The following is a 102,673-nucleotide window of genomic DNA, read 5'->3' on the forward strand; positions in this document are numbered from 1 at the left end:
TTCAGGGGATGATTTTATTGATTGGTTGATCTGCTTCGTCCGATGTTCATTTCCTTTAAGAAACCAGAGCGAGATCTTACATTTTTAGAATGGATATTTTGTTTAAAAATAAATCACATTTAATTAAAAAAACAGACTGAATGGTTATCAAAGACTATTGATAAAGCTGTATTGAGTGGGATAAATTATATTAATATCTATTTATTGGTTGTTTTTTTCGTAAAATGGAATCCCGCCCCGTCCATAAGGTTTACTAGAAATTCTGAGTAGGTTTTATAGGTCATTATCCTTTATTTTGTCTTAATAAATCAGCAATTAAATAGCTTGATGATATAAAATACTTCTTCCTGTTTTTTCGTATAATCACTTCTTTTTCAGGGCTTAAATCCTGCCAAATTAACCGTTTTATCCCTTTTTTATTGCGTCATTTTTAGAGTTTTCCTCATAAAATAGCTGGCGAGAAAGCGTGTGAACACCCATCTGTTCGGGAAATATTCTTTTGCGTATTTCTTTTCAACTTTCTATTTATGGTTAATGATTTTCGAGTAAATACAATTAACTATCCTTCTGAAAAGTTGCATTTATTGATTTAAATCTGCTCTGGATATAAAAGCTTTAATGCTTCTATATTCGCGCTTTTAAATTGTTAGGTCAATGTAAAATAAGTTAAGTATAGAATCGCTGATAAATGAATTAAACAGGCTTTTTAAGCTGATAGAAAGAAAATTCGTCACGATATTCTAAGTTCAGCTCGTTATGGTGGGAATCTTTTCATATATTCATAAAGCTATCTTATCGAGTTAGTTATTGCCAGATTATAATTAGTTCGAATATCTGTTTTAGAGGAAGCTACATGTATTTCAGTGCTGGAGGTAAATCTGATAGTTTAACAATAAGAATAATTTATTAATTAATCTTGTTTGTTTAAAATATTAAAAACTTATTAACTATTAACATGTTGGATATCGTAGTATGAACAAAATGAAATAATTTCAGCTTACTTGTAAATCCTCGACATTCAGCTAATACTTAGTTAGATTTAGCTATCTAGAAGTCTAAACATATAAATGGATAAAAAAATCGAGGTTATAGCATGCCAATTTGTATACCGGATGAATTACCTGCTGTGAATTTCTTACGAGACGAAAATGTGTTCGTGATGACATCTACCCGTGCAAATATTCAAAATATACGTCCGCTAAAGGTATTGCTGCTTAACCTGATGCCAAAGAAGATTGAGACAGAAAATCAATTTTTACGATTGCTATCCAACACACCTTTACAGGTAGATATTCAGTTACTCAGAGTAGATAACCGGAAGTGTAGAAATACACCTATTGAGCATTTGAATAACTTTTATTGTGATTTCGAGCAGATAAAACACCAAAATTTTGATGGTTTAATTGTCACTGGTGCTCCATTGGGGTTAGTTGAATTTGGAGATGTAGCATATTGGGGACAGATCGAAAGAATAATTAGTTGGGCAAAGGAGCATGTAACTTCTACTCTATTTATCTGTTGGGCAGTACAAGCGGCTTTGAATCTTTTGTATGGTTTGCCGAAGTTTACCAGAGAAGTAAAATTATCAGGTGTTTATTATCATACCACTCTGGATCCTCTGGCACTATTGACCCGAGGGTTTGATGAATCTTTTTTTGCTCCTCATTCCCGCTATGCGGACTTTCCTGATCAGGTTATTCGTGAACATACCGATCTTGATATTCTTTCCAGCTCTGAAGATGCAGGTGTGTATTTACTGGCGAGCAAAGATAAACGTATGGTGTTTGTAACGGGTCATCCTGAATATGATGCCGGGACACTGGCTGGTGAATATTTACGTGATTTAGCGGCAGGTCTGGATCCAAAGATCCCAATAAATTATTTCCCAGATGATAATCCAGAAAGAAAACCATTGGCATCGTGGCGCAGTCACGGGCATTTATTATTTTCCAACTGGCTGAATTACTATGTGTACCAGATTACGCCATATGATCTTACTTACATGAATCCAACACTGGACTAATATCTTCATAAATGGCTGAATCTCAGCCATTCCATTCCCCAGATTTTTTTCTAATCTTCTGTCAACACCGCACTTTTTGTAGTTTATCTTACATAACAAAAACTTAACAAAATGATCGTATGATTTATGGAATCAATTTCTCTAATTATAGGTGAGTAATTTGTCGTTTAATTCATTGTTTTTTCTTGAATAAAAATAAATTTATTTAAAAATGGAAATCGTTTTTGATTTATTTTAAATATCGATTACTCTTATTCAAGTGTGCTTTAAAATGAGGATAAGTGAATGACGCAGCAAACTTTAGCGACTGAATTATCGTTTATTAAGCGATTTGGCGCGGCAGAGCAGGAGATTTTGACGCCTGAAGCGGTAGATTTTCTGGCAAATCTGGTTGTTCAGTTTACTGATAGACGGAAAAAACTATTAGCGGCTCGGGATATTTGGCAGAAGAAAATTGATGGCGGTGAATTGCCTGATTTTATTTCGGAAACCAGTTCCATTAGAGAGGGTGAGTGGAGAATTCAAAGCATTCCAACTGATCTCCGTGATCGCAGAGTAGAAATCACTGGACCAGTAGAACGGAAAATGGTTATCAACGCTTTGAATGCAAATGTAAAAGTTTTCATGGCTGATTTCGAAGATTCCTTAGCACCGGCTTGGGATAAGGTTATTGAGGGACAAATCAATTTACGTGATGCTGTTAATGGCACAATTTCTTACGTTAATGAGCAGGGGAAGCAGTACCAGTTACGATCAGATCCTGCTGTTTTGATCGCACGGGTAAGGGGGCTTCATTTACCGGAAAAACATGTTCTCTATCAGGATGAACCCATTGCCGGCGGATTGTTTGATTTCGCGCTCTATTTTTACCACAACTATAAGCAATTACTGGCAAAAGGGAGTGGCCCTTATTTCTATTTACCTAAAATTCAGTCTTACCACGAAGCGCTTTGGTGGAGTGATGTGTTCAGTTTTGCAGAAGATCGCTTTGATTTGCCGAGAGGTACAATCAAAGCAACAGTATTGATTGAAACTCTGCCCGCTGTATTTCAGATGGATGAGATTCTTTACCATCTTCGTCACCATATCGTTGGTCTTAACTGTGGTCGCTGGGATTACATTTTCAGCTATATCAAGACACTGAAAAATCATGGTGATCGGGTTTTGCCTGATCGTCAATCTGTCACAATGGATCAACCTTTCCTGAGTGCTTATTCCCGTTTACTGATTAAAACCTGTCATAAACGTGGAGCATTTGCGATGGGGGGGATGGCCGCTTTTATTCCAAGTAAAGATTCTGAACACAACAAATGGGTGTTAGATAAAGTTCGGGCGGATAAAGAGTTGGAAGCGCGTAATGGTCATGATGGTACATGGGTTGCTCATCCAGGTCTTGCCGATACGGTAATGGAGATTTTCGATAAGGCATTGGGAGAACGGCAAAACCAGTTAGCTATTTCCCGCGCAGAAGATGCACCTATTACGGCTGCGCAATTGCTGGAACCTTGTCCTGGAGAGCGTACTGAAGAAGGGATGCGCGCCAATATCCGCGTGGCAGTTCAGTACATTGAAGCCTGGATTTCAGGAAATGGGTGTGTGCCTATCTATGGCTTGATGGAAGATGCTGCGACAGCAGAAATTTCCCGGACATCCATTTGGCAATGGATTCATCATGAAAAATCATTATCCAACGGTAAAAAAGTAACAAAAAGCTTGTTCAGACAAATGCTGGAAGAGGAAATGGAGGTCATTAAGCAAGAAGTTGGAGAAGCACGTTTCAGCCAAGGGCGATTTAACGATGCGGCCAAGTTGATGGAGCGCATTACCACTCAGGATGAGCTGATAGATTTCCTGACACTGCCGGGATATCAATTGCTCGACTAAGCAACGAATAATAATAAACCACCATTATCCGATTAATTTAATAAAAGATAGGAAGTAGAAGTCATGACAATCTCCAGAACTCAACAAATCGCTCAACTGGAACAGGAATGGAAAAGCGCTCGCTGGAATGGAATTATCCGCCCGTACAGTGCGGAAGATGTGGTCAAATTGCGTGGCTCGGTTAATCCCGAACATACATTGGCACAGCTTGGTGCCAAAAAACTGTGGGAACTGCTGCATGGTAAAGCAAAGAAGGGTTATGTGAACTCATTGGGTGCATTAACCGGCGGACAGGCATTACAGCAGGCAAAAGCGGGTATTGAAGCGATTTATCTTTCTGGCTGGCAGGTTGCGGCTGATGCTAACACTGCATCCAGTATGTATCCTGATCAATCCCTCTATCCGGTAGATTCGGTTCCGGCGGTAGTAAAACGTATTAACAACAGTTTTCGCCGTGCAGATCAGATTCAGTGGGCAAATGGTATTGGTACTGATAGCTCGGACTATACCGATTATTTTCTGCCAATTGTGGCAGATGCGGAAGCAGGATTTGGTGGTGTTCTGAATGCTTTTGAACTAATGAAAGCCATGATTGAGGCTGGCGCTGCGGCTGTTCACTTTGAAGATCAACTTGCTGCGGTGAAAAAATGTGGTCATATGGGCGGTAAAGTTCTGGTTCCGACACAAGAGGCTATTCAAAAATTGGTTGCTGCGCGTCTGGCAGCGGATGTTTCTGGTGTGCCGACACTGCTCATTGCCCGTACAGATGCCGATGCAGCTGATCTGCTGACTTCTGATTGTGACACTTATGATAGTGAGTTTATTACTGGCGAACGGACTTATGAAGGATTTTTCCGTACCAGAGCAGGTATCGATCAGGCGATTAGTCGTGGTTTGGCTTATGCACCATATGCTGATGTGGTTTGGTGTGAGACATCAACACCGGATATCGAAATGGCCCGCAGTTTTGCCGAGGCGATTCACGCCAAATATCCCGGTAAATTATTGGCTTACAACTGCTCTCCATCGTTCAATTGGAAAAAGAATTTGGATGATAAGACCATTGCGCGTTTCCAGGCTGAATTGTCAGCAATGGGTTATAAATTCCAATTTATTACTCTGGCGGGTATCCACAGTATGTGGTTCAACATGTTCGACCTGGCACACGCTTATGCTCAGGGCGAAGGTATGAAACATTATGTGGAGAAGGTACAGGAAAGAGAGTTTTCATCCATTGAGCGTGGTTATACCTTCTCTTCTCATCAGCAGGAAGTGGGTACAGGCTATTTCGATAAAGTGACCACGATTATTCAGGGTGGGACATCATCTGTCACTGCATTGACGGGTTCTACGGAAGAGCAGCAGTTCTGATTGTTGTGTTTCTTATTCTATTCAGCCTGCTTATTGCAGGCTGAATATATTGAGGAGTTGCGATGGGGATAGATTCAGCACATCTGATAGCACAAACGATTTTACAAGGATTCGATGCACAGTATGGTCGCTTTTTGGAGGTGACTTCAGGTGCACAGCAACGCTTCGAACAGGCTGACTGGCGCGCCGTTCAGCAAGCGATGAAAAAGCGTATCAATCTTTATGATCATCATGTTGGGTTGGTTGTTGAGCAGCTTAAATGTATACATGGTGTTTTCGGATATGATGAAGAGTACATTGCCGAAGTGAAGGTGGTTTATACCAGTTTATTACCAGATTATCCCCGGTTTGAAATTGCCGAAAGTTTTTTTAATTCTGTTTATTGCCGTCTGTTTGAGCATCGTAACCTGACACCGGATAAGTTATTTATTTTTACCTCCCAGCCTGCCCGCAGATTCCGGGATATTCCCCGGCCGTTATCCCGTGACTTTTTCCCTGATGGCAATCTTGCCTCAATGTTACGGACAATGCTCAATGATCTGCCGCTTCGTTTACATTGGGAAGATCTGGAGAGGGATATTCGTTACATCACGGATTATCTGCAACGAACATTTCCAGCCGGAGAATTATTACAGGCGAATTTTCAGATAGCGAATGAACTGTTTTATCGCAACAAAGCCGCCTGGCTAGTGGGTAAAATCCGCATTGAAAATCAGGTTTATCCTTTCTTATTGCCGATCCATCATAACGAATCTGGTGGGATTTTTATTGATACCTGTCTGACCGATCAGGCTGATGCCAGCATTGTATTCGGTTTCGCCCGCTCTTATTTTATGGTTTATGCGCTTTTGCCTGCGGCTTTGGTGGAGTGGTTGAGAGAAATTCTGCCGGCCAAATCAACTTCTGAGCTTTATATGGCAATTGGCTGTCAGAAGCATGGTAAGACAGAATATTACCGGGAATATCTGGCATTTATTACCTTCTCCAAAGAGCAATTTATGATTGCTCCCGGTGTTAAAGGTATGGTGATGTTGGTGTTTACTTCCCCTTCACTTGATAGAGTATTCAAGGTTATTAAAGATAAATTTGCGCCACAGAAAGAGGTGACTCAGGAGCGGGTGCAGGAGTGTTACCGTCTGGTCAAAGAGCATGACCGTGTGGGGAGAATGGCTGACACACAGGAATTCGAAAATTTTGTTATTGATAAGGCCCGTATCAGTCCTGAATTGATGGCAGAGTTGCAGAAAGAAATACCGGAAAAACTGGAAGATCTGGGGGATAAGATCCTTATCAAGCATCTGTATATGGAACGCCGAATGACCCCGTTGAATATCTATATGGAACAAGTGGATGAACAGAAACTGAAAGATGCGATTGAAGAATACGGTAATGCGATTAAACAACTTGCTGCGGCGGATATTTTCCCCGGAGATATGTTGTTCAAAAACTTTGGTGTGACACGGCATGGGCGTGTGGTGTTCTACGACTATGATGAAATCTGTTATATGACGGAAGTTAACTTCCGCGATATACCGCCGCCGCGTTATCCAGAAGACGAGCTTGCCAGTGAACCTTGGTACAGCGTAGCGCCAAATGATGTTTTTCCTGAGGAATTCCGGCATTTTCTTTGTGCTGACAGTCGTATTCGCCGTTATTTTGAAGAGATGCATAGTGATTTGTTCAAAGCAGATTATTGGCGAGCGCTACAAGAACGGATTAAAGGTGGTCATGTGGAAGATGTGTTTGCATATCGCCGTAAACAGCGGTTTAGCCAGCGAATTGAGAGTAATGATGCAGAAACCCGTTATGCTGTTGCCTCCAAAGATTCAGTGTGATGTTTACTCATGGCAGTTGCTATTGGCAACTGCTGTTTTCATCCGCTATTAGCCGAATCTGTGGCTCATCAGTAGTTAATATTATTATCTTCATTAAATTGTTTCCTTAAGTTAAATATAAATTAACTCCGATTTATTTTTCTTATTACGGATATGAATGTTCCTAAAAATAATAAATCTGAAGTTTAATATAAAATATATTTTTTATTAAGAAAGCATAATCATAATGTAAATTGAAACCATATATTTGGTGATTGCTTTAAGAAATAAAAATGGAATTGTTTATTTTTTGGTGTTCTATAATTTCATTGAGTTCAGAAAACATATTTTTGTCACAGCTAATGACTAAAAAATAATGAATATTTTTGAATTTTAATTAAAATCATTAAAATTTTATATAATTGAATGAAATCATTTAAGGAGTTAATAATGGCTAGTGTAATTTTATACGGTGATAAAATTCATATCAAAAATAACTATAATAATGGAAATGGTGGCTATCTGGATACTAATGGTCATGCAAATGTGTCGGGAGCAAAATATAACGTACTTACGGCTTCTTCACCGACACGTGGTTCGGGTACAGGTACATGGCAAATCTTGTCTGCGAGCGGAAAGAATATAGGGACAGAGGTTTATAGTGGTGATACGGTGTTTCTTGTGAACCTTTACCAAAATAATGGAGGATATCTTGGCACTAATGGTTACGCACCATCGCCTGAGCTCTATAATGTTTACACGGCCGATAAAACAGCACGTCCGGTTGAGACCCTGACATGGTACATTTTTTCAGATACAACCAATGGATATGATGGTAAAGTTCGTGAAGGCGATATTATCCGTTTTCTGAATAGTTATAATAGTGTACGCGGGGGATTTCTCGATACTTGTTTCAATGCTACTGCTCCTGGTGCAGTATATAATGTATATACTTCACGTCTTTCTAATCGAGGCAACGGAACAGGCACTTGGAATCTATCAAAAGTGATTTAATAAGGATGGCACTCATCGATTAGTGCTTTATTAACTAATCCTTCTATATCTGTAAGGGTCTGGAAATATAATTGTCTTCGGACCCTTTATCTCATTTGTCACTGATATTACTTCTAAACTGGTTAAATAATTTCGTTATTATTCTGTTATATTACCGATAATATTTTCAGGAATATTATAAAGTAAGTTGAATTTATTGGGCTGAAAAGACAGGGCATGAAAAAATCAATGCCCTGAGAAGGATATGATAATTTAATAAAAAGAATTAACGAATTCCACCATATTCTTTACTGATCTCTTTTGCTGCACGGATAACTGAGGCACCAAGTTCAGTGACGCGATCATCGGTGATCCGAGATACAGGTCCGGAAATGGAAATAGCAGCGAAGGCTTGGTGATGCTCATCATAAATACAGGCGGCAATACAGCGCAGACCTAAAGCATGCTCTTCATCATCGAACGAATACCCTTGTTTACGCGCTTGTTCCAGATTTTCTTTTAAACTTGAAGGGGTTGTCTTGGTATGTTGCGTATAAGCATGAAGCCCTTTCTTATGCAGTAATTGAACCAGTTGGTTATCTGATAGTGTTGAAAGGAATGCTTTTCCCGCCCCGGAAGCATGCATAGGCAATTTGCCACCAATAGGTGCGGACATTCTCATCAGGGCATTACACTGCACTTGATCGACAATAACCGCCTCATATTCACTGTGATCAAGAATAGCCAGATTGACGGTTTCACCGGAATCTTCCATCAGGCGGCGAAGGATAGGGTGAATAAGTGCCAATAGATTGCGGCTCTGCAAGAAACTGCTGCCGACAATAAACGTGTGTGAACCGATAACCCACAACCCTAAATCGCCAACCTGACGAACAAAACCGTGTTGTTGTAAGGTGGTCAGAAGGCGGTGAGTGGTGGAGTTGGGTAATCCGGCTTGTTGTGCTAAATCAGTCAGTGCGATACCTCCGGGTGACTCGGAAATAGATTCCAAAAGATTAAGACCGCGACTTAATGACTGTACCTGCCCGTTAGCAGCAGCATTATTCGTCGTAATCTTAGTCCTTTTTGTTTTTTTACTGGTAACGGCAGTGCTCATTGAAATGCCCTCTGAATCATAAGATGGAATTCATTTTCATTTCTCATTATGGACGATAAACCTGAAAAATACTCATCCGATGTGTGGAGAATGTTATCTGTCACTCCTTACGTACTATGTGTAGATCTGATTTCTGTGCGCTGTCTGTGTTCACTATTTATTTACAATAACGGCCTGCAACAATAACGCCGAATAAGATAGTTTCTAGTCCCATAAAATTGATGGTTATCATTAAAGCCAGTCAAAAAATAAGATATCAGAATGACTGGTTAATTTGATGAATTAAATAGTAGATAAATAATAATTTATAATCTTTAATAATGTTATTGTGTAAGTGTTATTAAGAGATAATGTAAGGAATTAATAGTTTGTTTTGGTGAAAGTATTAAATTGATTTGGTAAAGATAAAATAATGAAATAATTTCAGAATATATTGTTTAATTTTTACATGAATAAAGTTAATTTGCTTTTATGTATTTCCACAATTAAAGTCATCTATCTCCATTATTAATCGATTGTTTTTATATATAACCATATTGTTCTGTGGAAGTTGTTATATATATATTTAATATATTCAGGATTGATATTGTTACTGATTGATAATTAATCTTGTTCATATATTAATGATATGATTCACATTTGCAATTAAATCATGTGTGAAGTGTAAAATAATTCTTCCAGCAAATAATTCGGAAAATAATATATGTTTCTTGATTTATCGATAGCCTGTAACTAATAAAGTATAAGGGGCTTTTTATTGGTTAATAATAAATTTAAAAACCACCAATAGCCCGAAAAGGTAAATATAGATAACTGATTGATATTTATCGCCTTTAAAACACGAATTTTTTTGGCTGCTTTCTCGCCGATGTCAGTCACCGGAGTGTGATGTAGTTAATGGGGGCATTGTAGATATGAAAAATAATAATTTTAAAGTGGCTGGCAATTTTCTCTGTAATTATAAGGTTTATCAGGGAGATAATAATGGCAGGGTGATTGTATTGTTACCGGCTATTGGTGTGGAAATCAGGAAATATGAAACTCTGATACAACAACTGGTAAAAGAGGGTTTTCAGGTTGTGACTGCTGATATGCCAGGTTATGGAGACAACCAACCCAAACCCAGCAGGGAAAATGATTATAACTATTCCGATCTGCTGCGGGATTATCTTCCCACAATGTTGGACAAGGCTATTCAATTAAATAGTAAGGAAATTCCTATTGTATTTGGTCACAGCCTTGGAGGGCATATTGCGACGCTTTTTGCCTGCTCAACTGACCGGCCTTTTTCTCTGTTTTGTGTGGCAACCGGGAGCGTGTGGTATAAGAATTGGCAGGGAATGGGGCGGATACAGATGATAAAGGCTGCTGTTATTTTTAACATTCTGACTGCGTTATATGGTTATCTCCCTGGAAAAAAGATTGGTTTTGGTATAAGAGAAGCTAAGGGGTTGATGCGTGATTGGTCCTGGACTGTCTGGACAGGGAATTATGACCATATCAGTGCTTATAAAGGTAAAAGGAATAAGAATTTATCCAAAGCGGTTTATATTTGTTTCAAAGAAGATAATTGGGCACCGTTAAAATCTACCCAATCATTAGCAAGTCTTATACCTCACGCAAAAGTGAGTGAAATAACCCTGGCTCTTAAAGGGAATCCTCATAGTGTTTGGATTAAACAGCCAGAAGGCATTATTGCAATCATGAAGAGAGAAATGATGGAGAATAGAAATGATTAATACATTGAAAATTCTGCGTTGGGAATTTCTGGGGTTGTTTTTCATCAGTTTATTTCTGACCTGGCAGCTTGAGAGTTATATCAATTGGTGGCAATTTATTGTGTTATTTTTTCTGATTGATATTATCGGCTATTATCCAGGACGGATTTGGAGTTTGCTGAATAAGAAAGAGGTTCCACCACCTGTTTTTTATACTGTTTATAATGCTTGCCATAATTTATTCACGCTTAGTATGATTACTTTGCTCTGGCTCTGGTTATTTCAGGATAATTACAGTGTTATTGCGTTATTTGTCCACATTTGCCTGGATCGGGGTGTGCTGGGAAATTTCCCTAAATTATCTATTAATGTATTTAAGCAGCCAACTGTTCATTAAAATGAAACATTATAGAGAGATAACTCCATTTAAATAGGAATTTATATCATGAGCTTAATTAAACAGGCATCGGAAATAGAAATGCAAGCAAAGGATTGGGGATTGGATGAATGGTTTACTGAACAGGTAGAGGTTGAACAAAGACAAAAAAACCATTATGCCAATGATCTTAAACTAACCTATTTGCCCGGTGATTTACGGGAATCTCTGATTAGGGAGCTCTCTTTTAAATCGATTTCAGAATATGAAGCGACTAAGGCATTGTTGTTGCTTGCAGATAAAGCACCTGACAATATCAACTTTGATTATATGTTGACCCAGATATTTGATGAAGGCAGACATGCCAAATTATTCAGGGAACACCTGGTGAGAATAGGTTTCGCGGATATCGGCAATGTAGCCGGAAAAATGGAAGGCCTCTTATTGGGAAAAATGACCAATATGCTGGAGACATTGAGAACTTATTTTGACAAGTGGGTGGTATTGGAAAATAACTACATCGCCGGTGTGCTGATCATTACTGTTGTTCTGGAAGGTGTGTTGGCGCCAACTTCAGAACTCAGTGAGATCAAATGGCGTCCTTTTGATATTACCGCCGCCGAGACTCAGGCCAGAGCTAATGCTGATGAATTAAGGCATCTGACCGTGTGTGCAAACATTGTCAAAATGGCGCTCGAAAAGGATAGCTCGTTAAAGCAACCGGCTCTTGAGTGTATAGAAGAAGGATTGGCGTTATGGAATCAGGTATCTGTTGATGACCTGTTTGTGGAGCGCGAAATGTTCTATCAACGGGGTATGCAGAGCAATTTGCGCTTTATTGAAGGCTATGAGTTGGCACCCGGGATGCTGTTGTCCGATTCTACTGTGGAATCTCGCCTTGAGCTATCTCATTCTCTGGTGGAGCAGATGCAACAGTCCCGTCTTGAGTACATGGGCTTAGTGTAGATATCAGGCTTATTCAGTGAGTTGTTTGAATAAGCAAAGGAGAGTTGAAAATGACAGATATTGTTGAAGAGCTCAGGAAAAATAGCGGGAAATATCAGCATTTGACTCCTGATAGGTTGAAGAGATTGTTGCTGGATTCTGGGGCCGCTTCACAATGCTTACGCTTGGTGGCTCAATCCAGCATCGAGGGGCTTCATCAGGTGGGTAAGACTGTACGTGAAGTCTCTTCATGGCTTCCCTCTGTCGGTATTGCCTTAACTATGCATAATCATATTGTACTGGCTTGCAGTAAGTTTCCCGATATATTCGAAGATAACAACACATTATTGGATGAAGTGATGGCTTCAAAAGCGCTGGTTGCTTCTGCTTTTGCAGAGGGGCTGCCTGGAGCGAATATTTTTATGCCGTCACTTAAAATGCATTCTAAAGGAGGAAAACTATTGGTTAATGGTTCGAAGAAACCCTGTTCTCTGTCTTCGATTGCTGATTATTACGTATTATCGGTATGCGACACAGATAATGACAATGAAATGAGAGTCGTGTTGGTTTCTAAATCGGCGCAGAGTATTAAGGTTATTCCTTTCTGGCGACTGGGGATTTTTACTGAAAGTGATAATCAAGAAGTAAAATTTTTGGATACTGAAATTTCCTCAGAACGTCTTTCTCATTATAAGGGGCTTGAGCAGCAAGCAATTCTTTCCTACGGTTTATCACTGTTTAATTATTTTGCCGCTAATACTTACTCTGGCGTTTTGGATGGTCTTGCTCGTTTTATTCCTGAGAAAGTGGCAGAACAGCAGTCCATTAAATACACCCTGACCCAAGCTGATTATAAGATTAGTGTTATTCTCGATCAGATGCTGATGATAGCTTTTTATGCTAGTCAGGATGAAAATGCCGTCTATAAGATCCTCGCGTTACGTTATACCTTGGAAAAGATCCTTGAAGAGACCGCCAATTTCATATTCCGATGTTGTGGTGGGATTAAGGTGATGACAACACCAGAAATTATGAGTTTCTATTCCGCTGTACAGTTATTTAAATTTCATCCTGTAGGAGAATTCCAGATGATTAACCAAATAATGCAGCCAGCTTAATGATTTTTTAGATCACCTATTTATAACTCAAGAATTTTCCCATGCTGTTTACAGCATGACTTTGTGCACCTAAAAAAAGAGAGAGAGAACTATGTTTGTTAATCAATATCGTGAGAGTTTATTAAACTCTGTGGGCCTTGAACTGGATATTAAGTCTGCTGAAAATAACCGGCTTACATTATCGGATGGCCGGGTTGTTAAAGACTTTTTGGCTCAATATGGTGCATTGCCATTTGGGCATAATCCTGATTTTGCTATCACCGAAGTCAGTAAGTTCATTGAAAATAAAGAACCTATCTTCTTTCAGCCCAATATTCACAAAAAGGTACGGTTATTGGCTGAAATGCTGGCAGAACAAATAGACAAGGAAAAATACACCCACTGTACTTTTACTAACAGTGGTGCTGAGACGGTAGAAGCGGGGATTAAGTTTGCACGCCTGGTGACCGGCAGAAAAAGTATTTTGAGTCTGAATCGCAGTTTCCACGGTAAAACTTACTCGGCATTATCCGCTACAGGCTCCAATCGGTTTAAAGCTGATTTCATTTACGATGATAAGCTGTATGAACATGTTGATAGTGAAAACCTGGATGAAATAAAAAGAAAGCTGGAAAGCCGGGAATTTGCCGCATTTATCATTGAACCGGTACAGGGGGAAGGTGGAATGAAAGTGATTCCATCGGATACGCTCTCCAGTATTTTGCAATTGTGTAAGGCCAATGGCACGTTGTCAGTATTTGATGAAGTTCAGACTGGCATCGGTAGGTTGGGGGCATTCTGTGCGGCCACGCTCTATTCCCTGAAACCGGATGTGATCCTGTTTTCTAAGGCGTTGGGTGCGGGTATCTCGCCTATTGGTGCAATGTTGTATTCAGATGAACTTTATGTTTCCGAGTTCGACAAGAAACACAGCTCCACGTTTGCCAATAATGTTCTGGCGGCGACTATGGGGATTGCTGTTATCGAACATCTGACTAAAGATGACGGCAAGGCGTTAACGCATGTTCAGGAGGTCAGCAATTATGTTGATGAATGTCTTGAACAGTTGGCCGCTAAATACCCGACGCTTTTTTATTGGCAAGGTGCCGGCTTGATGCGGGGTCTGGAAATACAGGACAGTAAAGCGGTTTCCAACATATTTATCAATTTCAGCCAACGAAGTGGTGGTTTGGCTTACATTATTTGTAGTTTCTTATTGAAACACTATGGCATTTTCACTATGCCATTGATGTCCCGTCCTTGTTCTGTACGCTTTGAGCCGCCGCTTAACGTTGCCAAAGAAGATATTAAAGCGTTTTTCACGGCTTTTGATGAGGTTTGTAAACTGGTCCAGAATGGGCGATATGACATTCTGTTTTCACACTTGATAGACTTATCTGTTGCGGATCTCCCGCCACCGTCGGTCAGTTATCCAATTTCAAAAAACAACAATGTTGCTCAGATTAAAGCGCCTGTACCGCAATTGGTTGAGGGTAAGAAATTCGCTTTCCTGATTCATACCACTTCGGTCAGTGAGCTTGCGCATTCCTATTGTCTGTCAATAAAGGAGAATTACACACCGGAGCAACAGAAACAGCTCGGTAACTGGATCACGGAAGTTTCCGCGATTGATTTCAATCCTGATATCGCGGTTGAGTTTGGTGTCGAAAGCTCAACGGCATACGCTAACGGTATGCTTCTTTTCTCACCTATCAGTCCCGAAGATATGATGGCTTTGTCGGTGAAAGAACGGGCGGTGTTAATGAAGGAGTATTTTGATATAGCAGAGAAAAATGGTGCTGAAATAGTCGGATTAGGCGCTTATACATCGGTGATTACTGATGGGGGTAACAGCTTGGTGAATAATCGGCAGGGCCGGATAGTGACTAACGGCAATTCTCTGACGGCGATGGCGGTGGTTGAGGGTATTCGTTCAATGTTGGCTGAAAATGCGTCCCAGCAAACGTTGGCGGTAGTGGGGGCCAGAGGCTCTGTCGGCCGGCTTTCTGTCACCGGTTTAGCCCATAACTTTGGCCGGATTATCCTGGTTAGCCGCCCCAATAAAGCACGCATTTTGCTTTCTGAGCTGACCAAGGCGCTTCTCTCCACGGTGTTAAAAACTCACGATATTATCCAGCCAGATTCTGTCATGGATAAGATGAGGAAATGGCTTGTTAAACAAAATCCCGGTGTCACCGATGCCCGTGTGTTGCATCAGCAAGTTCTTGAAGTCATTGGCACCTTTGGTTTAGAAGCGATAGAGAGTTATGAACAATCTTTGAGTCAGGCTGACTTTATCGTCTCAGCAACCAGTGAAGGCAAGCCTTTCTTGAATACGAATTACTTGAAAGATTCCGCCATTGTTTTTGATGCGGCCAGACCATTCGATTTCATTCGTGACGGTAACCATCTTGTTTATGAAGGTGGTTTGGTCTATCAGCCTGAGAAAGTCACTTACAGCGATTGCAATCTGATCGATGTCCCTGCGGGGGTCAATCTGGCTTGCTTGTCAGAAACCATTGCTGTGGCGCTTGAGCAGGTGAGTGTTCATCAAAGCATCGGTAAGTCTATTGATTACAATGACGCATTAGCCATTCGGGATATCGCCAGGAAGCATGGGTTTATCCCGGTCCAGTATGCCCCGAAGAATCAAGGTGAACGTTATGAGTATGTTGCCTGATGTTCCCCAGGTTATTACCACCGGGAACGCTCAGGATGTTCTTGGCAACAGTCATCTTAGAAAAGTGCTCTGCTATGCAAAGCACCCGTTGAGTAGTCTGTTGTTCAATAGTGAAACACAGTGGTTTACGAATCAGAAGGGAGCGATTGGTTTCTTCCAGGACAAAAACCTACATATGTGTGTGGGTGGCATCTTGGCGCCTGACGAAGAACGCGCTGCACTTTTGCAGTTATTTCTCAATTTCACCAGAGAAAAACGGGCTTTCCCGGTTTTTCTGCACGGTGATGAGAGTGACTTTGTGTTATTGAAGAATAATGGCTTTTCTGTGAACCAGCTTGGGGCCAGTTATTCACTGAGCCTTAATGGATATAGCATGACAGGCAAGCGGTTTCAGCAGCTTAGAAATAAAATCAGCAAATCCAGAAGGGCAGGAATTTCTGTTCGAGAGATAAGCTCGCAAGAGGAATATTATCGGCTAAAACCACAACTAGAACAGATTAATCAGCTTTGGTTGAAAGAAAAACATGCGAAAGCCCTGAAAAAACTGGTGATTGATTTCAACACCGTGGAAGTGAATTCAGGTGAGCACAGAGTCTATATTGCAACTCGGGGAGAACAGATTCAGGCATATATCGTCTATAGTTACACTTGGGGGGAGACATCGGGGTGGTTTCATAATCTATCCCGAAAGAAACCGGATATACCCGACGGCACTATGCAGTTTATTAATGAAACCGCGATTAATGACTTCCTGGAAGAGGGGACAGTTTCCTACCTTCATTTAGGTTTCACCCCATTGGTGGAGTTTGGTGAGGAGAGGAACTTCAATGATTCGGCAATCTTTCATAAAATTGCCAAATGGTTGTCATCAAAAGGCGGCATTGTTTATCCTGCCGCTTCGCAACGTCAATATAAAATGAGCTGGCGGCCGTCGTTAATTGAACCGGAATATATCGCTTTCCCTAAGGGAAAGGCCATGAAGGCATTATGGTCAACATTGCGAACGACTAACAGCATTTGATGCTGTAAAAAAGTCTTATTTTAACGTTGAACAACAGGTGATCAGAATGGTGCTGGAAAGGCCGGGATGATCACCTGTCATAGCTAACACTACCTGCTTTTCTTAATAGTTAACCTTATATCTTGATTATCACTTTTGCAGAGCGATAATCCCCTGACTGATCATCAGACGTGATTAATTTAGAAGAACTTTACTGCTGCGTCGATGATTTTTGCCCAAAATTTATGCCACTCAGGCATCTACATTAGCGAATGGATTAACCCGTTCTTGGCCTAAAAAAGGAAAGATTATTGTGGATCGTCTTGGGAAACATCCATCAGAAATTTGGCTGAATTGATATTTTAATACGAATGGACAGATGCTTAAACGAATGTTTATGTAAGTGGCTTAAATACCGAATTTTCTTTTCACGCTAATCTGGCTTAACGTACTATTTTTCCTCATTCTATTGGGGCCCTTGTTTAAAGCAAAAAGTGTGACTTTGTGATACAATTAATATGTGAGATAAAGTTACACATTGATTGGAGATTATTATGGCAATAACACGTTTACGTCAACAGGGTGGGGCAGTGGTTGTCACAATTCCTAGTGACGTTGCAGCAGTAACGGGGTGGTCAGTAGGTATAAAATTGGATGTAAGAACATCAGGTGACGGAATAAGCATCAAACCAGCAGGTAGAATTGCCAGAGGCAGGAAGTCTCTTTCTGAATTGTTGCAGGGCATTGATGAAACAGAAGTGCGGACTTTCAACGAAGCAACAGCCGATGATCTAAATTCTCATCCTGTTGGTAATGAGGTGATTTAATGGTGCGTAGAAAGGACGTCCCAAGTAAGGGTGAAATCTGGCATGCTAACGGCGATCCCGTTAGCGGCAGAGAGTTTAAAGGGGCACATTACTATCTGGTTATCTCTGAATTTGCATTGAATCAAAAGTTAGGCACTGCACTTTGTGTTCCAATTACTAGTGGTGGAGGGCTAGCACGTTCTGAAGCTATTACCGTATATCTGGATGGTTCAAGTACCGATACCGGAAAAATTACCGGTGTTGCGCTTTGCTACCAGATTCGTTCACTTGATTTGAATGAACGCAAAGCTACCTATTCGGCACAAGCTGAACCTAATGTCGTTGATGAAGTATTAACTAAAGTAATAGATATTCTAGATCCTCAATTAAATTGATTGTCAAATTTTGGGATGCAGTTCAAAATAACGGGGTTTGTCAGCGGTCGCGATTTTAAAATTTGATCCCGTGAAACGTTTCTGTAAGACCTACTGGATATCGATATCCGTTTAGCAAAAACCGCCGTAAACCCTTGCCCAGTGAGGGCGGGGATTTAAGGCGAAAAGCCCAAAGGGCTTTAGAGCTGGCTACTCCGGCGTATTCTGACTGGCAACCTACGCTTTTCACGTTTCTCTCGTTGCGCCCCCTGCGCTACAGGCAAAGTATGACCTTGACCACAGAAGTCTGGTTTTGCTCTGCATCCGCAAATGCGTATTTTGCTGATAAAGGCACCGTGATGATACCGATTTTCAATGAGTCATCATGACGCTTACTGCCCGTTTCGGCGGATAGGCGGCCAGAAAATGCACATGATTACATTCACCCTCCCTCTCAACCCTTTCACCTTCTCGTTTTGCCGCCGCCGAACTGAATGCATCACGTAGCGGGTTTATCATCCGTCCATCAAAGCGCTTTCGACGGGACTTTGTTGTGAATATCACATGCACAACCCGTTGATATCTTCCTGTAACCGGCTAAAATCAATGCACTATCTCAATGAGCGCTGAATATGTTAAGAGCGACCAAAGTACGCATTTACCCCACACCAGAACAGGCGGAATATCTTAACGGCCAGTTCGGTGCGGTCCGTTTTGCGTACAACAAAGTGCTGCACATCAAAAAGCAGGTTTACAAGCGTCACGGCGTGAGTTTAAATCCGCGTAAAGACCTCAAACCGCTACTGGCGGTCGCGAAGAAATCACGCAAGTACGCCTGGCTCAAGGCATATGACGCCATCGCGTTACAGCAGGCGGTGATCAATCTGCATACCGCGTTTGATAATTTCTTTAATTCGAAGTTGCGATCCCAATTTCCCACGTTCAAACGCAAACAGGGCCGGCAATCCAGCTATCACTGTGTTGGGGTGAAAGTGCTGGATGGCGCAGTGAAGATCCCGAAATTGTTACCAATAAAGGCGCGCATACACCGAGAAATTGAAGGGCAAGTTAAGAGCATGACGCTATCCCGAACAGCCACGGGAAAATATTTCGCCGCTATCCTTTGTGACGATGGCAGGGAGGTGCCGGAAAAGCCGGGCGTTATCACCCGCGTGACCGGTTGTGATATGGGTTTATCCCACTATCTTATCCAGTCGAACGGGGAGAAGGTGAATAACCCTCGTCACCTTATCAATGCCACTCGAAACCTGCGCCGTAAGCAGAAATCGCTATCCCGCAAACAAAAGGGCAGCGCTAACCGCGGCAAGGCCCGCTTACGTCTGGCGGCAGTCCATGAGCGGATAGCCAATGCCCGCGCCGATTTTCAACACAAACTCTCTCGAACAATGGTTGACGAAAACCAAGCGGTCATTGTTGAGACGCTGAAATCGGCAAACATGATGAAGAATCACCACATTGCTCGCGCTATCGGGGATGCTGGCTGGCATGGCTTCCTTATGAAACTGGAATACAAAACCGCGGCGGCGGGTGTCCACCTGGTCAAACTGGATCAGTGGTTCGCCAGCTCGAAAACCTGCCATTGCTGCGGTCACAAAGTGCCGGAAATGCCGCTGCATAAGCGGTTCTGGCAATGCCTTTGCTGTGGTGTCGAATATGACCGTGATATCAATGCGGCGATCAACATACAGAGCAAGGGCACAGCAGAATTACAGGCGGCGGGACTCGTCGTTTCTGCCCACGGAGGCCCGCGTAAATCCGTCATATCGACGGTTGTGGCTTGTGAAGTGGGAAGCATCGCCCTTTAGGGCGGTGAGCAGTCACAATTGTCTTTCATCAGGGCCTGAATCGATAGTGATTCATAATGGCCGTTTATGGTGTCGCAGCCGCATCCCTTTATTTCAGACGATGGTATAGCACTGCCATAAATTGGCGTTGAGTATGTTGGGAAGCTCTTATAGTAGGTTTTCGCCTGACCAGTATGCCCGTTCAGCCTTTTAACTGAGCGGGATACGAATGTCTGAAAAATTATATTGACTCAAATAAACACTGATGAAGTGTTTGAACAATTTGTTCTGCGTCATTGCCTTGGACAAGCAGGCATAGGTTATGGTTGCTGGCGCCGTGACTGATCATACGGAGATTGAATCTTTCCAGCGCACTAAAAACCTGTTTTCCTAATCCACTGGTTTGAGAAAGCTGATTACCAATAATCGCTACCAGCGCCAGATCTTCTTCCACGTCAACCCTGCACAACGTTGAAAGCTCAGTCATCAGTGCATTGGTCAACAAACTGCCATTCCTGTTGGTGGAGCCGGTAGTGTCAAGTGTTAATGCCACATTCACTTCAGACGTTGTGATCAGATCCACGGAGATGTTATGACGCGACAGGATAGTAAATATTTCAGCCAAAAATCCCTGTGCGTGTAGCATTTTCAGGCTGTGCAATGTCAGTAATGTTTGTTGCCGGCGCAGGGTGATAGCACGGAACCGAGGTGGCGCTTCTGTCGTATCGCAAACCAGCGTACCGCCAGCTAGGGGATTTTTACTGGAGCCAACAAATACCGGAATACCACAGCGAATAGCCGGAAACAGTGTTGCCGGGTGCAGGATTTTAGCGCCAAATGTTGCCATCTCTGCCGCTTCATCAAAGGCAATTTTATCAATTCGTTGAGCCGCAGGAGCCACCCGCGGATCTGTGGTGTAAATCCCCGGAACATCTGTCCAGATATCAACACGTTCCAGATTCAGGGCTTCCCCCAACAGTGCCGCGGTATAGTCACTGCCACCACGTCCAAGTGTAGTGGTACGGCCTTTCTCTTCACGACCAATAAAGCCTTGAGTGACAATCAGGGTATTTTTCAGATGAGGTAAGAGATGTTCAGTTGCCAGTATTCGAAGCTGTGTGTTGTTTGGTTCTGCACGACCAAAACTATCATCGGTACGCATAATTTTGCGAATATCAAACCATTCGGCATCGGTACCACGCTGGCGAAGCAACTCGGTAAATAACAGCGTGGACATCAGCTCTCCGTGGCTGACTAATTCATCTGTCAGTGCATCCGAAGTTGCCAGCGATGCGGTTTCAGAAAGTGCTTTAATATTTTCCAGCAGACGGTTGATTTCCCGACGAATAGCATCAGATATGTGCAAACGATCAGCAATCGCATATTGAATGGTGTGGATCTGTTTCAGATAGTCAGCCCGTTTATCTGCATCGCAGCCTTCCGCCAGCGCGATTAATAGGTTAGTCATACCAGCAGAAGCAGACAGTACAACGACACGAACTTCTTTATTTGCCAGTACGATATCTGCACTGCTATTCATGGCATCGAAATTTGCCACGCTGGTACCACCAAATTTTGCGACGATATACCCGCCGGTTTCCGGGAAAAGGGATGAAACAGAACTCATTGCGATAACCTTATGTTGACTGGATGGAATTTTAGAAATATCGGGTTAACCGGCTTGAGTCAACGTAGTGAAGGGTTATATCAATATCTTTCATGATGATAGGAGAATCATAAAAGAAATTGAGGATAGCGGAGAGGGTTGGTTGTTTTTCATGCAACTCAGCAAATAGAGCTAGAAAAACTTGATTGTTTTGACCAATATCAGTGATTAAAGGAAAGGAGGCTTTAATCACAGAATTACGGGTTACAATCTTTCTTTACCTCCAATTATTTACAGTCAGTGGATAGAGAGCATCGCCATGAAAAATATCAATCCTAGTCAAACTTCAGCCTGGAAGGCATTAGAACAGCATTTTGAGCAGATAAAAGGTATTCACCTACGTGAGTTGTTTGAACAGGACAAAGATCGTTTTGCTAAGTTCTCCGCGACGTTTGATGACCAGATGCTGGTGGATTTTTCAAAAAACCGCATCACAACCGAGACATTGGAAAAGTTACAGGCGCTGGCGAAAGAGACGGATGTTGCCGGCGCTATTCGCAGCATGTTCTCCGGTGAGAAAATTAACCGTACTGAAGATCGCGCTGTACTGCATATTGCTCTGCGTAATCGCAGCAATACCCCGATTATTGTTGATGGGGAAGATGTTATGCAGCAGGTTAATGTTATGTTGGAAAAAATGAAAAATTTCAGCCAGCGGGTGATTAACGGTGAGTGGAAAGGTTATACCGGTAAGGTGATGACTGATGTTGTGAATATCGGTATCGGTGGATCAGATCTCGGCCCTTATATGGTGACTGAGGCGCTAAAACCCTATAAAAATCATCTAAATATGCATTTTGTTTCTAATGTTGATGGAACCCATATCGCGGAGACCCTGAAAGCGCTTAACCCGGAAACAACTTTGTTCCTGATTGCTTCCAAGACGTTCACTACACAGGAAACCATGACCAACGCTCACTCTGCGCGTAACTGGTTCCTGAAAACTGCCGGTGATGCAGCGCATGTTGCGAAGCATTTTGCCGCTCTTTCCACCAATGAGCAGGAAGTTAAGAAATTCGGTATTGATACCCAAAATATGTTTGAGTTCTGGGATTGGGTGGGGGGCCGTTATTCATTATGGTCAGCGATTGGTTTGTCTATTGCGCTCTCTATTGGGTTTGATAATTTTGAACAACTGCTCAGTGGTGCACACGCAATGGATCAGCATTTTGCCCATACCCAGTTTGAGCAGAATATCCCCGTATTGCTGGCGCTGATTGGCATCTGGTACAACAATTTCTTTGGCGCGGAAACTGAAGCGATTCTGCCATATGATCAATACCTGCATCGTTTTGCAGCATACTTTCAGCAGGGCAATATGGAATCCAACGGTAAATATATTGACCGCAATGGTCATCCGGTGGGTTACCAAACCGGCCCAATTATCTGGGGTGAACCGGGAACCAATGGTCAGCATGCTTTCTATCAGCTTATTCATCAGGGCACTAAACTGATCCCTTGCGATTTTATTGCTCCGGTGATCAGCCATAACCCATTGAGTGACCATCACAACAAATTGCTCTCCAACTTTTTCGCTCAAACAGAAGCGTTGGCATTCGGTAAAACCCATGAGCAAGTGGACGCTGAGTTTTCCGCCAGTGGTAAAACTGCGGTTGAAGTCGGCCATGTTGCACCATTTAAAGTGTTTGAAGGAAACCGTCCGACGAATTCCATTCTGTTGCGTGAAATTACCCCATTCAGTTTGGGTGCGTTGATTGCCATGTATGAGCACAAAATATTTGTACAAGGGGCGATTCTCAACATCTTCACCTTTGACCAATGGGGAGTTGAGCTGGGTAAGCAGCTGGCTAATCGTATTTTGCCAAAACTTGAGGAGGGTGAAGAGGTTGCCGATCATGATAGTTCGACAAATGGATTGATTAACCGTTTTAAAGCATGGCGTTAATCAATTATTCTGAATCAGGAATTTAATTTGTATAAGCGAATTGTGTTCATCATAATTCGCTCTTTTGGCAAGCATTATTTACAGAATTTATCATAACTTTTTATTCTGTATACCTACAACGTGGTATTCTCAGTGCCCATCAATTGTACTACCGGATAAAAGAAATTTGTCCTAATGGAAAATCGCATGTTAACTGACTCGATCTTAACAACGGCACCTATTCAGTGGTTTTCGGTGGATTCATCTGACTTGCCTGATGGGATTTCAGACTGGCTGATGGAGTTAGGCTCAATGACCCGCCGTTTTGAACAATACTGTGAGCGTGTTCATGTTGTACCATTCAGGGAGTTTTTTATCACAACGGAAGAACTTCTTGATGAAAGTGAGCATTTGCTAACTTGTCAGAGATACTGGCTGCGTGAGGTCGTGTTATACGGTGATAATATCCCTTGGTTATTGGGAAGAACATTGATTCCTGAAGCAACATTAACCGGCCCTGATGAAAATCTGGTTGATTTAGGAACAGTCCCGCTTGGGCGATATCTTTTTAGTAGCAATAAATTAACGCGGGATTATATTCATGTGGGGCAACAGGGGAAATGTTGGGCAAGGCGATCATTGCTGAGGTTATCAGGCAAGCCATTATTATTAACGGAAGTCTTCTTGCCTGAATCACCTGTATACGAAAGTGAAATTTAAAAAAAGGGGAGACAGAAGTGGTGGGAAGTATGGCGCAAAGTAAATGGCTGGCCTATTGCCGTTTAATGCGTATTAATAAACCCATAGGTGCATTATTGCTGTTGTGGCCGACGTTCTGGGCCTTATGGATTGCCGGGAAAGGGATCCCGGATATGCACATATTATTGGTCTTTACTGCCGGTGTGTTTCTGATGCGTGCAGCAGGATGTGTCATTAATGATTTTGCTGACAGAAAATTTGATGGTTATGTCGAACGGACAAAAACACGTCCTCTGCCCAGTGGTGCTATCAGTGAGAAAGAGAGTAAGATCCTGTTTGTCGTACTGGTGCTGATTTCTTTCGGGTTGGTTCTGGCGCTTAATAAGATGGCTATCTGGTTGTCAGTCGTTGGGTTGGCGCTGGCCTGGTTTTATCCCTTTGTTAAACGGTTCAGTCATCTTCCTCAGTTTGTTCTGGGAGCGGCTTATGGCTGGTCTATCCCAATGGGATTCGCTGCGGTTAGTGAGTCCTTACCACTAGAATGCTGGCTGTTATTTCTGGTTAATATCTTGTGGTCGGTTATTTATGATACGCAGTATGCCATGGTCGATCGTAACGATGATCTGAAAATTGGTGTTAAGTCTACTGCTATCCTGTTTGGTCGTTTCGATAAGTTGATTATTGGTTTACTGCAACTTGCTATGTTGCTGGTTTTGCTGTTGGTGGGTTATATGATGAATCTGGGCGGCATCTATTATTGGTCATTGTTGCTTGCCGGTGCCTTATTTATTTATCAGCAGAAACTGATGGCAGGTCGGGAAAGAGAACTTTGTTTCCAGGCATTCCTCAATAATAACTATGTTGGTGTGGTGTTATTTTTGGGTATCTTCTTCAGTTACGTTTGATATATCGGGTGATAATGGGGAAAACCCATTATCACCCGGATGTTAAAAATTACACTTCTTGAGTTGTCTCTTCTGCATCGTTGTGTTCAGCCGGCAAACTGACACTCTCAATAGTCAGACGGATTTCAGGTGACATCAGCTCACTCAACACCTGATACAGCTCCTGAGTATTTGCGGTAATCACATCACCACTATCACTGATATACCCTTCTTCACGCAGTGTATTTACCGATGTGGTGAATACCGCCTTATCGAAGAATTCAGGTGCATTAATGCCATGCAATACCGATAGACGTTGTGCCAGCATTCGGCTCTCTTTCTCCAGCGCACCCCGGCTGATTTCCGGGTTGGCATTCAGTAAGGAGAGGGTGATGGCATAACGTTGCAGTGTTTCGCGGACACCGGCTGCCAGCAATTGCAATGGGCGAATACGCGCTGGATTCAACACCAGCATACCTTGTTCTTTGTTACAGATAAGGCTCTGGCGAGTAAGCTCATTAACCAGGATATTAACCACTTCTCGCAGATCTGCTTTGTTGTAACGTATAAACAGTTCTGCTTTGAGCAGGGGATAAATGATTTCTACCTGGCTTAGTAACGCTTCACGGCTGATACGGCGATGATCAATAACGATGCAGGCAATCAGTGATGGCAGTACCAATAAATGCTGGATATTGTTGCGGTAGTAGGTCATCAGAACCGCACGCTCACGCGGCAGGATAATGATGTCGCCCATACTGTCTTTGTCTACCTCGAACTTATCCATTTGCAGAGCGTGTTCTAACAACTCTTCTGCGGTTTTCTTTGGCACAGTAACATCGGTTGTATAAGGCGCGTTGCGCATGAGCTGTATATAACAATCCAGTTGCTCGAGCAGTTGCTCACGAGTAAGTGCTCGCTGACGTGATGACAGCAGGGCAGTTGAACACAGGTTGATTGCGTTAGCAGCTGCGGCATTGTTGATGTTCACCATAATTTTCCCGGCCAGCTTACTGACTGTCGGGTTAACCCATTCGGGACGGTGAAACTCTATTGGGTCAATAGAATCGCGCCAGTCAGGAACATGGTGATTAAGATATTGGATCAACGGGATAGGTTCACCAAAGTTTACATAGCCTTGCCCCAAATTACGAAGTTTACGCAAACCGCGTATCATCTGGAAAAAGCTCTCTTTCTCTTTGGTTGCTCCCCGCAGCTCTTTGGCATAGGTGGCAACTTCCATCACATGTTCGTAACCGATATAAATTGGCACGATAGTGATTGGGCGTGATTCACCTCTCAACATTGCTTGTAACGTCATGGTCAGGGTGCCCGTTTTGGGATCGAGCAAACGACCTGTCCGGGAACGGCCACCTTCCATAAAGTATTCAACAGAATAGCCGCGTGCAAATAACTCACCCAGATATTCACGGAATATCGTGGCATAGAGTTTATTACCTTTAAAAGTGCGGCGGATGAAAAATGCACCAAGGCGGCGGAATATCGGCCCTGCCGGCCAGAAATTCAGGTTGATACCCGCGGCGATATGGGGCGGTACCAAACCCTGATGGTAAAGCACATAGGAGAGCAGCAGATAATCCATATGACTACGGTGGCAGGGCGCATAAACCAGTTCGTGACCATCCTGTGCCAGACGACGGATGCGTTCAGCATTGTGAACATTGATCCCCTGATACAGACGGTTCCAGGTCCAGCTAAGTACACGATCTGACAGCCGTACCGTTTCATAAGAGAAATTTGCGGCAATCTCTTCCATCATGTTAACGGCATTCTGTTGCGCTTTCTCATGGGAGATTTTCTTGCTGCGGGCCTCATCGGTGACGGCCTTTTCTATTGCTTTTGAAGCCAGCAGCTTATTAAACAGCTCCTGACGAACAGGCAGGCGCGGACCCACTGCCGCCAGGCGTTGGCGTGAATAGTGCATTCGTGCCACGCGAGCCAGCTTGTGAGCAATTGTCTTGTCTGTGCCATGCTCAGTTGCCATATAACGCAGAGATACGGTGTTTGAAAAACGGACAAAACTGTCCCGGCCCAGCCAGAGAATAGCGAAGAATTTCTGGATACCATTAAGTAGCCGCAGATGTGGGGTGCTGTGTCCTTCACGTCCGGGTGAACGACCAAACATGACAGAAACTGGCAGCATTTGAATATCCAGGTTTGGATTATTACGATGCAGATCCAGATAAGCATGGAAAATTTTTACGGATTCCTGCTTTGGCGCGCAATAGCGGAATACGCGTGGGCCATTATCGATAAATACATAGCCCGGAAGCTCAGTATCACCTATCTCCAGTGAGTTTAAAGGGTCCGGCAGATCCTGCTCAAGACATTGCTGACGTAATGTCAGTAAGTCTGCTTTGGAGTGATACGGCAAGACGTACAGAATAGGGCGTGTTGTATCGAGCCGTAATTCGGTAATGGGATCTGTAGGAATAAGCTTGCTCTTTACCAGTATTTTCAGTGGTAAATTCAATAATTTATAATATATTTTACGCCAACCTGACATAAATAACTTGAAGCCTCTTGTTAGCAATACGTCGCAAGCATACCAGAAACAGGTGTTGAGATCTGTTATGTTAAGACGATAATAAAAGATAGAAAGTGGCAAATAACCTTATATTTGGTGTGAATAACTTATGGCAAATCAATCCAAGGGACTGACCCGTATCATCAAAGCAACCGTATATTCGATGAAAGGTCTCAGGGCTGCGTGGCAAAATGAAGCGGCTTTCCAGCAGGAAATAATCGTATCTATATTGGCGGTAATTATTGCATTTTATCTGGATATCAGCGCAATTGAGCGCATTTTACTGATTGGTTCAGTGATGCTGGTGGTGATTGTGGAGATCCTGAACAGTGCTATTGAAGCTGTCGTTGATCGTATTGGCAGCGAATTCCATGAACTGTCCGGCCGGGCAAAAGATATGGGATCGGCGGCGGTCTTTCTGACGATGATGCTATCGTTAATTGTCTGGAGTACCATTCTCTGGCGCTATTTTGTGACCTGATTTAGTTTAATAATGAGTCATTATACTATATTGGGCTGATTTTCTGCCCTGGCAGGTTCCCAATCGCTATTTACCTGTATATACTCACAGTTTGACTGTATAAACACACAGGGGGCGAAATGAAAGCACTTACCGTAAGGCAGCAGCAGGTTTATGACTTGGTGCGTGACCACATTTCGCAAACGGGTATGCCACCAACGCGTGCTGAAATTGCATCACGTCTTGGTTTCCGTTCACCTAATGCGGCTGAAGAGCATTTAAAAGCATTGGCTCGCAAAGGGGTGATAGAGATTGTTGCCGGGGCATCCAGGGGTATCCGTTTGCTGCTAGAAGAATCTGGTTTACCGTTGATTGGTCGTGTAGCCGCAGGTGAACCACTGTTGGCGCAGGAGCACATTGAAAGTCATTATCGGATTGATCCTGCACTGTTTAAGCCAAGTGCAAATTTCCTGTTGAGAGTCAGCGGTATGTCCATGAAAGATATTGGGATTATGGATGGTGATCTGTTGGCTGTGCATAAAACACAGGATGTTCGTAATGGGCAGGTTATTGTTGCCCGTATTGACGATGAAGTAACTGTAAAACGTTTTAAACAGACTGGAAATAAAGTTGAATTATTGGCAGAAAACCCTGAGTTTAAGCCAATCGTGGTGGATCTGCGTGAACGGAGCCTGACAATTGAAGGATTAGCCGTCGGGGTGATTCGTAACGGTGATGGGTTTTGATAGTAAAATATCGAATCGTTGTTTTTTGATGATTGTCAAAGAGTTGCAATATTCCGGCAGAATCATGTTATTGGTTTATCAATATGATTATCTTGAACGTGATTCTGCGGTTGCCAACCGCTATTTACAGGTTCTCTATTTCTTTTTTACCTCAATACTGTGGTCGTGCTGGCATCCATCCCGCTCAGTACAGGATTCAATCTCTGCACAAGAGGAACATAAACCATGCGCTTCAATGACGGTATGGCGTAAACTGAATCCGGCGGTTTTTGCTAACTGTTGAATAGCGGATTCAACGGCTCCACTATCTCGTTCTGTAACAGAACCGCAGCGGTCGCAAATAAACATTGCTGAGGTGTGGCTTGGTTGTTCGATATGGTGGCACAGCACATAACTGTTGGTGGATTCTATTTTATGAATAAATCCCTGTTCCAGCAGAAATTCCAGTGCCCGGTATATGGTTGGTGGTTTAGCCTGTGGTTCTGCTTCCCGCAATAAATCCAGTAAATCATAAGCACTGATTGCGCCGGGTTGTTCTGAAATTAGACGCAAAACTTCAAACCGCTGCGGAGTAAAGCGAACTCCCCGTGCCAGGCAAATAGCTTCGGCTTGTTCCAGTAACTTTTTTTGGTTAATCAGTTTCATTGCGCCCCTTACAGCCAGCATGATAACAATATTAGGATGTTATCATGTTTCTACGATAGAAAATATTCTCCAGAAAAGTTTACTGTGCTTGTCCCTTGATGGGGTTAATTTGGTTAAATTGATACTTAGAAGCAAAAATAATGTTTTCTTGAGGTTTGTGATAATACAGATAAGAATTATCATATATGGTAGATAATCTTCGGAAAGGAATCATTTGTGATGAAAGAACTTTTACAAAATCAGCCTCATTATAGGCAGTTTCCTGCTAAAGGCTATCAGGTAATAAAGAATATTATCTGTGAAAAAAGAAAGTTACCTTTTATGAGTTCATTATACGCATTGATTAATATTTTATTTGTAATTGCAGTCTGTATGGGAATTATATTATCTGTGGCAATTGTATTATTTATAATAGATAATGTATCCGTCCCTACTACAGACTATTTACTTCTGGCACAAGTAGTCAGTATAGCATTATTTTCAGTAATGTTACTTTCAGTTATTATTTATCGTATTGTTAAACGTCCTGAATGGGAACAACGGCGTTATTATCAACAAGCAGGTTTATCTTTTTTACCGGAAGAAAAGCGCCAGGTATTGCGGTTAAATATTGTGAGTGACTATTGGCTGGGTTTTTGGAGTGAAACTCTGGAGCATTATCCTTTGCAGTCACGGGTTGCTCATGATAACTATCGTTACTGCCTGCTCCCGTTATCACCTACTCAGGAACATCAATCCCAACTATACAGTGACTGGGGAATTATTGATGAAGAAGGCTATATGAAAATGCTAACCGGTTTGTGGGATGGGATGCATTCAAAACATTTTGCTGTTGATGCTGCGCTTAGTGATGGCAAAATGTTTAAAGTTCTTGCCAAATTAGTTGAAGTAACACCTGCCTCTATTCGTAAATGTTCTCAAACGGCTAATGGGCGCCCACCTGCATTAGTGTGGGGATTTGATTTGTGGCTTGCAATTGTTTTAAGCCGTAATTGTTTTTGCGCTGGTTATATCAGTGAAGACGTGGCATGGAAAAATATGCTGAAAACCGCTGATTATATTTATGAAATCTTTGGCCGCTTTGATGAGTTCTATACAAACTTCCGGTTGGGTAATGCCTACTGGAGTAATGATTTTGACAAGAGTAAAGAACGGTTGGATCAGTTTAATTATTATAAATTATATTGTGACTGGCCAATTGCCAGCCTGCCGTGGCCTGAGCCAAAAGGCATTATTATGGAACGGCAAATGATGACAGGTTTTTCTGCATTAGTAGAAGATGTTTTACGTAGTAGAATGGAAGAACAACAACGTTATGAAATTGATATTGCGGAGCCGTCAGCGTCTCGTATACTTCATTAATATTTATATTAAACTTTTCCCCTTGAAGAATATTTCAGGGGAAAAGTGAAAATTCTATTTTACCAGTTAAATTATAAAAATTACCGTGGTTAACAGAATTTACCCCATTTCCTGAAATCATCTATTTCAAATGAAACGGGGCTGATATTTACGTCATCAGTTAATGAGTTAAATTAAACTGATAAACTTTCTCTCAATATCTTTAATAGCTGCGCATCCCGCCAGCTTCATGCTAAGTTTCAGCTCATCTTTAAGCAGGTTTAAAACGGAAGTTACGCCTGGTGCTCCACCCAATGCCAGTCCATATAAAATTGGTCTGCCGATAGCGACAGCTTTGGCGCCTAATGCGAGTGCTTTAAACACATGAATACCGCGACGGATACCGCCATCTAAATAGACCGGAATATGATGTCCAATGGCTTCAACAATGCTTGGTAATGACTTGATTGCTGCCGGGACAGTATCTAATTGCCGGCCGCCATGGTTAGAAACTTGAATAGCTGCGGCTCCGTGGTCAATACATTCTTTAGCATTTTCGGCAGATTGAATACCTTTTACGATGACAGGAAGACCTGATTCTTTGACGATAAATTCCAGATCCTTAAAATCAAGATCCCGTTTAAATAGCGCTGTAATTTCTGATAATGGTGCACCGGCGGTAGCGCCAGGAATATTAGGAAATGGAAGTGAACGTGGGTAGGTAAATTTATTGCGTCTATCGGTTTCCCTATTACCACTCCACTCTAAATCAACCGTAAATACGATGGCGGTTGCACCCATAGCTTTAGCCCGGCGTATTAGTTCACGGTTCATACCCATATCTTTGGTAAAATAAATTTGGAACCATTTGGGGCCGTTACTCACTTTTGCTATCTCTTCAAGAGATGAATTAGACAGAGTTTGTGCAGTAAACAGGGCACCAGCGGCAGCCGCGCCACGCGCTGTTCCCAATTCAGCCGAGATATGAGCCAGTCCATGTGCTGCCATCGGTGGAATGAAAATAGGCATATCCACTTTGCTGCCGAGTAATTCGGTTGTTGTGTCAGGTTCTTTTATCCCCGCGAGATAGCGGGGAATAATTTGGTAATCGTCAAAGGCTCTGGTATTTTCACGTAGCGTCCATTCATCACCTGAACCGCCGCTAATATAGCCAAATTGAGGGGCAGGAATCAGTTTACGTGCTTCTTCTTCCAAATCATAAAGATTAATAATATCAAGGGCTTTTTCTTCGCTACCTGTTTTATAAGCTCCTTGCAGTTTTATGTTAGCAGTTGCAGCATTAGCTGAAGATACCGTAGATAGGATACCGGCAGCAGCAAGACTTAATCCTCCAACCATGACGTCTCTTCTTGATGGCATACAATTCTCCCTTACTTAAAGTAGGCTTATAAATATTGACAATAGAATTTGTCCACATATATAAGAATAGACAAATTCTGGATAATTCAAGCTAATAAATACTTAAGCATGTTTTTATGAGCTTACAAAGCCTGTTGGAGCCGGTTTTTTTGTTATGCGAGGTTTATCTAAAAAATTAAAATTTAGTTTTAGGTATTGAACTATTGCCTAAATTAACTATACGAAAATAGTTAATTGCTATAAGTTATAAAAAATTTTCATCGTTCTTTGTCAGAAAGAGACTATTATTGAAATGCAATATTAAAATGGTATTAGATTATAGGTCAGATGTTCTATTTTAATATCTATTAACTCAAAATCTTATTTAATAAAAATATTAATTTTTTCTTTAAGGAGAAATTATGAGTAATAAAAATGAATTTAAAGCTTTTTCTGCTAGCCAGGATGCTAATGTTGTATCTCAAGGAGAATATGAAGAAAGTCGGGATCTAAACACCGGGATTCCACCCAATATTATTTCCATTGGTTTGTTAAATAAGGTGTTGCGTCAATCATCAATCATATCATCTGTGGTAGCTGATTTTATCTCTACACAATGTAGCGATGATGTTTTGGATGATGGCGATATAGTCAAACTCACTACACAATTAAATAGAGCTTTAGAGCAGAAAATCACAACAGAAATTCCAAGTGCTTCATTAGCACAGGAAGGTATTGTTCAGCTTACAAACATGCTTGGTAATAGTAGCAGGTTGGCCGCGACACAAAAGCTTATCCAAGAATTAGCAGATTCGTTTAATGACAATCTTAGTAATAGAGTGCCTAATATTCGGAAAGTGAATGGTAAGGAGTTGTCTGAGGATATTCATCTGGGCGCCGTGGATATTGGTGTATATACACCAGAACAAATAGACCAAAAAATTAATATTGAAGTAGACAGGAGAATTGATATTGAATTAGACCAAAAAATTAGTATTGAAGTTGATAAAAAAATTAATTCTAAAGGTAATAAGAACACCGCCGATAAAGCTGTTAATGGTTGGTGGAAATGTGGAGACACGGGTGTAATTTATCAATGGGGACGCACTGACGTGATCCAAAGTGGTAATGTGGCTCGTATTCAGTTACCAATTAGTTTTTCCAATACGGATTATTCTGTGAATATTAATCCTATCCAGAGCAAAATAGGTTCTATGGGAGCGGTTATTGGCTACGTAAATGTGATTGATCGCTCATCTTTCGATTTATTAAACTCTTGGGTAAATGCCAGATGGAACAGCCCATTCTTTTGGATAGCGATAGGATATTAGTTATGTATTATTACAGTGCAAAAACCAATGCGTTCTATCCAATAGAGTTGAAAGAGAATTATATTGCAGCTGGTTCATTGCCGGATGATGTTATGGAAGTCAGTAGTGATATTTATTATAAATATGCCGCTAATAATGCACCAGAAGGAAAGTGCCGTATAGCGGGTAAAAATGGCTTGCCAGAATGGGGGGATATTCCTCCATCCACGGAAAGTGAATTACAGCAATATGCCCAACTCCAAAAGCAGCAATTAATGGCTGAGGCAATAAAACAAATCGCACCATTGCAAGATGCTGTTGATTTAGATATTGCTACTAAAGAAGAGAAAATGGCTTTATTGGCATGGAAAGAGTATAGAGTAATACTTAACCGGATAGATATTTCACAGGGAAAAGATATTGATTGGCCTGAGCAACCAAGGTGATTGATAAAATCTGGGTTGATGAATTTCCCTGAAAAATTGATTGCCTGATTTTTTAGGGAAATTCAGATTTTCAGATTAATCTAAATTTTGATCGCATATTATCTACTATAAATTAATTTTACTTAAATTAATTTATTCTGATATAATTTTTATCTGAATTCAGGTATGAATTGTATGCTATGTGAGCTGATGGAGGCAATTGATTTTTATAAGAATCTATTTGGTGCGATACCAAGACAATTCTTTCCTCATTTTAAAAATAATGGTTTTGCAAAATCAGCAGGTTTTATCGATAATCCTGAACATGTAGATGTATCAATAGCGTTTTTAGAAATTCCTGGAACTGGCGTTTTTATCGAATTGATGGAATATCACTGTCCAACTGGAAGAAAACGGGATGAAATAAAAGAGACTCATGACATTGGTGGTGTTGGTCATATTTGTCTTAGAATGCAGAATATAGACAGTGTATTTGAGCACGTAAAGAGTTTTCCGAATGTCAGATTGATAAATTCATCACCATTATATAAGCCGTATAAAATAGACGAAATAGCCAGTAATGAGTTTATGTTTTTTAGCGAAGAAGATGAAAAGAATACTGTTCTAAAGCAAGAAACCTGTAAGATTATCGGTAATATCAGATATTTTTATTTTATAGATAAATATAATGTTCAATGGGAGTTTGAAGAAGGGCATGATGATATTGGAACTGATTGATTCTATCTCCAATATAATGATGTTTTATTAATTGGGAAATATACATGTAAATGTTTAATTATGTTTACATGTATAATTAAAAAATTAAGGTGGGGAGATAACTCAGGGAATAAGTATTACTATAATGAATATTCTATTTGATATTTATTAAGTCTACTGTGTCTGATATAATAGAGTCAAATACATTTTTAATGGGAATTAGAAAATAGCCCGGAAGATTGGACTATTATGAATATTTACAGTTTGAATAATTTTGCATGGCTGCCTGTGCGATATAATAATATTTCTCCTTCCGTTCTTTTATAAATTAATAGAAGGTCTGGTTTTCCATGACATTCTAAATACCCGATATAGTTTCTTTTCAGTGGGGGCTCTTTATATTCTGGGTGGTAGTGGTTTACCCATTTATAAGCAATTTTAATACAGTATCAATAGCGGCAAGTGCTGCTTTATCGTGCTGATACGGCTTTAAGTCCTTTTTAAAGGCTGATGAATATCAAATTTTTAGCATGATTATTTGAATATCTCGCCCCAAAATTCATCAACGGTATCAACACGAGTGCCACCGCCATTTTCTAGTTCACGGATCGCAGCTTGTGTTGTCGTATTAGGGACATGACGTTCCTTTGTAGCTTTGGTGAGAACTAAACGGATAAAGCTGGACATATCCAAATTGTTATTCTGGGCGGCTTGTACTACAGCGTTTTTAAGTTCTTCAGGTACACGGACTTTTAAAATAGCACTATTTCATAGTACACCTCTTCATATTTTTGTGTGTCTATTGTGGTCACAAAACAAGTTTTATCGAGTGAAAAATGCATTATTTTTTGCCTTTTTCTGCAATGTAACGTCTACGTTTTAGTCAGTATAAAATATAAATAGGTTTTGCTGAAGCTGAAACAGGAGAAAGGTACCTTACATTGTAGTTAATCATTGCAAGGTCAGCTCCGACTCTATTTTGGTGTCAGTAGTATACTTATGCTGTCAATACGAGGGAGTTTTCTATGTTATAGTAAGCCATATTCTTGCGAACTTCCGTATCCGGCTACACCATTGCTGATGTGTACAGAGGAAGAAACAATAGCTTAAAAAGTACAGAAATGCACCAAAATAAAGAATCAAATAATATTTGTAAAATCAAAGAACTAAATAGAGAGATAGATAAATATAGCCCTAGTCGATTTTCCATTGCCCCGATGCTCGACTGGACAGATCGTCATTGCCGTTATTTCCATCGTCTGTTGACTAAGCAAACGCTGTTGTATACCGAAATGGTGACAACTGGAGCAATTATTCATGGAAAAGGCGATTATCTAGCATACAGTAAAGAAGAAAACCCAATAGCATTACAACTGGGTGGAAGTGATCCACAAGCGCTGGCGTATTGTGCGCAAATTGCTCAGAAACGTGGCTATGATGAAATTAACCTGAATGTGGGTTGTCCTTCTGATCGGGTACAAAACGGACGTTTTGGCGCTTGCCTGATGGGGGACGCTGCATTGGTGGCGGATTGTGTCAAAGCAATGCAGGATGTGGTCAGTGTACCGGTTACGGTTAAAACCCGTATTGGTATTGATGAGCAAGACAGCTACGAATTCCTGTGTGATTTTATTGATACTGTTGTACAACGCAGTGGCTGCAATATATTTACCATTCATGCACGCAAAGCCTGGCTTTCTGGTTTAAGCCCAAAAGAAAACCGTGAGATACCACCGTTGGATTACCCGCGGGTTTATCAACTGAAAAAAGATTTTCCTCAACTGACAATTGCTATCAATGGTGGTATTAAATTGCTGGAAGAAGCAAAACAGCATTTGCAACATGTGGATGGGGTTATGGTCGGGCGTGAGGCGTATCAGAATCCATCTATTCTGGCACATGTTGATCACGAGTTATTTGATTCTTCAATTCCGGTAGTGAATCCCGTTGAGGTGGTTAGAACGCTTTATCCTTATATAGAGCAAGAACTTTCAAAAGGAGCCTATCTGGGGCATATCACCCGCCATATTTTAGGCATTTTTCAGGGGATTCCGGGTGCGCGTCAGTGGCGTCGTCATCTGAGTGAAAATGCCCATAAACCCGGTGCAGATATTTCCGTTGTGGAACAGGCGTTGGCAATGGTAACTGAGCGGATGTAATATCCGCTCGTTTTACCGTTAAGGATGGGATTAAAATATTTATCGATATCGCATGATTTTTTGCCGTGATTTAACTTATTTTTCGGGATTAGCTTCCCATTATTTGACAAAAATAGATATCCATATATGTTTGTCAAACATTGTGATACTGCTCGAATAAATCAATTTTGCCGTACTGGAATTTGGACAGTCTTGTTTCAGCAATAATGCTTAAGTTCTGCGATCTTTGCTGGTGGTAAGTACTTAGCAACCAGTTTGTTAGGCATTATTCAACATGGAATGCGTAAACACTGAGTCTTTTTATTTTTCTTTATCATGCTATATTGTGAAACTTAACATTGAACAAAGATTAAGATATTCAACGATTATTGATTTTTTAATGGGTATAAAATTAATATCGAATAGAAGTAAGTAATTAAAAGTAGTTTGTAATGGTATGAAATTATTCAGGATGAAGTTTGTATGCTTGGGTAACATTATTATCCAGCAAGAGAATACAGGCGTTAGGTTGTTCGAATGAAGAAGTGGGATTAGTTGAAAACTATTGTGTCGTTACATCAGAGCGAAGAACTGCCTTTGTGGAGGTTTGGTGTTGATGGATAGTTTAAGATATGAGAAGTTCAGTTGTTTTAATCATAATGACGTCTTTTTCTACACATTAAAGGAAAGTTATGTCGAATTTTCAGATTGGTTAAATAAAAAGGCCTTGAGTAATGAATCAGCTTATTTATTGTATGATGATACGAATAGAATAGACGGATTTCTTTATTTAAAACCTGAAAGTAATGTTTCAGATGTCGAACCTTCTTTGCCTGGTAGCACTCATCTTAAAATAGGTACGTTTAAGTTTGAATCAAAAGGCACATTGCGTGGACAGCGTTTTATAAAGAAAGTATTCGATACAGCAATAGCGTTAGAGGTTGATAACATATATGTGACTATCTTTGAAATGCATGATTACCTGATCCGCTTATTCAAAAAATATGGTTTTTATAAGCATGGCGAAAAACATACAAATAATGGCATAGAATTTGTATATGTTAGAGATTTAACCTTAATAAATGGTGATATTCTTCTTGATTATCCATTGATAGTGAGTAAAACAGAAAATAAATATTTATTATCAATATACCCAGAGTTTCATACACGCCTCTTTCCTGATTCACGCCTTTTAACTGAGCCACCTGATATTGTTCAGGATGTTTCACATGCTAATAGTATTCATAAAATATATATATGTGCAATGAAAGATGTTCTTTACATGAAGAGAGGAGATATCATTGTTATATATAGGACTGCCGATAAGCAAGGGCCAGCGCGATATAGATCAGTGATTAGCTCACTTTGTGTTGTTGAAGAAGTTCGGGTTATTGATGAATTCCAAACTTTAAAAAGTTATATTGATTATTGTGGTAGGTTTAGTGTCTTTAGTGAAAGTGAATTAACTAAAATATATAAAGAAAGACGATATCCATATATAGTGAGATTTACTTATAATGTGGCTTTGCCCAAAAGGATTATTCGTGATAGACTTATTAATGAAGTTGGTTTAAATGGTGATGATTATTGGGGAGTAATGAAATTAACCAATGATCAATTTAATGATATTATCCGACTGAGTGAAGTTAATGAAAGTTTTATTATCAATTAAGCCTGAATATGTTAATAGAATACTTGATGGTTCAAAGAGATTTGAATTCAGAAAAGGGGCTTTTAAAAATAACGAAGTTCAGTCCGTTGTTATATATGCGACTATGCCTATAGGGATGGTTGTTGGAGAATTTGAAATTGAAGAGATCATTTCTGATTCACCTTCTGTTGTGTGGGAAATGACTCGACAATTTGCAGGTATAACAAAGGATTTTTTTGATAATTATTTTGAGGGGAGAAAAAATGCTGTCGCAATTGGCATTGGTAATGTTAAAAAGTACGATAAACCTTTGTCTTTAGATATGCTTGGTCAAGGGATAAAGGCGCCTCAATCCTATCGCTATTTATCTTCCTGAATGAGAGATACCCCAATAATTAATAGGGGTATCGTTTTATCCTCCATCTCACACTCTGTACTCAGCACTGTTATCTAATGAATGTATATAATATAGTCGTTGGCGGTTTGGTCGATAGCTCGTTCAATTTGCCGTTAAGGGATCAGTAAACTTGATCCCTGAGTCGCGCGACTTTCCAATGTTTGGTGCGCTCTTGTCGCTTCACTTAGTGGGAATTTCTGACTCTCTGGTACATCTACATTAATTTTGCCGCTAGCAATCAGATCGAATAGCGCTTTGCTGGCTTCCTCCAACTCTTCGCGGGTCGAAATATAGCCGGCGATAGAAGGGCGAGTAACAAACAGTGAGCCCTTTTGATTTAAAATCCCCAAATCGACACCCGTAACTGGTCCAGATGCATTGCCAAAACTGACCATCAAACCGTGGCGTTTCAGGCAATCCAGTGAGTTCAGCCAGGTGGATTTACCTACGGAATCATAAACTACACCCACTTTTTCACCGTGGGTTATTTCATAAACTCGCTCAACAATATTTTCGCGGTTATAGTTAATTACCTGCCATGCACCAGCATCTTTCGCGCGTTGAGCTTTCTCATCGGAGCCAACAGTGCCGATAAGTTTTGCACCCAAGGCTTTTGCCCATTGGCAGGCAATCAACCCAACGCCACCAGCGGCGGCATGAAACAAAAAGGGTTCACCGGGTTGAATCTTGTAGGTACGGTGCAGAAGATAGTAAACTGTCAACCCTTTCAAAAAAGAGGCGGCAGCTTGCTCAAAGGAGATGGCATCCGGCAGAACAGCGACTTTACTTTCCGGGACATTATGCACTTCACTGTAAGCGCCCAAAGTTGATTGCGCATAAACTACACGGTCACCCACTTTTATGGACGTTACAGCGGAACCCACTTTGCTCACTACGCCTGCGGCCTCAGTACCCAGGCCGCTTGGCAGGTGTGCTGGTGGATAGAGCCCTCTACGGATGTAAGTATCAATATAGTTGATTCCAATAGCTCTGTTTTCTACTTGTACTTCATCTTTAGCAGGTGATGCGGGTGTGAATTCACAATATTTAAGGACTTCAGGGCCGCCGGTTGCGGAAAATTCGATATGCTTTGCCATGACTCAACCTCGTAAATGTAGGGAGAATGTTTGCACGTAGTAGTTGAACTGATTGTAAACGGGCTTTAAGGTGTCAGGAATAATTACAAACTATATCTAATTACTCAAGACACTTCATAGCGTATACTCGTGCGTCGTTACAGGTTTATCAGTGGATTATTGCGGGATTCATGGCAGGAAAAAAATCAACTCACAACAAAATGGCTGAACCAAAAGATCGCCAAATGGAGGGGCTGAAGCTTCCGCCACACTCTTTGGAAGCGGAGCAATCCGTGTTAGGTGGTTTAATGCTGGATAACGAGCGTTGGGATAATGTTTCCGAACGAGTCACCAGCAATGATTTTTTCAGCCGTCCACATCGACGTATTTTTTCTGAAATGCAGCGGTTGCTGGAGATGGGCAACCCCATCGACCTGATTACGTTATCTGAATCTCTTGAGCAGAGTGGGGATCTGAGCAATGTAGGCGGTTTTGCTTATCTGGCCGAATTATCAAAAAATACGCCAAGTGCGGCTAACATTAATGCCTATGCGGATATCGTCCGCGAACGTGCTGTTGTCCGCGATATGATTGCAGTAGCTAATGAAATTGCGGATGCGGGTTACGATCCTCAGGGAAGGAGCAGCGAAGAATTATTGGATCTGGCTGAATCGCGGGTATTCCAGATCGCAGAAAACCGTGCCAGTAAAGATGAAGGGCCGAAAGGGATAGAACGGATCCTTGAGGAAACCGTCGAGCGTATTGAGCAACTCTATCAGCGGCCTCATGATGGCGTAACGGGTGTTTCTACCGGTTATCAGGATCTGGATAAGAAAACCGCAGGGTTACAAAAATCAGATCTGATCATTGTAGCCGCTCGTCCTTCTATGGGTAAAACCACTTTTGCCATGAACCTGTGTGAAAACGCAGCCATGATGCAGGACAAACCTGTTCTGATCTTCAGTCTTGAGATGCCTGGCAACCAGATCATGATGCGTATGCTGGCATCCCTTTCACGGGTGGATCAAACCCGTATCCGTACAGGTCAACTTGATGATGAGGACTGGGCGCGGATCTCCAGTACGATGGGGATATTGCTGGAAAAACGCAATATGTATATTGATGATTCTTCCGGCCTGACGCCGACCGAAGTGCGTTCCCGTGCCCGGCGTGTTTTCCGTGAAAATGGCGGGTTGAGCCTCATTATGATCGACTACCTGCAATTAATGCGGGTTCCATCTTTATCTGATAACCGTACTTTGGAAATTGCAGAAATTTCCCGTTCACTCAAAGCGTTGGCTAAAGAACTTCAGGTGCCAGTAGTTGCACTTTCTCAGCTCAACCGTAGCCTTGAACAACGGGCAGATAAGCGCCCGGTTAACTCTGATTTACGTGAATCCGGCTCAATTGAGCAGGATGCCGACCTGATTATGTTTATCTATCGTGATGAGGTTTACCATGAGAGCAGCGACATGAAAGGTGTGGCTGAAATCATTCTTGGTAAGCAGCGTAACGGTCCAATCGGTACAGTTCGCCTGACGTTTAATGGTCAGTGGTCGCGGTTTGATAACTACGCCGGACCGAGTTATGACGACGAATAAGTATTAACACCAGAGAATTAATCAATAAAGGAATAAAATGAAAGCGGCAACCGCAGTTATTGACCGCCGCGCTCTGCGACATAACCTGCAACGGGTAAGGACTCTCGCCCCTAAAAGCAATCTTATTGCAGTTGTGAAAGCAAACGCTTATGGCCACGGTTTACTGGAGACAGCACATACGCTGGAAGACGCCGATTGTTTCGGTGTAGCGCGAATTAGTGAAGCATTGACGTTACGCTATGGAGGTATCGTCAAACCGATTCTGTTATTGGAAGGATTCTTTGATGCGGTTGACCTGCCTGTACTGGTAGCCAACCATATTGAGACGGTAGTGCACAGCGTTGAGCAATTGGAAGCACTGGAGCAGGCTGAATTATCTCATCCCATAAAGGTGTGGATGAAGCTGGATAGCGGAATGCATCGTCTTGGTGTTCGGCCGGAAGATGCAGAAGCTTTCTATGAACGGTTAAGTCGTTGCCTAAATGTGCGGCAGCCAGTCAATATTGTCAGCCATTTCAGCAGGGCTGATGAACCCACTGTAGACACAACCCGTCAGCAGATAGCCTGTTTTCAGGCTTTCTGTGCTAACAAGCCGGGAGAAAAGTCTATTGATGCGTCGGGGGGGATCCTGCTGTGGCCGGAAGCCCATCAGAACTGGGTACGTCCTGGGATTATGATGTATGGTGTATCGCCATTGCCTGATAAAACGGCGGCGGATTTTAACCTGATCCCAGCGATGACATTAAAATCGAGCTTGATTGCGGTTCGTAAACACAAAGCCGGTGAGTCAGTCGGTTATGGTGGAACCTGGGTCAGTGAACTGGATACCTGGCTTGGTGTTGTGGCTATTGGTTATGGTGATGGTTATCCGCGCAGTGCTCCCTCAGGAACGCCAATATTTGTTAATGGGCGTGAAGTGCCGATTGTTGGCCGTGTTTCAATGGATATGATATCTATTGATTTGGGGCCGGATGCTACAGATAAAGTCGGTGATGAAGTGGTTCTCTGGGGGGATGTGCTGCCAGTGGAACGGGTTGCTGAATGCACGGGCATCATTACTTACGAGCTGATGACTAAACTCACTTCCAGAGTTGCAATGGAATATATGGACGAATGATGCTATAGGCTATATTGTTTGTTGAATAACTGATTGACAAGGAGTATAGCCTGATGTTCCAGAATGTTGATGTTTATGCCGGTGATCCTATTCTTTCGCTGGCTGAAGAATTTAAAAAAGATCCTCGTGCGGAAAAAATTAATCTGAGCATTGGGCTGTATTACGATGAGCAGGGTGTGACTCCGCAATTGCAGGCTGTGGCTACCGCCGAAGAGCAACTTCGCGCGTTGTCACAGACTGCCTCTCTTTATCTGCCAATGGAAGGGCTGCAATCATATCGTCTTGCTGTTCAGGAGCTGCTATTTGGTAAAAATCATCCCATGTTGCAACAGCAGCGGGTAGCGACAATTCAAGCGTTAGGTGGTTCTGGCGGTCTGAAAATCGGTGCTGATTTTTTGCATCGGTATTTTCCTGATTCAGAAGTATGGTGCAGTGATCCAACCTGGGAAAATCACGCGGCTATTTTTACGGGTGCTGGTGTGAAGGTGAACTATTACCCTTATTTTGATGAACAGACCAAAGGGGTAAAATTCAGTGAAATGCTGGAAACGTTCAGAAAATTGCCGGCAAAAAGCATAGTTTTGATGCATCCCTGTTGCCATAACCCAACGGGATCTGATCTGACAGATGATCAATGGGATCAGGTTGTTCAGATTGTTGAAGAAAGGGAACTCCTGCCATTTCTTGATATTGCGTATCAGGGGTTTGCGGATGGTATGGAAGCAGATGCTTATGCCATTCGCGCTATGGCGACAGCCGGTTTGCCTTTCCTGGTGAGCAACTCCTTCTCCAAGATATTTTCTATGTATGGTGAACGCGTTGGTGGCTTGTCTGTTGTTTGTGATGATGGACAGACAAAAGATCGGGTGCTTGGACAGTTGAAAGCTGGTGTGCGCCGTATTTATTCCAGTCCACCGAATTTTGGTGCACAGGTTGTGGCTAAGGTTCTGACTGATCCGGCTTTAAAAGCGCAGTGGTTGGGAGAGGTTGAGCATATGCGCCTGCGTATTCTGGAAATGCGTACGGTGCTGGTGGATGTCCTGAGAACCACACTGCCAGAGAAAAATTTTGATCACTTGCTGAAACAACGCGGCATGTTCAGTTATACCGGCTTTAGTCAGCAGCAAGTAGATCGCCTGCGTAAAGAGTTTGCTGTTTATCTGGTCGGTAATGGCCGAGTCTGTATGGCTGGGGTTAATTATCATAATGTTGAGCGTATTGCTGAAACATTTGCGGCGGTAAATAAGTAATAAATTTTAATGTAAATGATCTGCTATTGATGATAATGATTGGCAGGTTTGTAAAATAGCAGTATACCCCTCTTTAGAAGCGCACTAGGTATGGTGCGCTTCAGATAATTGAATTTTAATATTTATATTCTTATGTTTTTTTGACCTGCAATTATTAGTCAGACTAGTATCACGAATGAAAAGTCAAAAGATAATAAAACGCCAGATAAATTAAGAAGGAATAATACAGCGACAGTATATGGTATTCCTCCAAATGGATATATAGTAGTAAACGATAGAACGGGAGAAATTACTCAGATAGCTGATAAAATGGACTCTGGCTGGAATGCTAATAGTCGAATTAAGTGGAGTAAATAAAGTGAATATATCTATAGATAAATTACGCGTTTATACTAATCCTGATGAGTTCTTTGCCTTAGGTGGAAGTATTGTAATGAAGTTAACACCTTAAGCGGCGATAGGATTCTGTGAAATTGCTACTAATAAAAAATTAGTAATTTCACGTATTGAAGGGTTTATTTGGCATCGTAACACCGGAAAATTTGAGACTAGGTTAGATGCTATTTTGGATGGATTAATGAATCCGGATAATGATTTATAAAAGGTGAAAAAAATAATAAAGAAGCTATAGAAAATATCAAGGAAGATGAAAAAAGTGGACATGATGTATTTATTATTACTTTAGCTAAAAAACGGTAACTTACATATCAATTATCAGAGTATAAAGCTACCTTGTTTGAATTTATCCCGATATGTCAGGTGAGGACTAGGGATAAAGAAGGACCGAGTTCTATGCTGAGTAGGGCTTAGTCCTTTCAAATTAGACTTGATCTTATCGTGGTTGTAATAGAGAATATATTATCATTATTTTCTTGAATTTTTTGTTGAAATAATTACTAAAAATCAGCTACGATAAGTCTTTTAGAATACTCTTTGATAGAATAGTTGATTAGCATCGTTTTGCTTATGAGGAAGTAAATGGAAAATTTACATCGTTGGGAAAAGAATGGTTATATTATTTCTACGGATAAACATGAATTAAATATTAACTTGATTCATCAATTTTTGGCAAAATCGAGTTGGGCAGAAGGAATTGATAAAGAAACTGTGAATTTATCAATTGAAAATAGCTTAAACTTTGGTTTGTACAAAGATTCCCAACAGATAGGATTTTCGCGTATTGTCACTGATTTCGCGACCTTTGGTTATCTATGCGATGTTTTTATCTTGGATGATTATCAGGGGTTAGGATTAGCACGCTGGATGATGGAGTGTTGTCTGGATCATCTTCAAATAATAAAGCTCAGAAGAATTATGTTGGTTACTACCACAGCCCCTTGGTTATATGAAAAGACAGGTTATTCACCGGTAAAATCAGAAAACTTTGTTTGGCAAATCGTTCGTCCTGATATTTACAAGCAAAAAAATATTTAATGTAATTAAATCAATCTATTGGTTAATTATAAATGAGGGATTCATATATGCAGAGAACAATTCATCGTGTCAATATACAGATATAAATTGCTGTGAAAGTCATGTTAATCAAGATTCGGTGAATTGAACAGTTTGCCAAAAATATTGCCATTTGAACGTGATCTAACTCTTGCGATTTATTGTGAAATAGATCACTTTTTCATGAAACATGTCTCAGACGGTAAAAATGATTTTAACTATTTCAAGGCATACCCAAACATTTGTTAGTTTTCAATAAGACTTTTCTTATTTCTTTGTTTTGTTAAATCTATTTCTAGTATAAAACACTAGCCGATTCTTAATATTCTGGAAGGATGGGTATTCCAGCAGGATTTAACTTGATGGTTATCACATAAAATTGGGCTGAAAATCCAGTCATATACTCTTACGATCGCTCTCCCAACTTCGTTGTGAAATAAAAAATCTCGCTTTACTGTTTTGTTTTTAACACATAAAACAAACGTATGTTTAAAAACAAACAAGTGCCCAAAAATGACGAATCGGGAAAAACAAATATTGCACCTTCTGAGACGAGATCCATTGATCCCACAGCAGGAAATTGCCGATATTTTAGGTATAAGTCGCTCCGGTGTTGCTGGTCATATTATGAATTTAATGAATAAGGGGTATATAAAGGGGAAAGGTTATATTTTATCTGATCACAATTATGTGGTGACTATTGGATCTATTAATATGGATGTTTGTGGTTATGCATCCGCTAAATTAATTTATGAAGATTCTAACCCAGGAAAAGTGAAATGCACACCTGGTGGTGTAGGTAGAAACATTGCCCAAAATATCGCTCTATTGGGTAAAGAATGTCATCTTATTTCTGTTGTTGGTGATGATTTCTATGGCAGTACTTTATTGGATCAGGCTAAACGCGCGGGTGTTAACGTCGATCGCTGTTATAAGCTTTATGGTGAGAATACCTCGACGTATATCTCTTTATTAGATGATAGCGGTGAGATGTTGGTTGCTATCAACGATATGCATATTCTGGAAAAACTGACCCCATCGTTGTTGGTGAGTCATTGTGATCTTATTCAGCATGCTGGCGTACTGGTTATTGATTGCAATTTATCTGAAGAGGCTTTGGTTTGGTTGTTGACTAATGCCGGAACAGTGCCGGTATTTGTGGATACAGTATCTGCATTTAAAGCACCTAAGATTAAAAACTGGCTTTCCTATATCCACACCTTAAAGCCTAATTTTCTGGAGGCGGAAGCGCTAAGTGGAATGAAAATTACCCAACCTACCGATGTTCCGGTAGTGGCACGATGGTTTCACGATCAAGGTGTGCAGCGTTTAGTTCTTAGCATGGGCGTAGGGGGTGTTTACTTTAGTGAAAGTGATGGTATGGCGGGTTGGTCACATCCTATCAGTGTCAAGGTGGTTAATGTAACGGGCGCCGGCGACGCCATGATGGCCGGTCTGGTGAACTGTTGGCTGGAAGATATGATGCTGGCAGAGAGTGTTCGTTTTGCTCAAGGGTGTTCTGCCCTTACATTATCTTGTGAATTTACCAATAATCCAAATCTGTCAAATGGCAGTGTCCAAAAACTATTGGAATTACAATCATGAAAAATCACGCTATTGGAAATGAATATCTGGATGTTTCCTCGGAAGTTGCAGAAGCTTTAGCGGATAACCAACCCGTCGTAGCGTTGGAATCTACGATTATTGCTCAAGGGATGCCTTATCCGCAAAATGTAGAAATTGCGCTACAGGTTGAGCAGAAAATCAGGGAAAATGGCGCTATTCCTGCAACAATAGCCGTTATTAATGGACGTATGAAAGCCGGTTTGTCGCATGAAGAAATAGAACTTTTGGGCAGTGAAGGCTACAAGGTTACTAAAGTCAGTCGTCGTGATTTACCCTTTGTGGTTGCTGCCGGAAAAAATGGTGCGACCACCGTTGCCTCTACCATGATTATTGCGGAAATGGTGGGGATTAAAATTTTCGCTACCGGTGGCATTGGTGGTGTGCATCGTGGAGCAGAGCATTCTTTTGATATTTCAGCCGATTTGCAGGAGTTGGCGAAAACCAGTGTTGCGGTAGTCTGTGCGGGAGCCAAATCCATTCTGGATCTTGGCCTGACAACAGAATATCTTGAAACTCATGGTGTACCGTTAATTGGCTATCAGACCCACTCTTTGCCGGCATTTTTCTGCCGTACCAGTCCATTTTCTGTCAATATTCGCTTGGATTCTCCAGAACAGATAGCCCAGGCAATGGTGATAAAATGGGATACCGGATTACAGGGGGGATTAGTGATTGCTAACCCGATCCCTGAGCAGTATGCCATGCCGGAAACGGAGATTAATGCCGCTATCGAACAGGCTGTGCGCGAATCCATTGAGCAGGGAGTAAGTGGAAAGGAATGTACACCGTTTTTGTTGGCTCGAGTGGTTGAGTTGACCGGAGGCGATAGTCTGTCTGCCAATATTCAATTGATACTTAATAACGCTGAACTGGCGGCGAAAATTGCTTGTTGCTATTGGGAAAACCGTAGGTGAAGTGAGTTTCGGAAAGCTACTGGCAGAAAACAACGGGGCTCAACTGAGCCCCTATTTGCGCATTAGGCTTTTTTCGTCAATATCGGTTTCAGGAAACGCGCAGTATGTGATTGCTCACATTCGGATACCTCTTCAGGAGTACCGGAAATCAGAATTTCGCCGCCACCGTTCCCTCCTTCAGGGCCAAGATCCACGATCCAGTCAGCGGTTTTAATCACATCAAGATTATGCTCAATAACCACAATGGTATTTCCTTGATCGCGTAACTGATGCAGAACTGTCAATAATTGCTGAATATCAGCAAAATGCAGACCGGTTGTTGGCTCATCAAGAATATATAACGTCTGCCCGGTTCCTCGTTTGGATAGTTCTCGTGCCAGTTTTACCCGCTGCGCTTCACCACCTGATAACGTCGTTGCTGATTGCCCCAGGCGGATATAGGAAAGACCAACATCTATTAGTGTTTGCAGTTTGCGGGCCAGAGCAGGAACAGCATCAAAGAATTCACGGGCTTCTTCGATCGTCATATTTAGGACTTCATTGATATTTTTGCCTTTATATTTTACTTCCAGTGTTTCACGGTTATAACGCTTACCTTTACACTGATCGCAAGGGACATAAATATCAGGCAGAAAGTGCATTTCTACCTTAATAACGCCATCACCCTGACAAGCTTCACAGCGTCCACCTTTAACGTTAAAACTGAATCTCCCAAGTGTATAACCACGGGTGCGGGATTCAGGTACACCTGCAAACAACTCACGGACTGGCGTAAATACACCGGTGTAAGTTGCCGGGTTAGAGCGGGGAGTTCGACCGATTGGACTCTGGTCAATATCAATCACTTTATCGAAATGCTCCAGTCCTTGAATATCAATATAAGGAGAAGGGTTGATATTGGTCGCGCCATTTAATTGGCGTTGTGCAATGGGGAACAGCGTATCATTTATTAGCGTCGATTTACCGGAGCCAGAGACCCCGGTAATACAGGTGAATAATCCGACTGGTAGGTTGAACGTCACATTTTTCAGGTTATTACCTTTCGCGCCAATCAGCTTCAGTACCTTTTTCGGATCAGCTGGAATACGCTTCTCTGGAATTGAAATTTCCCGTTCACCACTCAGGAATTTACCTGTCAGTGAATCTTTGCTAATCATGATATCTTTAACTGTACCTTCCGCGACGATTTCGCCGCCATGCACACCAGCACCGGGGCCGATATCAATAATATGGTCGGCAGCGCGGATGGCATCCTCATCATGCTCAACCACAATCACAGTATTCCCCAGATTGCGCAAGTGGATCAGTGTTTCCAGCAAGCGTTCATTATCCCGCTGATGTAACCCGATAGAAGGTTCATCAAGTACATACATCACGCCCACCAAACCGGCACCAATCTGGCTGGCAAGACGGATACGCTGAGCTTCGCCACCGGACAGTGTTTCGGCGGAACGGGAGAGTGTTAAATAATTCAGACCAACATTAACCAGAAATTTCAGGCGGTCACGGATCTCTTTCAGTACTTTTTCGGCAATTTGTGCACGTTGACCACTGAGCTTGATATTTTGGAAGAAGTCCATTGCATGGCCGATGCTAAAATCTGAGATTTCCGGCAAAGTTGTATTCTCAACAAATACATAACGGGCTTCTTTGCGTAAACGGGTTCCGTGACAGGAAATACATGAGCGGTTGCTGATATATTTCGCCAGTTCCTCACGAACGGCAGTAGATTCTGTCTCTTTATAACGGCGTTCCATATTATGCAGTACACCCTCAAACGGGTGGTTGCGTACCGTGGTATCGCCACGGTCATTAGTGTATTTAAATTCAATGGATTGTTTACCGGAACCGTATAACACCACTTGCTGAATACTGGCGCTCAGGGAATTGAAAGGTATTTCAATATCGAATTTATAATGGTTTGCCAGTGAACACAGCATCTGAAAATAGTAGAAATTACGGCGATCCCAGCCACGAATTGCTCCCCCTGCTAAAGAGATATCACCATTCTGGATGACTCTGTCAGGATCAAAAAATTGCTGAATGCCTAAACCATCACAAGTTGGGCAGGCACCGGCTGGGTTGTTAAAAGAAAACAGGCGAGGTTCCAGCTCACTCATGCTATAGCCACATGCAGGACACGCGAAGTTAGCGGAGAAAATCAGTTCTTCAACTTTATTGTCATCCATATCGGCGACAATGGCTGTGCCACCTGAAAGCTCCAGCGCTGTTTCAAAAGATTCAGCCAGACGTTGAGCCAGATCGGTGCGAACTTTAAAGCGATCAATGACCACTTCAATGGTGTGTTTCTTCTGTAATTCCAGTTTTGGCGGATCGGACAGATCACAGACTTCACCATCAATGCGTGCGCGGATGTACCCTTGTGCTGTCAGATTGTCCAGCAACTTCGTGTGTTCACCTTTGCGCTCTTTGACGATCGGTGCCAGCAACATTAGGCGATTCCCTTCCGGCAATGCCAGAACATTATCTACCATCTGGCTGACAGTCTGTGCTGCGAGTGGAACATCGTGATCAGGACAACGTGGTTCACCTACACGAGCAAACAGCAAACGCAGATAGTCATGAATTTCGGTAATTGTACCCACGGTTGAACGTGGGTTATGGGAAGTGGATTTTTGTTCAATGGAAATAGCCGGGGATAACCCTTCAATATGATCAACATCGGGCTTCTCCATCAGTGACAGAAACTGGCGCGCATAAGCTGAAAGTGATTCAACATAACGACGCTGCCCTTCTGCATAAAGCGTATCGAATGCCAGAGAAGACTTACCTGAGCCGGACAAACCCGTGATAACTATCAGTTTGTCTCGGGGAATTATCAAATTGATATTTTTGAGATTATGGGTGCGTGCGCCCCGAACTTCGATGTTATCCATGAACCATTTCCCAGATTATTCGTACGTGCATAACTAATAATAAGTGCGTTATTATTACACAGAGTTGACTGATTAGATATACAGTATTTAAGTGAAATAATGTAATAAGTACAGTATTACAGTATAAAGTACGGTGAGCTTCGCAAAGTCAGTTCTAATGTGGCTGCGTTTCATTTTTAGCGTCGCATGTTAAACTGCATTGCTTATAATTGTAGAAATTCATTTCATCAGGAGTATTCCCAATGGCCAGCAGAGGCGTAAACAAAGTTATTTTAATCGGCAACCTGGGGCAGGACCCAGAAGTCCGCTATATGCCGAACGGTGGCGCAGTTACTAACATTACTCTGGCGACTTCTGAAAGCTGGCGCGATAAACAGACCGGTGAGATGAAAGAGAAGACTGAATGGCACCGGGTTGTTTTATTCGGCAAACTGGCAGAAGTCGCGGGTGAATACTTGCGTAAAGGTTCACAGGTTTATATCGAAGGTTCTCTGCAAACCCGTAAATGGCAAGATCAGAACGGCCAGGAGCGTTACACCACTGAAGTGGTGGTAAACATGGGTGGTACCATGCAAATGCTGGGTGGGCGTGCAAGCGGCTTACAGGATAACCAATCACAAGGCGGTAGTTGGGGACAGCCACAGCAGCCACAATCACAGCCACAACAATCTCAGCAGTTCAGCGGCGGCGGTGCGCCTTCCCGTCCGGCTCAGTCCCTTGCTCCACAAGGCAATGAGCCACCGATGGATTTTGATGATGACATTCCGTTCTGAGTGTGAAATTTTTATTTTAAAAACAAGTGGTTATCATGTTTTGGTGTGATAATCATAGGCTGTTGGAATGCCTATTGCAAGCCTGACTAATCCTTACCCAGTAATGGGTTTGAACCTCGAAAGAGGGAGGGGAGTGCAGCATGTCAGGAAAAGGCTGGTTGCGGGGAAATAACCTACTTTGCGCCAGCCATTGCAAGTTCCATATAATTTGACATTCCATAGTTAACATCTCTGTTCAGGTGACGAAATGTAGGGTGCTACACAACGAAGTGGCGTTAAGTTTTAATGAGGCCGCTGCCACAATTTGGGATCGCGAGGCGTTATTATTGCCACTCGAGACATAAGCGCCTGCATTGCGCCGGCCATTAATAAGGTAACTTTCTCTCTACGATTAGTTCCTTGTCTGCACTCCCAGGCCTGTACTCCTGCTTGCTGCACTTTAATGCCGATTTCACGATAGATACCATGAGCAGAAGCTATGACCCAGGCTGAACGCAAAGGTAAACCAGTAAGCCCTGTCAGAGCAGAGGTATAATAAGACTCCGCTTCCACCACCAACCGGGATGCCACCCGAGCAAGCGCAGGACGGTTTTCGGTATAAATAAGTGTGTCCGGCATTAGCCCTTCTTGGTAAAGCCATTCTAGCGGAAGATAGCAACGCCCGGCCTTCGCGTCCTCAATAATATCCCGAGCAATGTTAGTTAATTGAAAAGCAATTCCTAGATCGCAGGCCCGATCCAGCACACTCGCTTTGTGAACCCCCATCACCCTTGCCATCATCAGCCCAACTACTCCCGCGACATGGTAGCAATATCTCAGAGTATCATCTAACGTTCTGCAAGGGTCACCGCGTACATCCATCGCGAATCCCTCCAGATGTTCGAAGGCCTGTTGCTGAGGGATTTCATGACTCAGAGCTACTGTCTGAAAGGCTGCAAAAGCAGGTTCGGTCATTGGCAAACCGTCATAAGCTTGCCTCGTTAGGTATTGCAGCATTTGAAGTTTCTCGCAAGCGTCATACTTATCAACATTGCTTATTTGTCCCCCCAACTCTTGCCCGTCTATTATATCATCACAATAGCGACACCAGGTGTACAGCATCATTGTGCTGCGCCGTGTTGCCGTATCGAAAAGTCGGGCGACACTGGCAAAACTTTTTGAACCTTGATCCATTATCTGACTAACATGTTTAAGCAGCGCGGGATTCATCTGGCGATATCTTCCAACATCAGTGTGGCTGTGGCTTTTGCTGACCCCATCACGCCGGGAATACCCGCTCCAGGATGCGTGCCTGCGCCGACGAGGTACAGATTATCAATATGGCTGTCCCGATTGTGTGGTCGGAACCAGGCGCTTTGTGTCAGCAACGGTTCAAAGGAGAAGGCCGAACCTAGATGGGCATTTAGCTGGTCACGAAAATCAAATGGGGTAAAGATACGATGAACGACTAACTGCTTGAGTAGACCGGGCATATAGTACTTTTCCAGATACGCGAAAATACGGTCACGTAGGCGTGGCCCCTCTATATCCCAGTTGAGATTAGCTGTTCCCAGGTGTGGTACAGGGGCCAGAACATAGTAACTTGCGCACCCCGGGGGAGCAAGAGATGGGTCAGTAACAGAGGGGGCATGGAGATAGAGCGAAAAATCCTCTGCCAGTCCGTCATGATAAAAAATATCTTCGATGAGTTCCTTATAGCGTGGACCAAAGCAAACTGTATGATGGGCTAATTGCGCATGGTGGTGGCTCAGACCAAAATAAAGCACGAACAGTGAGTTGCTCATTCGTTTACGCACCAGTGTTCGGGCGCGGGCCATTCCGACCGGATGCTGACCTAACAGGTGCTTATAGGTATGCACAACATCGGCATTTGAGGCCACAACGTCACATGTCATATTTCGTCCATCAGTCAATTGTACACCTGTGACCCGATTGCCATGGGTGGTGAAGCGTTTTACCTTTGCATTAAGCTCAATTTTTCCACCAATATCGGTAAACAATTTCACCATTGCTTCGACCAGGGCGCTGGTTCCTCCACGCGGAAACCAAACTCCCCATTCTCGTTCCAGTGCGTGGATCAAAGTATAGATAGAAGATACAGCAAAGGGGTTACCTCCTATCAGTAGCGAGTGAAATGAGAATGCCTGGCGCAGACTCTCATCTTTGATATAGTGTGCCACCTGGCTATAAACACTACGCCATGCATGTAGACGTACTAACTGGGGAGCCGCATTCAGCATGTCGCGAAAAGAGAGGAAGGGCACCGTTCCAAGTTTCAGGTAGCCTTCATCAAAGGCCTTCCGAGAATAGTCCAGAAAGCGTCGATACCCGTTAACATCACTTGGATTGAATGTATGGATTTGCGCTTCCAGATGTTGCTGATCATTGTCGTAATCAAACATCTTGCCCGATTCCCAACAGAGCCGATAAAAAGGGCGTATGGGAAGTAAATCGACGTAATCAGCCATACGTTTACCAGCCTGTGTAAACAATTCTTCAATGGCATTGGGAGCGGTGATGACAGTGGGGCCAGCATCAAAGGTGAACCCCTGTTCCTTATAAACATAGGCGCGTCCACCTGGCTTATCCCGTTGTTCCAAAATACATGTCGGGATCCCCGCAGACTGGAGCCTTATTGCCAGCGCCAGCCCACCAAAACCAGCACCAATTACCAGCGCTTTAATCATGATAAAATCCCTGAAGCTTCTTGTGTTGTTTAAACATGGCCTTTAGGGCACCTTTTATCGGCACCGGCGGTTTACCTATGAGAATCCGGGCCTTATCGACGAAATTAAGTTGCTCCGCATAAAAACGCGCAATCAGATCTGGGGAAAGTTGATAAAAACGTTGCATCACCTGCCAACGTTGTTGTGGATCCCCAGCCAGGAAGAGCATGCGATTTAGAAGACGGAAAAAGCGCTGGTGTTGCCACTGCTGTCGTGCGTAATCCCTGAGGGTAATGAATAAGGAGGTATCAGTAAGCTCCGGCAGAGCAACAATACGATCTGCTAACCGAACGGCGTGTGGCAGAGAGTAGCCTGTCGTGGGGTGAAACAAAGCTGCACGCAACCCACAGGTGGGCTGGCCTGCTAGTTGTGCCCAGAAAGAGGTAAAATCCCCCGTAAGTGTAATCGGGAGACAACCGCTCTCTTCTCGAACTAGTTTACCCAGTTTCCAGCCATGCCTCTTCGCGTACTCTGCGATAGTTGCCTGTGACAAGGTCTTATCCGGCGGTTCTCGATCAACGTAATGTGTGTCTTCTATCAGCAGACGAGTTGGGGAAAACGGCAGGACATAGACAAATCGATAACCTGTATTCTGTCCCACACTGGTATCCATTAAAATCGGATGGGTTAAAGAGTGCGACTCTTCCAGCTCCCATTCCTGACCAAAAAATGCCTGGGTACCATTCCCCATAAACGGTCCTGGTCGCCAGCCTCTCCCATCAATGACTGCGCCTGCACTTAGAGCCGAACCATCCTGTAAGTAAACCTTCTGTGGCGTCAGCTTCTGTACCAATAAACGAGTCTGTATACGCTCGCCCAAATACGCACGGAGTATGTTGGCAAAGTGTTGGGATGTGACACTGAAATATGAATGTGGCAATGTGCGTTGAAATGCTGGAAAAATTACGTCGTAACCTGACCAGCGATAGGTGATCAGCGGTGCTATCCACCCATGTTCCGCCTCAGTAAGATCGTGTTGATGAAATGACCACGTGTGATTTCCCCCTATTGTTTCTGTGTTTTCAATGAGCAACACTCGCAGATGCGGTTTACACTGCTGAAGACGCATCGCGATCAGTCCGTTGGCCAATCCTCCCCCCACCAAAATCAGATCCCAGTCGTACATCATTTTGTTGATCATCCGACAATCACCAAGTTATTAACCTCATCGAGAGTTATATACATCACGGAAATTCGTAGCGGAAAAACTCATGTTGGTAGCAGAATAGCTGTACGCAGCGCCGCAATATCGGCGCTTCCTGTGCAAAAGCAGGCGACTTTTATCTGCTCAATAATTAATTGGAAGTGTTCTATAACTGCATCTGTGGAGAGGGCTGCACTATGTATGACGGCAGCGGCCTGGCCGACCAATTGTGCCCCCATGCAATAAGCTTTGGCAGCATCAACACCATTTCTGATGCCGCCAGAGGCGATCAGTGGCATGTTTGGAAGTGCCCCGCGTATTTCACGCAGTGCTGTCGTGGTCGGAATTCCCCAGTCAGCAAATGCCATGGCCAGTGCGTGGTGATACGGTGTGGATGCGCGTTCAGCTTCAACCGCTGCCCAACTGGTTCCTCCAGCCCCGGCTATATCCAGCATACTGACTCCCGCTTCTGCCAATTGGTGTGCTACAGGAAGCGATAAACCTGAACCTACTTCTTTAACAATTATGGGAACCCCAAGTTTTGCTACGAGTTGTTCAATAGCATATAGAACATGGCACCAGTTACGGTCTCCCCCCTGTTGCAGCGCCTCCTGTAGCGGATTTAGATGGATAATTAGAGCATCGGCTTCAATCATCTGTACTGCTCGCAGAGCATAATTAAACCCGTGCTCGCCACGAATTTGGGCTGCCCCGAGATTAGCGAAAAGGAGAATATCAGGAGCTATCTGACGTAGTGAGCGATTAAGCCCATCATTTGCTTCATTTTCAAGAGCAACACGCTGTGACCCGACCCCCATTGAAATTCCCAGTACTTGAGCTGCCTCTGCAAGATGGTGATTAATCGCATGAGCACGATGAACCCCTCCAGTCATAGAGCTTATGAGCAGTGGTGCTTGCAAAGTTTTTCCAAAGAGGGAACACTTAAGATCTATACTGTCCAGATCCAATTCTGGCAGAGCACAATGCTGAAATCGCCACTCAGCAAACCCCGTTTTTACCTGGGTCTCAGTTTGAGGGGAGTGGAATATAATATCCAGATGCTCATTTTTACGCTGAGTGTGATCGATCTTTTTCATTTTTTTTGGGCCAAGGTTGAAATTCATTAAACATCGCAATATTTTTATCAAACCAGCGTCGTATAAAATATCGTGAGGCTGAATGCCTGCGACACACTACCGCCAAATATTTATCAATGTATCTGATGTGCCTGCGTAAATGTTCATGTACTTTAGATTTTCCGAGCAGAGTCACCATTGTTAACTTTTCCTTATCCTGATACATATCTTTCCCTGTATTATTCAGATCATCGCTCAAGTCATCCAGTAATTGAAACGCCTGCCCCAAATGTTGTGATACATGACGCAATGCCTGACGAATTATATCAGGTGCATTCACAGCAATTGCCGCTAACTGAAGTGTTGCGTCGAAAAGCAAACCGGTTTTTAAATCGTTGGTGGCCGCAATGGCATGATAATTACCAGTACATAATGTATTGTTCAGATCGCGAAATTGTCCTTGGACAAGACCGTTTAAACCAATTGCATGAGAAAGTATGGCGACAGAAGCAGATTTATCGTATTCAGAAAGGTTTGTTTCTACAATGAGGCCAAAAGCCCGGCTCAACAAGGCTACAGCCGCCAGGATCGCGACACTTTCACCATACTGCCGATGAATAGCTGGGCGTCCGCGCCGATGTTCAGCATTATCCATACAGGGAAGATCGTCTAAAATTAATGAGGCTGCATGCACTATTTCAATTGCAGATGCCAGCTGTAGAAAGTCAGTCTTCCAGGGGTTTTCTCCAAGATCCAGGACTATGAGCAGCAATAAGAGGGGGCGGATACGTTTTCCAGATACCAGTGTACTTGCTCGCATGGCTGCGCAGACTTTGTCATCCGGGGCTTCTGAAGGAAGTATCCGTTCCAGGTGCTGTTGTAGTGCACTCTGTAACTCCAGTAATGTCTCTTCGTAATTCATAGCTTGTGCAGTACTAACGTTCATAAGTATTTCCCGAATCACGTAAATAATTTCACTAAGCCATTTGAAAGACAATGATAAGCTTACTATTACTACAGGTTTCAGGTTTCTAGCATAACTTCATTTATCCAGCAGTGATGCATTCCCATTGGAATATGGTGCGGCAAACGTAATCTGCACACCATTGAGAGATCATCAGCATTCAAAATCACGACATCTGTACAGTGCAATTTTGCGACATAAACCTTAAAAATAAGCCAACCATCATCTTCTTTAACAGAATCCTTTTTGGCTACAAAAACAGGCTCTTCAGGCAAATCATTATCAAAACAGTGACTTATTACACTCCTATCAACAAAATCAAATTTAATTATTGATCTCCCTTCACTTTCAGTGTCCCCCCAGCAAACGAACCAGGCATATCTGTGCTTTCTGCTACAAACTATAGGGTTTATGGCTGGAAAATCGGTGTTCCCCCTGAATAAAATTTCTTTATCAACATTCCCGGATGCAGTGCATAAAGTAAAACGACAAAGCTCTGAACTATTATTTTTAAATATATTTTGTGTAAATACTGGGAATGACCGCCAAAATGAGGCATCAAAAATCACATTTCCATCAGCATCTTCATAGCCATTTGCGAAATGAAAAACAAATCCAGGAACTGCATCATAGAATTTAGCATCATGGCTTTCTCTTGAAATTAAAAGGACTTGGCCCTTCTCATTTTCACGTGAATTCATAGATGCAAGGATGCTTTCATTGCCAATTATATTTCTCAACTTAAGATTTATATGCGGCCCACCTAAAAAAAACAAAAAATAATTCTTTGTCATTATAAAATCGTGAATTAATTGCCTTTTCTTAAGCGGAATGTTGAGTATGACAGTCATGTCACCGGCACTGTCTATTTTGTATAGTGTCAACTTAGTTCGAATACCATATGTCACACCAAATCCATATAAATTATCATCATCTGGTATTTTTTTAGGATGTGCGGTAAAGGGTACTTCACGAAGGTTTAGTTTGGGAAGAAAAGAAAATCGTGCTCTTAGCTTTCCAAAAAAATCATATCTTGAAATTGTTTCAAGAGTTACCGGATTAATTAAATGTGGCATCCCTCCTTCCCACAACGCCAGAAGTTTATGAGAATGATACACAATATTTGTATTTGCCGGATTTTTAATAATAAAAAACCTCATCCTGAGTTTTAGTTTTCTGGGGATGGTTCCAACTGAGCGATATAGTAACCTTTGAGCTTCTTCCTCTCTTAAGTATTCCTTTGTTAACACATGTCTGTTTCTATAGAATATCCCATTATCACTGAACGTTACTTTAAATATCATCCCATCCCCATCAAATGGATGATTATAATATTCGTCTCCCCTGTGCAGGCGACCGGGACCAATTCTAAAGAAAGTACCTTTTAACTCTGAAGGAACTTCCCCTTCAACAGGAACTAATTTTGAATCAAGTTCCTCCAACTGAGATTGAAAGGGATTAAGATGGTTTTTCGAGAATACAAAATCGCTCAAGTCTTCACCTCTATATTTCCAACCGAATAATAAGTAATGATTTAATACCGGGGCTCTACAATAAGATATAACTATATTAAAATAACAGTACTGTGCTGAAGATGAACAGTACTATTTTTTTTCAAATGGATTTTTATAACTGAAATCACAAAAAAGAATCTTGCTATGAACAACAACACACCTTTTGTACGAGCGTGGTGATAGGCACAACAACTTTCTGATGTTCAGTCTGAGGAGGAAGATAGACAGCAAAAGTCATGGTGCAGCCAAGTATGGCTGATTCGTGCTGATAAAACATCCTGCCATCCCCAAAATAAGCGTGGCGTTCAATCCTCTCTATTCTTTTTCCTCTCTGTAAAACCTACGGATTCATTCATTTTACGGTGAACCCGGCCAGCGTTTTCTGTTTTGTTAAAAACCGTCTGTCACAGCACGGTTTTTAACTCCCGCAAAACAACTTAGTAATGGATGACTGTACGAATAGATTTTCCTTCATGCATCAGCTCGAAGGCTTCATTGATGCGCTCGAGCGGTAAGGTGTGAGTAACAAAAGGTTTTAATTCAATTTTACCTTTCATTGCTTCTTCCACCATGTCAGGCAATTGACTGCGGCCTTTAACGCCACCAAAGGCGGTGCCTCGCCACGAACGGCCGGTGACCAGTTGGAATGGTCGGGTTGCGATTTCTTGTCCTGCACCCGCCACCCCAATAATCACTGATTGCCCCCAGCCACGGTGTGCACTTTCGAGCGCGGCACGCATAACATTGACATTACCAATACACTCGAAAGTATGATCCACTCCCCACTCCGTCATTTCGATGATGACCTGCTGAATAGGCTTGTTGTAATCATTCGGGTTCAGGCAGTCGGTTGCGCCGAACTGTCTGGCCAGCTCAAATTTTGCTGGATTTGTATCGATGGCGATGCTCCTGCCCGCTTTTGCCTGACGAGCTCCCTGGAGTACAGCAAGGCCAATGCCGCCGAGCCCAAAGACGGCGACAGAGTCACCAGGTTGCACTTTAGCGGTATTGTGCACTGCACCGATGCCGGTTGTGACACCACAGCCCAGCAAGCACACTTCTTCATGGTTTGCTTCCGGGTTGATTTTTGCCAGTGATACTTCGGCCACGACTGTGTATTCGCTGAATGTGGAACATCCCATATAGTGGTAAATAGGCTGTCCTTGGTAGGAAAAACGGGTTGTGCCATCCGGCATTACACCTTTCCCTTGAGTTGCTCGTACGGCCACACACAGGTTGGTTTTTTCGGATTTGCAGAACAGGCACTCTCCGCATTCTGCGGTATAAAGAGGGATAACGTGGTCACCGGGTTTGACGCTGGTGACGCCTTCTCCAACTTCAACGACTACGCCTGCGCCTTCATGCCCGAGTACGGCAGGAAAAATGCCTTCCGGATCATCCCCTGACAGGCTAAAGGCATCTGTATGACACACACCGGTATGGCTGATTTTGATCAGCACTTCACCGGCTTGGGGTGGGGCAACATCGATTTCAACGATTTCAAGGGGGCGGCCCGGCCCGAATGCAACAGCGGCTCGTGATTTCATATTTCTCCTTAATGCATAACCGCTCTAGGATTTACCGTAGGCAGAAAAAGTAAAGCTTTAGCTTATAAGGCCCTGCTTTTGCAGGACCTATATGTATTACTGTATAACATCGATCAAGCCAAGATCATTATTTAATGTTGTACCACTGATCATATAGTTGGCAATTGCTTGATTTCCTTTTTCGTATAAAAAAACTTGATGAGCTTCATTATCACGCCCCCATACTACAAACACATGCATATAAACTGTCGCTCCATCAGGAACCCCAAGATCGCCTGGATCAATAGTCTTTGTTACTCCAAGAGTAATATCATCACTTTGTTTACTTAGAAATTTTTCACCGTTGGCATCAATATAACTAAATTGGATTCTAGCAACAAATCCGCCTGAGTTTTTAAGGCTCATTTGCCCAATCTTTTGATATTCCATAATAATTTCCTCTTAAGAAAAGTATTGATAACATTTAGATATTCAACTACACAAATCGTCCAAGATTTATAAATAAAAATAAATCTTAGTAGGTGAAAATAAATAACATCTTAAAACAACCAGGGCAAATAAATATTATATGTGTTTTTGGAGTGACAGAGTTATCATGATAAACATCAAGAATATATGTTTTTTTTGTTTTTATTTTTTTGAGATATTTAATATAGTTGCTGTTTTTTCTTTGAAATATAATCCGGTGAGATATCTGTTTTTTTATTATATAATAACACTTTTACTGTTTTTATATTGTTCTTATAATTATCTTATATTGTTTTGATTGAGAATAATTTCAATTTATAATGTTTTCTTGTTGAGTGATTAAAATTAAATTTTAATCCAAAAAATAAATATTTGTTTCCTGGATGCTTTCCTAATCAGCGTGGAATACTTCATTATCTGTAAACATAAGATCATAGTAACAAGAATATAAGGATTTAATTAAAATAAAATTTTTATATTATTAATGTCTGTTATATCATTGTAATTATTTTATTAAATCCATTATTTTAACGAAATTAGGACTTATTCTTTTTATCCATAATTTCTTTAAGTGCAATAAAGTGTTCGATTAATATATTCTTTTCATTAGGTTTAACTGAAATAGCAATTGATTGTGGTAAAACTGGAAACTGACCATTGATACAATGCTGTGGAGCAACTGATCTAACAACGGTTTCTTCAGAATTGTGTGCGAATAGAATAAAAAGCATTTTTACCGGAGACATTCCTAATGCCATATTTTCATTAACCTGATGTATATTAAGTAAATATTTTCTTGTTAATTCATCAATATCATGTTCTTTTATTGTTTTTGCATCTTTATATTTTGCATCAAGTATTATAATTAGTGGGTTTTTCCAACTTTTTGAGTTTACTTTCATGATAAAATCAGGGCAAAAATGGTGTTTTCCGTATTTATTAGAATCAATGTTGTTACTCGTATTAACAAGATCTCCTTTTTTACTATGGGTGCTTAAAGGGAAAATTTTTGCTTCATAAAATAATTCAATATCGTAGTTTTCATTTTTAAATAAGAAATAATTATTAATTTCATTTGTTGGTCTTTCTATTTTTACGCCACCGAAAGGTAATTCTTCCGAATGAAGTCTATAATTCTGTTCAATAAGCTGAACTTTATAACTTTCTTGAATAATCTCATGTAATAAAATCAATACGGTAGTTTCATAAACTATTGAGAGGTTCTTTAATCCTGAAAAAAGTTCTTTGCCAATGAAAGAAGGTGTTGGCGCATGGTGATATTGCTCAATCAGATAAAAGGTTTTTCTGTAATGATTATGTTTAGCAACATAAGGTGTGACTTTAGGAACGATACCTATTGACGCTGTTGAGGGTATTTTTTTATTAAACAATAATCTTGTTTTTTCTAAAGTGCTAATTAAATTTTCAATTTTTTTGGCTTTTTTTATTAAGGCTAAATCTGCATATTTTGACATTGTATGGTTAAATTGGATAAATTCATTTGTTTCTAAAGATTGGATTTTATCTTTAGGAGAAATCAGTGATTCTTTAAACATCATCAGGAAGACATTAGCTTGTTTTAGAAAAGCGTGGATGACTTTGTTTTCGTAAATATCTGTATTCTCTTTTAGTGTTTCTTTAGGAAGTTCATTGAAAGAATATCCCCTGTTATTATAGAATATGTTGGCGTCTTCATTATTTGCAGGAGATAATTGGTCAAGATTGTATAATGCCCACATAATTGAATCTGGGCCGGTTGGCTGCCCTTGTTTTGATAGAATGAGTTTTGGTTCTAAAGCGTGCCTATGTTCTATAATAAATAAGGGCAAATGTTGCGTCAAATAATTAACTGTTTCTTTTATTATTTCTAATTTATTGAAGTTAAAAATATTATCTTCATCAAATGATGCAGTTTTTCTGCTTTTTGAAAAACAAATGGAAACAATATCCTCTAAGTTTTCGGTTAAATATTCTAGCATAATGTTTGCTAGGGTGGCATTTTCTCGTCTTGCCAAAATATCAAAGGTAACACTATATATAGGCGCATATTGGGTTCCTATATATAGAGAAACTTGGCTTTCCCCAAAAAAATTATAAAAATATCTTGAACGATGTGAATTTAGTGGTTCTATTGATGTATATATTTTTTCACTATTTTCATAGTGAGAAAAAATTAATTCCAGAGATGTATCTCCTATGATTATTATAGGAATGCCATTTTTCTCAATATCATCCTCCGATAAAGAAACTTGAAACAGAATATGATCTAATTCTGTAATTTTATATTTGTTGTTGATTCTGAGATCAACAACTTCTCCATCAGAAATTGAATTGATAAACATTTCCCAACGGATCATATATTGGCCCCATAACAAAACATATTTTGGTTTCCGGTGCTAATAATTCTTCTCAGCAGTTTATGTGAGCGTTCCATTTCGTCAGGTAAATTATCTAACAAGGTATTTAATCGATTACCAAAATTCTGTCCATAGCCGTTTAAGAGAGGTAATATATGTTGAGCTACAGCGTAATCTAATGCTTTGTATTTACTTTCGATATACATCATTGGGCCAGCCACATTATGGTATGAGCGAATAGCTTTTATTTTTCGATATGAAACAATAACGGGAGTTCCGAATTCTGGGTTATCATCACGTAAAGTTTCGATTATTAATTGCAGAATTCGCTCAATATCTGGTGTCATTTCTAAAGATCTTGGAAGGAAAATATCAATGAATTTATTTCCGGTAATTGGGGAAATGTTTAAATCTTTATGGGTATCTGATTTTACTACACTCAAATCATAGTCTTGTTCAAAATCATCAAAATTGATTATAGCAGCCCTGTCTAACAATCTGGGAGTAAGGGATTGAACAGATTCGTCTTGATTGATCGTGCCTAAAAAACGTAAATAGGTGGGTACCTGAAAATGTTGTTCCTCTGGATTACCGGTTAAAATTATTCGCTTAGACTCAGGATCGGCCATTTCAAGGAACGGGCTGAAGTAGTGTTCCGGTTGTGAAAGGTTAAACTCATCAAGTAAAACAATAGCCGGAGCGGCTGATTCAATTTTCTCTTTCATTTCGTAATGAAGGTGTCTAATTAAATCAAACAACCCAGTAGCGGAAGGTATAAAGGATTGGGATAAGGCATTATAGAAACCTAATACATCTCTTGATGAAGTCCAACCTCGCGCAACAGGAATATTTAATAAGCGATTTTGTAGCCCCAGGCTAGCTGCGAGTATTTTTGCCAGCGATGTTTTCCCTGTTCCCGGTAATCCGCTAAATAATGTAAACTGACATTGTGCTATTGTTGTCAGAATATTTGCAACGGTATAATAATCTGTTTTACGGCCTCGATTATTTAAAGCATCAAGGACGCTATTGATGAGATTTTCACGGGTATCTTCATCACTTTCAGTTGCTGAAATTTTCCTTGTTATGACATTATAATCCAATGAGCTAAATACTGCTTTTGGCTTTAAACCACATAAAGCATCCACATCGGGTTTAAGCTGAACTAACCGGCTGGTTAATACTTCATTACTTTCTCTCAGTTTTTTCGCAACATCTTCAACCTGCTCTTCCATCTGCCTTTTTCTGTCTCTATATCTGTCCCGTTCACGTTCCAGATCATCTATTTCATTTTTTAAGTCCTCGATTTTTTTAAAACGACTATGTTTTTCTTCTAAGACTTTGACTTCTGCGGTTAGAGTATCTAATTCTTTACGTCGGGAAGATAGTTTCTGTTCAATCTTATTTTTTTCTTCTGTCGTAATAGTGATTGTTGATATCTGGCCACCATTGAATTGAAATAGCTCTCTTGCTCGCAGCATTTTGCGGATATCAGCTTCTACTTGCTCTTTTTTATTGACTAATGCATTAAATGCTTGCTGCTGATTTAATTTATCTTCTTGTAATTTCTTTAAAAAAGATTGTTTCTCTTCCCGAAAATATTCTTCTTTATTCTCGTCGATATATTTTTTTAAAATTTCTCTTCCTTTATCAATTGAAAGAAAACTATCCATTAAATCTTTCCTGGTATTATCCCAATTTTCCGCCATTTCTAAATTTTGAAATAGCCTATTAAATCTTTCAGGGAAAGTTCTGAATTCTTGTGAGGAAGTATAGCATTTACGAATTTGTGCTATTGTTCCTTTGTTGAAGCTTCTTATTTCAGAATTTTGTGCAATTCTATTTCCATAGGTTGAAATGATTTGATCATTAGTTATATAATCGATGGTGTCATCTATGTTTTCAAATATTCTTTTTATATTACATAAGAAAGTCATATGTGAATGATTATTTTGTGATAAATATGCGATACATTTTTGGATGCCTATTTTTCCAATATGAAATTGCTGGATTTTATTTAATGGAGTACTTATGGGTTTTAAATGTAAAATATGTTGGTTTGTTGCTGGATCTATCTCATCAACATAATCGAAAGGCCCATAGATATAGCTGTTATCTTGGATTAAGATTGTTTTTGTTAAGGGTTTTTCTGTTAAAATAATAACTGCTTCGTTAACATCAGGAAATGGAAGATCGTAAACTTGGCAGGCTAAAAGCCCTTTGATGTCTTCGCAAAAGTTTGCTCTGGTGATATATTGGCAGTTCCCTTCTTTTTTTTCAAAGTTTGTTGGAACACATGTTGCTGCAAAAAGTGAGGAGCTGTACTTTTCGCGTAATTCGCTATACCCTGAAGTAACGAAAACCTGTTCAGTTTCACAAAATAAACTTTCTTTATTAATTGGTACAATTTCACCATTACTCAAAATCTCAAAATACACTCTGAGCTTCCCTAGTTGATCTTCTCTTTCGTAGGAATATCCTTTTTCTATAGTGCATAGTACTTTTCTTTCGTTTGTTTGCATCTTGTCTCTCGTTGGCTTAAGTCATGTCTGAAAATGAATCATAACATATCGTAAAATATATTCATCTATGATTTAATTTAGCTAGATATTTATAGAGTTCTTAGTTTTTCTATTGTTGAAAATATCTAACTACAATCGATAAAATGAATGACTATATTATTCATTGAAGTATAAAACGGAATAACCGAGTATTCATTTTGTAAGAAAGTGGCGATGTATTTTAGGACTGGAAATATCCCTCAATCACCGCACAGATTATTACTTGCCATAATTCCGCCGTCCGATGAGGTATAGCCGAGGCAGCCGAGAATGGTGTCATATAACTCAACATGGCGGTAGGCATTACCTGTTTTGGCCTGTGTTCTGAGGTTTTCAAAAGCCTGAGCATTATTTGGGGCATCTAGGAATTTATCTGATGCCCAAACTATCAATGGCACACGGAATTGTTCCGGTGGCGCTATATGACGTGGTGTGCCGTGTAGATGGGTATCATCGCTGATCGATTCGCCGTGGTCTGAGGTGTAAAATACCAGCGCTTTTTTATTCCGTACCTGGTCAATGACGTTTTTGATAAAGTAATCGGTGTATAAAATGCTGTTATCAAATGCGTTGATGAGCTGTGCTTTGCTACAGTTATCATCGACGTTCATGCATTCCGGCTGATATTTAGCAAAGTTGCGCGGATAACGTTGTGAATATAGATAGTGAGAACCTTTAGTATGCAAGATGACCAGATGTTTACCGCTTGGATGATGTTCCAGTGATTTTTTTAACTCATTAATCAACATCATATCGTCAACAGGCTTGCCATCGTTGCGGCTCTCAGAGGCGATCAGTTCACGAAAAGCAAAATTGTCCACTTCGGTCTTGTTATAAAACCAGACTTCACTTTGCATTGAGAAAAGTTCTGAGCTGAACCCTAATTTATGCATAACTGAGAATATGTTTTGTTCTTTCAGTGTGCGCTGGTCGTTATTTTTGGTGCCGCCTTCGCGTACAAACATACAGCGCAGGGAAAGTTTGGTGGCGGTGTCGCAGGATTCACCACGGAACGAGACCAGATTGGGTTCTTTGCTCAGAAGTGGGGTTGTATCGCGCTCATATCCCAATATTCCCATATGATCCCAACGCGCAGTTTCACCAATGATAAATATCACGTAGGTATCATTAATTCCTTGTGGAGCGACATAAGTGAACTTTTGTGTCGGATCAAACAGTTCATTCTGATTCAGATATTCATCTGTCGCAGTAGTAATATATAACCCAAGCGCAGTCAGCCAGTTAGAAGGTAAGTAAGAGTGTGCAACCACACCGCCATAGCTTGGCATATCGACATTATTGAGCACGTCGTTAGCTTTTTGCTGAGTGTTCATCCAGTCCAGCGGAACCCATACCAGTAATGCAGCCATTAGCATGATTGCCAGTGATTTTATTCGCTGGCCGGGCATTCGCAGTTGTTCAAGCAGAGTATTGTGCAAATTACCCGACCAGATAAGCAGTAATGGCAAGATACTGAGCAAAATTAGCCAGATGATAAAGTTGTAACCAACAACTTCAACGGATAAATCAATATCTGTAGTCAAGACTGAAGCAATAATGCCGTAGCCAATAACGACATTAAAGAAGGTCATGTAATAGCTGGCGGCAACCGAGAATAGAACTAATAAGCTGGCAGTAATACGGTAGAACCAGCGTCCGCCTAAAGAAAGAAGACGTAACAGAAAAAAGGTGAATAGAACAATGGCGAGAGCTTTAATGCTGCCGGTAACCAACTTAGAAGTGTGAATACCAACATGGGTCTCTTCAAAATGACGGTAAAAAACTGATAAATTGAGAAAAATACCGATATAGAGCGCCAGTAATAGCGCTTGTATGGGATGCGGCAGAGATTTTATTTTTTTCATTAGCTTGGGGAAACCTTAGTAAACTTAATTTGAGAAATGAGGCAAACCTGTAGATCATTCATTACTTAACGAATATTTGTGTCTATTTACAATTCTGGCTCCTTCATTTTTTTCCACTATCCCGTTACCAGTACATTTATACATAAGAGTATTTTGAATTGCTGTGGTTATTTTTTGCAGATTGTCCTGACAAACGACAGTAAAAGCTATTAATATTGAGACAATGATCACTCGGATTGATAACTATTTTCAGGGAAATATCAATGTTACATATACTGACATGGCCCGATCTATTTATTTGTATTTTTGCTGTTTTTTTTGCTTACCTGGTTTTTGGCATGGCTGGGTTTGGTTCTGCACTTATTGCTAGTCCGATTCTGGCGCTTTATATCCCTGTAGCGAAAATTGTTCCTCTACTTGCGTTGATAGATTTAACTGCCGCAGTGATTAATATTGTCAGAGATGGCAGAAAAGCCGAGTTTAGTGAGCTCAGGCTAATTGTTCCGTTAATGATTATCGGTAGTTTGATTGGTGCAGCCATTTTATTGATGGCTCGGCCCGATGTTCTGGTTCTGGTGTTAGGGTTATTTGTTGTTTTCTATTCATTTTATTCATTATTTTCTGGTAAAGCTTACCATCAATTCCCGGTTAAAGCGGCGATTCCGTTTGGTTTGGGTGGGGGTGTTTTCAGCGCACTGTTTGGTAGTGGTGGTTTTCTTTATGCCATCTATTTGGCCGGGCGGATACCCGATAAGGAAGCTTTCCGGATTACTCAGACGACTTTAATTGGCTTCAGTACCCTGACAAGAGTGATTATTTTCGTTGTCTTGGGTATTTATCTGGATAGTTCATTCTTGTTATTAATACTGGCATTTATCCCAGCCATGTTGTTGGGAATTTATTTTGGCCGCCAGATGACACTGAAAATTTCCAGAGAGATATTCCTGAAGTTTATCAATATCATTGTGCTGGTTTCTGGGTTAATGCTGATATATCGTTATATATTTACCCTTTGAAATAGTAACTAATAAAAATTTATTTATTTCGTATAATATCATTAACTTGTTATTTTCGATTCATTTCGCATTTATTTTCTCTGTTTTTTGCTAGAGGGTGGGCATAAGTAAATGAATAGTCGTCATTACAGAAATAGCCGTTTCTTCGCTATTTTTGCTATTACCAGTAGTATCGCTGTCATTGGTATTGTGATTGGTTTGACTATCCCGATGGTAGCGTTACGCCTGAATAGCCAGGGCATTGATGAGTTGTACATCGGTTTAATTTCTGCGGCTCCGGCGTTGGGTGTTTTGTTGAGTGCCCCGGTAGTTCAGAAAATTGTGGTCCTGATAGGTAAGAAACACGCTATGCTGATTGCGACAGTGGTTTCAGCTGTCAGTTTGCTTCCTCTGCTGAGTTCGTTATCGATGGAGTTACTTTTTCCTTTGCGGCTAATGACTGGTGCTGCTAGCGGGTTAATTATCTGTCTGGGGGAAACCTGGATTAATGAACTTTCTGAAGAGAATAAACGGGGCAGGATACTGGCCGTTTATACGACGACTTTTACTGTCAGTCAGTTGCTTGGCCCTTCTATTATCGCTTTGTATGGTGTAACAGATAAGACACCGATATTGATTTGTACTCTGATTCATTTCATCTCTGTGGTGCTTTTTTTAATGATAGATCAGAAGCAGGGCGATAAGTTGCCGAAACATGGCAAAGGATCCAGTTTCTCTATTGTTCAGTTTGTGAAGGTTGCCCCGGCGATCTGTGGTGGGGTGCTGTTTTTTTCTTTTTTCGACGGCACTATTCTTTCTATATTACCCATCTACGGAATGAGTTGTGGGTATACCGAAGCGGTAGCGGCGCTGATGATAAGTACCATTCTTGCGGGTGATGCATTGATGCAAATTCCATTCGGCTGGCTGGCAGATCATATGAATCGTGTGCGTCTGTACCGAATTTGTGGAGCGGTAACGCTCGGAGCAAGTGTTTTACTGCCGTTCACGATGACACATCATTATCTTATCTGGCCTTTGCTGATTGTGTTGGGGGCGACGGCGGGGGCTATTTACACAATTGCGTTGGTACAGATTGGTCAGTATTTTTCAGGAAATGATCTGATAGTTGCTAATGCTTCTGCGGCTATGTTGTGGGGAATCGGGAGTTTGTTAGGGCCATTGCTTGCAGGTGTGGCGAGTTCAGTGGCACCATCGGGTTTGCCTGTTTTACTTGTGGTTATTGCAGCGCTATTTTTGGTTTCGACAATGGATCGGTTTAATCCACAGAGTGAGAACGGCTGAGGTGTTCAGCCGAAGAGTGTCACAGGCGTAGAAGCTGGCTGTGAACAGCAGTTAGCATTGAGTAAACTTCATTATTACTGGGTAAATTATTGCCGTATCTTTTTTCTACATAAACTTCTGGATAGGGGATTATGCTTATTCTGCTGAAACTATGCTTAACTAAAACGAAATGTAATTTGTAAAATTGTTTAACCTATTACTCTACCTTAATTTTAATTAAAAAGGAACTTTTTGTGCCGATATCTTTTAGCCCTAAAGTCGGGGAGATCCTTGAATGTAACTACGGGAATTATCCCATTGGTAATGATGGCGCTGTTGTGGCAAATTTTTATGACGGCCACATGCCACCTGAAATGGTGAAGAACCGTCTGGTAGTGGTGCTTAATGGTAAGATAAACGGAAATGCTTGTATCGTGGTTCCTTTGTCAACAACGTGTGACGAGGATAAGCTACGGCGCGGTATGCACGTAGAAATCGCAGAGGGAATCATTGAAGGAGTAAGATATTTCGATCACGCTGGGCCAAAACTGATCTCGTTCAGCAGGTAAGTCGCACGCGCCTTAGTAGGCCGCGAACTGTCCGTGGATACCTGAATCAATGCCTGCCGAGAGAACTTGTAGCAGAAATACAACGTGCGGTTATCAAATCCATCAATGCAAGCTGGGTGCTATCAGATTCTTGACTTGTTTTAAAATAATTGTTGACGATTTCGTCAAAATCCACGAGGATATAGCGGTAGCCCATTGAGGCCCTTTAAAGATTTCTTCCCCATTGAGGGACCTGCAAAGCCCAGTTAATATGCTGGGTTTTTGCCATTCTACGGCAAGTAAAACGCTAGTTAACATTTTTTCCTGATTTAGGCTTTTCTGTTAGACCCACCAAGCTTGTTCCTCACAGGTAGCATCCTTAATCCTTATGGGATATGGCGGTGACAACACTGTTTTTGGTAATTGGGATTAGGTGCTTAACATGGTTGTACTGCGGAATTTATGGTTTGAAGTGAATATGCAAGGACGAAATTGTAAGCTTCTGTTCAAATGCCCCGTAGCGCCGTTTTATCAAGTTTTTCACGATAAAAACATGACAATAAACAGACCGCTTTTTTTGTGTTAAATAATACTGCTAGCTCTTGATTCCAACACCATGATCACTGGATAATCCCTCGCCTCAAATTCTCTCACCGTTTTTTTATTCTGAAAGCCAAACGATTGCTTTTATGGTTTGTGAAACCGATTGGTGCAATATTCATTATTGTTATTAGGTGAGGTAATCGTTTTCGTTTGGCAGAAAGCGGAGAAATACATGAATATAATGCAGGGGAACAACATGATGTCCGGCACTCAGGCACCAGCTAAATGCAAGCTGGATAAGTATTTTAAATTGACCGAACGCGGAACAACGGTACGCCGTGAAATTCTGGCAGGACTCACGACTTTCTTGGCGATGGTTTATTCAGTCATCGTTGTTCCGGGTATGCTAGGGCAGGCTGGGTTTCCTCATACTGCTATCTTTATTGCGACTTGTTTGGTTGCTGGTTTTGGCTCTTTGTTAATGGGGCTTTGGGCTAATCTGCCAATGGCAATTGGTTGTGCAATTTCACTGACTGCATTTACCGCTTTTAGTTTGGTTTTGGGGCAGCAAATCAGTATTCCGGTTGCGCTCGGTGCGGTATTCCTGATGGGCTGTTTGTTTACTGTGATTTCTGTTACCGGTATTCGTTCCTGGATTTTGCGCAATATACCCATGGGTATTGCGCATGGTGCGGGGATTGGTATTGGGCTGTTTTTGTTACTGATTGCGTCAAATGGTGTTGGTTTGGTCATTAAGAACCCGTTGGAAGGTCTGCCTGTTGCTTTGGGTTCGTTCACCTCTTTTCCGGTTGTAATGACTTTGCTTGGTCTGGCGGTTATTTTTGGCCTGGAAAAATTGAAAGTTCCAGGTGGTGTGCTGCTGGTGATTGTGGTGATTTCTGTTATCGGGCTGATTTTTGATCCTGCGGTGAAATATCAAGGATTCTTTAAAGTACCCAACCTGGGAGATGATGGCCTGTCGTTGGTTTTTAGTATGGATATTATGGGGGCTTTGCAGCCGGTTGTATTACCCAGTGTGCTGGCATTGGTAATGACCGCCGTATTTGATGCAACCGGCACAATCCGCGCAGTGGCGGGGCAAGGGAATCTGTTGGATAAGGGTGGGCAGATTATTAATGGCGGTAAAGCGCTGACTGCCGATTCTGTCAGCAGTATTTTTGCCGGTGCTATCGGTGCCTCTCCGGCTGCGGTATATATCGAATCAGCGGCGGGTACCGCAGCAGGAGGTAAAACAGGTTTAACTGCAACAGTTGTCGGTATCCTGTTCCTGTTAATTTTGTTCCTTTCTCCACTTTCATATCTGGTACCAGCGTATGCGACCGCGCCAGCCCTGATGTATGTTGGCCTGTTGATGCTGAGTAATGTCAGAAGGCTGGATTTCGATGATTTTGTTGGAGCGATGTCCGGTATGCTCTGTGCGGTCTTTATTGTTCTGACTTGCAATATTGTCACCGGTATTATGCTGGGTTTCGGTTCTTTGGTTATTGGCCGTGTCTGTTCCGGCGAATGGCGTAAGTTGAATGTTGGTACAGTCGTGATCACGATCGCTTTGGTAGTATTTTATGCTGGTGATTGGGCTATTTGATTGATTAAAAAGTGCGTAAGGTGTATCCATGCCTGCGCACTTTGCCATTTCTTGCGATTACTTTTAAATTCTCAATTATTTCACCGCTATTTATCTGATTAGTTTACAATATTCCTGCAATTCTTTTGGATACGACTCAGCATGTATCTACCTTTTTCGATTGATTCAGTTATTTTAGCATTAAGATCGATTCTCACTGTTTTTGTTTTGACGGGAAGAAAAAAGTCTCAATCTGTATATCAACGGTTCTCAGGTAAATTGTAAGGGCAACATGGAAATATTCTTTACTATTCTGATTTTGATTTTGGTGGTTTCAGTCTCTGGTGTTCTGGCTAAGGTGATTCCGTTCCGCATACCTCTGCCGTTAATGCAAATTGCAATGGGTGCATTGCTAGCCTTTCCGCATTTTGGTTTACATGTTACTTTCGATCCTGAGCTGTTTCTTGTCTTGTTAATTCCTCCTTTATTATTCGTTGATGGTTGGAAAACGCCAACCAGAGAATTTTTCCAGTACGGAAGGGAAATTTTCATACTGATGCTGGTATTGGTGCTGGTTACTGTTATCGGTATTGGTTATCTGATTTACTGGCTGATGCCAGGCATTCCATTAATTGCTGCCTTTGCCCTTGCCGCCGTGCTATCGCCAACGGATGCAGTGGCTTTATCATCGATTGTCGGAAAAGGGCGTATGCCTAAGCGCATGATGAGTGTGATGGAGGGGGAAGCGTTAATGAATGATGCTTCCGGTCTGGTGGCCTTAAAGTTCGCTGTCGCGATAGCGATGGGAACGATGGTATTTACTGTTACCGGCGCGACTATCGAATTCTTCAAAGTTGCTATCGGTGGTTTGTTATCGGGTATTGCGGTGACCTGGTTGTACAGTAAATCCTTGCGTTTGATGAACCGCTGGAGTGGTGGTGATCCGGCGACTCAAATTGTTTTCATGTTGCTGCTGCCCTTTGCTTCTTATTTGATTGCCGAACATATTGGTGTTTCCGGTATCCTTGCCGCTGTCGCTGCGGGTATGACTATCAGTAAATCTGGCGTTATCCGTAACGCGCCGTTGGCGATGCGTTTGCGGGCCGATAGTGTCTGGTCAATGCTGGAATTCGTGTTTAACGGCCTGGTATTTATCATGTTGGGCCTGCAATTACCGGAAATTTGGCAAACTTCCGTTGTACAGGCAGAACTTGATCCAACAGTTGAAACCTGGATGCTGTTTGCTGCGGTCGCAGTGATTTATGGTGCGCTTTTACTGCTGCGTTTCTGTTGGTTGTGGCTGATGAAGAATATCAGCAAAACCTTTATGAAAAAAAATCCACTGGATTTCGCTAGTTATACCACCCGTGAGCTATGGTTGGCGTCTTTTGCTGGTGTTCGTGGTGCAATCACACTTGCTGGTGTTCTGTCTGTTCCTTTGTTTCTAACGGATGGCACGCCATTCCCGGCACGTTATCAGCTTATTTTTATTGCAGCAGGTGTCATCCTGTTTTCTCTGTTAATTGGGGTTATCTCTTTGCCATTCCTGTTACGGGGAATTAAAGCTTCCGATAAGCAGGCAGATATCAGTGAAGTACGAATGGCGCGGGCAGCAATGGCAGAAGTGGCTATTGTCAGTATGAATAAGATGGAAGAACGCCTTTCAGCCAGCCCAGAAGAGCAATTGGATGCTGAGGTTATTATCGAAGTTGCTTCCAGGGTAATTGGTCATTTGCGTCGCCGTACTGTGGGGCAGGATGAGATCGAACATAACCTGCTAGTGGAAGATTTGGAGCGTCGTTTCCGTCTGACTGCGTTAAGAGCGGAACGCGGTGAGTTATATCATCTGCGTGCAACCAGAAAAATCAGTAATGAGACACTTCAGGCTTTGCTGCATGATTTGGATTTACTGGAGGCTTTACTGGTAGGGAAAGAGCACTGATCCCCTGTGATTCACGGGCTGTCACTACAATCTTGTCGATTGCGCCATTCAGCCTGATGGGTGAATATCTCACCTGTCAGGTTGATAGCCTATTTGCTGGTGTTTGCCCGTGTCTGGCTGATGGTGCCGGTTTTCCTGCCATAGATACCGGAACCTTGATAATGATGAATAATATATTGGTTCCGGTGGGATGGCTGATAAATTTACCATTGGAGGAGGTTTGGTTGTTGCGTTGTTCTGGGTTCACCAACGCTTGATCTTGAAATTCCCTTCACGAATGGCAGATTATTCATCGCGTGCTGGCGTGCGGAATGGATAAATGCGTCAATCTCCGGCTGGCGTTGTTCACCTTCCCGGACGGCAGAGTACAGCCTGCTCCATAAACCTTCTCCCAGCGTTTTCGTTACCACTAGCCCTTGCCGTTCAAATGTTTCAACAACCCAGTGTGGCAGAGCCGCGATCCCCATGCGGGCAGCAACCATTTGAATCAGTAACAGCGTGTTATCTACATTTTTCAGTGTGGGGATGACGCCGGCGGGTTGCAAGAAACGTCGCCAGATATCAAATCGTTGGCGCTGAACGGGATAGATCATCAACGTCTCATCAATTAAATCCTTTGGCTGAATGTGCAGCTTATTTGCCAGAGGATGATCTGGGGCGACAATCAATTTGACCTCATAATCAAATAGCGGTGTGTAGTGTAGATCGCTATCAGGAAGGATATCTGATGTCAGAACGACATCCAATTCCCGTTGCAGTAGTGCAGGTTGTGGATCAAAAGTGACGCCGGATTTGAAATCCACATTGACCTGTGGCCAGGTTTCACGGAAATATTTGAGTGCGGGTGTCAGCCATTGAATACAGCTATGGCATTCAATAGCGATACGCAGATTGGTCTGGCCTGGATCCTTGCATTCGCGCAGTGCGTTTTGGACCAGTGGGAGCACTTGTTCTGCCAACCGTAATAAAACTTCACCCTGTGGTGTGAAACGAAGCGGTTGACTTTTACGGATAAACAATCGGAAGCCAAGGCGGTGTTCAAGATCGCTGAATTGATGAGACAAGGCGGATTGTGTCTGATGCAAGTGATTGGCCGCTGCTGCTAATGAACCACAATGACTCAATGATTGTAATGTTTTTAAATGTTTTATTTCGATCATGAGAAACCTTCAGGATGATTATGAATAAATTGCGCTTGTGGTTTATACCTTACCTGTTGATTATGGATGTGTAAACATCTAGACGGCTAAAAATGACGGGATAATGAAATGACGATTATTAATCACACACTTGGCTTTCCACGTATCGGTTTGAAAAGAGAATTAAAAAAAGCTCAGGAAAATTATTGGGCAGGGAAAATTTCTCAGCAAGAATTATTGGAAACTGGCCGTGAGTTACGTGCCCGTCACTGGGAACAACAGAAGCAGGCTGGTGTTGATTTAGTGCCGGTTGGTGATTTCGCCTGGTATGATCATGTTCTGACTACCAGCTTATTGCTGGGTAATGTACCACCGCGTCATCAGAATGCAGATGGCACTATTGATCTGGATACACTATTCCGCATTGCCCGCGGTCGTGCACCGACTGGTGAGCCAGCCGCCGCCGCAGAAATGACTAAATGGTTTAATACTAACTACCATTATATTGTGCCGGAATTTCAGCAAGGTCAGGAATTTAAACTGAGTTGGACTCAGTTACTGGAAGAAGTGGATGAGGCTTTGGCTCTGGGTCATAAAGTGAAACCCGTTTTACTGGGACCGGTGACTTATCTGTGGTTGGGTAAAGTGAAAGGTCAGGTGTTTGATCGCCTCTCTTTACTGGAAGATATTCTTCCTGTTTATCAGCAAGTGTTAGCTGAGCTGGCTAAACGTGGTATTGAATGGGTTCAGATTGATGAACCTGCGTTGGTACTGGAATTGCCAGAAGAGTGGCTGGCAGCTTATCCGGTTGCTTATCAGGCACTTCAGGGGCAGGTTAAATTGTTGCTGACCACCTACTTCGATAGCGTTGGTCACAACCTGGAAATCATTAAATCTCTGCCTGTACAAGGGCTGCATGTGGATCTGGTTGCCGGTAAAGATGATGTTGCGCAGCTGCATGAGTCATTGCCAAAAGAGTGGCTGCTTTCCCTAGGCGTAATTAATGGCCGTAACGTATGGCGCGCTGATTTAACCGCTAAATATCAGTTGATTAAACCACTGGTAGAGAGTCGTACACTGTGGATTGGTTCATCTTGTTCTCTTCTGCACAGCCCTATCGATCTGAGTGACGAAACAGCTCTTGATGCAGAGGTGAAAAGTTGGTTTGCGTTCGCATTGCAGAAATGTGAGGAATTGGCTCTGCTGGCTGCGGCGTTGAATCAGCCAGAAGACAGTAAACAAGCAGAATTGGATGCTTACAGTGCACCAATCTGTGCCCGTCGTGAATCTAAGCGGGTGAATAATCAGACTGTTACTCATCGCCTTGCCGCTATTGAGCCACAGGATAGTGAACGTAATCAACTCTATCCGCAGCGTGCGGAAGTACAGCGTCAGCGCTATAACCTGCCATTGTGGCCAACAACAACGATTGGATCATTCCCGCAAACAACGGAAATCCGCGGCTTGCGTCTGGATTTCAAAAAAGGCCGGGTAGATGGTGCCAGCTATCGCACCAACATTTGTGAACATATCAAGCAGGCAATCAACGAACAGGAACGTTTAGGATTGGATGTATTGGTTCATGGTGAAGCGGAACGTAACGACATGGTGGAATACTTCGGTGAACACTTTGATGGCTTTGCCTTTACGCAGAATGGCTGGGTTCAGAGCTATGGCTCCCGTTGTGTTAAGCCACCAGTGATTATTGGTGATGTCAGCCGCCCTGAGGCTATCACTGTAGAGTGGGCTAAGTATGCTCAATCGCTGACGGATAAACCTGTCAAAGGGATGTTAACCGGGCCGGTGACTATCCTCTGCTGGTCATTCCCAAGGGAAGATGTCAGCCGTGAGACTATCGCTAAACAGATTGCATTGGCACTGCGTGATGAAGTGGACGATTTGCAGAAAGCTGGCATTGGTATCATCCAGATTGATGAGCCGGCATTGCGCGAAGGTTTACCTCTGCGTCGCGAAGAGTGGCAGGCATATCTCGATTGGGCTGTGGATGCATTTAAATTGAGCGCTGCAATTGCCGAAGATGACACACAGATTCACACTCATATGTGTTATTGCGAGTTTAATGACATCATGCCTTCTATTGCGGCACTGGATGCGGACGTGATTACCATTGAAACTTCCCGTTCAGATATGGAGTTGCTGGATTCATTCGAAAACTTCTCTTATCCGAATGAGATCGGACCAGGTGTTTATGATATTCATTCACCTAACGTACCTAGTGTTGAATGGATTGAAGCATTGTTACGCAAAGCGGCTGATCGTATTCCGGTTGAACGCTTGTGGGTTAATCCGGATTGTGGTCTGAAAACCCGTGGTTGGACTGAAACCCGCCAGTCACTGGCAAATATGGTACAGGCGGCGAAACGTCTCCGCGAATCAGTAAAATAACTCAATCCAGTAATTTGCCCATCACCTTTATTGGTGGTGGGCTATTTTTATAAATAATCTTTCTCTTGGGGATTCTCATTGTTTAATGGGGCATCCTCTGTAATCAAACTTTTTGTGACTTATATATATATTCCATATTGATATTGGAAAAAATACGTTTTATTAACAAAATACCCGCGACGTAACAAAATGGAAACTGTAAGCATTGTAATAGAAACTAAATAATTAAAGGGAGAATTATATGGATGTTAATAATTTGCAAGGTAAGAAAAGTAGCTCTCGAAGAGATTTTTTAAAAGGTAGCGCTGCTCTCACGGCGACGGCTGCACTTGCTCCAATTGGCCTGGCACGTGCGGAAGGAAAATTATCGTCACAGAATGGAAATGGAATAGGTGTGTGTACCCTTGCCCCAGAGCAGATATCAGGGCCATATTTTCGGAATAGTAAAATTGTAAGGCGGGATATTACTGATTCAGAAGCAGGAATACCTTTTTTATTAAAAGTAACTATTATGGATGAGAAAACATGTAAGCCTGTTGATAAATTATTTGTTGATATTTGGCATTGTAATAGTCGGGGGAAATATTCTGGTTGGAGTTATATAAGTCCGGATATACCACCTGAAGTCGGTGAAATATCCGGTATCAACAGAACTGATGATAAAGTTTTTCTACGAGGGGCTCAACAATCGGATAAAAATGGGGTGGTCAATTTTACCACTATTTATCCAGGGTTTTATGTTGGTAGAGCAACTCATATTCATATTGCAATTAGACAGATCAGCAAGGATATCAATGAAGAAGAGCATTTTGCTTTTGTTGGTCAAATGTATTTTCCTGAAGAAATTAATACAGAGGTCTATAAATATGATCTGTATTCAAAACGGAGGGTAATCAGAACTAAAAATCATGAGGATAATTATTTTAAAAATATGAGTGGTCATCTTTCAGAAATAAAATTAACAAAAATAGACGAATCTGATATTAATCGTGGGATACTAGGTGAGATAATTCTGTCAGTAGACTTGGAAAATATATCTAATTTTATAACTAAAGATGATTTATATTCCCATACGGTATGACCGATTTTGTTGAATAAACTAAATTTCAATATAATAACAGTCGGAATTATAAAGTAACCTATGTAAATGGCATATTGATTAATAGTTTAAAAAAATATCAAGTGCTTGATATACCTAATAGATTTCGAGTTGCAGCGCGGCGGTAAGTGAACAAATCCCCAGGAGCATAGATAACTATGTGACTGGGGTGAGTGAAAGCAGCCAACAAAGCAGCAACTTGAAAGATGAAGGGTATAAGTTACATACGGACATTGTGCAAGCACAGAGAGGATTGTCTTTGCTATTTGGTTAACATTATCCAGTAGATCGTATTTCTCTGTGCCTGTCACTTTTGTGGAGAACTTTTAACTGCGTGAACAGAATATCAAATTAATGAGTTGCACCTCCACTGATGGCGATATCCTCACTGTTTTTTAATGCTTCATCAATGGCGATTTCCAGTGCTGTTATTACTGTTTCCAGTGCCATACTCGGTGTGCCAGAGTACCGCACTGCCTGCTCAGGCAGATAAGGGATATGGATAAAACCCCCACGTATTTTAGGATTGGTGTACGTCAGATGATGCAGCAAGCCATACATGACATGATTGCAGACGAAAGTACCTGCGGTCTGTGAAATTGAAGCTGGGAGTCCTGCTTCATGTAAACCTTTGACCATTGCATTGATGGGTAACGTAGCAAAATAGGCGGCGGGACCGGTTGCTACGATTGGCGTATTGATAGGCTGGTTACCTTGATTATCAGGAATACGTGCATCGTTGATATTAATCGCCACGCGTTCCACTGTGATATTTGGTCTACCGCCCGCCTGTCCTACGGCAATTACTAAGTCAGGTTGGACGTTATCAATAGCAGCATATAAGCAAGTCAGGGAGACGTTGAATACGCATGGAAGCTGGCGTGCTTCTATGCGCGCTCCACACAATTCACGCCCTTGTAACTGCTTGACTGCTTCCCATGATGGATTAATCTTTTCATCGTCAAAAGGCTCAAAACCGGTAATCAAAACTGTTTTCTGTGTTGCCATAGGTAGTACTCCTGTATGATGGAAAGGTTCTAATATGTTTAAACAATATGTACCCTATTAAAGGGTGACGGTGATATTTATATTTGGTAATTGTTTTATTTTTGTTGAGAATATAAAGAGAATATGGTGAAAAATAAGAAATAAAATTTTATTCTTAATTTTTTTTGGATAAAATACAGGTAATTTTTAAATATATTTTTCATAGGATAAAGTTATTGTGAAAGTAATTTTTATTATTGTGCTGTTTCTTGTTAATATTTATTGCTATCGATTCTCTGGATAGAAAATTTCGATGAGATAGTCATTTGTTTTTTGTCTTGACAATCAATAAATCAGGTTAGCCATTTGGATATATTTTGTTCCCGCCATTATTAAAATCATAAATATAATTAAACAATTGGCTGTTTGTTACATATATGAGCGTATTCAGTTTAGCTTATGGCAGATAAGGAAATGCCCGGTTCTTTATTTTTGCGTTTGTGATTGCTATTTAGTCATATGTTAATTTTTGTCTTTATAATAGTTCGCTTATTTTTACTCATTTTATGATTATTTTGTGACTTATATCTCAAAATAATGTACGTTTTTCTTTTTTATCTTACTTCGAAGTGATATTTATCACTAAAAGATGTCTAAATGCTCAATACAGTAGATTTCAACTAATTTCGTTATAAATCTTTCCCTTTGAGGAGTCTGATATGTCTGATGTATTTCACTTAGGTCTGACCAAAAGCGACCTGCAAGGCGCAACTTTAGCTATTGTTCCAGGCGATCCGAAACGTGTAGAAAAAATTGCAAGATTGATGGATAACCCAGTTCATCTTGCTTCTTTGCGTGAGTTCACGTCGTGGCGTGCAGAAATTGATGGTAAAGCGGTTATTGTATGTTCCACGGGAATTGGTGGCCCATCAACTTCCATCGCTGTTGAAGAATTAGCACAATTGGGGGTTCGTACTTTCTTGCGTATTGGGACAACAGGTGCAATCCAGGAAAATATCAATGTTGGAGATGTGCTGGTAACCACGGCTGCTGTTCGTTTGGATGGTGCCAGCTTGCATTTTGCTCCAATGGAATTCCCGGCGGTTGCCGATTTTGACTGTACCACTGCACTGTATGAAGCCGCAAAAGATTCCGGTGCAACGACACATGTGGGTGTAACGGCCTCTTCCGATACTTTCTATCCTGGTCAGGAACGCTACGATACCTATTCCGGCCGTGTTGTGAGCCGTTTTAAAGGTTCCATGGCTGAATGGCAGGCGATGGGCGTCATGAACTATGAAATGGAATCTGCAACTTTGTTGACTATGTGTGCAAGCCAGGGGCTGCGTGCAGGTATGGTTGCCGGTGTCATTGTTAACCGTACTCAGCAGGAAATTCCTGATGTTGAGCTACTTAAGAAAACAGAAAGTAACGCATTGGGGATCATAGTCGAAGCTGCTCGCCGTTTGTTGTAAATAATACTTTTTGGGCCGGAGTATTCCGGCTCACTCTTCTTTTAAACAGAAATCTGTTAATGTTTTTGAAATTTACAACTCATTAAGAGTCATCATGATTACTACATCTTTATTGCATCCATCAGTACTTCCCCTTCATGGCGGGATTAATTTTCGTGATTTAGGCGGTAAAATGGTAGCCAGTGGTGGGAAAATTAAATCAGGTTTACTTTTTCGCTCTGGTGCTTTGGATCGTTTAACAGAAAAAGACCAATCTTTCCTGACAAATAAAAACCTCTTTCAAATCATAGATTATCGTGACATAGGTGAAATAGAAGATAAGCCTGATCTGGTATGGAATGGGGCTAATTATCATCATGCTCCTGCCAATCCATTATCCAAGGAAGTGAATGCGAATCTGGAAAAATTGACATCAGAGATGTTGGAACAATTTGATCCTCAGTCATTTATGTTCCGTCTTTATAAATTACTGCCTTTGAAAAATGAGGCCTATAAGATATTAGTTAAGTTGCTGCAACAGCCGGAAAAGGGCGGGATAGTACAACATTGTGCGGTAGGTAAAGACAGAACGGGTGTGGGTTCTGCACTGGTGTTGTTTGCTCTTGGGGCCGATTTAGATACGGTAATGGAAGATTATTTGGTGACGAAGGCCACGCTGGCACCTTACCGTGAATATTTGTTAAATGAACACGCGAAAACCATGAGTGATGATATGGTTGAGAAATTCGCTTATGTCTATTCCGTCAGAGAAGAGTTTTTAATGGCGGCACTAAACAGTATTAACCAGAATTATGGCAGTGTAGATGTATGGCTGGAGAAAGATCTTGGCCTTGATTTTTCTGCCCGTCAGAAATTACAAGGTTATTTCCTTGAATAAGAAGTTGGTTTAATTCTGGTTAATACAACAGTGGTTAAATTGAGTGTGGTATTAATCAATACAGGAATTTGAATTTGAGCCTTCATGAAATAGTTGAATTGGTAATCGCTTTTGTTAAAGCACACGATACTTGGATTATGCCGATTGTTTTCTTGCTTGCTTTTGGTGAATCTTTGGCTTTTTTCTCTTTGTTATTGCCTGCAACGATCATATTGCTTGGATTAGGTGCATTAATAGGTGAAAGTGGCCTTAATTTCTGGTCAATTTGGTTGGCAGCAGCGGTAGGGGCTTTTTTGGGTGATTGGGTATCCTATATCGCCGGTGCGCATTTTAAAGGTGATGTTGGCAAAATCTGGCCGATTTCCCGCAAACCACAATTGCTGACACGAGCGCATAATTTCTTTGAGCGCTGGGGTATTTGGAGCATTTTCCTTGGTCGGTTTTTTGGGCCATTCCGTGCAATTGTGCCATTGGTGGCAGGTATTTGTACCATGCCGTTGCGTTACTTCCAGGTTGCCAATATCTGTTCCGCACTTATCTGGTCTTTTGGGGTATTAGCTCCGGGTGCTTTTGGTTTGCAATGGTTAGCTCAATGGATAAGTTAATTGAGAGCCGCTTCGCAGACTGAGCCACCGGTGTAAATCAATCTGGACATCTATACAGTGTTAATTTAACTTAGCTGGTCGAAGAATGTAACAGAGGAAATATAGGATATCCAGTTGTTGTATACGTTGATTGGCGTTCTTGGTGGCCTGTTGGGCGGTGGGGCTCTGGTCTGGCTCTTCATTCATCAACGTATTCAGCAGCAGGAACTGGAGTTACGGGAACTGAGTAGTCAGCTTGCAGTTGCCAATGAAAAACTTGAGCAGTCTGTTTATTGGCGGGTTGAATGTGAGCAACTGAACCAAGAATTACGGGCTCAGAGAGAAGTCAATAACGCGCAAGAATCTGAGTTGCGGGAAGTGATTACACGTCTGGAAGAGAGCCGGCTTGCTGCCGAAGAGAAACAGCGGTTATTGATCAACAGTGAACTACGCCTGAATACCCAATTTGAAAACCTGGCTAACCGTATTTTTGAACAAACGGGGCGTCGTACCGATGAGCAAAATCGCCAGAGCCTTAATAGTCTTCTGGCTCCATTTCGTGAACAACTTGATAGTTTTCGCTGTCAGGTACAGGAGAGTTTTGGTCAGGAAGCCCGTGAACGGCATACTCTTGCACACGAAATCCGTAACTTGCAGCAACTGAATGTTCAAATGGCGAAAGAAGCAGTCAATCTGACTAATGCACTTAAAGGTGACAACAAAATTCAGGGAGATTGGGGGGAAGTGGTGCTGGCTCGTATTCTGGAAGCTTCTGGTTTACGGGAAGGACATGAATTTCGCACTCAGGTGAATATCAAGGCAGAGGGTAACAGCCGCTTCCAACCCGATGTTATTGTTCATTTGCCGCAAGGGAAAGATGTGGTGATTGATGCCAAAATGTCGCTGGTCGCTTATGAGCGTTATTTTAATAGTGAAGATCAGCACCAGCGGGAATCAGCCCTTCAGGAACATATCAGCTCAATTAAAGGTCATATCCGTGGTTTGAGCCGCAAAGATTACCAGCAGTTGCCTGGGTTGAAATCGTTGGATTATGTACTGATGTTTATTCCGGTTGAACCTGCTTATTTGGTTGCCCTCAACAGGGCACCTGAGCTGCTTGATGAGGCACTTAAACACAATATTATGCTGGTTAGTCCATCAACATTATTAGTTGCTGTGCGTACTATCAATAACTTGTGGCGCTATGAATATCAAAGCCAGAATGCGCGTTTAATCGCGGATAAGGCATCCCGTATGTACGATAAGATGCGTTTGTTTGTGGATGATATGCAAGGTTTAGGGCAAAGCCTGGATAAAGCTCAGTTTAATTATCGGTTGGCAATGAACAAGCTTACTGAAGGACGTGGTAATCTGATAAGCCAGGCTGAGGGGTTTCGTAAGTTAGGGGTAGCGGTGAAACGTTCTATTGATCCCGAATTGGCTAATAAGGCCAACCAACCATCCTGTGATAATGATTAACGTCAGGATAGGGTTTTATCTGAAAGGCTGATACACTTTTTATAACAGTTTGAATAAAAAACGGGCAAATAACATGGTAGACCAAACGAAACAAACCACACATTTTGGTTTCCGCACCGTAGCCAAAGATGAAAAAGAAGGTATGGTAGCCGAAGTATTTCATTCCGTTGCGGCAAAATACGATTTAATGAATGATTTGATGTCGTTTGGCGTCCATCGTATTTGGAAACGTATGGCTATTAATGCCAGTGGTGTTCGCCGATGCCAGAGAGTCCTTGATTTAGCTGGTGGTACCGGAGATCTGGCAGCTAAGTTTTCCCGTATAGTTGGTGAAAAGGGTCAAGTTGTTCTTGCTGATATCAATGAGTCTATGTTGAAGGTTGGGCGTGAGAAATTACGTGATACCGGTATTGTTGGTAATGTCAGCTATGTGCAGGCTAATGCGGAAGCGTTGCCTTTTCCTGATAACTATTTTAATTGCATCACTATCTCTTTCGGCTTGCGTAATGTAACTGAAAAAGAAAAAGCTCTGCGTTCTATGTTTCGGGTTTTGAAACCGGGCGGGCGCTTATTGGTGCTTGAGTTCTCTAAACCGTTGCTCGCACCATTAAGCAAAGCTTATGATGCATACTCTTTCCATGTACTGCCAAAAATTGGTCAGGTTTTTGTGCAGGATGCTGATAGTTACCGTTACCTGGCGGAATCCATCCGTATGCATCCTGATCAGGAAACACTTAAAACCATGATGGAAAATGCTGGTTTTGAACAGGTGACTTATACCAATATGACCGGCGGTATTGTTGCACTACACAGAGGTTTTAAATTCTGAGATGGAAAAACCATCACTGAGTACAGCCATTAATTCCACACTTATGCCGGTTTTAACCGCAGTGATGGAAAGATCGTTGAACCACTTGTTGTACCGCGAACCAGTATTAAGACCTGCACGTATGCGGCTGGTGGGCAAAGTTTTGTCGATTGAACTGGAAGAAATGAATACACCACTCACATTAGTATTCAGTGAAAAACAAGTGGATGTATTAAGTCAATGGGCTGAAGCGGCCGATTGCACCGTTAAAACTAACTTTGCTGCTTTGCTTAAGCTACGAGATCGACAACAAATTTCCAGGTTGCTCAATAGTGGTGAAATGGTTATTGAAGGGGATATGCAGGTTGTTCAGCAATGGTCTGCTTTGTTGGATATGGTTGAATGGGATTTGGCTCATTATCTTTCCCCTTATCTCGGGGATATCGCTGCTGAAGGTATCAGCCAGGCCATTAAAAAGGGATTTCAGTTTGTTTCCGGCTCAATAGAATGTCAGAAAAATTATCTGGTGGAAACATTAACGGAAGAATGGAAACTGGTGCCAAATGCGCTTGAAGTGGCTTATTTCAGCGAAGAAGTCAGCGTGTTGACTAAAGATATCAGTCAAATAGAACAACGATTGGCAGTATTAGAGGAAAAATATGACTCCAGGTGAATTAAGGCGCCTTTATTTGATCATACGGGTTTTTCTTTCTTACGGATTGGATGAGCTGATTCCTCGAATTCGTTTGACTTGGCCTCTTCGTTTTGGACGTTATTTGTTGTTTTGGATCCCGAATAGACATAAAGATAAATCGCTTGGAGAGAGGCTGAGACTTGCCTTACAGGAGTTAGGGCCTGTCTGGATTAAATTTGGACAGATGCTTTCAACACGGCGTGATCTTTTTCCTCCGGCAATAGCTGATCAACTGGCATTGTTGCAAGACCGGGTTGCCTCTTTCGACGGTGCTTTGGCTCGTCAATATATTGAAGCTTCTTTAGGGGGGCCGCTGGAAACTTGGTTTGATGATTTTGAACCTATAGCTTTGGCCTCTGCTTCAATTGCGCAGGTACATACTGCCCGGTTAAAAGAGAACGGTCAGGAAATTGTTATCAAAGTCATCCGCCCTGATATTCTGCCGGTTATCAAAGCGGATATTCGGTTAATGTATCGCCTGGCTAATTGGGTACCGATGCTGTTGCCTGATGGGCGTCGTTTACGCCCTCGTGAAGTGGTGCGGGAATACGAAAAGACGTTGATTGATGAGCTGAATTTACTGCGTGAAGCCGCTAATGCAATTCAGCTTCGCCGTAATTTCGAAAATAGCTCAATGCTTTATGTACCGGAAATTTATTCTGATTATTGCCGTGAAAATGTTTTGGTGATGGAACGAGTTTATGGTATTCCGGTTTCTGATATTGAAGCACTGGAAGCGCAGAATACCAATATGAAATTGCTGGCTGAACGGGGAGTACAGGTCTTTTTTACTCAAGTCTTCCGTGACAGTTTTTTCCATGCGGATATGCATCCGGGAAATATCTTTATCAGTTATGAGCATCCTGAAGATCCGTTTTATATTGGTATTGATTACGGTATTGTTGGTTCGCTTAATAAAGATGATAAACGTTATCTGGCGGAAAATTTTATCGCTTTCTTTAATCGTGATTACCGGAAAGTTGCTGAACTTCATGTGGATTCAGGTTGGGTTCCCAGTGATACTAATGTCGAAGACTTTGAATTTGCAATCCGTACAGTTTGTGAGCCAATATTTGAGAAGCCACTGGCGGAAATTTCGTTTGGTCATGTTCTTCTGAATCTATTTAATACTGCCCGCCGTTTTCATATGGCAGTGCAGCCTCAGTTAGTGCTTCTGCAAAAAACGCTTTTGTATGTAGAAGGGTTAGGACGACAGCTCTATCCACAGCTTGATTTGTGGAAAACAGCAAAACCCTTTCTGGAGGAGTGGTTACATAGTCAGGTTGGATTGCCGGCTATTATTCGGGCGCTGAAAGAAAAAGCACCTTATTGGGCAGAAAAGTTGCCGGAACTACCTGAATTAGTGTATGACAGTCTTCAACAGCATAAACATTTGCAAGCCAACATTGAGAAGCTATCAGATCAGTTAAAAGGGCAGCAGACAAAACAGCGACAGTCGCAGTATTTGCTCGGTGTTGGTGCGACATTGTTTCTTTGTGGGAGTTTGTTTTTGTTGTCTGGCTTAGTCAATATTCCTTGGTTGTTTATGGGCGCGGGTGTCGTCTCATGGCTGTTTGGCTGGTGTGAGTTAAGTAAAACAAAGTAAAATTTGTCTTCGGTATTTTCGAATATATAGTTCGTCGTATAATGAGCTATCAATGATAATCCCTGTTAAAGAGGTAAACCAGAATGGGCGGTATAAGTATTTGGCAATTACTCATCATTGCTGTCATCGTAGTACTGTTATTCGGCACAAACAAACTCCGTACTCTGGGGTCTGATCTGGGAGCATCTATTAAAGGTTTTAAAAAAGCGATAGGGGATGATAATCCGCCTCAGCAAGCTCAGAAAACCAGTAATGATGCTGATTTTGAGACTAAAAACATTGCTGAAAAGCAATCTGCCGCTCAATCTGAATCATCTGAGAGCAAAAACAAAGAGCAGGTATAAACCGTGTTTGACATTGGTTTTAGTGAACTGCTGTTGGTTATGGTCATTGGCTTGGTGGTTCTGGGGCCAGAACGGCTACCTGTGGCAGTTAAAACGGTTGCCGGTTGGATCAGAGCATTACGCTCTTTAGCGGCTAACGTCCAAAATGAGCTTGCTCAGGAGCTGAAATTGCAAGAGCTCCAGGAAAGCCTGAAAAAAGTCGAAGAAGAGGCGGGGTTACAGAATTTGTCCCCGGAATTGAAAGCTTCGATGGATGAGCTAAAAGAAGCGGCTGAGTCTTTGAAAAAGGCATACCAAAATGAGCCTGATGCAGGGAATATGAAAGCATCAGAAACAGATGAGGTGGCCCAAAAGCCAGCAGCGTCTCAGATTGTGGCTTCGCCCATATCATCTTCTCCGGTGGATGATAAAGCGGTTTCTGAAACGAAGAAAAAAACTTCTGATTAAGTTAATGGTGAACACAAAAACATGGCTGTTGATGATACTCAACCACTTATCAGTCACCTTATTGAACTGCGTAAGCGAATTCTAAACAGTTTACTTACTGTATTAGTGGTTTTTTTAGCGTTGGTCTATTTTTCTAACGATATCTATCAGATGATCTCTGCACCTTTGATTAAGCAATTACCTCAAGGTGCCAGTATGATAGCGACGGATGTTGCCTCTCCCTTTTTTACACCAATAAAGCTAACCATTATGGTGTCTATATTCGTATCTGCACCTATGGTTCTCTATCAGGTATGGGCATTTATTGCGCCCGCGTTATATAAGCATGAACGTCGTTTGATGATCCCTCTGCTCGTTTCCAGTAGCCTGTTGTTCTATTTGGGGATGGCATTTGCTTACTTTGTTGTGTTTCCGATTGCTTTTGGATTCTTTGCTAAGACAGCTCCTGTAGGGGTTCTGATTGCAACGGATATTAGTAATTATTTGAGCTTTGTCATGGCACTATTTATGGCCTTTGGTGTCTCTTTTGAAGTACCGGTTGCCATTATTTTATTGTGCTGGAGTGGGGTAGTTACACCCGAATCCCTGAAGAAAAAACGGCCGTATATTTTGGTAGGTGCTTTTGTTGTTGGCATGTTATTAACGCCGCCGGATGTTTTCTCACAAACCTTACTCGCTATTCCTATGTATCTACTGTTTGAATTGGGGATTTTGCTTTCCCGTTTCTACACCGGACAGCGCAAACTGGGAGATCGTTCAGAAGAAGAGCAAACATCAGAAGCAAATACGGAAAGGTGATAATAGTAATCTTAACATGTTGTTCTGTAGTGCTAAGATAATTAACTCAAAGCGATAGCATATTAATTAACCCAGCGTCTATGCGCTGGGTTTGAGTTAGGAGAGCTATATGAGCTATGCATTTCCAGGAACTTTCCCTGGTCGCCGTATGCGCCGAGTGCGCCGTCATGATTTTTCCCGTCGTTTGGTTGCTGAAAATCAATTAACTGTTAATGACTTAATCTATCCGGTGTTTGTCATGGAAGGCACTAACCGTCGTCAAGAAGTACCTTCTATGCCAGGAGTGTATCGTCTGACAATGGATCTTTTGCTGAAAGAAGCTGAAGAGATTGCCCGACTGGGTATTCCTGTTTTGTCTCTGTTCCCTGTTATTGAAGCAGATAAAAAATCTTTGGATGCGAAAGGAGCTTATAGCCCTGATGGGTTGGTTCAACGTACGGTTCGTGCGTTGAAAAATGCTGTTCCTGAATTGGGATTACTGACTGATGTGGCATTAGATCCATTTACTACACATGGTCAGGATGGGATCATCGATCAAGATGGTTATGTGATTAATGATGTAACCAAAGAAATTTTGATCAAACAGGCTCTGTCACATGCAGAGGCTGGGGCTGAGATTGTCGCACCGAGCGATATGATGGATGGACGTATTGGTGCAATCCGCGAGTTGTTTGAAGCGGAAGGCCATGTCAATACTCAGATTATGGCTTATTCTGCTAAGTATGCTTCGGGTTATTATGGTCCATTCCGTGATGCGATCGGTTCAAGTAGTCATCTGAAAGGTGGTAATAAAAAAACCTATCAGATGGACCCGGCTAACAGTGATGAAGCATTGCAGGAGATTGCACAGGATTTGCAGGAAGGTGCCGATACTGTAATGGTTAAACCGGGTATGCCTTACCTGGATGTGATCCGCCGGGTAAAAGACACCTTTGGTGTACCGACTTTTGCTTATCAAGTATCTGGCGAATATGCCATGCACATGGCAGCGATCCAGAATGGTTGGTTACAGGAGCAGGTCATTATGGAGTCCTTGCTATGCTTCAAGCGTGCAGGAGCGGATGGCGTGCTGACATATTTTGCAAAACAGGTTGCTCAACAGTTATATGAGCAGAGGTTTTAATATTTGATTAAAAACGGGTGAATGTGAATTCTGCCCGTTTTTTGTCTGATTAAAGTTTCACAAACTGTTTGTTATCAAGCGCTTTAGGTAATTGTTTATTCAGAATATTCAGTAATAGAATAGAGCGGGTTTCTCCATCTGGCTCATTGTAGATAGCCTGCAATCCTTCAAATATCCCTTCAGTAATTAATACCGTATCACCGGTCACAGGTGTATCTGGTGATACATATTCTTGCTCTGTTGCAGACATGATTTCATTAATAAGAGCGTCCGGTACGATAGCTGGGCGTATACCAAAACGAACAAAATGGCTAACGCCACGTGTTGAATGGATAGTCGTGGTATGAATAACTTCTGGGTCAAACTGAACAAATAGGTAATTAGGAAAAAGGGGTTCTGTATTCACAGTACGTTTACCGCGAGTTATTTTTTCAATTTTTGCGGTAGGAGTCAGGCAGGCAACATCCTGTCGTTCCAGATTTTCTATTGCTCGTGAAATTTGCCCACGCTTACAGTAGATGAGGTACCAGTTTTCCATGTTTATTTAACCTTGATCCAATGACTATTAAGCATAGCAAAATAGGAAAGGGCATTACAGGAATTATCTCAGTGATAATTGTTTGATGATAGATATTTATTGTTATGAGTAGATACTACGTTTCTTAGTAAGAAAGCTGTGAGTAATATCATGGTAAGCCATGGGCAAAGCGATCAATATAATGCTGGTGGTTCTGTCTGCAATTAATATAAGGAAAAGAAATATGGAAGTATTTCTGCTGAGTAATGGTAAACTTTCAGGTAATCCGAATTGGTTGAGTTATGCCAAAGAGCGGTTAGATGTAATGATTGAGAAACATGATATTTGCTCTGCTGTGTTGATTGCATATGCGGTTATTCAAGGTGATCATGAGCAGCGTGCTAAAGAGCTAGGAGAAGCTTTAGGAATAAGGGTAACAAATATTGAACGTTTTAACTCTCCTGTTCAGGCGATTGAAAATGCAGAATGTATTTTGGTTAGTGGCGGAAATACTTGGTTGCTGAATCAGCTATTACATGAAAACGGTTTGATTGTACCAATCCAGCGCGCAGTGCGTGAACGTAATATTCCATATATTGGTTGGAGTGCGGGTTGCAATGTGGCGACTCCAAGTATTCGTACTACTAACGATATGCCTGTCTGTAACGCTGTTGTCATACCATCCATCGGATTGTTCCCCGTACAAATTAACCCTCACTATATTGATAGCCATATTAGTGGACATATGGGGGAAACTCGTGATGAACGTTTGGCTGAATTCTGTGCAATGAACCCAGAAGAGATAGTGATTGCATTACGTGAAGGTAGTGGTTTGCATATTAATGGCGAAGAACTGCGTTATTTTAGTGGTAAGAATGAAGGGTTTAAAATATTCCAACACAATAAATTTTTCCCTGAGCAGTTTGATACCAAAGTATTAGCTAATTGGGTCCCATTGCGTTGTATTTGACTTTGAGGTCGCAAGGTTGAATTAAACCCATTGCTTTTTAGTAAGTTATTGGTTTAGTTTGTAGTCTTACGATAAAAATATAAAAAAGCTAAGTGGGATAGCTTATAATGTCTTTCCCCTTAAAAACCGGCACGAATGGATAGTATGAAATACCGTGACTTAAGAGATTTTCTGGTCTTGTTGGAGCAGAAAGGTGAGTTGAAACGTGTTAGCTTCGAAGTTGATCCTTATTTAGAGATGACTGAAATTGCGGATCGTACCCTTCGCGCTGGTGGACCTGCCTTGCTGTTTGAGAATCCCAAAGGTTATTCAATGCCTGTATTGTGTAATTTGTTTGGTACTACTGAACGTGTTGCTATGGGGATGGGACAGAAAGATGTTAAGGCTTTGCATGATGTAGGTAAGTTACTGGCTTTTTTGAAAGAGCCTGATCCTCCGAAAGGTTTTCGTGACTTGGTGGAGAAGCTACCGAAATTTAAGCAAGTTCTTAATATGCCGACCAAACGGCTTAATAGTGCGCCTTGTCAGGAGCAAGTTTGGGCTGGTGATAATGTAGACTTAACCCGTCTTCCTATAATGCACTGTTGGCCAGAAGACGCTGCCCCGCTAATTACTTGGGGGCTGACAGTAACCCGTGGTCCGAATAAAGAGCGGCAAAATCTTGGTATTTATCGCCAGCAGGTACTAGGTAAAAATAAACTCATCATGCGTTGGTTATCTCATCGCGGTGGAGCCCTTGATTTTCAGGAATGGTGTCAGGCTCATCCAAGAGAACGCTTCCCGGTAGCTGTTGCGTTAGGTGCCGATCCAGCGACAATATTAGGTGCTGTGACGCCAGTTCCTGACACATTATCGGAATATGCATTTGCTGGGTTATTAAGAGGATATAAAACAGAAGTTGTGAAATGTCTTTCAAATAACCTGGAGGTACCAGCAAGTGCTGAGATCATATTAGAGGGATATATTGAGCCTGGCGAATTAGCCCCGGAAGGGCCATATGGTGACCATACGGGTTATTATAATGAAATCGATATGTTCCCAGTGTTCACCGTAACGCATATTACTCAGCGTCACGATGCTATTTATCATTCGACTTATACTGGTCGCCCGCCGGATGAACCTGCTGTGTTAGGGGTTGCACTGAATGAAGTGTTAGTACCGATTTTACAAAAGCAGTTTCCTGAAATTGTTGATTTTTATCTGCCGCCGGAAGGCTGTTCCTATCGTCTTGCCGTTGTGACCATGAAGAAACAGTACGCTGGTCATGCCAAGCGAGTCATGATGGGAGTTTGGTCGTATCTGCGGCAATTTATGTATACAAAATTTGTTATTGTTTGTGATGATGATATTAATGCCAGAGACTGGAACGATGTCATTTGGGCAATAACTACACGAATGGATCCGGCAAGAGATACAGTATTAATGGAGAATACACCAATCGATTATCTCGATTTTGCATCACCAGTCTCAGGATTAGGATCGAAAATGGGAATGGATGCAACGAACAAATGGCCGGGGGAGACGCAGAGGGAATGGGGACGCCCTATTGTGATGAGTGAAGAAGTGCGTACCCGCGTCAACAAGATTTGGGATGAATTAGATATTTTAGGACCATAAGAGGGAACGCATGACAACACTGAGCTGTAAAGTAACCTCTGTAGAGGCTATTACTGATACGGTTTATCGGGTACGGTTACTTCCCGATTCTCCGTTCTCATTCCGCGCCGGTCAGTATCTGATGGTGGTGATGGATCCGAGAGATAAACGTCCGTTTTCAATGGCATCAACACCTTCAGAAAAGAAGTTTATTGAACTGCATATTGGTGCTTCTGAGCTGAATTTATATGCTATGGCGGTGATGGATAGAATTTTGGATCAGAAAGTGATCAATGTTGATATCCCTCATGGTAAGGCTTGGTTCCGTCAGAACAGTACTAATCCGCTGTTATTGATTGCGGGAGGGACGGGTTTCTCTTATACCCGTTCTATATTGCTGACAGCATTGGAAGAACAACCTGAACGCCAGATTTCTATTTATTGGGGTGGTAGAGAATCACAACATTTATATGACTTGGCTGAATTGCAATTACTTACAGAGCGTTATCCTAATCTGATGGTTGTTCCGGTTGTTGAACAGTCGGAGAATGGATGGTGTGGACGTACTGGAACCGTGCTCAAAGCGGTACTAGAGGATTTTGGTAGTTTAGCCAATTATGATATCTATATTGCAGGGCGATTTGAAATGGCAAAAATTGCTCGTGAGCGTTTTTGTAGTGAGCGTGATGCTTCTGCTGACAACATGTATGGCGATGCTTTCGAATTCATTTAAAATAATAATAAAAAAAACCCGCCCCTGACAGGCGGGAATTACGGCAACAACGACTCAGTTATAATATTTTCTACAGATAAGTTCTTAATCCATTCTTTCTATAATAGTGGCAATACCTTGGCCTAAACCGATACACATGGTTGCCAACCCAAACTGAACATCGTGGCGCTCCATTAGATTCAACAATGTTGTTGTAATGCGAGCACCTGAACAGCCTAATGGATGCCCGAGAGCGATTGCTCCACCATTAAGGTTCACTTTGTCATCCATGCGATCCAGCAAATTCAGACCTTTCATGCAGGCAATTGATTGAGCGGCAAATGCTTCGTTTAGTTCAATTACGCCAATATCATCCAGCCCTAAACCTGCTTTTTTGAGAGCTTTCTGTGTAGCAGGGACAGGGCCATATCCCATAATGGAAGGATCACAACCAACAGCAGCCATTGAACGGATACGGGCGCGAGGTTTTAGTCCCAGATTTTTAGCATAGCTTTCACTGGTTATCAGCATCGCAGATGCACCATCGGATAAGGCAGAGGAGCTGCCTGCTGTAACCGAGCCTGTTACCGGATCGAAGACAGGACGCAGAGCTGCCAGATCTTTCAGATTGGTATCTGGACGGATCACTTCATCGTAATCAAACAGTTTTAGTATGCCATCGGCATCGTGACCATAAATTGGTGATATCTCATTGGAGAATGCACCTGATTGTGTTGCTTGTGTTGCATTTTGGTGAGAGCGAAGTGCAAATTCATCCTGCATTTCACGGCTGATATGGTGAATCTTTGCCAGCATTTCGGCGGTTAAACCCATAACTCCTGCGGCCTTGGCGACACTCAGGCTCATTTTAGGGTGGAAATCCACACCATGAGTCATCGGAACATGGCCCATGTGTTCTACACCACCAATCAGTGTGACATTGGCTTCTCCGGTCATAATCATGCGGGCACCATCATGCAGCGCCTGCATTGATGAGCCGCATAGCCGGTTAACGGTCACGGCAGGTACAGAGTGAGGGATATCAGCCAGTAGTGCAGAATTACGAGCAATGTTGAAACCTTGCTCCAGAGTTTGCTGAACACAGCCCCAGTAGATATCATCTATCTTGTGTTTCTGCACTGCCGGATTACGTTTAAATATCTCTTTCATCAGGTGAGCAGAGAGATCTTCAGCCCGGACCTGACGGAATGCACCACCTTTTGAGCGCCCCATTGGGGTGCGGATGCCATCAATAATGACTACATTTTCCATGTTTCCAGACCTCACGCTGTTGTTCCGGTGCTGACAGCAATCGTTGCTGCTGTAGGGTAGTAACTTTCATTACGTTCAGCTTTGGCTTTCAAACCAGGTGGTACCTGATAAAGAGCACCGAGGTGAGCATAATTCTCAGCCATTTTAACGTAATTTGCTGTTCCCATTGTTTCCAGATAACGGAAAACACCACCGCGGAACGGAGGGAAACCAATACCATAAACCAGAGCCATATCCGCTTCTGCCGGGCTGGCAATGACACTTTCTTCCAAGCAGCGGGCAACTTCGTTGATCATTGGGATCATCGTACGGGCAATGATCTCTTCACCGGAGAAATTATTCTTCGGTTGGCAGATGGTTGCCAACAGTTGATCAGTTTGCTCGTCCTGCTCTTTCTTTGGTTTGCCTTTCTTATCCTGTGTGTACTTATAGAAACCGATACCGTTTTTCTGTCCGTAGCGTTGATTTTCATATAGAACATCAATAGCATCTTTATAATCACGCTGCATACGATCCGGGAACCCTTGAGCCATGACTGACTGAGAATGATATGCAGTATCAAGACCAATGACATCAATAAGATAAGCAGGACCCATTGGCCAGCCAAATTCCTTCTCCATAATTTTGTCTATTTGGCGGAAATCACCACCGTCACGCAACAACATACCGAAGCCAAGGAGATAAGGGAGCAGTACCCGGTTTACAAAGAATCCCGGACAGTCGTTAACAACAATAGGTGTTTTACCTATTTTGCTGGCGTAAGCAACTACAGTTGAAATTGTTTTTTCAGAGGTTTTTTCACCGCGGATCACTTCAACCAGTGGCATACGATGCACTGGGTTAAAGAAATGCATACCACAGAAATTTTCTGGGCGTTTTAGGGACTTAGCTAATTCTGAAATTGGAATTGTTGAAGTGTTGGATGCCAGAACACAATCTTCATTAACCAGAGTTTCAGTTTCTGAGAGTACAGCTGCTTTGATCTTCGGATTCTCTACTACTGCTTCAATCACTATTTGAGCCTGTCCGATACCGGCATAATTTAATGTAGGTTGAATAGAAGAAAGGGTTCGCGCCATTTTTATGGCGTCAAGACGGCCACGTTCAAACTGTTTGTTCAGCAGTTTCGCCGCTTCATTCATACCTAATTCAAGGGCCTGTTGATTGATGTCTTTCATCATGACAGGAACCCCTTTACGGGCAGACTGGTAGGCGATACCACCACCCATAATCCCTGCGCCCAGAACTGCGGCATACTCAGGTGTTGTAACTTCTTTCAGATGTTTTTTCGCCAGCCCTTTTATGTACTGGTCATTAAGAAAAATACCGACCAAAGCACGGGCAACATCTGTCTGCGCCAGAGGGATAAAGTTGGCGGCTTCCACTTCCAGTGCTTCATCACGGCCAAGTGTAGCGGCTTTTTCTATGGATTTAACTGCGGTAATAGGCGCTGGGTAATGAGGGCCGGCAACTTTCATCACCATACCTTTTGCCACGCTAAAACTCATGCCACGTTCAACTTCATTGAGTTTCAAGGGCTCTAACTTTGGCTGGCGTGCTGCTTTCCAATCAAGGTTCCCTGCAATAGCCTGTTCCAACATTGATATTGCAGAATTAATCAGTTTTTCACCGGGGACAACGGCATCAATCAGGCCGTTTTTCAATGCCTCTTCTGCACCAATGTCTTTACCTGCGGCGATGATATCCAGTGCGTTATCAGTCCCGATAAGGCGTGGAAGGCGAACTGAGCCGCCGAAACCAGGCATAATGCCAAGCTTGGTTTCTGGCAGCCCAATGCGCACATCGGGGGAGGCTATACGGAAATCTGTAGACAGAACACATTCACAACCGCCGCCAAGGGCATAACCATTTATCGCTGAAATGGTTGGGACGGGTAAATCTTCTATCCGGTTAAAAATGCTATTTGCGAAATCAAGCCACTCTCGCAGTTTTTCTACAGGTGCATCGAATAAAGAGAGAAATTCAGTAATATCTGCACCAACAATAAATGCAGCTTTATCAGAGCGTAATAAAACGCCTTTTAATTCAGTTTGTTGTTCCAGATTGGCGACAGCCTTATCCAGAGATGCAACAGTTTTGGTGTCCAGTTTATTAATAGCGGCGGGGGCATTGAAAACTAGTTCAGCGATGCCATCTTTCAGCCAGCTTACTTGAATTGTTTCACTTTGATAGAGCATGTCGTTCTCCTAAATGAGCGCATACCATCTGGTATGACCAGATAGGCTTGATTGTGGTTATTATGTTAAGTAAATGCAAATGAGTGATTAGTTTTTTGCAAGGGTGATCACAAGTGAGATTTGTATCTCATTGACAATAATTGTTTTTATATTTTTATAAATAAGGAGTTAGCAGGATCCGATAAATTGGGATGATTTTCGCGTGATACCTGCAAATATCAATGGCTGTGATAAGCTAATGGTTCAGCCATAAAATAAAAAAGGTCAATTGAAATGGAAAAGTTGGCATCTCTGTACCACGAACATATCTCTACATTGCAACAACGTACCCGCGAAGTACTGGCCCGTAATCAATTGGATGCTCTGCTTATTCACTCCGGTGAATTACAGCGTATTTTCCTGGATGACAGAGACTATCCTTTTAAAGTTAGTGCTCACTTCAAAGCTTGGGTACCCGTAACTAAAGTACCTAATTGTTGGTTATGGGTAGATGGTATTAATAAGCCTAAATTATGGTTTTATTCACCGATAGATTATTGGCACAGTGTAGAACCGTTGCCAACCAGCTACTGGACTAAAGAAGTTGAAATGATTCATCTGGCAAATACCGGAGATATCAATTCAGAGTTAAGTACTTATGTGAAACAGAATGTTGCTTATATTGGTTGTTCACAACCAAGAGCAAAAGAACTTGGTTTTTCTGAACATAATATCAATCCGAAAGCTGTTCTGGATTATTTGCATTTCTATCGTTCATATAAAACAGATTATGAACTGGTCTGTATGCGTGAAGCGCAAAAAACGGCTGTTGTCGGGCATCTGGCAGCTCATGAGGCATTTCAGGCTGGAATGAGTGAATTTGATATTAATATATCTTATCTGATGGCAACAGGTCATCGTGATACAGATGTGCCTTATGACAATATTATTGCTATAAATGAAAATGCGGCTGTTTTGCATTACACCGTATTGCAGCACAATGCACCTTCAGAAGTGCGTAGTTTCCTGATTGATGCTGGCGCTGAATATAATGGTTATGCAGCAGATATCACCCGTACTTATTCAGCAAAAAGTAATAACGAATTTGCTGCTCTGATTAAAGATATGAATGCTGAACAAAAAGCGCTAATCAGTACGATTAAAGCAGGAGTTCGCTACACCGAATATCATATTCAGATGCATCATCGGATTGCTAAGTTGCTGAAAAAATACGGTATCGTGAAAGATATCAGTGAAGAAGTTATAGTTGAAAAAGGGCTGACAACGCCATTCTTTCCACATGGTATTGGTCACCCTCTTGGATTGCAGGTCCATGATGCGGCAGGGTTTATGCAGGATGATACAGGTACGCATTTAGCTGCTCCGGCCATATATCCATATCTGCGTTGTACCCGTATTCTGGAACCTCGTATGGTGCTAACTATCGAGCCGGGCCTTTATTTCATTGAATCGTTGCTGGCACCTTGGCGTGAAAGTGAGTTCAGTAAGCATTTTGATTGGAATAAAATTGGGATGCTTAAACCATTCGGTGGTATTCGTATCGAAGACAATATTGTTATCCATGAAAATAAGGTGGAAAACATGACTAGGGATCTGCAACTGCCATAATGAAGCCTTATTTGATACCCACAGCTCCAGTGAGTTTGACTGAAGAGATTAAAAAAAGTCGCTTTATTACCCTGCTGGAGCATACCTGTGGGGTAGATGAAGCTAAGGCATTTATTCAGCAAATCAAAGCTCAGTACCCTGATGCCCGGCATCATTGCTGGGCATTTGTTGCTGGTGCTTCGGATGATTCACAACAATTGGGTTTTTCTGATGATGGAGAGCCTTCAGGGACCGCAGGTAAGCCGATGCTATCTCAGCTGATGGGAAGTCATGTCGGTGAAATAACCGCAGTTGTTGTCCGTTATTTTGGTGGAGTAAAATTAGGTACTGGTGGATTAGTAAGGGCATATGGAAATAGTGTCCAACAGGCGCTGAAATTATTGGAAACAAAATATAAGATTCCACAGAAGATCTGCTATTTGCAGTGTGAATATGCCCATATCTCTATGATTGAACAGTTATTACAGAAATCAGAGGGGCAGATTATTGCCAGTGAATATGCAGAGAATGTTACTTTGCGAATTTCACTTCCAGCTACCCTGGTGGGTGAAATAGGTGATAAATTATGTGATCTGAGTCGTGGTGTACTGTATTTAACACCTGATCTGTAAATATTCTCTGTTAACTGGATTTCTAAGGAACCAGCTGAATGCATTTTCGTGCCATAACCCGTATTGTTGGGCTGCTTGTCATTCTTTTCTCTGTCACTATGATTATTCCAGGGTTGGTAGCACTAATCTATCGTGATGGCGCTGGGCGTGCATTTAGTCAAACATTTATTTTTGCTTTAGTTATCGGTTTAATGCTTTGGATACCAAACCGGGAACAAAAACATGAATTAAAGCCTCGGGAAGGGTTTCTTATCGTTGTTTTATTTTGGACGGTACTTGGTAGTGTCGGGGCTTTACCTTTCATCTTTTCTGAGCAGCCAAATCTTTCTATTACAGATGCATTCTTTGAATCTTTCTCTGGTTTAACAACAACGGGCGCTACAACACTTATTGGGCTTGACACCTTGCCTAAAGCAATTCTCTTCTATCGGCAGATGTTGCAATGGTTGGGGGGGATGGGGATTATTGTGCTGGCTGTTGCAATACTGCCTCTGCTTGGGGTCGGAGGGATGCAGCTTTATCGGGCTGAAATGCCAGGGCCTTTGAAAGATAATAAAATGCGTCCACGAATTGCTGAAACAGCAAAAACTTTGTGGTTGATTTATGTGTTACTGACAATTGCTTGTGCTCTGGCGTTATGGGCGGCTGGTATGTCAGTTTTTGATGCTATTTCCCACAGCTTTTCAACCATTGCAATTGGTGGATTTTCTACTCATGATGCCAGCATTGGTTATTTTAATAGCCCCGTGATAAATACTATCATTGCGATTTTCCTACTGATTTCTGGTTGTAATTTTGGTCTGCACTTCGCGGTGTTAACGGGACGCAGCCTGACAGTGTACGGGCGGGATCCTGAATTCCGTATGTTCATCTCTATTCAATTAGCACTGGTGATTATCTGTACTTTTATCTTATGGCACTATGCTGTTTATAAATCGGGAATGGAGACACTGAACCAAGCTTTTTTCCAGGTTGTTTCAATGGCGACAACGGCAGGGTTCAGTACAGATAGCTTTGCCCGTTGGCCATCATTTTTGCCAATACTGCTGCTGTGTTCTGCTTTTATCGGTGGTTGTGCGGGTTCGACTGGGGGGGGACTGAAAGTCATTCGTATCTTATTGCTATTCCTCCAAGGTTCCCGTGAGTTGAAGCGGTTGGTTCATCCGAATGCGGTTTATACCCTAAAATTAGGGCGAAGAGCATTACCTGAACGTATTATTGAAGCTGTCTGGGGATTCTTCTCTGCTTATGTTTTGGTATTTATCATCAGTTTGTTATTGCTTATCGCTACTGGAGTAGATGAACTTTCTGCTTTTTCTGCGATATCCGCTACACTGAATAATCTAGGGCCTGGGTTGGGTGTTGTTGCTGATAACTTCACTGCAATGAACCCAGCGGCTAAATGGATATTAGTTATAACGATGTTGTTTGGCCGCTTGGAAGTATTTACTTTGTTAGTTTTATTTACACCGACCTTCTGGCGTGAATAATCTATTGGAAGAAGGATATCGCTATGAACTGCTTATTGCTTTATTCCAGTCAGGATGGGCAGACTAAGAAAATTATTACCCACATTGCTGAGAATCTACACAGAGCAGGGCAGATATGTGATCTCAGAGACTTGGCAACAGCAGAAACAATCGATTTGAAATCTTATGACAAAGTTATGATTGGAGCTTCAATCAGATATGGTCATTTTAGTTCAGCACTGAAGAAATTTGCTATTCGTCATCAACAGCAGCTTAATAAAATGCCAACCGCATTTTTTGGCGTGAATCTGACAGCAAGGAAACCAGAGAAGCGTACACCTGAAACGAATGTGTATGTTCGTAAATTCCTGCTTAATACCCCATGGCAGCCAGATCTGTGTGGTGTTTTTGCTGGTGCGTTACTTTATCCTCGTTATTGCTGGTTTGATCGTGTAATGGTTAAACTGATCATGAAGATGACCGGTGGGGAAACTGATACAACCAAAGAAATTGAATATACCGACTGGCAGCAAGTCGATCATTTTGCTGATGATTTCCTTGGAATGGTGAGTGAAAAATAACTGATTTGTTCTTTTTTTCAGTATTTAGTTGAAAAAATCCGCGAACGACAGTTTTTTTTAAATAAACGCTTGCCAGCGCCAAAGAACTCCCTATAATGCGCCACCACTGACCGACACAACGCTGACAAAGCGTGTGAGGCCAGGCAGAGCAAAGTGAATAAGCGCTTGACTCTGCGGGCGAAAAGCGTAGTATACGCAGCCCGGCTGGACGAGAATATTACTTTTTATTTCAGCCTGCTCTTTAACAATTAATCAGACAATCTGTGTGGGCACTCACAAGACCGTATCACAAAAAAATACACTAAAGTCTTGAAGAGTGAACAACAGTTAATTCATTACGAATAAACAGTCAGTTTCTTTGAGCATCAAGCTTTTAATTGAAGAGTTTGATCATGGCTCAGATTGAACGCTGGCGGCAGGCCTAACACATGCAAGTCGAGCGGTAACAGGAAAGTGCTTGCACTTTTGCTGACGAGCGGCGGACGGGTGAGTAATGTCTGGGGATCTGCCCGAGGGCGGGGGATAACCACTGGAAACGGTGGCTAATACCGCATAATGTCGCGAGACCAAAGTG

85 protein-coding genes, 1 rRNA gene and 2 pseudogenes are annotated in these 102,673 nt (G+C 42.0%); 61 read left to right on the forward strand and 27 right to left on the reverse strand.

All coding sequences use genetic code 11. The features are described from left to right. Positions 1-1,093: 1,093 nt before the first annotated feature. The 5 genes from metA to ACGF63_RS12660 all read left to right on the forward strand — a co-directional run bounded on the left by metA (position 1,094) and on the right by ACGF63_RS12660 (position 8,106). Positions 1,094-2,023, forward strand: coding sequence for a homoserine O-succinyltransferase (metA, locus tag ACGF63_RS12640; RefSeq protein WP_152963997.1), 930 nt, complete (start codon positions 1,094-1,096; stop codon positions 2,021-2,023). 285 nt (positions 2,024-2,308) lie between these two features. Then, positions 2,309-3,907, forward strand: coding sequence for a malate synthase A (gene aceB / locus ACGF63_RS12645; protein WP_152963996.1), 1,599 nt, complete (start codon positions 2,309-2,311; stop codon positions 3,905-3,907). 63 nt (positions 3,908-3,970) lie between these two features. Continuing rightward, positions 3,971-5,278: an isocitrate lyase gene (gene aceA, locus ACGF63_RS12650; RefSeq protein WP_152963995.1), complete on the forward strand. Its 1,308-nt coding sequence runs from the start codon at positions 3,971-3,973 to the stop codon at positions 5,276-5,278. 62 nt (positions 5,279-5,340) lie between these two features. Further along, positions 5,341-7,113 carry a bifunctional isocitrate dehydrogenase kinase/phosphatase gene (aceK, locus tag ACGF63_RS12655; RefSeq protein ID WP_387631214.1) on the forward strand — a complete coding sequence of 591 codons (1,773 nt, stop codon included), beginning with the start codon at positions 5,341-5,343 and terminating at the stop codon, positions 7,111-7,113. Positions 7,114-7,542: 429 nt separating this feature from the next. After that, on the forward strand, positions 7,543-8,106 hold the full coding sequence (locus ACGF63_RS12660; protein ID WP_387631217.1) for a hypothetical protein: 564 nt from the start codon (positions 7,543-7,545) through the stop codon (positions 8,104-8,106). A gap of 265 nt (positions 8,107-8,371) precedes the next feature. Here ACGF63_RS12660 and iclR read toward each other — a convergent pair whose 3' ends face one another. After that, on the reverse strand, positions 8,372-9,202 hold the full coding sequence (gene iclR, locus ACGF63_RS12665) for a glyoxylate bypass operon transcriptional repressor IclR (RefSeq protein ID WP_036846800.1): 831 nt from the start codon (positions 9,200-9,202) through the stop codon (positions 8,372-8,374). 914 nt (positions 9,203-10,116) lie between these two features. Here iclR and ACGF63_RS12670 point away from each other — a divergent pair. From ACGF63_RS12670 to ACGF63_RS12710, 9 genes are all read left to right on the forward strand, one after another. Further along, positions 10,117-10,941 (forward strand): alpha/beta fold hydrolase, encoded by an 825-nt coding sequence (locus ACGF63_RS12670; protein ID WP_036846797.1) that lies wholly within the window; start codon positions 10,117-10,119, stop codon positions 10,939-10,941. After that, positions 10,934-11,317 carry a membrane protein gene (locus tag ACGF63_RS12675; protein ID WP_036846794.1) on the forward strand — a complete coding sequence of 128 codons (384 nt, stop codon included), beginning with the start codon at positions 10,934-10,936 and terminating at the stop codon, positions 11,315-11,317. The genes ACGF63_RS12670 and ACGF63_RS12675 overlap by 8 nt, the downstream gene beginning before the upstream one ends. A gap of 48 nt (positions 11,318-11,365) precedes the next feature. After that, positions 11,366-12,262 carry a hypothetical protein gene (locus ACGF63_RS12680; RefSeq protein WP_152963992.1) on the forward strand — a complete coding sequence of 299 codons (897 nt, stop codon included), beginning with the start codon at positions 11,366-11,368 and terminating at the stop codon, positions 12,260-12,262. A 50-nt stretch (positions 12,263-12,312) separates the two neighbouring features. Further along, entirely contained in the window at positions 12,313-13,359 is a 1,047-nt protein-coding gene (locus ACGF63_RS12685) for an acyl-CoA/acyl-ACP dehydrogenase (protein ID WP_036846789.1), read from the forward strand. A 91-nt stretch (positions 13,360-13,450) separates the two neighbouring features. Beyond that, positions 13,451-16,018 (forward strand): aminotransferase class III-fold pyridoxal phosphate-dependent enzyme, encoded by a 2,568-nt coding sequence (locus ACGF63_RS12690; RefSeq protein WP_387631222.1) that lies wholly within the window; start codon positions 13,451-13,453, stop codon positions 16,016-16,018. Beyond that, entirely contained in the window at positions 16,002-17,039 is a 1,038-nt protein-coding gene (locus tag ACGF63_RS12695) for a DUF2156 domain-containing protein (protein WP_152963990.1), read from the forward strand. The genes ACGF63_RS12690 and ACGF63_RS12695 overlap by 17 nt, the downstream gene beginning before the upstream one ends. Before the next feature lie 211 nt (positions 17,040-17,250). Beyond that, the gene (locus ACGF63_RS12700; RefSeq protein WP_132354802.1) at positions 17,251-17,376 is read left to right on the forward strand and encodes a helix-turn-helix domain-containing protein; all 126 of its coding nucleotides are present in this window, start codon (positions 17,251-17,253) and stop codon (positions 17,374-17,376) included. Between the two features lie 196 nt (positions 17,377-17,572). Continuing rightward, complete coding sequence (locus ACGF63_RS12705) at positions 17,573-17,845, forward strand: antitoxin (RefSeq protein WP_387631226.1); 273 nt, start codon at positions 17,573-17,575, stop codon at positions 17,843-17,845. Next, a complete protein-coding gene (locus ACGF63_RS12710; protein ID WP_152963989.1) occupies positions 17,845-18,219 on the forward strand; it encodes a type II toxin-antitoxin system PemK/MazF family toxin in 375 nt (124 codons plus the stop codon). The genes ACGF63_RS12705 and ACGF63_RS12710 overlap by 1 nt, the downstream gene beginning before the upstream one ends. Positions 18,220-18,444: 225 nt before the next feature. Here the strand turns inward: ACGF63_RS12710 and tnpA are convergent. Beyond that, positions 18,445-18,771, reverse strand: a pseudogene (tnpA, locus tag ACGF63_RS12715) (IS200/IS605 family transposase); the annotation flags it as partial. Positions 18,772-18,830: 59 nt separating this feature from the next. Between tnpA and ACGF63_RS12720 the strand changes: the two are divergent. Next, positions 18,831-20,024, forward strand: coding sequence for an RNA-guided endonuclease InsQ/TnpB family protein (locus tag ACGF63_RS12720; RefSeq protein WP_387631230.1), 1,194 nt, complete (start codon positions 18,831-18,833; stop codon positions 20,022-20,024). Between the two features lie 220 nt (positions 20,025-20,244). Here ACGF63_RS12720 and lysC read toward each other — a convergent pair whose 3' ends face one another. After that, positions 20,245-21,630, reverse strand: coding sequence for a lysine-sensitive aspartokinase 3 (gene lysC / locus ACGF63_RS12725; RefSeq protein ID WP_152963988.1), 1,386 nt, complete (start codon positions 21,628-21,630; stop codon positions 20,245-20,247). A gap of 298 nt (positions 21,631-21,928) precedes the next feature. Here lysC and pgi point away from each other — a divergent pair, with 298 nt between their 5' ends. The 3 genes from pgi (at position 21,929) to ubiA (ending at position 25,158) form a co-directional block, all read left to right on the forward strand. Continuing rightward, positions 21,929-23,575 (forward strand): glucose-6-phosphate isomerase, encoded by a 1,647-nt coding sequence (gene pgi, locus ACGF63_RS12730; protein WP_152963987.1) that lies wholly within the window; start codon positions 21,929-21,931, stop codon positions 23,573-23,575. A gap of 186 nt (positions 23,576-23,761) precedes the next feature. Then, positions 23,762-24,274 (forward strand): chorismate lyase, encoded by a 513-nt coding sequence (ubiC, locus tag ACGF63_RS12735; RefSeq protein ID WP_152963986.1) that lies wholly within the window; start codon positions 23,762-23,764, stop codon positions 24,272-24,274. Between the two features lie 29 nt (positions 24,275-24,303). After that, a complete protein-coding gene (ubiA, locus tag ACGF63_RS12740; RefSeq protein ID WP_152963985.1) occupies positions 24,304-25,158 on the forward strand; it encodes a 4-hydroxybenzoate octaprenyltransferase in 855 nt (284 codons plus the stop codon). 49 nt (positions 25,159-25,207) lie between these two features. On the opposite strand, the gene plsB is transcribed toward ubiA, so the two are convergent. Further along, positions 25,208-27,664: a glycerol-3-phosphate 1-O-acyltransferase PlsB gene (gene plsB, locus ACGF63_RS12745; RefSeq protein ID WP_152963984.1), complete on the reverse strand. Its 2,457-nt coding sequence runs from the start codon at positions 27,662-27,664 to the stop codon at positions 25,208-25,210. Between the two features lie 130 nt (positions 27,665-27,794). Here plsB and ACGF63_RS12750 point away from each other — a divergent pair, with 130 nt between their 5' ends. Both ACGF63_RS12750 and lexA read left to right on the forward strand, forming a co-directional pair. Next, a complete protein-coding gene (locus tag ACGF63_RS12750; RefSeq protein WP_036846765.1) occupies positions 27,795-28,166 on the forward strand; it encodes a diacylglycerol kinase in 372 nt (123 codons plus the stop codon). 119 nt (positions 28,167-28,285) lie between these two features. Next, a complete protein-coding gene (lexA, locus tag ACGF63_RS12755) occupies positions 28,286-28,891 on the forward strand; it encodes a transcriptional repressor LexA (RefSeq protein ID WP_036846762.1) in 606 nt (201 codons plus the stop codon). A gap of 135 nt (positions 28,892-29,026) precedes the next feature. On the opposite strand, the gene zur is transcribed toward lexA, so the two are convergent. After that, the gene (gene zur, locus ACGF63_RS12760) at positions 29,027-29,536 is read right to left on the reverse strand and encodes a zinc uptake transcriptional repressor Zur (RefSeq protein WP_036846759.1); all 510 of its coding nucleotides are present in this window, start codon (positions 29,534-29,536) and stop codon (positions 29,027-29,029) included. Positions 29,537-29,755: 219 nt separating this feature from the next. Between zur and ACGF63_RS12765 the strand changes: the two genes are divergently transcribed. Further along, entirely contained in the window at positions 29,756-30,898 is a 1,143-nt protein-coding gene (locus tag ACGF63_RS12765) for a DUF1266 domain-containing protein (RefSeq protein WP_036846756.1), read from the forward strand. 168 nt (positions 30,899-31,066) lie between these two features. Here ACGF63_RS12765 and ACGF63_RS12770 read toward each other — a convergent pair whose 3' ends face one another. Then, a complete protein-coding gene (locus ACGF63_RS12770) occupies positions 31,067-32,257 on the reverse strand; it encodes a lactate oxidase (RefSeq protein ID WP_081738216.1) in 1,191 nt (396 codons plus the stop codon). 401 nt (positions 32,258-32,658) lie between these two features. Here ACGF63_RS12770 and ACGF63_RS12775 point away from each other — a divergent pair, with 401 nt between their 5' ends. The 3 genes from ACGF63_RS12775 to ACGF63_RS12785 all read left to right on the forward strand — a co-directional run bounded on the left by ACGF63_RS12775 (position 32,659) and on the right by ACGF63_RS12785 (position 34,709). Continuing rightward, positions 32,659-33,567, forward strand: a complete 909-nt coding sequence (locus ACGF63_RS12775; RefSeq protein ID WP_152963983.1) for a tail fiber protein — start codon at positions 32,659-32,661, stop codon at positions 33,565-33,567. Positions 33,568-33,569: 2 nt separating this feature from the next. Then, positions 33,570-33,992, forward strand: coding sequence for a tail fiber assembly protein (locus ACGF63_RS12780; RefSeq protein WP_036846752.1), 423 nt, complete (start codon positions 33,570-33,572; stop codon positions 33,990-33,992). Positions 33,993-34,181: 189 nt separating this feature from the next. Then, complete coding sequence (locus ACGF63_RS12785; RefSeq protein ID WP_387631238.1) at positions 34,182-34,709, forward strand: bleomycin resistance protein; 528 nt, start codon at positions 34,182-34,184, stop codon at positions 34,707-34,709. A gap of 236 nt (positions 34,710-34,945) precedes the next feature. Here ACGF63_RS12785 and ACGF63_RS12790 read toward each other — a convergent pair whose 3' ends face one another. Beyond that, on the reverse strand, positions 34,946-35,131 hold the full coding sequence (locus ACGF63_RS12790) for a type II toxin-antitoxin system YafQ family toxin (protein WP_387631293.1): 186 nt from the start codon (positions 35,129-35,131) through the stop codon (positions 34,946-34,948). Between the two features lie 91 nt (positions 35,132-35,222). Then, entirely contained in the window at positions 35,223-35,447 is a 225-nt protein-coding gene (locus ACGF63_RS12795) for a type II toxin-antitoxin system RelB/DinJ family antitoxin (RefSeq protein ID WP_110742896.1), read from the reverse strand. Between the two features lie 362 nt (positions 35,448-35,809). Here ACGF63_RS12795 and dusA point away from each other — a divergent pair, with 362 nt between their 5' ends. The 3 genes from dusA to ACGF63_RS12810 all read left to right on the forward strand — a co-directional run bounded on the left by dusA (position 35,810) and on the right by ACGF63_RS12810 (position 38,853). Continuing rightward, entirely contained in the window at positions 35,810-36,847 is a 1,038-nt protein-coding gene (gene dusA, locus ACGF63_RS12800) for a tRNA dihydrouridine(20/20a) synthase DusA (protein WP_387631296.1), read from the forward strand. A 595-nt stretch (positions 36,848-37,442) separates the two neighbouring features. Continuing rightward, the gene (locus ACGF63_RS12805; protein ID WP_387631241.1) at positions 37,443-38,498 is read left to right on the forward strand and encodes an N-acetyltransferase; all 1,056 of its coding nucleotides are present in this window, start codon (positions 37,443-37,445) and stop codon (positions 38,496-38,498) included. Then, entirely contained in the window at positions 38,476-38,853 is a 378-nt protein-coding gene (locus tag ACGF63_RS12810; protein ID WP_036846734.1) for an ASCH domain-containing protein, read from the forward strand. Before ACGF63_RS12805 ends, ACGF63_RS12810 begins: the two co-directional genes overlap by 23 nt. 134 nt (positions 38,854-38,987) lie before the next feature. Here the strand turns inward: ACGF63_RS12810 and ACGF63_RS12815 are convergent, their stop codons facing one another. Continuing rightward, the gene (locus ACGF63_RS12815; RefSeq protein ID WP_387631244.1) at positions 38,988-39,971 is read right to left on the reverse strand and encodes a quinone oxidoreductase; all 984 of its coding nucleotides are present in this window, start codon (positions 39,969-39,971) and stop codon (positions 38,988-38,990) included. A 170-nt stretch (positions 39,972-40,141) separates the two neighbouring features. Between ACGF63_RS12815 and dnaB the strand changes: the two genes are divergently transcribed. From dnaB to ACGF63_RS12835, 4 genes are all read left to right on the forward strand, one after another. After that, positions 40,142-41,551, forward strand: a complete 1,410-nt coding sequence (gene dnaB, locus ACGF63_RS12820) for a replicative DNA helicase (protein ID WP_036838957.1) — start codon at positions 40,142-40,144, stop codon at positions 41,549-41,551. A 37-nt stretch (positions 41,552-41,588) separates the two neighbouring features. After that, the gene (gene alr, locus ACGF63_RS12825; protein ID WP_036846728.1) at positions 41,589-42,668 is read left to right on the forward strand and encodes an alanine racemase; all 1,080 of its coding nucleotides are present in this window, start codon (positions 41,589-41,591) and stop codon (positions 42,666-42,668) included. Positions 42,669-42,721: 53 nt separating this feature from the next. Further along, positions 42,722-43,918 (forward strand): amino acid aminotransferase, encoded by a 1,197-nt coding sequence (locus ACGF63_RS12830; protein WP_152963978.1) that lies wholly within the window; start codon positions 42,722-42,724, stop codon positions 43,916-43,918. Between the two features lie 153 nt (positions 43,919-44,071). Continuing rightward, complete coding sequence (locus ACGF63_RS12835) at positions 44,072-44,275, forward strand: colicin E5-related ribonuclease (RefSeq protein WP_274534106.1); 204 nt, start codon at positions 44,072-44,074, stop codon at positions 44,273-44,275. 357 nt (positions 44,276-44,632) lie between these two features. Here the strand turns inward: ACGF63_RS12835 and ACGF63_RS12840 are convergent, their stop codons facing one another. Continuing rightward, on the reverse strand, positions 44,633-44,773 hold the full coding sequence (locus tag ACGF63_RS12840) for an IS3 family transposase (RefSeq protein ID WP_387631300.1): 141 nt from the start codon (positions 44,771-44,773) through the stop codon (positions 44,633-44,635). A 123-nt stretch (positions 44,774-44,896) separates the two neighbouring features. On the opposite strand from ACGF63_RS12840, the gene ACGF63_RS12845 reads away from it, so the two are divergent. From ACGF63_RS12845 to ACGF63_RS12855, 3 genes are all read left to right on the forward strand, one after another. Then, complete coding sequence (locus ACGF63_RS12845) at positions 44,897-45,352, forward strand: GNAT family N-acetyltransferase (protein WP_036846723.1); 456 nt, start codon at positions 44,897-44,899, stop codon at positions 45,350-45,352. 531 nt (positions 45,353-45,883) lie between these two features. Continuing rightward, positions 45,884-46,975, forward strand: a complete 1,092-nt coding sequence (locus tag ACGF63_RS12850) for a PfkB family carbohydrate kinase (RefSeq protein WP_387631249.1) — start codon at positions 45,884-45,886, stop codon at positions 46,973-46,975. Continuing rightward, positions 46,972-47,910: a pseudouridine-5'-phosphate glycosidase gene (locus tag ACGF63_RS12855; RefSeq protein WP_387631252.1), complete on the forward strand. Its 939-nt coding sequence runs from the start codon at positions 46,972-46,974 to the stop codon at positions 47,908-47,910. The genes ACGF63_RS12850 and ACGF63_RS12855 overlap by 4 nt, the downstream gene beginning before the upstream one ends. 62 nt (positions 47,911-47,972) lie before the next feature. Here ACGF63_RS12855 and uvrA read toward each other — a convergent pair whose 3' ends face one another. After that, complete coding sequence (gene uvrA / locus ACGF63_RS12860) at positions 47,973-50,807, reverse strand: excinuclease ABC subunit UvrA (protein WP_387631254.1); 2,835 nt, start codon at positions 50,805-50,807, stop codon at positions 47,973-47,975. Positions 50,808-51,049: 242 nt separating this feature from the next. Here uvrA and ACGF63_RS12865 point away from each other — a divergent pair, with 242 nt between their 5' ends. Further along, entirely contained in the window at positions 51,050-51,580 is a 531-nt protein-coding gene (locus ACGF63_RS12865) for a single-stranded DNA-binding protein (RefSeq protein WP_036846716.1), read from the forward strand. A 282-nt stretch (positions 51,581-51,862) separates the two neighbouring features. Here the strand turns inward: ACGF63_RS12865 and crtB are convergent, their stop codons facing one another. The 11 genes from crtB to eptB all read right to left on the reverse strand — a co-directional run bounded on the left by crtB (position 51,863) and on the right by eptB (position 67,802). After that, positions 51,863-52,789: a 15-cis-phytoene synthase CrtB gene (gene crtB / locus ACGF63_RS12870; protein WP_152963976.1), complete on the reverse strand. Its 927-nt coding sequence runs from the start codon at positions 52,787-52,789 to the stop codon at positions 51,863-51,865. Next, positions 52,786-54,267: a phytoene desaturase gene (locus ACGF63_RS12875; RefSeq protein ID WP_387631258.1), complete on the reverse strand. Its 1,482-nt coding sequence runs from the start codon at positions 54,265-54,267 to the stop codon at positions 52,786-52,788. Before ACGF63_RS12875 ends, crtB begins: the two co-directional genes overlap by 4 nt. Further along, positions 54,260-55,435 carry a lycopene beta-cyclase CrtY gene (gene crtY / locus ACGF63_RS12880; protein ID WP_152964001.1) on the reverse strand — a complete coding sequence of 392 codons (1,176 nt, stop codon included), beginning with the start codon at positions 55,433-55,435 and terminating at the stop codon, positions 54,260-54,262. The genes ACGF63_RS12875 and crtY overlap by 8 nt, the downstream gene beginning before the upstream one ends. Positions 55,436-55,515: 80 nt before the next feature. Next, the gene (gene fni, locus ACGF63_RS12885) at positions 55,516-56,547 is read right to left on the reverse strand and encodes a type 2 isopentenyl-diphosphate Delta-isomerase (protein WP_152963974.1); all 1,032 of its coding nucleotides are present in this window, start codon (positions 56,545-56,547) and stop codon (positions 55,516-55,518) included. Then, on the reverse strand, positions 56,519-57,472 hold the full coding sequence (locus tag ACGF63_RS12890; RefSeq protein ID WP_152963973.1) for a polyprenyl synthetase family protein: 954 nt from the start codon (positions 57,470-57,472) through the stop codon (positions 56,519-56,521). Before ACGF63_RS12890 ends, fni begins: the two co-directional genes overlap by 29 nt. Before the next feature lie 77 nt (positions 57,473-57,549). Continuing rightward, on the reverse strand, positions 57,550-58,983 hold the full coding sequence (locus ACGF63_RS12895) for a carotenoid oxygenase family protein (protein ID WP_387631262.1): 1,434 nt from the start codon (positions 58,981-58,983) through the stop codon (positions 57,550-57,552). 458 nt (positions 58,984-59,441) lie between these two features. Then, positions 59,442-60,551, reverse strand: coding sequence for an S-(hydroxymethyl)glutathione dehydrogenase/class III alcohol dehydrogenase (locus tag ACGF63_RS12900; protein WP_152963971.1), 1,110 nt, complete (start codon positions 60,549-60,551; stop codon positions 59,442-59,444). A gap of 96 nt (positions 60,552-60,647) precedes the next feature. Then, positions 60,648-60,980 carry a hypothetical protein gene (locus ACGF63_RS12905; RefSeq protein WP_036846697.1) on the reverse strand — a complete coding sequence of 111 codons (333 nt, stop codon included), beginning with the start codon at positions 60,978-60,980 and terminating at the stop codon, positions 60,648-60,650. 575 nt (positions 60,981-61,555) lie between these two features. Continuing rightward, a complete protein-coding gene (locus ACGF63_RS12910) occupies positions 61,556-63,376 on the reverse strand; it encodes a hypothetical protein (RefSeq protein ID WP_387631265.1) in 1,821 nt (606 codons plus the stop codon). After that, the gene (locus ACGF63_RS12915) at positions 63,373-65,898 is read right to left on the reverse strand and encodes an AAA family ATPase (protein WP_036846695.1); all 2,526 of its coding nucleotides are present in this window, start codon (positions 65,896-65,898) and stop codon (positions 63,373-63,375) included. The genes ACGF63_RS12910 and ACGF63_RS12915 overlap by 4 nt, the downstream gene beginning before the upstream one ends. Before the next feature lie 239 nt (positions 65,899-66,137). Continuing rightward, positions 66,138-67,802, reverse strand: a complete 1,665-nt coding sequence (gene eptB, locus ACGF63_RS12920) for a kdo(2)-lipid A phosphoethanolamine 7''-transferase (RefSeq protein ID WP_036846692.1) — start codon at positions 67,800-67,802, stop codon at positions 66,138-66,140. Between the two features lie 263 nt (positions 67,803-68,065). On the opposite strand from eptB, the gene ACGF63_RS12925 reads away from it, so the two are divergent. The 5 genes and pseudogenes from ACGF63_RS12925 to ACGF63_RS12945 all read left to right on the forward strand — a co-directional run bounded on the left by ACGF63_RS12925 (position 68,066) and on the right by ACGF63_RS12945 (position 74,699). Beyond that, positions 68,066-68,818: a sulfite exporter TauE/SafE family protein gene (locus tag ACGF63_RS12925; RefSeq protein ID WP_036846689.1), complete on the forward strand. Its 753-nt coding sequence runs from the start codon at positions 68,066-68,068 to the stop codon at positions 68,816-68,818. Between the two features lie 111 nt (positions 68,819-68,929). Beyond that, positions 68,930-70,102, forward strand: a complete 1,173-nt coding sequence (locus ACGF63_RS12930; RefSeq protein WP_152963968.1) for an MFS transporter — start codon at positions 68,930-68,932, stop codon at positions 70,100-70,102. Between the two features lie 233 nt (positions 70,103-70,335). Next, positions 70,336-70,784, forward strand: a pseudogene (locus tag ACGF63_RS12935) (type II toxin-antitoxin system PemK/MazF family toxin). Positions 70,785-71,431: 647 nt separating this feature from the next. Continuing rightward, complete coding sequence (locus ACGF63_RS12940) at positions 71,432-72,778, forward strand: NCS2 family permease (protein WP_036846815.1); 1,347 nt, start codon at positions 71,432-71,434, stop codon at positions 72,776-72,778. A gap of 271 nt (positions 72,779-73,049) precedes the next feature. Next, positions 73,050-74,699: a Na+/H+ antiporter gene (locus tag ACGF63_RS12945; RefSeq protein ID WP_036846686.1), complete on the forward strand. Its 1,650-nt coding sequence runs from the start codon at positions 73,050-73,052 to the stop codon at positions 74,697-74,699. 203 nt (positions 74,700-74,902) lie between these two features. On the opposite strand, the gene metR is transcribed toward ACGF63_RS12945, so the two are convergent. Continuing rightward, complete coding sequence (metR, locus tag ACGF63_RS12950) at positions 74,903-75,859, reverse strand: HTH-type transcriptional regulator MetR (RefSeq protein ID WP_036846684.1); 957 nt, start codon at positions 75,857-75,859, stop codon at positions 74,903-74,905. Between the two features lie 108 nt (positions 75,860-75,967). Here metR and metE point away from each other — a divergent pair, with 108 nt between their 5' ends. Together metE and ACGF63_RS12960 are read left to right on the forward strand one after the other, a co-directional pair. Then, complete coding sequence (metE, locus tag ACGF63_RS12955) at positions 75,968-78,244, forward strand: 5-methyltetrahydropteroyltriglutamate--homocysteine S-methyltransferase (protein ID WP_152963966.1); 2,277 nt, start codon at positions 75,968-75,970, stop codon at positions 78,242-78,244. A gap of 241 nt (positions 78,245-78,485) precedes the next feature. Beyond that, entirely contained in the window at positions 78,486-79,325 is an 840-nt protein-coding gene (locus ACGF63_RS12960) for an intradiol ring-cleavage dioxygenase (protein WP_152963965.1), read from the forward strand. A 369-nt stretch (positions 79,326-79,694) separates the two neighbouring features. Here the strand turns inward: ACGF63_RS12960 and pcp are convergent, their stop codons facing one another. Continuing rightward, positions 79,695-80,351, reverse strand: a complete 657-nt coding sequence (pcp, locus tag ACGF63_RS12965) for a pyroglutamyl-peptidase I (RefSeq protein ID WP_152963964.1) — start codon at positions 80,349-80,351, stop codon at positions 79,695-79,697. A gap of 698 nt (positions 80,352-81,049) precedes the next feature. Between pcp and udp the strand changes: the two genes are divergently transcribed. The 11 genes from udp (at position 81,050) to hemB (ending at position 90,565) form a co-directional block, all read left to right on the forward strand. Further along, positions 81,050-81,805, forward strand: a complete 756-nt coding sequence (gene udp, locus ACGF63_RS12970) for a uridine phosphorylase (protein WP_152963963.1) — start codon at positions 81,050-81,052, stop codon at positions 81,803-81,805. Positions 81,806-81,899: 94 nt separating this feature from the next. Continuing rightward, positions 81,900-82,682 (forward strand): tyrosine-protein phosphatase, encoded by a 783-nt coding sequence (locus ACGF63_RS12975; protein ID WP_387631274.1) that lies wholly within the window; start codon positions 81,900-81,902, stop codon positions 82,680-82,682. A gap of 74 nt (positions 82,683-82,756) precedes the next feature. Continuing rightward, complete coding sequence (locus ACGF63_RS12980) at positions 82,757-83,287, forward strand: DedA family protein (RefSeq protein WP_036846672.1); 531 nt, start codon at positions 82,757-82,759, stop codon at positions 83,285-83,287. Positions 83,288-83,434: 147 nt separating this feature from the next. After that, on the forward strand, positions 83,435-84,745 hold the full coding sequence (gene rmuC / locus ACGF63_RS12985) for a DNA recombination protein RmuC (RefSeq protein ID WP_387631304.1): 1,311 nt from the start codon (positions 83,435-83,437) through the stop codon (positions 84,743-84,745). Positions 84,746-84,818: 73 nt separating this feature from the next. Next, positions 84,819-85,574, forward strand: a complete 756-nt coding sequence (gene ubiE, locus ACGF63_RS12990; protein ID WP_036846670.1) for a bifunctional demethylmenaquinone methyltransferase/2-methoxy-6-polyprenyl-1,4-benzoquinol methylase UbiE — start codon at positions 84,819-84,821, stop codon at positions 85,572-85,574. 1 nt (position 85,575) lies between these two features. Further along, entirely contained in the window at positions 85,576-86,226 is a 651-nt protein-coding gene (locus ACGF63_RS12995) for an SCP2 domain-containing protein (RefSeq protein ID WP_036846667.1), read from the forward strand. Continuing rightward, on the forward strand, positions 86,213-87,853 hold the full coding sequence (gene ubiB, locus ACGF63_RS13000) for a ubiquinone biosynthesis regulatory protein kinase UbiB (RefSeq protein WP_036846663.1): 1,641 nt from the start codon (positions 86,213-86,215) through the stop codon (positions 87,851-87,853). The genes ACGF63_RS12995 and ubiB overlap by 14 nt, the downstream gene beginning before the upstream one ends. An 83-nt stretch (positions 87,854-87,936) precedes the next feature. Further along, entirely contained in the window at positions 87,937-88,197 is a 261-nt protein-coding gene (gene tatA / locus ACGF63_RS13005) for a Sec-independent protein translocase subunit TatA (RefSeq protein ID WP_021325746.1), read from the forward strand. A gap of 3 nt (positions 88,198-88,200) precedes the next feature. Beyond that, positions 88,201-88,644, forward strand: coding sequence for a Sec-independent protein translocase protein TatB (gene tatB, locus ACGF63_RS13010; RefSeq protein WP_023044656.1), 444 nt, complete (start codon positions 88,201-88,203; stop codon positions 88,642-88,644). 21 nt (positions 88,645-88,665) lie between these two features. Then, a complete protein-coding gene (tatC, locus tag ACGF63_RS13015) occupies positions 88,666-89,442 on the forward strand; it encodes a Sec-independent protein translocase subunit TatC (protein WP_036846657.1) in 777 nt (258 codons plus the stop codon). 109 nt (positions 89,443-89,551) lie between these two features. Then, positions 89,552-90,565: a porphobilinogen synthase gene (gene hemB, locus ACGF63_RS13020; RefSeq protein ID WP_387631280.1), complete on the forward strand. Its 1,014-nt coding sequence runs from the start codon at positions 89,552-89,554 to the stop codon at positions 90,563-90,565. A gap of 49 nt (positions 90,566-90,614) precedes the next feature. Here hemB and rfaH read toward each other — a convergent pair whose 3' ends face one another. Continuing rightward, a complete protein-coding gene (gene rfaH, locus ACGF63_RS13025) occupies positions 90,615-91,103 on the reverse strand; it encodes a transcription/translation regulatory transformer protein RfaH (protein ID WP_036846652.1) in 489 nt (162 codons plus the stop codon). 223 nt (positions 91,104-91,326) lie between these two features. Here rfaH and pepE point away from each other — a divergent pair, with 223 nt between their 5' ends. The 3 genes from pepE (at position 91,327) to fre (ending at position 94,381) form a co-directional block, all read left to right on the forward strand. Continuing rightward, positions 91,327-92,052, forward strand: a complete 726-nt coding sequence (pepE, locus tag ACGF63_RS13030) for a dipeptidase PepE (protein ID WP_152963961.1) — start codon at positions 91,327-91,329, stop codon at positions 92,050-92,052. Positions 92,053-92,196: 144 nt separating this feature from the next. Then, a complete protein-coding gene (ubiD, locus tag ACGF63_RS13035; protein ID WP_152963960.1) occupies positions 92,197-93,669 on the forward strand; it encodes a 4-hydroxy-3-polyprenylbenzoate decarboxylase in 1,473 nt (490 codons plus the stop codon). Between the two features lie 10 nt (positions 93,670-93,679). Beyond that, entirely contained in the window at positions 93,680-94,381 is a 702-nt protein-coding gene (gene fre / locus ACGF63_RS13040; RefSeq protein WP_152963959.1) for an NAD(P)H-flavin reductase, read from the forward strand. An 84-nt stretch (positions 94,382-94,465) separates the two neighbouring features. Here fre and fadA read toward each other — a convergent pair whose 3' ends face one another. Together fadA and fadB are read right to left on the reverse strand one after the other, a co-directional pair. Continuing rightward, the gene (gene fadA, locus ACGF63_RS13045) at positions 94,466-95,632 is read right to left on the reverse strand and encodes an acetyl-CoA C-acyltransferase FadA (protein WP_152963958.1); all 1,167 of its coding nucleotides are present in this window, start codon (positions 95,630-95,632) and stop codon (positions 94,466-94,468) included. Positions 95,633-95,643: 11 nt separating this feature from the next. Then, a complete protein-coding gene (gene fadB / locus ACGF63_RS13050) occupies positions 95,644-97,830 on the reverse strand; it encodes a fatty acid oxidation complex subunit alpha FadB (protein WP_387631283.1) in 2,187 nt (728 codons plus the stop codon). Positions 97,831-98,103: 273 nt separating this feature from the next. Here fadB and pepQ point away from each other — a divergent pair, with 273 nt between their 5' ends. From pepQ to ACGF63_RS13075, 5 genes are all read left to right on the forward strand, one after another. Then, positions 98,104-99,438 (forward strand): Xaa-Pro dipeptidase, encoded by a 1,335-nt coding sequence (gene pepQ / locus ACGF63_RS13055; RefSeq protein ID WP_387631284.1) that lies wholly within the window; start codon positions 98,104-98,106, stop codon positions 99,436-99,438. Next, complete coding sequence (locus ACGF63_RS13060) at positions 99,438-100,049, forward strand: IMPACT family protein (RefSeq protein ID WP_387631286.1); 612 nt, start codon at positions 99,438-99,440, stop codon at positions 100,047-100,049. The genes pepQ and ACGF63_RS13060 overlap by 1 nt, the downstream gene beginning before the upstream one ends. Before the next feature lie 38 nt (positions 100,050-100,087). Next, complete coding sequence (gene trkH, locus ACGF63_RS13065) at positions 100,088-101,539, forward strand: Trk system potassium transporter TrkH (protein WP_387631289.1); 1,452 nt, start codon at positions 100,088-100,090, stop codon at positions 101,537-101,539. Positions 101,540-101,562: 23 nt separating this feature from the next. Then, complete coding sequence (gene hemG / locus ACGF63_RS13070) at positions 101,563-102,099, forward strand: menaquinone-dependent protoporphyrinogen IX dehydrogenase (RefSeq protein WP_021325900.1); 537 nt, start codon at positions 101,563-101,565, stop codon at positions 102,097-102,099. Between the two features lie 374 nt (positions 102,100-102,473). Then, positions 102,474-102,673: ribosomal RNA gene (locus ACGF63_RS13075) — 16S ribosomal RNA — on the forward strand; the annotation flags it as partial.

Source organism: Photorhabdus sp. RM322S, assembly GCF_042879395.1.
Lineage (GTDB): Bacteria > Pseudomonadota > Gammaproteobacteria > Enterobacterales > Enterobacteriaceae > Photorhabdus > Photorhabdus khanii.

Excerpts from the sequence above, each read along its gene's own strand:
- ACGF63_RS12855 (WP_387631252.1), top strand. The coding sequence starts at position 46,972 with ATGAAAAATCACGCTATTGGAAATGAATATCTGGATGTTTCCTCGGAA.
- lexA (WP_036846762.1), top strand. The coding sequence starts at position 28,286 with ATGAAAGCACTTACCGTAAGGCAGCAGCAGGTTTATGACTTGGTGCGT.
- ACGF63_RS12975 (WP_387631274.1), top strand. The coding sequence starts at position 81,900 with ATGATTACTACATCTTTATTGCATCCATCAGTACTTCCCCTTCATGGC.
- ACGF63_RS12690 (WP_387631222.1), top strand. The coding sequence starts at position 13,451 with ATGTTTGTTAATCAATATCGTGAGAGTTTATTAAACTCTGTGGGCCTT.
- ACGF63_RS12905 (WP_036846697.1), bottom strand. The coding sequence starts at position 60,980 with ATGGAATATCAAAAGATTGGGCAAATGAGCCTTAAAAACTCAGGCGGA.
- ubiE (WP_036846670.1), top strand. The coding sequence starts at position 84,819 with ATGGTAGACCAAACGAAACAAACCACACATTTTGGTTTCCGCACCGTA.
- pgi (WP_152963987.1), top strand. The coding sequence starts at position 21,929 with ATGAAAAATATCAATCCTAGTCAAACTTCAGCCTGGAAGGCATTAGAA.
- ACGF63_RS12830 (WP_152963978.1), top strand. The coding sequence starts at position 42,722 with ATGTTCCAGAATGTTGATGTTTATGCCGGTGATCCTATTCTTTCGCTG.
- ACGF63_RS12720 (WP_387631230.1), top strand. The coding sequence starts at position 18,831 with ATGTTAAGAGCGACCAAAGTACGCATTTACCCCACACCAGAACAGGCG.
- trkH (WP_387631289.1), top strand. The coding sequence starts at position 100,088 with ATGCATTTTCGTGCCATAACCCGTATTGTTGGGCTGCTTGTCATTCTT.
- fadA (WP_152963958.1), bottom strand. The coding sequence starts at position 95,632 with ATGGAAAATGTAGTCATTATTGATGGCATCCGCACCCCAATGGGGCGC.
- ACGF63_RS12660 (WP_387631217.1), top strand. The coding sequence starts at position 7,543 with ATGGCTAGTGTAATTTTATACGGTGATAAAATTCATATCAAAAATAAC.
- iclR (WP_036846800.1), bottom strand. The coding sequence starts at position 9,202 with ATGAGCACTGCCGTTACCAGTAAAAAAACAAAAAGGACTAAGATTACG.
- crtY (WP_152964001.1), bottom strand. The coding sequence starts at position 55,435 with ATGATGTACGACTGGGATCTGATTTTGGTGGGGGGAGGATTGGCCAAC.
- ACGF63_RS12750 (WP_036846765.1), top strand. The coding sequence starts at position 27,795 with ATGGCAAATCAATCCAAGGGACTGACCCGTATCATCAAAGCAACCGTA.
- ubiD (WP_152963960.1), top strand. The coding sequence starts at position 92,197 with ATGAAATACCGTGACTTAAGAGATTTTCTGGTCTTGTTGGAGCAGAAA.
- ACGF63_RS12775 (WP_152963983.1), top strand. The coding sequence starts at position 32,659 with ATGAGTAATAAAAATGAATTTAAAGCTTTTTCTGCTAGCCAGGATGCT.
- rfaH (WP_036846652.1), bottom strand. The coding sequence starts at position 91,103 with ATGGAAAACTGGTACCTCATCTACTGTAAGCGTGGGCAAATTTCACGA.
- pepQ (WP_387631284.1), top strand. The coding sequence starts at position 98,104 with ATGGAAAAGTTGGCATCTCTGTACCACGAACATATCTCTACATTGCAA.
- pepE (WP_152963961.1), top strand. The coding sequence starts at position 91,327 with ATGGAAGTATTTCTGCTGAGTAATGGTAAACTTTCAGGTAATCCGAAT.
- ACGF63_RS12695 (WP_152963990.1), top strand. The coding sequence starts at position 16,002 with ATGAGTATGTTGCCTGATGTTCCCCAGGTTATTACCACCGGGAACGCT.
- ubiA (WP_152963985.1), top strand. The coding sequence starts at position 24,304 with ATGGCGCAAAGTAAATGGCTGGCCTATTGCCGTTTAATGCGTATTAAT.
- hemG (WP_021325900.1), top strand. The coding sequence starts at position 101,563 with ATGAACTGCTTATTGCTTTATTCCAGTCAGGATGGGCAGACTAAGAAA.
- aceB (WP_152963996.1), top strand. The coding sequence starts at position 2,309 with ATGACGCAGCAAACTTTAGCGACTGAATTATCGTTTATTAAGCGATTT.
- ACGF63_RS12900 (WP_152963971.1), bottom strand. The coding sequence starts at position 60,551 with ATGAAATCACGAGCCGCTGTTGCATTCGGGCCGGGCCGCCCCCTTGAA.
- uvrA (WP_387631254.1), bottom strand. The coding sequence starts at position 50,807 with ATGGATAACATCGAAGTTCGGGGCGCACGCACCCATAATCTCAAAAAT.
- ACGF63_RS12685 (WP_036846789.1), top strand. The coding sequence starts at position 12,313 with ATGACAGATATTGTTGAAGAGCTCAGGAAAAATAGCGGGAAATATCAG.
- ACGF63_RS12890 (WP_152963973.1), bottom strand. The coding sequence starts at position 57,472 with ATGAACGTTAGTACTGCACAAGCTATGAATTACGAAGAGACATTACTG.
- dnaB (WP_036838957.1), top strand. The coding sequence starts at position 40,142 with ATGGCAGGAAAAAAATCAACTCACAACAAAATGGCTGAACCAAAAGAT.
- ACGF63_RS12785 (WP_387631238.1), top strand. The coding sequence starts at position 34,182 with ATGGAGGCAATTGATTTTTATAAGAATCTATTTGGTGCGATACCAAGA.
- ACGF63_RS12845 (WP_036846723.1), top strand. The coding sequence starts at position 44,897 with ATGGAAAATTTACATCGTTGGGAAAAGAATGGTTATATTATTTCTACG.
- ubiC (WP_152963986.1), top strand. The coding sequence starts at position 23,762 with ATGTTAACTGACTCGATCTTAACAACGGCACCTATTCAGTGGTTTTCG.
- ACGF63_RS12910 (WP_387631265.1), bottom strand. The coding sequence starts at position 63,376 with ATGATCCGTTGGGAAATGTTTATCAATTCAATTTCTGATGGAGAAGTT.
- crtB (WP_152963976.1), bottom strand. The coding sequence starts at position 52,789 with ATGAATCCCGCGCTGCTTAAACATGTTAGTCAGATAATGGATCAAGGT.
- metA (WP_152963997.1), top strand. The coding sequence starts at position 1,094 with ATGCCAATTTGTATACCGGATGAATTACCTGCTGTGAATTTCTTACGA.
- ACGF63_RS12945 (WP_036846686.1), top strand. The coding sequence starts at position 73,050 with ATGGAAATATTCTTTACTATTCTGATTTTGATTTTGGTGGTTTCAGTC.
- ACGF63_RS12805 (WP_387631241.1), top strand. The coding sequence starts at position 37,443 with ATGGATAGTTTAAGATATGAGAAGTTCAGTTGTTTTAATCATAATGAC.
- dusA (WP_387631296.1), top strand. The coding sequence starts at position 35,810 with ATGCACCAAAATAAAGAATCAAATAATATTTGTAAAATCAAAGAACTA.
- ACGF63_RS12680 (WP_152963992.1), top strand. The coding sequence starts at position 11,366 with ATGAGCTTAATTAAACAGGCATCGGAAATAGAAATGCAAGCAAAGGAT.
- tatA (WP_021325746.1), top strand. The coding sequence starts at position 87,937 with ATGGGCGGTATAAGTATTTGGCAATTACTCATCATTGCTGTCATCGTA.
- ACGF63_RS12915 (WP_036846695.1), bottom strand. The coding sequence starts at position 65,898 with ATGCAAACAAACGAAAGAAAAGTACTATGCACTATAGAAAAAGGATAT.
- ACGF63_RS12705 (WP_387631226.1), top strand. The coding sequence starts at position 17,573 with ATGGCAATAACACGTTTACGTCAACAGGGTGGGGCAGTGGTTGTCACA.
- lysC (WP_152963988.1), bottom strand. The coding sequence starts at position 21,630 with ATGAGTTCTGTTTCATCCCTTTTCCCGGAAACCGGCGGGTATATCGTC.
- plsB (WP_152963984.1), bottom strand. The coding sequence starts at position 27,664 with ATGTCAGGTTGGCGTAAAATATATTATAAATTATTGAATTTACCACTG.
- ACGF63_RS12670 (WP_036846797.1), top strand. The coding sequence starts at position 10,117 with ATGAAAAATAATAATTTTAAAGTGGCTGGCAATTTTCTCTGTAATTAT.
- zur (WP_036846759.1), bottom strand. The coding sequence starts at position 29,536 with ATGAAACTGATTAACCAAAAAAAGTTACTGGAACAAGCCGAAGCTATT.
- fadB (WP_387631283.1), bottom strand. The coding sequence starts at position 97,830 with ATGCTCTATCAAAGTGAAACAATTCAAGTAAGCTGGCTGAAAGATGGC.
- fre (WP_152963959.1), top strand. The coding sequence starts at position 93,680 with ATGACAACACTGAGCTGTAAAGTAACCTCTGTAGAGGCTATTACTGAT.
- ACGF63_RS12765 (WP_036846756.1), top strand. The coding sequence starts at position 29,756 with ATGAAAGAACTTTTACAAAATCAGCCTCATTATAGGCAGTTTCCTGCT.
- fni (WP_152963974.1), bottom strand. The coding sequence starts at position 56,547 with ATGAAAAAGATCGATCACACTCAGCGTAAAAATGAGCATCTGGATATT.
- ACGF63_RS12780 (WP_036846752.1), top strand. The coding sequence starts at position 33,570 with ATGTATTATTACAGTGCAAAAACCAATGCGTTCTATCCAATAGAGTTG.
- ACGF63_RS12930 (WP_152963968.1), top strand. The coding sequence starts at position 68,930 with ATGAATAGTCGTCATTACAGAAATAGCCGTTTCTTCGCTATTTTTGCT.
- ACGF63_RS12995 (WP_036846667.1), top strand. The coding sequence starts at position 85,576 with ATGGAAAAACCATCACTGAGTACAGCCATTAATTCCACACTTATGCCG.
- ACGF63_RS12675 (WP_036846794.1), top strand. The coding sequence starts at position 10,934 with ATGATTAATACATTGAAAATTCTGCGTTGGGAATTTCTGGGGTTGTTT.
- ACGF63_RS12710 (WP_152963989.1), top strand. The coding sequence starts at position 17,845 with ATGGTGCGTAGAAAGGACGTCCCAAGTAAGGGTGAAATCTGGCATGCT.
- ACGF63_RS12875 (WP_387631258.1), bottom strand. The coding sequence starts at position 54,267 with ATGATTAAAGCGCTGGTAATTGGTGCTGGTTTTGGTGGGCTGGCGCTG.
- ACGF63_RS13060 (WP_387631286.1), top strand. The coding sequence starts at position 99,438 with ATGAAGCCTTATTTGATACCCACAGCTCCAGTGAGTTTGACTGAAGAG.
- aceK (WP_387631214.1), top strand. The coding sequence starts at position 5,341 with ATGGGGATAGATTCAGCACATCTGATAGCACAAACGATTTTACAAGGA.
- ACGF63_RS12865 (WP_036846716.1), top strand. The coding sequence starts at position 51,050 with ATGGCCAGCAGAGGCGTAAACAAAGTTATTTTAATCGGCAACCTGGGG.
- pcp (WP_152963964.1), bottom strand. The coding sequence starts at position 80,351 with ATGGCAACACAGAAAACAGTTTTGATTACCGGTTTTGAGCCTTTTGAC.
- aceA (WP_152963995.1), top strand. The coding sequence starts at position 3,971 with ATGACAATCTCCAGAACTCAACAAATCGCTCAACTGGAACAGGAATGG.
- ACGF63_RS12850 (WP_387631249.1), top strand. The coding sequence starts at position 45,884 with ATGACGAATCGGGAAAAACAAATATTGCACCTTCTGAGACGAGATCCA.
- hemB (WP_387631280.1), top strand. The coding sequence starts at position 89,552 with ATGAGCTATGCATTTCCAGGAACTTTCCCTGGTCGCCGTATGCGCCGA.
- metE (WP_152963966.1), top strand. The coding sequence starts at position 75,968 with ATGACGATTATTAATCACACACTTGGCTTTCCACGTATCGGTTTGAAA.
- ACGF63_RS12925 (WP_036846689.1), top strand. The coding sequence starts at position 68,066 with ATGTTACATATACTGACATGGCCCGATCTATTTATTTGTATTTTTGCT.
- udp (WP_152963963.1), top strand. The coding sequence starts at position 81,050 with ATGTCTGATGTATTTCACTTAGGTCTGACCAAAAGCGACCTGCAAGGC.
- alr (WP_036846728.1), top strand. The coding sequence starts at position 41,589 with ATGAAAGCGGCAACCGCAGTTATTGACCGCCGCGCTCTGCGACATAAC.
- ACGF63_RS12810 (WP_036846734.1), top strand. The coding sequence starts at position 38,476 with ATGAAAGTTTTATTATCAATTAAGCCTGAATATGTTAATAGAATACTT.
- ACGF63_RS12940 (WP_036846815.1), top strand. The coding sequence starts at position 71,432 with ATGTCCGGCACTCAGGCACCAGCTAAATGCAAGCTGGATAAGTATTTT.
- ACGF63_RS12770 (WP_081738216.1), bottom strand. The coding sequence starts at position 32,257 with ATGCCATCAAGAAGAGACGTCATGGTTGGAGGATTAAGTCTTGCTGCT.
- ACGF63_RS12960 (WP_152963965.1), top strand. The coding sequence starts at position 78,486 with ATGGATGTTAATAATTTGCAAGGTAAGAAAAGTAGCTCTCGAAGAGAT.
- eptB (WP_036846692.1), bottom strand. The coding sequence starts at position 67,802 with ATGAAAAAAATAAAATCTCTGCCGCATCCCATACAAGCGCTATTACTG.
- metR (WP_036846684.1), bottom strand. The coding sequence starts at position 75,859 with ATGATCGAAATAAAACATTTAAAAACATTACAATCATTGAGTCATTGT.
- tatC (WP_036846657.1), top strand. The coding sequence starts at position 88,666 with ATGGCTGTTGATGATACTCAACCACTTATCAGTCACCTTATTGAACTG.
- ACGF63_RS12815 (WP_387631244.1), bottom strand. The coding sequence starts at position 39,971 with ATGGCAAAGCATATCGAATTTTCCGCAACCGGCGGCCCTGAAGTCCTT.
- ubiB (WP_036846663.1), top strand. The coding sequence starts at position 86,213 with ATGACTCCAGGTGAATTAAGGCGCCTTTATTTGATCATACGGGTTTTT.